Origin of the sequence: Streptococcus gallolyticus subsp. gallolyticus DSM 16831, from assembly GCF_002000985.1 — a bacterium.
Lineage (GTDB): Bacteria > Bacillota > Bacilli > Lactobacillales > Streptococcaceae > Streptococcus > Streptococcus gallolyticus.
Map to the genome: position 1 here is coordinate 137,672 of NZ_CP018822.1, position 115,343 is coordinate 253,014.

109 protein-coding genes, 1 tRNA gene, 1 other RNA gene and 1 pseudogene (1 of these 112 cut by a window edge) are annotated in these 115,343 nt (G+C 38.5%); 87 read left to right on the plus strand and 25 right to left on the minus strand.

Going from position 1 to position 115,343, the window contains the following annotated elements:
• Positions 1 to 68 precede the first annotated feature (68 nt).
• Positions 69 to 1,688 (plus strand): zinc ribbon domain-containing protein, encoded by a 1,620-nt coding sequence (locus BTR42_RS00885; protein WP_077495955.1) that lies wholly within the window; start codon positions 69 to 71, stop codon positions 1,686 to 1,688.
• Between the two features lie 90 nt (positions 1,689 to 1,778).
• Here the strand turns inward: BTR42_RS00885 and BTR42_RS00890 are convergent, their stop codons facing one another.
• Positions 1,779 to 2,639 (minus strand): RluA family pseudouridine synthase, encoded by an 861-nt coding sequence (locus BTR42_RS00890; protein WP_077495957.1) that lies wholly within the window; start codon positions 2,637 to 2,639, stop codon positions 1,779 to 1,781.
• Positions 2,640 to 2,696: 57 nt separating this feature from the next.
• Positions 2,697 to 2,894 carry a hypothetical protein gene (locus tag BTR42_RS00895; RefSeq protein WP_012961345.1) on the minus strand — a complete coding sequence of 66 codons (198 nt, stop codon included), beginning with the start codon at positions 2,892 to 2,894 and terminating at the stop codon, positions 2,697 to 2,699.
• Positions 2,895 to 3,079: 185 nt separating this feature from the next.
• Between BTR42_RS00895 and pbp2a the strand changes: the two genes are divergently transcribed.
• From pbp2a to nusG, 4 genes are all read left to right on the plus strand, one after another.
• Positions 3,080 to 5,404 (plus strand): penicillin-binding protein PBP2A, encoded by a 2,325-nt coding sequence (pbp2a, locus tag BTR42_RS00900; RefSeq protein ID WP_061458840.1) that lies wholly within the window; start codon positions 3,080 to 3,082, stop codon positions 5,402 to 5,404.
• A 51-nt stretch (positions 5,405 to 5,455) separates the two neighbouring features.
• Complete coding sequence (gene rpmG / locus BTR42_RS00905) at positions 5,456 to 5,608, plus strand: 50S ribosomal protein L33 (protein WP_003062986.1); 153 nt, start codon at positions 5,456 to 5,458, stop codon at positions 5,606 to 5,608.
• Positions 5,609 to 5,679: 71 nt separating this feature from the next.
• Positions 5,680 to 5,856, plus strand: a complete 177-nt coding sequence (gene secE / locus BTR42_RS00910; protein ID WP_003062989.1) for a preprotein translocase subunit SecE — start codon at positions 5,680 to 5,682, stop codon at positions 5,854 to 5,856.
• A 199-nt stretch (positions 5,857 to 6,055) separates the two neighbouring features.
• Positions 6,056 to 6,595 carry a transcription termination/antitermination protein NusG gene (gene nusG / locus BTR42_RS00915; RefSeq protein ID WP_013851412.1) on the plus strand — a complete coding sequence of 180 codons (540 nt, stop codon included), beginning with the start codon at positions 6,056 to 6,058 and terminating at the stop codon, positions 6,593 to 6,595.
• 89 nt (positions 6,596 to 6,684) lie between these two features.
• On the opposite strand, the gene BTR42_RS00920 is transcribed toward nusG, so the two are convergent.
• Positions 6,685 to 7,398 (minus strand): ion transporter, encoded by a 714-nt coding sequence (locus BTR42_RS00920; RefSeq protein ID WP_009853273.1) that lies wholly within the window; start codon positions 7,396 to 7,398, stop codon positions 6,685 to 6,687.
• A 108-nt stretch (positions 7,399 to 7,506) separates the two neighbouring features.
• On the opposite strand from BTR42_RS00920, the gene BTR42_RS00925 reads away from it, so the two are divergent.
• The 4 genes from BTR42_RS00925 to BTR42_RS00940 all read left to right on the plus strand — a co-directional run bounded on the left by BTR42_RS00925 (position 7,507) and on the right by BTR42_RS00940 (position 12,712).
• A complete protein-coding gene (locus BTR42_RS00925; RefSeq protein WP_077495959.1) occupies positions 7,507 to 8,352 on the plus strand; it encodes a patatin-like phospholipase family protein in 846 nt (281 codons plus the stop codon).
• 132 nt (positions 8,353 to 8,484) lie between these two features.
• Positions 8,485 to 10,986 (plus strand): leucine--tRNA ligase, encoded by a 2,502-nt coding sequence (gene leuS / locus BTR42_RS00930; protein ID WP_012961348.1) that lies wholly within the window; start codon positions 8,485 to 8,487, stop codon positions 10,984 to 10,986.
• A 254-nt stretch (positions 10,987 to 11,240) separates the two neighbouring features.
• Complete coding sequence (locus tag BTR42_RS00935) at positions 11,241 to 12,272, plus strand: aldose epimerase family protein (protein ID WP_077495961.1); 1,032 nt, start codon at positions 11,241 to 11,243, stop codon at positions 12,270 to 12,272.
• Positions 12,273 to 12,487: 215 nt separating this feature from the next.
• On the plus strand, positions 12,488 to 12,712 hold the full coding sequence (locus tag BTR42_RS00940; RefSeq protein WP_077495963.1) for a DUF4649 family protein: 225 nt from the start codon (positions 12,488 to 12,490) through the stop codon (positions 12,710 to 12,712).
• Between the two features lie 57 nt (positions 12,713 to 12,769).
• On the opposite strand, the gene BTR42_RS00945 is transcribed toward BTR42_RS00940, so the two are convergent.
• Complete coding sequence (locus BTR42_RS00945) at positions 12,770 to 13,351, minus strand: NAD(P)H-dependent oxidoreductase (RefSeq protein WP_061458845.1); 582 nt, start codon at positions 13,349 to 13,351, stop codon at positions 12,770 to 12,772.
• A 173-nt stretch (positions 13,352 to 13,524) separates the two neighbouring features.
• Here BTR42_RS00945 and BTR42_RS00950 point away from each other — a divergent pair, with 173 nt between their 5' ends.
• A complete protein-coding gene (locus BTR42_RS00950) occupies positions 13,525 to 14,259 on the plus strand; it encodes an alpha/beta hydrolase family protein (RefSeq protein WP_077495965.1) in 735 nt (244 codons plus the stop codon).
• A gap of 74 nt (positions 14,260 to 14,333) precedes the next feature.
• On the opposite strand, the gene BTR42_RS00955 is transcribed toward BTR42_RS00950, so the two are convergent.
• Positions 14,334 to 15,212 carry a hypothetical protein gene (locus BTR42_RS00955; protein ID WP_077495967.1) on the minus strand — a complete coding sequence of 293 codons (879 nt, stop codon included), beginning with the start codon at positions 15,210 to 15,212 and terminating at the stop codon, positions 14,334 to 14,336.
• Positions 15,213 to 15,459: 247 nt separating this feature from the next.
• Between BTR42_RS00955 and BTR42_RS12960 the strand changes: the two are divergent.
• Positions 15,460 to 15,591: pseudogene (locus BTR42_RS12960) on the plus strand (site-specific integrase); the annotation flags it as partial.
• Positions 15,592 to 15,692: 101 nt separating this feature from the next.
• Here the strand turns inward: BTR42_RS12960 and BTR42_RS00965 are convergent.
• The 4 genes from BTR42_RS00965 to BTR42_RS00980 form a co-directional block, all read right to left on the minus strand.
• Positions 15,693 to 15,765, minus strand: a tRNA-Lys gene (locus tag BTR42_RS00965).
• A 1-nt stretch (position 15,766) separates the two neighbouring features.
• Positions 15,767 to 15,958, minus strand: a non-coding RNA gene (gene ssrS / locus BTR42_RS00970) — 6S RNA.
• A gap of 122 nt (positions 15,959 to 16,080) precedes the next feature.
• Positions 16,081 to 17,349, minus strand: a complete 1,269-nt coding sequence (locus BTR42_RS00975) for a replication-associated recombination protein A (protein WP_074596331.1) — start codon at positions 17,347 to 17,349, stop codon at positions 16,081 to 16,083.
• A complete protein-coding gene (locus BTR42_RS00980; RefSeq protein WP_077495969.1) occupies positions 17,339 to 17,833 on the minus strand; it encodes a GNAT family N-acetyltransferase in 495 nt (164 codons plus the stop codon). The genes BTR42_RS00975 and BTR42_RS00980 overlap by 11 nt, the downstream gene beginning before the upstream one ends.
• 63 nt (positions 17,834 to 17,896) lie before the next feature.
• Here BTR42_RS00980 and BTR42_RS00985 point away from each other — a divergent pair, with 63 nt between their 5' ends.
• The 8 genes from BTR42_RS00985 to BTR42_RS12775 all read left to right on the plus strand — a co-directional run bounded on the left by BTR42_RS00985 (position 17,897) and on the right by BTR42_RS12775 (position 25,637).
• Positions 17,897 to 18,367, plus strand: a complete 471-nt coding sequence (locus BTR42_RS00985) for a DUF3013 family protein (RefSeq protein ID WP_077495971.1) — start codon at positions 17,897 to 17,899, stop codon at positions 18,365 to 18,367.
• A gap of 194 nt (positions 18,368 to 18,561) precedes the next feature.
• Entirely contained in the window at positions 18,562 to 19,035 is a 474-nt protein-coding gene (locus BTR42_RS00990; RefSeq protein ID WP_077495973.1) for a GNAT family N-acetyltransferase, read from the plus strand.
• 46 nt (positions 19,036 to 19,081) lie between these two features.
• Positions 19,082 to 20,035 (plus strand): 50S ribosomal protein L11 methyltransferase, encoded by a 954-nt coding sequence (gene prmA / locus BTR42_RS00995; protein ID WP_009853283.1) that lies wholly within the window; start codon positions 19,082 to 19,084, stop codon positions 20,033 to 20,035.
• Positions 20,036 to 20,779 carry a 16S rRNA (uracil(1498)-N(3))-methyltransferase gene (locus tag BTR42_RS01000; protein ID WP_077495975.1) on the plus strand — a complete coding sequence of 248 codons (744 nt, stop codon included), beginning with the start codon at positions 20,036 to 20,038 and terminating at the stop codon, positions 20,777 to 20,779. It abuts the gene before it with no gap.
• A 162-nt stretch (positions 20,780 to 20,941) separates the two neighbouring features.
• Positions 20,942 to 21,958: a LacI family DNA-binding transcriptional regulator gene (locus tag BTR42_RS01005; RefSeq protein WP_061458854.1), complete on the plus strand. Its 1,017-nt coding sequence runs from the start codon at positions 20,942 to 20,944 to the stop codon at positions 21,956 to 21,958.
• A gap of 265 nt (positions 21,959 to 22,223) precedes the next feature.
• Positions 22,224 to 24,407: a PTS transporter subunit IIBC gene (locus BTR42_RS01010; protein ID WP_009853286.1), complete on the plus strand. Its 2,184-nt coding sequence runs from the start codon at positions 22,224 to 22,226 to the stop codon at positions 24,405 to 24,407.
• A 103-nt stretch (positions 24,408 to 24,510) separates the two neighbouring features.
• The gene (locus BTR42_RS01015; protein WP_009853287.1) at positions 24,511 to 25,326 is read left to right on the plus strand and encodes an endonuclease/exonuclease/phosphatase family protein; all 816 of its coding nucleotides are present in this window, start codon (positions 24,511 to 24,513) and stop codon (positions 25,324 to 25,326) included.
• Positions 25,327 to 25,550: 224 nt separating this feature from the next.
• Positions 25,551 to 25,637, plus strand: a complete 87-nt coding sequence (locus tag BTR42_RS12775) for a hypothetical protein (protein ID WP_231101256.1) — start codon at positions 25,551 to 25,553, stop codon at positions 25,635 to 25,637.
• A gap of 53 nt (positions 25,638 to 25,690) precedes the next feature.
• Here the strand turns inward: BTR42_RS12775 and BTR42_RS01025 are convergent, their stop codons facing one another.
• Together BTR42_RS01025 and nrdI are read right to left on the minus strand one after the other, a co-directional pair.
• A complete protein-coding gene (locus BTR42_RS01025; protein WP_009853288.1) occupies positions 25,691 to 26,728 on the minus strand; it encodes a M42 family metallopeptidase in 1,038 nt (345 codons plus the stop codon).
• A gap of 107 nt (positions 26,729 to 26,835) precedes the next feature.
• Positions 26,836 to 27,315, minus strand: a complete 480-nt coding sequence (gene nrdI / locus BTR42_RS01030) for a class Ib ribonucleoside-diphosphate reductase assembly flavoprotein NrdI (protein WP_009853289.1) — start codon at positions 27,313 to 27,315, stop codon at positions 26,836 to 26,838.
• A 248-nt stretch (positions 27,316 to 27,563) separates the two neighbouring features.
• On the opposite strand from nrdI, the gene BTR42_RS01035 reads away from it, so the two are divergent.
• Positions 27,564 to 27,878: a PTS cellobiose transporter subunit IIB gene (locus BTR42_RS01035; protein ID WP_013642654.1), complete on the plus strand. Its 315-nt coding sequence runs from the start codon at positions 27,564 to 27,566 to the stop codon at positions 27,876 to 27,878.
• A 16-nt stretch (positions 27,879 to 27,894) separates the two neighbouring features.
• Positions 27,895 to 28,215, plus strand: a complete 321-nt coding sequence (locus BTR42_RS01040; RefSeq protein ID WP_009853291.1) for a PTS cellobiose transporter subunit IIA — start codon at positions 27,895 to 27,897, stop codon at positions 28,213 to 28,215.
• A 608-nt stretch (positions 28,216 to 28,823) separates the two neighbouring features.
• On the opposite strand, the gene BTR42_RS01045 is transcribed toward BTR42_RS01040, so the two are convergent.
• Entirely contained in the window at positions 28,824 to 30,224 is a 1,401-nt protein-coding gene (locus BTR42_RS01045) for a glycoside hydrolase family 1 protein (RefSeq protein WP_009853292.1), read from the minus strand.
• Positions 30,225 to 30,374: 150 nt separating this feature from the next.
• Between BTR42_RS01045 and celB the strand changes: the two genes are divergently transcribed.
• The 3 genes from celB (at position 30,375) to manA (ending at position 33,447) form a co-directional block, all read left to right on the plus strand.
• Positions 30,375 to 31,643 (plus strand): PTS cellobiose transporter subunit IIC, encoded by a 1,269-nt coding sequence (celB, locus tag BTR42_RS01050; RefSeq protein WP_012961351.1) that lies wholly within the window; start codon positions 30,375 to 30,377, stop codon positions 31,641 to 31,643.
• Positions 31,644 to 31,695: 52 nt separating this feature from the next.
• A complete protein-coding gene (locus BTR42_RS01055; protein ID WP_009853294.1) occupies positions 31,696 to 32,421 on the plus strand; it encodes a GntR family transcriptional regulator in 726 nt (241 codons plus the stop codon).
• A 75-nt stretch (positions 32,422 to 32,496) separates the two neighbouring features.
• Positions 32,497 to 33,447 (plus strand): mannose-6-phosphate isomerase, class I, encoded by a 951-nt coding sequence (gene manA / locus BTR42_RS01060; RefSeq protein WP_009853295.1) that lies wholly within the window; start codon positions 32,497 to 32,499, stop codon positions 33,445 to 33,447.
• A 276-nt stretch (positions 33,448 to 33,723) separates the two neighbouring features.
• On the opposite strand, the gene panD is transcribed toward manA, so the two are convergent.
• From panD to BTR42_RS01080, 4 genes are all read right to left on the minus strand, one after another.
• Positions 33,724 to 34,113 carry an aspartate 1-decarboxylase gene (panD, locus tag BTR42_RS01065; RefSeq protein ID WP_276516969.1) on the minus strand — a complete coding sequence of 130 codons (390 nt, stop codon included), beginning with the start codon at positions 34,111 to 34,113 and terminating at the stop codon, positions 33,724 to 33,726.
• Between the two features lie 24 nt (positions 34,114 to 34,137).
• Positions 34,138 to 34,980 (minus strand): pantoate--beta-alanine ligase, encoded by an 843-nt coding sequence (gene panC, locus BTR42_RS01070; protein WP_077495977.1) that lies wholly within the window; start codon positions 34,978 to 34,980, stop codon positions 34,138 to 34,140.
• 23 nt (positions 34,981 to 35,003) lie between these two features.
• Positions 35,004 to 35,831 (minus strand): 3-methyl-2-oxobutanoate hydroxymethyltransferase, encoded by an 828-nt coding sequence (gene panB, locus BTR42_RS01075; RefSeq protein WP_077495979.1) that lies wholly within the window; start codon positions 35,829 to 35,831, stop codon positions 35,004 to 35,006.
• Positions 35,832 to 36,016: 185 nt separating this feature from the next.
• Positions 36,017 to 37,480, minus strand: coding sequence for an RICIN domain-containing protein (locus BTR42_RS01080; RefSeq protein ID WP_009853299.1), 1,464 nt, complete (start codon positions 37,478 to 37,480; stop codon positions 36,017 to 36,019).
• 537 nt (positions 37,481 to 38,017) lie between these two features.
• Between BTR42_RS01080 and BTR42_RS01085 the strand changes: the two genes are divergently transcribed.
• From BTR42_RS01085 to BTR42_RS01145, 13 genes are all read left to right on the plus strand, one after another.
• Positions 38,018 to 39,310, plus strand: coding sequence for an ABC transporter substrate-binding protein (locus BTR42_RS01085; protein WP_009853300.1), 1,293 nt, complete (start codon positions 38,018 to 38,020; stop codon positions 39,308 to 39,310).
• Between the two features lie 113 nt (positions 39,311 to 39,423).
• Positions 39,424 to 40,308, plus strand: coding sequence for a carbohydrate ABC transporter permease (locus BTR42_RS01090; protein ID WP_012961353.1), 885 nt, complete (start codon positions 39,424 to 39,426; stop codon positions 40,306 to 40,308).
• A complete protein-coding gene (locus BTR42_RS01095) occupies positions 40,308 to 41,135 on the plus strand; it encodes a carbohydrate ABC transporter permease (protein WP_012961354.1) in 828 nt (275 codons plus the stop codon). Before BTR42_RS01090 ends, BTR42_RS01095 begins: the two co-directional genes overlap by 1 nt.
• A gap of 33 nt (positions 41,136 to 41,168) precedes the next feature.
• Positions 41,169 to 41,753: a hypothetical protein gene (locus BTR42_RS01100; RefSeq protein ID WP_077495981.1), complete on the plus strand. Its 585-nt coding sequence runs from the start codon at positions 41,169 to 41,171 to the stop codon at positions 41,751 to 41,753.
• On the plus strand, positions 41,750 to 43,981 hold the full coding sequence (locus BTR42_RS01105; RefSeq protein WP_077495983.1) for an alpha-galactosidase: 2,232 nt from the start codon (positions 41,750 to 41,752) through the stop codon (positions 43,979 to 43,981). Before BTR42_RS01100 ends, BTR42_RS01105 begins: the two co-directional genes overlap by 4 nt.
• Before the next feature lie 75 nt (positions 43,982 to 44,056).
• Entirely contained in the window at positions 44,057 to 44,770 is a 714-nt protein-coding gene (locus tag BTR42_RS01110; RefSeq protein ID WP_012961356.1) for a GntR family transcriptional regulator, read from the plus strand.
• A 33-nt stretch (positions 44,771 to 44,803) separates the two neighbouring features.
• Positions 44,804 to 45,667: an ROK family protein gene (locus BTR42_RS01115; RefSeq protein WP_012961357.1), complete on the plus strand. Its 864-nt coding sequence runs from the start codon at positions 44,804 to 44,806 to the stop codon at positions 45,665 to 45,667.
• Positions 45,668 to 45,675: 8 nt separating this feature from the next.
• Positions 45,676 to 46,314, plus strand: a complete 639-nt coding sequence (locus tag BTR42_RS01120) for an SGNH/GDSL hydrolase family protein (protein WP_077495985.1) — start codon at positions 45,676 to 45,678, stop codon at positions 46,312 to 46,314.
• Positions 46,315 to 46,329: 15 nt separating this feature from the next.
• Complete coding sequence (locus tag BTR42_RS01125; protein WP_077495987.1) at positions 46,330 to 47,286, plus strand: acetylxylan esterase; 957 nt, start codon at positions 46,330 to 46,332, stop codon at positions 47,284 to 47,286.
• A gap of 277 nt (positions 47,287 to 47,563) precedes the next feature.
• Positions 47,564 to 49,783, plus strand: a complete 2,220-nt coding sequence (locus BTR42_RS01130; RefSeq protein WP_077495988.1) for a RelA/SpoT family protein — start codon at positions 47,564 to 47,566, stop codon at positions 49,781 to 49,783.
• Positions 49,784 to 49,842: 59 nt separating this feature from the next.
• Positions 49,843 to 50,286 carry a D-aminoacyl-tRNA deacylase gene (gene dtd / locus BTR42_RS01135; RefSeq protein WP_003063063.1) on the plus strand — a complete coding sequence of 148 codons (444 nt, stop codon included), beginning with the start codon at positions 49,843 to 49,845 and terminating at the stop codon, positions 50,284 to 50,286.
• A gap of 76 nt (positions 50,287 to 50,362) precedes the next feature.
• Positions 50,363 to 51,211, plus strand: a complete 849-nt coding sequence (locus BTR42_RS01140; RefSeq protein ID WP_009853310.1) for a helix-turn-helix domain-containing protein — start codon at positions 50,363 to 50,365, stop codon at positions 51,209 to 51,211.
• A gap of 100 nt (positions 51,212 to 51,311) precedes the next feature.
• Entirely contained in the window at positions 51,312 to 52,445 is a 1,134-nt protein-coding gene (locus BTR42_RS01145; protein WP_061458866.1) for an ABC transporter ATP-binding protein, read from the plus strand.
• A gap of 325 nt (positions 52,446 to 52,770) precedes the next feature.
• Here BTR42_RS01145 and BTR42_RS01155 read toward each other — a convergent pair whose 3' ends face one another.
• Positions 52,771 to 53,541, minus strand: a complete 771-nt coding sequence (locus tag BTR42_RS01155) for a DeoR/GlpR family DNA-binding transcription regulator (RefSeq protein WP_009853312.1) — start codon at positions 53,539 to 53,541, stop codon at positions 52,771 to 52,773.
• Between the two features lie 308 nt (positions 53,542 to 53,849).
• Here BTR42_RS01155 and lacA point away from each other — a divergent pair, with 308 nt between their 5' ends.
• The 14 genes from lacA (at position 53,850) to BTR42_RS01220 (ending at position 66,310) form a co-directional block, all read left to right on the plus strand.
• Positions 53,850 to 54,275 carry a galactose-6-phosphate isomerase subunit LacA gene (lacA, locus tag BTR42_RS01160; RefSeq protein WP_077495992.1) on the plus strand — a complete coding sequence of 142 codons (426 nt, stop codon included), beginning with the start codon at positions 53,850 to 53,852 and terminating at the stop codon, positions 54,273 to 54,275.
• Between the two features lie 16 nt (positions 54,276 to 54,291).
• Complete coding sequence (lacB, locus tag BTR42_RS01165) at positions 54,292 to 54,807, plus strand: galactose-6-phosphate isomerase subunit LacB (RefSeq protein WP_061458868.1); 516 nt, start codon at positions 54,292 to 54,294, stop codon at positions 54,805 to 54,807.
• Between the two features lie 11 nt (positions 54,808 to 54,818).
• Positions 54,819 to 55,751, plus strand: coding sequence for a tagatose-6-phosphate kinase (locus BTR42_RS01170; RefSeq protein WP_077495994.1), 933 nt, complete (start codon positions 54,819 to 54,821; stop codon positions 55,749 to 55,751).
• Positions 55,752 to 55,757: 6 nt separating this feature from the next.
• The gene (lacD, locus tag BTR42_RS01175; RefSeq protein ID WP_077495996.1) at positions 55,758 to 56,735 is read left to right on the plus strand and encodes a tagatose-bisphosphate aldolase; all 978 of its coding nucleotides are present in this window, start codon (positions 55,758 to 55,760) and stop codon (positions 56,733 to 56,735) included.
• 12 nt (positions 56,736 to 56,747) lie between these two features.
• Positions 56,748 to 57,221, plus strand: coding sequence for a PTS sugar transporter subunit IIA (locus BTR42_RS01180; RefSeq protein WP_009853317.1), 474 nt, complete (start codon positions 56,748 to 56,750; stop codon positions 57,219 to 57,221).
• 13 nt (positions 57,222 to 57,234) lie between these two features.
• Positions 57,235 to 57,537 (plus strand): PTS sugar transporter subunit IIB, encoded by a 303-nt coding sequence (locus tag BTR42_RS01185; RefSeq protein WP_009853318.1) that lies wholly within the window; start codon positions 57,235 to 57,237, stop codon positions 57,535 to 57,537.
• 35 nt (positions 57,538 to 57,572) lie between these two features.
• Positions 57,573 to 58,973, plus strand: coding sequence for a PTS galactitol transporter subunit IIC (locus BTR42_RS01190; RefSeq protein WP_009853319.1), 1,401 nt, complete (start codon positions 57,573 to 57,575; stop codon positions 58,971 to 58,973).
• A gap of 109 nt (positions 58,974 to 59,082) precedes the next feature.
• Positions 59,083 to 59,979, plus strand: a complete 897-nt coding sequence (locus BTR42_RS01195) for an aldose 1-epimerase family protein (protein ID WP_061459907.1) — start codon at positions 59,083 to 59,085, stop codon at positions 59,977 to 59,979.
• Between the two features lie 204 nt (positions 59,980 to 60,183).
• Positions 60,184 to 61,020 (plus strand): PRD domain-containing protein, encoded by an 837-nt coding sequence (locus BTR42_RS01200; RefSeq protein WP_074658423.1) that lies wholly within the window; start codon positions 60,184 to 60,186, stop codon positions 61,018 to 61,020.
• 10 nt (positions 61,021 to 61,030) lie between these two features.
• Positions 61,031 to 62,431, plus strand: a complete 1,401-nt coding sequence (lacG, locus tag BTR42_RS01205; protein ID WP_061458873.1) for a 6-phospho-beta-galactosidase — start codon at positions 61,031 to 61,033, stop codon at positions 62,429 to 62,431.
• Positions 62,432 to 62,443: 12 nt separating this feature from the next.
• On the plus strand, positions 62,444 to 62,755 hold the full coding sequence (locus BTR42_RS01210) for a PTS sugar transporter subunit IIA (RefSeq protein ID WP_003063087.1): 312 nt from the start codon (positions 62,444 to 62,446) through the stop codon (positions 62,753 to 62,755).
• A gap of 241 nt (positions 62,756 to 62,996) precedes the next feature.
• The gene (locus tag BTR42_RS13000) at positions 62,997 to 63,341 is read left to right on the plus strand and encodes a PTS transporter subunit EIIC (RefSeq protein ID WP_420031091.1); all 345 of its coding nucleotides are present in this window, start codon (positions 62,997 to 62,999) and stop codon (positions 63,339 to 63,341) included.
• On the plus strand, positions 63,341 to 64,669 hold the full coding sequence (locus tag BTR42_RS01215; protein ID WP_420031094.1) for a PTS lactose transporter subunit IIBC: 1,329 nt from the start codon (positions 63,341 to 63,343) through the stop codon (positions 64,667 to 64,669). The genes BTR42_RS13000 and BTR42_RS01215 overlap by 1 nt, the downstream gene beginning before the upstream one ends.
• Before the next feature lie 30 nt (positions 64,670 to 64,699).
• On the plus strand, positions 64,700 to 66,310 hold the full coding sequence (locus BTR42_RS01220; RefSeq protein WP_077495998.1) for a glycoside hydrolase family 53 protein: 1,611 nt from the start codon (positions 64,700 to 64,702) through the stop codon (positions 66,308 to 66,310).
• A gap of 95 nt (positions 66,311 to 66,405) precedes the next feature.
• Here the strand turns inward: BTR42_RS01220 and BTR42_RS01225 are convergent, their stop codons facing one another.
• Positions 66,406 to 67,239, minus strand: coding sequence for an AraC family transcriptional regulator (locus BTR42_RS01225; protein ID WP_077496000.1), 834 nt, complete (start codon positions 67,237 to 67,239; stop codon positions 66,406 to 66,408).
• A 110-nt stretch (positions 67,240 to 67,349) separates the two neighbouring features.
• On the opposite strand from BTR42_RS01225, the gene BTR42_RS01230 reads away from it, so the two are divergent.
• The 6 genes from BTR42_RS01230 to dexB all read left to right on the plus strand — a co-directional run bounded on the left by BTR42_RS01230 (position 67,350) and on the right by dexB (position 76,083).
• Positions 67,350 to 69,512, plus strand: a complete 2,163-nt coding sequence (locus BTR42_RS01230) for an alpha-galactosidase (protein WP_077496002.1) — start codon at positions 67,350 to 67,352, stop codon at positions 69,510 to 69,512.
• A gap of 11 nt (positions 69,513 to 69,523) precedes the next feature.
• A complete protein-coding gene (locus tag BTR42_RS01235) occupies positions 69,524 to 70,795 on the plus strand; it encodes an extracellular solute-binding protein (protein WP_009853328.1) in 1,272 nt (423 codons plus the stop codon).
• A 12-nt stretch (positions 70,796 to 70,807) separates the two neighbouring features.
• A complete protein-coding gene (locus BTR42_RS01240; protein WP_009853329.1) occupies positions 70,808 to 71,674 on the plus strand; it encodes a carbohydrate ABC transporter permease in 867 nt (288 codons plus the stop codon).
• Positions 71,675 to 71,686: 12 nt separating this feature from the next.
• Positions 71,687 to 72,520 (plus strand): carbohydrate ABC transporter permease, encoded by an 834-nt coding sequence (locus BTR42_RS01245; protein WP_061458877.1) that lies wholly within the window; start codon positions 71,687 to 71,689, stop codon positions 72,518 to 72,520.
• Between the two features lie 388 nt (positions 72,521 to 72,908).
• Positions 72,909 to 74,354: a sucrose phosphorylase gene (gtfA, locus tag BTR42_RS01250; protein ID WP_009853331.1), complete on the plus strand. Its 1,446-nt coding sequence runs from the start codon at positions 72,909 to 72,911 to the stop codon at positions 74,352 to 74,354.
• Between the two features lie 118 nt (positions 74,355 to 74,472).
• Entirely contained in the window at positions 74,473 to 76,083 is a 1,611-nt protein-coding gene (gene dexB / locus BTR42_RS01255) for a glucan 1,6-alpha-glucosidase DexB (RefSeq protein ID WP_077496004.1), read from the plus strand.
• Between the two features lie 56 nt (positions 76,084 to 76,139).
• Here dexB and BTR42_RS01260 read toward each other — a convergent pair whose 3' ends face one another.
• On the minus strand, positions 76,140 to 77,138 hold the full coding sequence (locus BTR42_RS01260; RefSeq protein ID WP_077496006.1) for a LacI family DNA-binding transcriptional regulator: 999 nt from the start codon (positions 77,136 to 77,138) through the stop codon (positions 76,140 to 76,142).
• 150 nt (positions 77,139 to 77,288) lie between these two features.
• Here BTR42_RS01260 and BTR42_RS01265 point away from each other — a divergent pair, with 150 nt between their 5' ends.
• The 12 genes from BTR42_RS01265 to BTR42_RS01320 all read left to right on the plus strand — a co-directional run bounded on the left by BTR42_RS01265 (position 77,289) and on the right by BTR42_RS01320 (position 93,235).
• Positions 77,289 to 78,461 carry a galactokinase gene (locus BTR42_RS01265; RefSeq protein WP_074658407.1) on the plus strand — a complete coding sequence of 391 codons (1,173 nt, stop codon included), beginning with the start codon at positions 77,289 to 77,291 and terminating at the stop codon, positions 78,459 to 78,461.
• Between the two features lie 19 nt (positions 78,462 to 78,480).
• Positions 78,481 to 79,950 (plus strand): UDP-glucose--hexose-1-phosphate uridylyltransferase, encoded by a 1,470-nt coding sequence (galT, locus tag BTR42_RS01270; RefSeq protein WP_077496008.1) that lies wholly within the window; start codon positions 78,481 to 78,483, stop codon positions 79,948 to 79,950.
• Positions 79,951 to 79,959: 9 nt separating this feature from the next.
• Positions 79,960 to 80,958, plus strand: coding sequence for a UDP-glucose 4-epimerase GalE (galE, locus tag BTR42_RS01275; protein WP_009853336.1), 999 nt, complete (start codon positions 79,960 to 79,962; stop codon positions 80,956 to 80,958).
• Positions 80,959 to 81,017: 59 nt separating this feature from the next.
• Positions 81,018 to 81,887 (plus strand): GNAT family N-acetyltransferase, encoded by an 870-nt coding sequence (locus tag BTR42_RS01280; protein ID WP_077496010.1) that lies wholly within the window; start codon positions 81,018 to 81,020, stop codon positions 81,885 to 81,887.
• A 95-nt stretch (positions 81,888 to 81,982) separates the two neighbouring features.
• A complete protein-coding gene (gene yajC / locus BTR42_RS01285; protein WP_009853338.1) occupies positions 81,983 to 82,354 on the plus strand; it encodes a preprotein translocase subunit YajC in 372 nt (123 codons plus the stop codon).
• Positions 82,355 to 82,507: 153 nt separating this feature from the next.
• On the plus strand, positions 82,508 to 83,257 hold the full coding sequence (locus BTR42_RS01290; protein WP_003063129.1) for an undecaprenyl pyrophosphate synthase: 750 nt from the start codon (positions 82,508 to 82,510) through the stop codon (positions 83,255 to 83,257).
• Between the two features lie 12 nt (positions 83,258 to 83,269).
• Positions 83,270 to 84,064, plus strand: a complete 795-nt coding sequence (locus tag BTR42_RS01295) for a phosphatidate cytidylyltransferase (RefSeq protein WP_009853339.1) — start codon at positions 83,270 to 83,272, stop codon at positions 84,062 to 84,064.
• 100 nt (positions 84,065 to 84,164) lie between these two features.
• Complete coding sequence (gene rseP, locus BTR42_RS01300) at positions 84,165 to 85,427, plus strand: RIP metalloprotease RseP (RefSeq protein ID WP_009853340.1); 1,263 nt, start codon at positions 84,165 to 84,167, stop codon at positions 85,425 to 85,427.
• 161 nt (positions 85,428 to 85,588) lie between these two features.
• Complete coding sequence (locus BTR42_RS01305; RefSeq protein ID WP_099046279.1) at positions 85,589 to 87,445, plus strand: proline--tRNA ligase; 1,857 nt, start codon at positions 85,589 to 85,591, stop codon at positions 87,443 to 87,445.
• Positions 87,446 to 87,621: 176 nt separating this feature from the next.
• Positions 87,622 to 92,016 (plus strand): PolC-type DNA polymerase III, encoded by a 4,395-nt coding sequence (locus tag BTR42_RS01310; RefSeq protein WP_077496012.1) that lies wholly within the window; start codon positions 87,622 to 87,624, stop codon positions 92,014 to 92,016.
• A 113-nt stretch (positions 92,017 to 92,129) separates the two neighbouring features.
• Positions 92,130 to 92,582 (plus strand): MarR family winged helix-turn-helix transcriptional regulator, encoded by a 453-nt coding sequence (locus tag BTR42_RS01315; protein ID WP_009853343.1) that lies wholly within the window; start codon positions 92,130 to 92,132, stop codon positions 92,580 to 92,582.
• Positions 92,583 to 92,689: 107 nt separating this feature from the next.
• The gene (locus BTR42_RS01320; protein ID WP_074582060.1) at positions 92,690 to 93,235 is read left to right on the plus strand and encodes an NADPH-dependent FMN reductase; all 546 of its coding nucleotides are present in this window, start codon (positions 92,690 to 92,692) and stop codon (positions 93,233 to 93,235) included.
• Positions 93,236 to 93,360: 125 nt separating this feature from the next.
• Here BTR42_RS01320 and BTR42_RS01325 read toward each other — a convergent pair whose 3' ends face one another.
• The 3 genes from BTR42_RS01325 to BTR42_RS01335 all read right to left on the minus strand — a co-directional run bounded on the left by BTR42_RS01325 (position 93,361) and on the right by BTR42_RS01335 (position 95,192).
• Positions 93,361 to 93,594 (minus strand): hypothetical protein, encoded by a 234-nt coding sequence (locus tag BTR42_RS01325; RefSeq protein WP_074582061.1) that lies wholly within the window; start codon positions 93,592 to 93,594, stop codon positions 93,361 to 93,363.
• Between the two features lie 271 nt (positions 93,595 to 93,865).
• Complete coding sequence (gene def / locus BTR42_RS01330; protein ID WP_077496014.1) at positions 93,866 to 94,480, minus strand: peptide deformylase; 615 nt, start codon at positions 94,478 to 94,480, stop codon at positions 93,866 to 93,868.
• Between the two features lie 67 nt (positions 94,481 to 94,547).
• Positions 94,548 to 95,192 (minus strand): cyclic nucleotide-binding domain-containing protein, encoded by a 645-nt coding sequence (locus tag BTR42_RS01335; RefSeq protein ID WP_009853347.1) that lies wholly within the window; start codon positions 95,190 to 95,192, stop codon positions 94,548 to 94,550.
• A 93-nt stretch (positions 95,193 to 95,285) separates the two neighbouring features.
• On the opposite strand from BTR42_RS01335, the gene BTR42_RS01340 reads away from it, so the two are divergent.
• Positions 95,286 to 96,446 carry an MFS transporter gene (locus tag BTR42_RS01340; RefSeq protein ID WP_077496016.1) on the plus strand — a complete coding sequence of 387 codons (1,161 nt, stop codon included), beginning with the start codon at positions 95,286 to 95,288 and terminating at the stop codon, positions 96,444 to 96,446.
• Between the two features lie 12 nt (positions 96,447 to 96,458).
• Positions 96,459 to 97,313 (plus strand): MurR/RpiR family transcriptional regulator, encoded by an 855-nt coding sequence (locus tag BTR42_RS01345; RefSeq protein ID WP_077496018.1) that lies wholly within the window; start codon positions 96,459 to 96,461, stop codon positions 97,311 to 97,313.
• A gap of 118 nt (positions 97,314 to 97,431) precedes the next feature.
• Here BTR42_RS01345 and BTR42_RS01350 read toward each other — a convergent pair whose 3' ends face one another.
• Positions 97,432 to 97,815: a VOC family protein gene (locus tag BTR42_RS01350; RefSeq protein ID WP_077496020.1), complete on the minus strand. Its 384-nt coding sequence runs from the start codon at positions 97,813 to 97,815 to the stop codon at positions 97,432 to 97,434.
• A 17-nt stretch (positions 97,816 to 97,832) separates the two neighbouring features.
• Entirely contained in the window at positions 97,833 to 98,678 is an 846-nt protein-coding gene (locus tag BTR42_RS01355) for a Cof-type HAD-IIB family hydrolase (RefSeq protein WP_077496022.1), read from the minus strand.
• 313 nt (positions 98,679 to 98,991) lie between these two features.
• Between BTR42_RS01355 and rpsO the strand changes: the two genes are divergently transcribed.
• The 16 genes from rpsO (at position 98,992) to rpsI (ending at position 114,077) form a co-directional block, all read left to right on the plus strand.
• Entirely contained in the window at positions 98,992 to 99,261 is a 270-nt protein-coding gene (gene rpsO, locus BTR42_RS01360; RefSeq protein ID WP_003063161.1) for a 30S ribosomal protein S15, read from the plus strand.
• A gap of 483 nt (positions 99,262 to 99,744) precedes the next feature.
• On the plus strand, positions 99,745 to 102,426 hold the full coding sequence (adhE, locus tag BTR42_RS01365; protein ID WP_009853352.1) for a bifunctional acetaldehyde-CoA/alcohol dehydrogenase: 2,682 nt from the start codon (positions 99,745 to 99,747) through the stop codon (positions 102,424 to 102,426).
• A 72-nt stretch (positions 102,427 to 102,498) separates the two neighbouring features.
• Positions 102,499 to 102,852: a hypothetical protein gene (locus BTR42_RS01370; protein WP_009853353.1), complete on the plus strand. Its 354-nt coding sequence runs from the start codon at positions 102,499 to 102,501 to the stop codon at positions 102,850 to 102,852.
• Positions 102,853 to 102,864: 12 nt separating this feature from the next.
• Positions 102,865 to 103,098 carry a GlsB/YeaQ/YmgE family stress response membrane protein gene (locus BTR42_RS01375; RefSeq protein ID WP_009853354.1) on the plus strand — a complete coding sequence of 78 codons (234 nt, stop codon included), beginning with the start codon at positions 102,865 to 102,867 and terminating at the stop codon, positions 103,096 to 103,098.
• Between the two features lie 203 nt (positions 103,099 to 103,301).
• Positions 103,302 to 105,485, plus strand: coding sequence for a polyribonucleotide nucleotidyltransferase (gene pnp, locus BTR42_RS01380; RefSeq protein WP_077496024.1), 2,184 nt, complete (start codon positions 103,302 to 103,304; stop codon positions 105,483 to 105,485).
• Between the two features lie 43 nt (positions 105,486 to 105,528).
• The gene (locus BTR42_RS01385) at positions 105,529 to 106,284 is read left to right on the plus strand and encodes an SseB family protein (protein ID WP_061458891.1); all 756 of its coding nucleotides are present in this window, start codon (positions 105,529 to 105,531) and stop codon (positions 106,282 to 106,284) included.
• A 15-nt stretch (positions 106,285 to 106,299) separates the two neighbouring features.
• Positions 106,300 to 106,917 (plus strand): serine O-acetyltransferase, encoded by a 618-nt coding sequence (gene cysE / locus BTR42_RS01390; protein WP_077496026.1) that lies wholly within the window; start codon positions 106,300 to 106,302, stop codon positions 106,915 to 106,917.
• A 58-nt stretch (positions 106,918 to 106,975) separates the two neighbouring features.
• Positions 106,976 to 108,322, plus strand: a complete 1,347-nt coding sequence (gene cysS, locus BTR42_RS01395; protein WP_077496028.1) for a cysteine--tRNA ligase — start codon at positions 106,976 to 106,978, stop codon at positions 108,320 to 108,322.
• The gene (locus BTR42_RS01400) at positions 108,315 to 108,719 is read left to right on the plus strand and encodes a Mini-ribonuclease 3 (protein WP_077496030.1); all 405 of its coding nucleotides are present in this window, start codon (positions 108,315 to 108,317) and stop codon (positions 108,717 to 108,719) included. Before cysS ends, BTR42_RS01400 begins: the two co-directional genes overlap by 8 nt.
• A 62-nt stretch (positions 108,720 to 108,781) precedes the next feature.
• On the plus strand, positions 108,782 to 109,531 hold the full coding sequence (gene rlmB, locus BTR42_RS01405; RefSeq protein ID WP_077496032.1) for a 23S rRNA (guanosine(2251)-2'-O)-methyltransferase RlmB: 750 nt from the start codon (positions 108,782 to 108,784) through the stop codon (positions 109,529 to 109,531).
• A gap of 50 nt (positions 109,532 to 109,581) precedes the next feature.
• The gene (locus tag BTR42_RS01410) at positions 109,582 to 110,094 is read left to right on the plus strand and encodes an NYN domain-containing protein (protein ID WP_012961367.1); all 513 of its coding nucleotides are present in this window, start codon (positions 109,582 to 109,584) and stop codon (positions 110,092 to 110,094) included.
• A gap of 160 nt (positions 110,095 to 110,254) precedes the next feature.
• Positions 110,255 to 111,115 (plus strand): DegV family protein, encoded by an 861-nt coding sequence (locus tag BTR42_RS01415; RefSeq protein ID WP_077496033.1) that lies wholly within the window; start codon positions 110,255 to 110,257, stop codon positions 111,113 to 111,115.
• Between the two features lie 183 nt (positions 111,116 to 111,298).
• On the plus strand, positions 111,299 to 111,922 hold the full coding sequence (locus tag BTR42_RS01420; RefSeq protein WP_231873085.1) for a helix-turn-helix transcriptional regulator: 624 nt from the start codon (positions 111,299 to 111,301) through the stop codon (positions 111,920 to 111,922).
• Between the two features lie 134 nt (positions 111,923 to 112,056).
• Positions 112,057 to 113,013 (plus strand): ketopantoate reductase family protein, encoded by a 957-nt coding sequence (locus BTR42_RS01425; RefSeq protein WP_077496037.1) that lies wholly within the window; start codon positions 112,057 to 112,059, stop codon positions 113,011 to 113,013.
• 202 nt (positions 113,014 to 113,215) lie between these two features.
• Complete coding sequence (rplM, locus tag BTR42_RS01430) at positions 113,216 to 113,662, plus strand: 50S ribosomal protein L13 (RefSeq protein ID WP_003063191.1); 447 nt, start codon at positions 113,216 to 113,218, stop codon at positions 113,660 to 113,662.
• A gap of 22 nt (positions 113,663 to 113,684) precedes the next feature.
• Positions 113,685 to 114,077 carry a 30S ribosomal protein S9 gene (gene rpsI, locus BTR42_RS01435; protein WP_003063193.1) on the plus strand — a complete coding sequence of 131 codons (393 nt, stop codon included), beginning with the start codon at positions 113,685 to 113,687 and terminating at the stop codon, positions 114,075 to 114,077.
• 128 nt (positions 114,078 to 114,205) lie between these two features.
• Here rpsI and BTR42_RS01440 read toward each other — a convergent pair whose 3' ends face one another.
• On the minus strand, positions 114,206 to 115,343 hold the 3' portion of the coding sequence (locus tag BTR42_RS01440) for a tyrosine-type recombinase/integrase (protein WP_077496039.1). 17 nt of this gene lie beyond the right edge of the window; the window shows 1,138 of its 1,155 coding nt (coding positions 18–1,155); its start codon lies beyond the right edge, outside the window — the gene reads right to left on this strand; it ends in the stop codon at positions 114,206 to 114,208.

Below are 115,343 nucleotides of genomic sequence, written 5' to 3' on the forward strand. Positions count from 1 at the left end.
TTTTGTAACAAGAGATTAAAGAGCTTTTGATATAATATGTGAAATAGTAAGAATAATGGAGAAAAGTCATGAAAAAGATAAAAAGCATTTTAAGATTTAAAAAAGTTTGGATACCTAGTCTTATTTTAGGACTTGCTTTGGTACTATTTTTGGTGTGGGGGAGTTTTCATTATTCAAAGAAACATTTGATTGAGGAATATGTCTCTGCTTACCGTCAGTCTGGCGATACGTTTGAAAATATCAAGGGGTATGTCGTCTGGTCGGATACCAATCAACAAGTGACGAATGATCAAGCGCAATATACGACGTTTACAAAGCTTTCTAAAAGTGAAGCCCAAAAACTGTCAGAGACGCTAGAGAAGGCAGACAGTTCAGATGATTCCTACATTAAAAAAGTGGGGCGAAGATTTCTCTTTTTCCCAGCTTACCGAGTAGCTTTAAAACCAATGAGTTTAACCATTAAGACAAATATTAATCAAGTTGATGTTCTTCTAAATGAGAAAAAAGTAGCGGTTAGTGATTCGGAAGACTATACGTTAACACTTGAGCGTTTACCAATTGCGGATTATACGGCGAGTATTTCAGGCACTTATAATGGGAAGTCAGTAGAGCTAAGTAAGGCTTATGACGGTGAGAATAGCTTGTTGGATTTGACTGTTAGTTTTAAAACATTCAAAGTAACAAGTAATTTGACTGACGGTGAGCTTTATTTTGATGACACACGCATTGGGACTTTGTCAAATGGTGAGTATGATGTGAGTGATTATCCTTTGACAGATTCTGCGCAAGCTTATGTTAAAAAGAATTATTCAGACGGAGAATTGACATCACAAAAGCAGGCTCTTTCTGGCATTTCTGATGGTGATACGGTGGCTTTAGATGCTGAAAATCTCTTAGATGAAGCAAGTGCTGGTCAGATTCTTGTGTCAGCTTTTGACCAATTGATTTCGTATTTAAGCACGGGTCAAGATTCATCAACTGTCTCTACGGTATTTGAAGATGGAGCGAATAATGAGTTTTATAAAGGCTTAAAAGAGAGCATTAAGGCGAAAATGCAGACAGATACTCGTAAGGCGTCAAGTCTGACTGTGCCAGCCATCACGCTGACGAGTCTGTCTCAGATTGGCAAGGAGTCCTATCTCGTTAACTTTTCAGCAACTTATGATTTTTATTATGATAAATCAACAGATAGCGAGAAAAATACGTCTGGTGATGTTATTCAGACCTTGGAAGGCAAGATGACCTTGAAAAAATCAGGTTCAAGCTATGTTGTGGCTAATTCTGGGCAAAAAAATATCACCGTGACAGGTGAGAATAATCAAGTAAAATCAGATTCAGTCTTCCCAGAAAAAATCTTGGGAACATGGAAGGTTGATGATAAGGATGACATGACGTTCAAGTTTGAGGCTGACGGTACGATTACTAAAACAACGAAAGATAACGAAGTCAAAACAGCGAAAGTTACTAAACTTGAAGAAGAGGGGGACAATATTTATCGTTATGTTTACGATGACGGTACCGATACATCAGCTTTTATTACTAGCGGTATTGGCGGTATCGGTGTCAAATATGCTTTCGGTATTAAAATTGATGGGTCACATTTGAAATTAGTCCTTTGGCAAACTGGAACAAATGACGATTTTGATTACAGTAAACCACTTTACGGCAATACATTGACGAAAAAATAGAAAATTATTCCGTTTAACGATTAAAAAGCGCACAAAGAACGGCACCCCAAAAGTTAGATACAAAATCTAATGATTGGGGTGCTTTTGTTTTTATGATAAGCCTGCTTCAAAGGTTTGAGATTTGGCTTCAACGCTGATTTTTTCAAGGGTAAATGGGTGTGTGAAACTTAATTTGTGCGCGTGTAGCATAAGACGTTTGGCAGGGCTTTTGCTATAAAGTGGGTCGCCAATAATGGCATGGTTGTGAGCTGATAAGTGCACACGAATCTGATGCGTGCGTCCCGTCTTTAAGCGACATTTAACCAGAGTTCCATTTGGAAAAACTTTGAGGCGGTCAACGATGGTTAAGGCAGTTTGCCCATTTTTGCGGTCAACCACGCGCTTTCTACGGTCATGACGGTCGCGCCCAATTTTATCTTGAAAGACTTGGTGTTTGGGTTCGAATTTTCCTTGCACCAAAGCCCAGTATTCGCGAGCAATGTCTTTGTTTTCTAGCAAGCGATTGAGGATTGGCAAGACAAAAGGATTTTTGGCAAACATGACAGCTCCGCTAGTTTCCATGTCTAAACGGTGAATCACATAGCACGTTTGTCCGACATAGGCAGAGACGTGGTTAAGCAGAGCGATTTCATTGGGTTCGTTGCCATGGGTTTTCATGCCTTCTGGTTTGTTGACGATGATGAGGTGTTCGTCTTGATAAAGACAATCAACCAGCTCAGCTTGTCCAAAAGGAATCTCTTTTTTGGGATAATCGTCATCATCAAAAACTAAATGAATCGTGTCACCAGTTTTGACCAAACTCTGCCAATTAATCATTTCTCCGTTGATACGAAGATGTTTTTTAGTGCGCAAGAAGTGGCGAATTTTTCGTGGAATGAGTAAATGCTCTTCTAAAAGTTCTTTGACCGTGCAGTCTGGATAAGGATTCTTAAGCGTAAATGATAAAGTCATAGCTCTATTATAGCATGACTACAAGTTAAAACGCACCTTGTTCGGTGCGCTGATAGTTTATTTTTGGTCGTTTTCGTGCAACCAATCGTGGTATTTTTCCAACAAATTAACTGCCATTTGAGTTGCGACTGCCATTGAATAGGCTTCTGTGCCTTCGGCTTCACTTTCAGAAACTTCAATTTTTGTTTCATCATAAACGGCTTTTAAACTTTCGTGTGACAATGTTTTTTTAAATGCTTCAAATCCTTTGTTCATCGTGAAATCCTTTCTAATACTCGGTAGAAGTATTGTGGGAATGAGTGGCTGTTTGAGACCAGTTGTGCCTGTTTTTCTATGCTTTTATTTTATCACAAAAAGGCTAAAATGAAATGAAAACGTTGTATTATTTAAGGAATCCCTTTATCTCTGACGATTTTAAAAGAAATTGATATAATGTAGCTATGACAAAATTAAAAATGATTAAAGAAAAAATTCTTTCTTTGTTTAATGACATCAAGGAGAGAATACCTTCTCACAATCACAGTAAGCGTAACTCATCTGAGGAGGAGTTATCAGGCGCTACTGTCAATGAATTTGAAACAGAAAAAACAGAAGAAAAAGAAGCAACACCAACGTATCAGCGAAGCAAAGGACACCACGAAAAGGTGAAAAAATCGCCTGCTTGGGTGCAAAAAATCTCTCGCTTCATGCCCTCCACCAAAAATCCAATCCGACGTTTCTGGCGTCGCTACCGTATTGGAAAAATTCTGCTTATTTTAACAGGAATTGGTGTTTTAGCGATTGGTTCTTACCTTTACTTTGTCGCCAAATCAACGAATGTTTCGGATTTGCAAGATGCTTTGAAAGCAACAACTGTTATCTATGACCAAAATGGTGACCAAGTCGGTTCGCTTTCAGGTCAAAAAGGAACGTATGTCGAATTAGATGCTATCAGTGATAACATGAAAAATGCGGTTATTGCAACCGAGGACCGAACTTTCTATGAAAATAGCGGGATTAATTATTCACGTTTTTTCCTGGCTCTGTTCACCTTTGGGCACTTTGGTGGTGGTTCGACAATCACCCAGCAATTAGCTAAAAATGCTTATCTGAGTCAAGAACAGACAATCACCCGAAAAGCCAAGGAATTCTTTCTCGCGCTCGAGTTAACCAAAAAATACACCAAAGATGAAATCTTGACCATGTATCTGAACAATGCTTATTTTGGAAATTCGGTCTGGGGAATTGAGGACGCAAGTCAAAAATATTTTGGCACCAGCGCAGCAAATTTAACCATTGAACAATCAGCGATTCTTGCTGGGATGTTGAAAGGTCCTGAAATTTACAATCCTTATTATTCTATTGAAAATGCGACAAATCGTCGTAATACGGTCCTAAGTGTTATGGTTGATGCTGGTAAAATCACGCAGGAAGAGGCTGATGAAGCTGAGCAAGTTGATATTTCCAGCGAGCTTAACGATACCTACACAGGAACTTCTGACGATTACCAATACGCTTCTTATTTTGATGCGGTTATTCAGGAAGCTGAAGAAACATATGGCTTATCAGAAGATGATATTGTCAATAATGGCTATAAAATCTACACAGAGCTTGACCAAAATTATCAAGCCAATATGCAAGCTGTTTTTGATAATACGTCTTACTTCCCAACATCAGATTATGACGGTGAAAGTGCCCAAGGAGCAAGTGTTGCTATGGACCCATCAACGGGGGCTGTTCGTGGTCTGGTAGGGCGTGTTAGCTCAACCTCTGCAACCTTCCGAAGTTTCAACTATGCGACACAAGCATCACGTAGCCCTGGTTCAACCATCAAACCTCTGGTGGTTTATTCACCAGCGGTTGCCTCAGGTTATTCAATTACAACTGAATTGCCAAATACGGTTCAAGACTACGATGGCTATGCACCAACAAACTATGGTGGCATTGAGACAGATGATTTGCCAATGTATCAAGCCTTAGCTAATTCTTATAATATCCCTGCTGTTTATCTCTTAAATGAAATTGGTATCAGTAAGGGAATTAGCTACGGTAAGAAATTTGGTCTCAACATGGACAATGTCAGCGAGGAATTGGGTATTGCGCTCGGTGGTGGTGTCACAACGAATCCACTTGAAATGGCGCAAGCCTATTCAACCTTTGCTAATGGTGGTGTGATGCCAAAAGCTCATTTGATTACCAAAATCGAAAATGCTAGCGGTGATGTGATTGCAGAATTTAAACAATCCAATAAACGCGTCATTAGCCAATCCGTCGCAGATAAGATGACAAGCATGATGCTCGGAACATTCTCAAACGGCTCTGCTATTAACGCTAATGCTTATGGCTACACGATGGCAGGTAAGACAGGTACCGTAGAAGCAAGCTTCAATGAAGACTTGACAAGTGACCAATGGGTAATTGGCTATACGCCTGATGTTGTTATTGCTCAATGGATTGGTTATGATTCGACTGATGAAAATCACTACCTAACCGACGCAAGTTCGGGAACGGCATCAACCATTTTTAGTGCGGTAGCAAGTAGCATTTTACCATATACGGCAGGAACAGAGTTTACCGTCGAAAATGCTTATAGCCAGAATGGATACGATTTAGTTTATAGCACCGATGATTCAACAGATACAAGCAGTAGCAGTTCGTCATCAAGCTCTGACAGTATCCTTGATAAAGTGCAAGAATCCGCACAAAACGCTGGCGACACGATTGGACGAGCGGTTAAAGACGCTTGGGATAGTTTCTCAAGTTGGTTTAACAGCCAGACGAACTAACGAACTTGCCAACTTATCAAAAACATGATAAAATAAGGTCTCGGAGGCATTATGGCACAGAAAAAAGCAAGTTTAGCTTGTACAGAATGTGGAAGCCGTAACTACTCTATTGGAGTTAGTAGTAATCCAAAGCCTGTACGACTAGAAGTTAATAAATTTTGTAAACATTGTAAAAAATACACACTACATAAAGAAACACGTTAATCATTTTATGTAGCAACTGGCATTCTCAGCTTTAGAGTAATGAGCGGAGATGATAGAAAAAGGAGGCGCCCGTGGCATTCATTAAGGGAGTTTTTACGATTTTAAAAGACACAACATGGCCAAATCGTAAACAACGTTGGAAAGATTTTATTTCTGTACTTGAATATACAGCATTCTTTACCATTGTTATTTTCATTTTCGATAAATTGCTCTCACTCGGAGTGACAGATTTATTGAATCGTTTTTAAGATTAAGTTTGATTTGAAGTTTTGCAGCAGCAAGCTTCTGATTGATGATTAAGTCAAAAGAAGTCTGAGAAGTCCTTTCTCAGGCTTTTTTGTGCGCATTTGGCAGCAATTCGTTGACAGCGCTTATTATTTTTCCTATAATAAAATAAAGAAAAACACCCAAAGAGCCTTGCTGGGCTTTTTTATAATGGAGGAAATTATGTTAGATTCATTTGATAAGGGTTGGTTCGTTTTACAAACTTACTCTGGTTACGAAAACAAAGTTAAAGAAACATTGTTGCAACGTGCGCAAACTTACAATATGTTAGATAACATCTTGCGCGTTGAAATACCAACACAAACAGTTAATGTTGAAAAAAATGGGAAAGTCAAAGAAGTTGAAGAAAATCGTTTCCCAGGTTATGTCTTAGTTGAAATGGTGATGACAGACGAAGCTTGGTTCGTTGTTCGTAACACACCAAACGTTACTGGATTCGTTGGGTCACACGGTAACCGTTCAAAACCAACACCACTTTTGGAAGAAGAAATTCGTTCAATTCTTATCTCAATGGGACAAACTGTTGATGTCATTGACACAAATATCAAACCAGGTGATGTGGTTCAAATCATCGACGGCGCCTTTGCAGGACAAGAAGGACGTGTTGTTGAAATTGAAAACAACAAAGTGAAATTGATGATTAACATGTTCGGAACTGAAACACAAGCTGAATTGGAGCTTTACCAAATCGCTGAATTGTAATGATTTTTCACAAGCCTAACGTGTATATTGGCTTACATTCTAAAACGCTGAACTCTTAGACGGAATTCAGCGTTTTTTGTATTTGAATGCTATTTTGATTCGGTATCTTCTTTTTCGATTTCTTCGAGGTAGCCTGCAGTCATGATGCTGACAGGGAGTGCAATGATAGCAACGCCGAGGATAGAAGAAATCATTGTGATTAATTTTCCAATTTCAGAAACGGCATAAATATCACCGTAACCTACCGTTGTCAAAGAAATGGTTGACCAATAAAGCGCGTCAAAAAAGTTTTTAAAGGTATCTGGTTCAACATTGAAAATAACCAGAGCCGAGATAAAAATGTAGGTAATAACCAAGGCACCAACAATAAATAGTGATTCCTTTTGTCTTTTGAGAACATTTATCAGCAGATTAAGGCTTTTAGAATAACGAAAAAGTTTAAATACGCGAATGGTGCGAACCATGCGAATGATTTTCAACAGTTTAAAGGTATTATTCCAAAAAAGGACAGAGGATAAAATGGCGATTAAGTCAGTAATAGCAAGGAAAGTGAAAGGGTATTTGACAAAGGATAATTTTCCTTGATTTAGCTTATAATCGGCGGTTATAAAACGCAAAAAGTAGTCGATAATAAAAATAATCGTTGTGATAGCATCAAGCGTGATATAAAATGACGTCGTTGTCTTACTTGTCAGTGGCAATAAGCTAACCACGATAGCACAAACCATAAAAACATCGTAAATTTTTTCAACGGTTGTTAGGTTATCAGAAGGTTCAATAATATTAAAAAGCTGTTTTCTCATGAATGTCTCCCTGATGTTGTTAGGACTATTATAACATAGCAAAAACACTCTAAATAGCATGTTTTTTGGTATAATAAGTAACAAAACGAGAAAGAACGGAGAATGAGGATGTCTGTTGGTTTAGTATTAGAAGGTGGCGGCATGCGCGGCTTGTACACCGCTGGTGTCTTGGATACCTTTTTAGATGCGGGAATTAAGGTGGACGGTGTTGTCTCGGTGTCTGCTGGCGCTCTTTTTGGGGTGAATTTTTTGTCAAAACAAAAAGGCAGAGCCCTCCGTTATAATAAAAAATATGCCTCAAATCCAGGATACATGGGACTTCGTTCATGGTTAAAAACGGGAAATGTGGTCAATAAAGAATTTGCCTATTACAAAGTTCCGATGGAATTGGATGTTTTTGACGAGGAAGCTTTTGAAAAATCAGGTGTGCCTTTCTATGCAACGGTAACGAATTTAGCAACAGGAAAAGCTGAGTATCATAAGGTTGACAATGTTTTTGAACAAATGGAGTTGCTTCGTGCGAGTTCCGCATTGCCTTTGGCGTCAAAAATCGTTGAGTGGCAAGGCAATAAATACCTTGATGGTGGTCTGTCAGACAGTATTCCAGTCGATTTTGCCAAAAGCCTTGGTTTTGATAAATTGATTGTTGTTTTAACACGTCCAATTGATTACCGTAAAAAGCCAAGTAATGGTCATGTCTATAAACTTTTTTACAGAAAATACCCTAAGTTTGTAGAAGTCGCTTCAAAACGTTATCAACACTATAACGACACCATTGAACACATTAGCAATTTGGAAAATAAAGGCGAACTTTTTGCCATTCGCCCAAGCCAAAATCTAGAAATCGGACGACTTGAAACCAACCCCGACAAATACGAAGAAATTTACCAAATCGGTGTCAAAGATACCAAAGCAATCATGGAACAATTGAAAGATTATTTAACAAATGACTAAATGAGCATTTGATTTGACTAAAAATTCTTCTTATCAACTGAAAACAGGCATGAAATCCCTTGTGATTTCGCCTTTTTTCTTTATTCTTTTCGTGGTATAATAGTAACCAACACTAAGAACATGGAGAATGACATGGCAACTTATAATCATAAAGAAATTGAGAAAAAATGGCAGGCCTATTGGGCTGATAATCATACGTTTAAAACAGGAACAGACGCTGATAAACCAAATTTTTATGCGTTGGATATGTTCCCTTACCCATCTGGAGCTGGTCTGCACGTAGGACATCCAGAAGGATACACTGCGACTGATATTCTTAGCCGTTTCAAACGTGCTCAAGGCTACAACGTTCTTCACCCAATGGGTTGGGATGCTTTCGGACTTCCTGCCGAACAATACGCAATGGATACAGGTAATGATCCAGCTGAATTTACAGCTCAAAACATTGCAAACTTCAAACGCCAAATCAACTCACTTGGTTTCTCATATGACTGGGATCGTGAGGTGAACACAACTGACCCTAATTATTACAAATGGACTCAGTGGATTTTCACAAAATTATACGAAAAAGGCTTGGCGTACGAAGCTGAAGTGCCAGTAAACTGGGTTGAAGAATTAGGGACAGCTATCGCCAACGAAGAAGTGCTGCCTGACGGAACATCTGAACGTGGTGGTTATCCAGTTGTTCGTAAACCAATGCGCCAATGGATGCTTAAAATCACAGCTTACGCTGAACGTCTGCTCGAAGATTTAGAAGACCTTGATTGGCCAGAATCAATCAAAGATATGCAACGTAACTGGATTGGTAAATCAACTGGTGCTAACGTTACTTTTAAAATCAAAGATACGGATAAAGATTTCACCGTATTTACAACTCGTCCAGATACATTATTTGGTGCGACTTACGCTGTTTTAGCGCCTGAGCACCCACTTGTTGAAGCTATTACAACACCAGAACAAGCGCAAGCAGTTGCTGACTACAAACACCAAGCAAGCCTTAAATCTGACCTTGCTCGTACAGACCTTGCTAAAGAAAAAACAGGTGTTTGGACTGGTAGCTATGCCATTAACCCAGTAAATGGTAAAGAAATGCCAATCTGGATTGCTGATTATGTTCTTGTAAGCTATGGTACTGGTGCTATCATGGCGGTTCCTGCTCATGATACACGTGACTGGGAATTCGCAAAACAATTCGATTTGGAAATCATTCCAGTTCTTGAAGGCGGAAATGTTGAAGAAGAAGCTTACACAGAAGACGGACTTCACATCAATTCTGGTTTCCTAGACGGTCTTGATAAAGCGCAAGCTATTGACAAAATGGTTGAATGGCTTGAAGCAGAAGGCGTTGGTAACAAGAAAGTGACTTACCGCTTGCGTGACTGGCTCTTCTCACGTCAACGTTATTGGGGTGAACCAATCCCAATCATCCATTGGGAAGACGGTACAACAACAGCTGTTCCAGAGGAGCAATTACCACTTGTATTGCCAGTAACCAAAGACATCAAACCTTCAGGTACAGGTGAATCACCACTAGCTAACTTGACAGATTGGCTTGAAGTGACACGCGAAGACGGCGTTAAAGGTCGCCGCGAAACGAACACAATGCCACAATGGGCTGGTTCAAGCTGGTACTTCCTACGCTATATTGACCCACACAACGATGAAAAATTAGCTGATGAAGAATTGTTGAAACAATGGTTGCCAGTTGATATTTACATCGGTGGTGCAGAACACGCTGTGCTTCACCTTCTTTATGCTCGTTTCTGGCATAAATTCCTTTATGATTTAGGTGTCGTTCCAACCAAAGAACCATTCCAAAAACTCTTTAACCAAGGGATGATTTTGGGAACAAGCTACCGCGATCACCGTGGTGCGCTTGTGGCAACTGACAAAGTTGAAAAACGTGACGGTTCATTCTTCCACATTGAAACTGGTGAAGAACTTGAACAAGCACCAGCGAAAATGTCTAAATCACTTAAAAACGTTGTTAACCCTGATGATGTGGTTGAACATTATGGTGCAGATACACTTCGCGTGTACGAAATGTTCATGGGACCACTTGATGCCTCAATCGCATGGTCTGAAGAAGGTCTTGAAGGCTCACGTAAATTCCTCGACCGCGTCTATCGCTTGTTGACAACAAAAGAAATTGTTGCAGAAAATAATGGCAATTTGGATAAAGTCTACAACGAAACAGTCAAAGCTGTAACTGAACAACTTGAAGCCATGAAATTCAACACAGCTATTGCGCAATTAATGGTATTCGTCAACGCTGCTAACAAAGAGGACAAACTCTTTGCTGACTACGCTAAAGGCTTTGTACAATTGTTAGCACCATTTGCACCACACCTTTCTGAAGAATTGTGGCAAACATTGACACAATCAGGCGAATCAATTTCATATGTTGCATGGCCAACATGGGACGAAGCAAAACTCGTTGAAAACGACGTTGAAATTGTTATCCAAATCAAAGGTAAAGTACGTGCTAAACTCGTTGTGCCAAAAGATTCAAGCCGTGAAGAGCTTGAAAAACTTGCCCTTGCTAACGACAAAATCCAAACAGAAATCGCTGGCAAAGACATTATTAAAGTAATTGCGGTACCTAATAAACTTGTAAATATTGTTGTGAAATAGATTTTTGATACAAGTTTGTTAGCTTTATTTCCAACCTCAACCCCTCTCCCAGAGCTTTTGAGCAGTGCCTAACAAACTTGAATATCGTGGTAAAATAATCACTACTATAACCTTGAACTCCTGTCCAATGGGCAGGAGTTTTTGGTTTATGGAGATGATGTCTGGTAAAACTTGGTAAAACCTCATAGTAAACGTTTACAAAAAATTATCTAAAAGGTAAAATAAAAGAAAGAACCTAAGAAAGAGGGTAAAAAATGGAAGTCAGACAAGAAATTGTTGAGACAATTAATGGGCAAAAGGTTGAAAAATACACTATTATTAATGATAATGGTGTCCAAGTTGGTTTACTAACGCTGGGAGCAACTTGGCAAGAATTTTTAGTGCCAGATGACAAAGGTGGTCAGAAAAATCTTATCATTGGTTTTGATAAGCCAAGTGATTATCTGAAAAATCCTTTATGTGCAGGTCAATCAATCGGACGTGTTGCAGGGCGTATTAATCAAGGGAAAGTTAACCTTGATGGCAAAGAAATTCAGCTACCACAAAACGAAAAAGGAAACACTCTTCACGGTGGCTCTCAAGGATTTCATCAGCAAATCTGGACTGCATTTATCGAAGCTGGTCAAAATGCGCTTAGTGTGGTGATGACTTATGACGCTAAAGAGGAAATTGACCATTTCCCAGGAGATATGCAGGTAGAAGTACGATTTACGCTAGACAATGCAAATCGTTTTACGATTGTTTATACGGGCAAAAATGCTACTAAAACAACGCTTTTTAACCCAACTAACCATGTTTATTTTAACTTGGGAAATCGTCAAGATTTAAGTCAGCACACCTTCACTTTGGCAGCTGACCATTATTTAGAGACTCGTGATGATTTGATTCCGACAGGAAAATTCATTGACGTTGCTGGCACAGCTTATGATTTTCAAACTGGGCAAAACCTTGGAGAGACTATTGCTGATACAGGCGGGCTTGACGATGCTTTCTTGGTAAATGCTTCGCTTGATAAACCTTGTGGAGAATTGAAAGATGAGGAAAGTGGCGATTCTGTTCACCTTTATTCTGACCGTGATGCTTGGGTCGTTTACAGCATGGGTGGCATTCCTGAAGGTATTTATCCAGCGCGCGATAAGGGCAAAATGGCTAAAGAATTTGAAGCCTTAGCGCTTGAAGCACAATTTCTCCCAGATGCTATTAATCATGATAATTTTGGTGACATTACCCTGCAAGCAAATGAGGAGAAAAGCTACACAATTGCTTTTGAGTATCATAAAGAATAATATCGTTTTACAAATTCAGTTAAAAAGAGATCTCTGTTTGGAATCTCTTTTTATAATTTACAATCGATTCTTGCATTATGATTGAGAAAATCCAGTCAGAGCAAAATAGTTGTGTGAAAACACACTTTGTAGTAGCATAGTGTTATACAATTCTACATACTGTATTCCAACATTGAAGTAATATAGTATGACGAATTAGAAAGGAAATGTAAATAATGATTGAAATTACATTTTTAAACGCAGGAAACCAAGAACGAGTGGTGACGTTTGACTCATACGAGGAATTCGAACGTTCACAGCAAGTTTGCTCAATCGATATTGACGACTATTACAAAGTCACTAAGGTCGTTTATAACGGTCATGTACTGGATTATTCAGGAAATTATGGCAACTTATTTTACTACTTTTTAAAACAAGATTTAACACAATATCGTATTTAACGACATTTTTAATTTTTGAAATAAAAAGACGACCAGAGATTTGGTCGTTTTTGTCTTCTAAAGACTAATACGTTCAAGAAAATTTTGGCGTTGTTGAGTGGTGCTATTGTCAATGTTTCCCATATTAAGCCAGTTGACGGTTTTAATGCCTAATTGTTTTAAAGTGGCGTTGATAAATACACGCTTGATAGCATTGCCACAAAAGAGTTTTAAATACCAAGTTGGTGATGTAGAAGTGGTTAAAACGGTCGCTTTTTTGATATGTGTTAAATGTCCAATCAAGCCAGTTTTGCCAACGTCGTAAGCAAATCTCTTTTTCATCACCTTATCAATAAAACCTTTGATGATAGCAGGCGTATCATTCCACCAAATTGGGAAAATAAAGATAACTTCGTTGGCGGTAGTTAGAGATTTTTGATATTGAGCGACGAGCGGGTCAGTCGTTTTTCCCTCTTTAAACAAAGCCAACTCTTCTGTTGTATAGGCTGGGTTAAAATTATCTTTATACAAGTCAATCGTCTGAAATTCTTGTCCTCTTTGAGTTAAGGAATCCTTTACCTTTTTGAGAATAGCGTGATTAAAGCTTTTATCATAAGGATGTGCGTAAATAATGAGAGTGTCCAAGCGATTAGCCTCCATAGCATTTTTCTATATTTTAGCAAAAGTTCCCATTTTTATCAGTTGTTAGGCGATAAAGCGTCATTCTGTTTTTGGAAAATTTAGCGTGTCATATTTTTGGTAAAAAAGGTTTGGAGTGCTATAATAGGCAATAAACAAAAGCGCTTTCGTAAACTAAGAAAGGTGGTCTTTATATGGAACGAGATGGAAAACACCTATATGGGAAATTGTATCTGCCTGAAACCGTTGATAATCCGCCGTTGGTGATTTTGTCGCATGGCTTTGGCGCTAATTATAAAAGCGTAGAGGGCTATGCTCATTATTTTGTTGACAATGGCGTTGCTGCCTATGTCTTTGATTTTAATGGTGGTGGTCTCGGAAGTCGAAGCGACGGAAAAAAGACTGAAATGTCAGTATTGACTGAAGCAGCAGACCTCGAAGTTGTCTTGGATTATTTTCAAGATTTTTCGGGCATTAATAATCAACAAATTTTCTTGTTTGGAGCAAGTCAGGGAGGCTTTGTGTCAACCTATGTAGCGGGAACAAGACCAGATGATATTGCTGGGTTAATTGTCTTATATCCTGCCTATGTGCTACAAGACGATAGCAAGAAAAGAAATCCTAACCCAGAGTTAGGACCAGAGACAAGTCGTATTATGGGAATAGAAGTTGGAAAAATTTATGATATTGATGCACAGTCTTTTGATATTTATGACATAATGCCGCAATATCACGGAAAAACATTGATTATCCATGGCACATCAGACAATATTGTCCCAATTAGTTATTCAGAACGTGCGGTGACGACATTTCCGAATGCTAGACTTGTGGTCATTGATGGAGCGGGTCATGGTTTTACAGGAAAAGCAAATGAAATAGCCAAAATAGAATCCATTGATTTTATCACAAATATTATTTCTGAAAAGTAATATTATTTATTTCATTTGCAGTTATTCATTGTTAATGAGAATAGAAAAAGACGACCTGCAGGTCGTCTTTTATGTTATTGGATAATGTTTATTAAAGAAGCTATGATACTGACAGTCGTGCCTGAAAAAACATCTCTAACGAAAGATTTATTGAAAATATTCTCGTTTTTCTTGATAATGTCTTCAAAATTAGCTTTATTTTTTTCTTCGCTGGCTTTAAGAAGTTCTTTGAAAACCTCTAAAACGTTGTCAGCTAGCATTCCGTCATTAATAACCTTTTGAATGTCATTATTAATCGTTTCCCATGGCATATCGTTTTCACTACCATTAATTTGGGAATTATTTTTAGCAATATTAGAATTTGAAATAGTAGTATCACCAGTCGTAGTAGCATTTCCATTAATGGAAGCAGCCGCATTACCCGAAGCATTGACAGTTTGACTATAATCTTGTGTCACCTTGGTTTGAGAAGATTTATCATTAAAAATATTTTGTTCTCGTATAACTTCCTCTTTTAAATTAACAGAGATAGATTTGGTGATACTATTATCAAAATATTTTGTAACAATTTGAAAGACCTCATCCCGAAAGCTTTCATTTTTAAAGAAAAGATGATAATTTTGACTAGAACCAAGGTTAAAAACAATGAAGTATTTAGTTGCTTTGTGCTTCTCGTATTTTTGATAGGTCATAAAACCATAAATTATCAGAACAGGTAAGCCAATTACTACAAGAGGTGTAAGTATTAATAATGCTGAAATAACTAAAACAATTATATCAAGTAATGTTATGGGAGAAGAAAATTCTCCTCTTCCTATCATTGAAATATTATGGATTTGAATACGTTCATTTTTTGTACTAATGACATTTTTTTCGATACTCAAGTTATCAGTTTTGAGTGTTGCTGTGTCCGCATTAGTTAACTTCTCGAAAACTTCTGTGAATGTTGCCATATTAATGTTCCCTTTCCATTTATCAATCCCTTTTAGAAATCGTTTAGATATGATTAGATTTTGTAATGATCTCCCAATCATCACATAACCTTATTTTAAAATAATATTTTTATTATGACAAGAAATTAGTCTTAGTGAAATATTAGAATATTAAAAAGAATCAATAATTGGTAAGGCTAAGTATCAATTCAAAAAGAGGTGCTATTGGAATGTAACAAGCTTATAAAAGTACTTTAGTACTAATAAAATTGATGTTTGGGTGGTCTCAAAAATTCTTGGGCATAAAGATATTAAGCAGGTCATCACAACGTATGGTCATTTATTAGAAGAAGTTATTGATAAAGAATATGAGGAAATTAGAAATATATTAGGTAATTAAAGATTATCACAAGAAAAAATTTTATTGACCAAAAATTGACCAAATTTACGAAAACAAACAAAAAAACCTTGATTTAACAAGGTTTCTAACAATTCGAAAAATCCTCCCTATAGGGCTCGAACCTATGACCCATGGATTAAGAGTCCACTGCTCTACCAACTGAGCTAAGGAAGGATAAGAAGCTGTATTGGCACCGTGATTCACGATTTGTATTGAACCCGCGATCTACAAGCAGGTGGGCAACTCGCTTCTCCTTAGTTGCTTCCGCGTGTAACGGCTTGCATACTGGAGAAAGACTACTGTTTCCCGAAATACAAATATTTAGTCGGTCAACACATTGATGTGAATTCGTATGCCACAGCAATAACCTATGTATCTATGATAGCATTTTTAAAAAATATTTCAAGGGCAAATCTTATTTTTTAGAAAGCGGTTTTCTTTTTAGGCATTAACAAAAGCTATTAAAATGAGAAAGTCAATATATTATTGTTATTTAGACAGTTCATCAATTCGCTCTTTGTTAGCACCGAGGGCACGCTCGTATTTCCCAGTTTGGTTAGCGTCAAAATAATTTTTTCCGACTAACTTATCTGGTAAATACTGCTGTTTAACCCATTTTTCAGGATAATCATGAGGGTATTTGTAGCCTTGTGCGTTGCCCAATTCTTTGCTGCCAGCGTAATGTCCGTCGCGTAGATGACGTGGAATTGGCAGATTTCCGTTTTGATGAAGGTCGCTGATAGCCTTGTCAATCGCTGTAATGGCAGAATTTGATTTTGGTGATAAGGCAAGGTCAATTACGACGTTTGCAATTAAGATACGTGCTTCAGGAAAACCAATTCTTTGGGCAGCATCAAGAGCCGTAACCGTATGAATTTGAGCGTCAGGATTAGCAAGCCCAATATCCTCGTAAGCAATCACAGTTAGCCTGCGAGCAAGGCTTGGCAAATCACCAGCTTCAATCAGACGAGCGGCGTAGTGCAGACTAGCATTGACATCAGAGCCACGAATGGATTTTTGCAAAGCTGACAGCACATCATAGTGACCATCGCCGTCTTTATCCATGGTAATATAACTGCGCTGCAAGCTATTTTCAACGGTGTCAAGGCTAATGTGGCGCAGCCCGTTATCATCTGCTTTGGTAGACATGACCGCTAAATCAAGCGAATTAAAAGCTGAGCGTAGGTCGCCGTTGGTTGCCGTTGCAATGAAATCAAGCGCATCGGCATCAATATCAACATCAAAGTCAAATCCGCGCTCTTTATCAGATAACGCTGTTTGCAAAGCTGTCTTTATGTCATCAGTTGACAAAGGTTCTAATTCAAAAATTTGTACCCTTGAGCGAATGGCTGGCGTCACCGAAAAGAAAGGATTTTCAGTTGTTGCCCCAATCATGATAATATTGCCATTTTCAAGTAAAGGTAGCAAGAAATCTTGCTTGGTTTTATCTAAGCGGTGAATTTCGTCGAGCAGTAAGACTAAACCGCCAGAAAATTTAGCTTCCTCGGCAATTTCTTGCAGGCGCTTTTTGCTGTCTGTTGTAGCGTTGAACGTCCGAAAAGCGTATTTGGTTGTTCCTGCGATAGCGCTAGCGATTGAGGTCTTCCCGATACCAGGAGGACCGTAGAGAATCATTGATGACAGCATATTGGCCTCCACCATACGGCGAATGATTTTTCCTTCACCGACTAGATGCTTCTGCCCAATCACTTGGTCAATATTCTTAGGGCGCATTCGCAAAGCGAGATTATTTGGCATATATCTCCTCCAGATAATAACTGTAAACGAGGTCATCAACGTAAGTATGGTTTAGGTAAAATTGATTTTTCAAAATAGCCTCTTGTTTAAAGCCTAATTTTTCGTAGAATGTGCAGGCTTTTTCATTTGATGATAGCACATGAATGAGAACTTTTTGGTAGCCGTCAGCTTTTGCCATATCGAAGAAAGTTTGGATAAGTTTGCGTCCGATACCTTGACCGCGCGTTTTTTCAGAAACGGCAATGCCAAAAGTTACCACGTGATGACCGCTAGGGAAAGGATAATAAGTATGGTAATCAAGAACACCTAAAATGTCCTGATTTTCTTCAGCGACAAGATAATGTGTTCCATTTTCAAAATCTTTGATGATTTTATCCTTATTTGCAATAGGTAGCGGAGCTGGCGTGTTAAATGTATCCCATGTTTGGTTTTCTAGTATAACCACTTGTTCAATATCTTCTAGCTCCATTGGTCGTATTTGCATGTCATTTCCCCTTAAGTATGATAAAATAATTGTAACACAAAAGAAGATTGGAAGAAATTTTTAATGGCTAAATTTGGCTTTTTATCAGTATTAGAAGAAGAAATGGACAAGCACTTCACGTTTGATTATGCCATTGATTGGAATAAGAAAAATCATGCGGTGGAAGTGACTTTTATTTTGGAAGCGCAGAATCAATTTGCGGTTGAAACTGTGGATGACCAAGGTGAAATCAGCAATGATGACATCATTTTTGAAGATTATGTGCTTTTTTACAATCAAGCAAAATCAAAAGTTGATGAAGATGATTATTTGGTGACTATTCCATTTGACGCCAAAAAAGGCTTCTCGCGTGAATTTTTAGCCTATTTTGCTGAAACATTGAACGACGTAGCAACCAAAGGTCTTGATGATTTAATGGACTTTTTAGCAGACGAAAATGCGACTGACTTTGCGCTCGAATGGGACGCTGAAAGCTTTGAAAATGGCAAAGCAGAACTGAAAGAAACAGAATACTTTGCCTATCCGAGGTATTGAGGAAATTCATGAAATATTATTATCTCCAAAGCCTTTGAAATAATGAGGTCTAGTTATATATTTGATAATTTTACCAAGTAAAACAAAAAAGTATGGTGTAGTTCGTATAGATTTGGGAGTGATAGTTCCCATACAATGACTTGAAGTTCATTAAATTGGTGTTGAGGTTTAAGGAATTATTTGGAGGATAAAAGATGATTAGACTTGAACAAGCACAAGCAAAGGATTTAGAAGCTATTATCAGTATTCAACGTGCTAGCTTTAAGGCAATTTATGATAAATATCATGATGAATATGATCCCTATGTGGAAGATGAGGAGCGCATTAGGTGGAAGTTGATGGAACGTCCTAATAGTTTTTATTATTTCGTCAAAAAGGACGATGAGATTATTGGTTTTCTTCGGGTACTCACCAATGATGGACAAACCAAGGCTTGGCTAGGAACGGCAGCTATATTACCGAAATACCAGCGAAAAGGCTATGGTTCTAAAGGCATTTATTTACTTGAAGAAGAATTTTCAACCGTTACCCAGTGGGATTTGTGCACGGTTTTTCAAGAAGAGTCTTTGGTAAAATTTTATGAAAAATGTGGTTACCATCAAACCCATACTGAGTCAGAGCAAGAAGGTATGGATATGGTTTACATGACTAAAACTATTAATAACTAAAGCAATGATAAGTATAACTTACAAGTGAATCTAAAGGGGGAAATAAATGAACTCATGGCAAGAGTTAACTGTTGAGGTTTTACGTGATGCAGAAGAAGCTGCATCGAATATTTTGATTGAATTAGGTAGTCAAGGTGTGGCGATTGATGATAGTGCGGACTATCTCGGTCATGTTGGCAAATACGGCGAAGTATTTCCAGAAATCAAACAAGTGGAAACTGTTAAAATCACAGCTTACTACCCAGAAAACGTTGATATTGAGGCTGTTGAAAAAGAAGTGGCTGACCGCTTAGCGGAATTGACTGATTTTGGCGTTGATGCTGGTGATGTTCACTACGCAACGCAAGAATTAGCAGAGCAAGATTGGGCAGAGAACTGGAAAAAATATTATGAACCAACGCGTATCAGTCATGATTTGACAATCGTTCCAAGTTGGACAGATTATGAAGCTAGTGAGGGTGAGAAAACAATTCGTCTCGACCCTGGTATGGCATTTGGTACAGGAACTCACCCAACCACAAAAATGAGTCTTTTTGCGCTCGAGCAAGTGCTTCGTGGCGGTGAAACGGTCCTTGATGTCGGTACTGGTTCAGGTGTGCTTTCGATTGCAAGTTCACTACTTGGGGCAAAAGACATTTACGCTTATGACCTTGACGAAGTAGCGGTGCGCGTGGCACAAGAAAATATTGATTTGAATGCTAATACTGAAAATATCCACGTGGCTACTGGAAATCTTTTGCAAGGTGTTGGCATTCAAGCAGACGTTATTGTGGCAAATATCCTTGCGGACATTTTGGTCAATATGACAGAAGATGCTTATCGTCTTGTCAAAGATGAAGGTTACCTTATCATGTCAGGCATTATTTCTGATAAATGGGATATGGTTCGTAAATCAGCTGAGGACGCAGGTTTCTTCCTTGAAACACACATGGTTCAAGGCGAATGGAATGCTTGTGTTTTCAAAAAAACAGATGATATTTCAGGTGTAATTGGAGGATAAATGCAACAGTATTTTGTAGCAGGACAAGCTCAAGATGTCGTTACAATCACAGATAAAGATACGATTAAGCATATGTTTAACGTCATGCGTTTGACAGAAAACGACGAAGTTGTCCTTGTCTTTGATGACCACGTGAAGCGTTTGGCAAAAGTCATTGATAGTGCTGAACACCGTTTTGAAATCATTGAAGAACTAGATAGCAATGTTGAATTGCCTGTTGAGGTGACGATTGCCGCAGGATTTCCAAAGGGTGATAAATTGGAATTTCTAGCACAAAAAGGGACTGAACTTGGTATGGCAAAGCTCTGGGCATTTCCAGCGGATTGGTCAGTGGTCAAATGGGACGGCAAAAAATTAGCCAAAAAAGCTGATAAGCTGGCAAAAATCACACTAGGTGCTGCGGAACAAAGCAAACGTAATGTGATTCCAGAAGTCACTCTTTTTGAGAAAAAAGCAGCTTTTTTAGCAGAACTTGAGCAATTTGACAGGATTTTTATTGCTTATGAGGAATCAGCCAAGGAAGGTGAGACGGCTGTTCTAGCGCGTGAATTGTCACAAATTAAAGCAGGAGAGAAAATTCTCTTTATCTTTGGACCAGAGGGCGGCATTTCGCCAGAAGAAATCGAAACATTTGAATCAAAAGGTGGTTTGAAAATCGGTTTAGGACCACGTATCATGCGCGCTGAAACCGCACCGCTATACGCTTTAGCGAGCGTTAGCTATGCCTTGGAATTGATGAAGTAGCTAGAAACCTAGGTTGTTAACAATTTATAATGGAAAACACTGTTATAGGTGTTTTCTTTTTATTTACTTATTTTTTACTGGTGCTTGTGAAGGTTTTGAGTTGACAGCGCTTTAAAAAGTTTTTATTCTAGATATATACAAATTACAGATAAGGATAATATAATGGCAACAATTAAAGATGTCGCAAGGGTTGCGGGGGTATCAACTTCGACAGCTTCACGTGCTCTGCATGATAGTAGTATGATTAGCGAGGCGACTAAAAGACGTGTGCGTCGTGCGATGAAAGAACTGGATTACTCTCCAAACTATTCGGCACAAAATCTAGTCAATCGCACAACCAATACAATAGGGATTATTTTGCCCGTGCGAGAAAGTCAGGATTCACTTGGAAATAACCCATTTTTCATGCAAATTATTCAAGGTATTTCAAGCGTGTGTAGCGAGAATGACTACATGGTCAGCTTGGCAACAGGACGAACAGATGACGAATTGCAAAAAAATATCCAAACCTTAATTCGTAGCGGCAACATCACTAAGCTTATTTTTCTTTATTCAAGAAAAGCAGATCCAGTTTTTGAATTTGTCAAACAAGAAAAGAAGGTTTCTTGTGTCGTCGTTGGTCGTTCTTACGAAGATGCTCCGCAAAAAATGGTGCGTTTTGTTGATAATAATAATGACCAAGCTGGTAAAGATGCAACGACATTCATGTTAGCCAAAGGCTATAATCATCTTGTTTTTGCCTATACTGATATGGATGAATTAGTGCAAACCGAACGTTATCAAGGTTACTGTGAAGCCTTGCAAGAATACGGTAAAAAAGGGAGTACATTGCAATTATCACGCCTAAGCGACGAGGAAAATGCGGTGAAGTTGCAGACGTTTCTTGCTGAAAATCCCAAAACAGAAGCTTTTGTTGCCTGTGATGACATCATGGCGATTCGTTTGCAACGTTTATTTAAGGATAGTGACCTTGAAAATCATTATGCTATGATTGGTTTTAACAATTCATTGATTACAGAAATTGCGAGCCCTGCCTTGACTTCCGTGGATATTTTTCCATATGAGTTGGGGGAGAATGCCGCCAAATTATTATTAGCTGACCCTAAAAATTTAACTGAACAAACGGTTGTTATTCCACATAAAATCATTGAACGCGAATCAACACCAGATTTGGGTTAACAGCTTTTACTAACTAAAACCTCCGTTGGAGGTTTTTTTGCCAAGGAAGTGTTTGTTTAGATGTCTTTTTTTAAAAAAATTACGGAAAACGCTTTACAAATTAAAAATACGTGTTATAATAAAATCATCAAAACAACGCAAACGTTTGCGTAAATTTAAAACAAAGCTCAAACCAATACTTTAAAGGAGTTGGAAAATAGAAGTGGCATTATTTTTCATAAATTAAAGCAATTGGTTTCCTAGAAAATGGTTTAAGGAGTATTTCATGAAGAAGGCATTTAAAAATTTAACCAGCTTCGAATTTTGGCAAAAATTCGGAAAATGCTTGATGGTTGTTATTGCTGTTATGCCAGCAGCAGGTTTAATGGTTAGTATTGGGAACTCACTTCCGCTAATCAATGCAGACTCAGCCCTTCTTGCTACGGTTGGTAATGTTATTGCTCAAATCGGATGGGGAATTATCAATAACCTTCATATCCTCTTCGCGTTAGCAATTGGTGGTAGTTGGGCAAAAGAACGTGCTGGTGGTGCGTTTGCAGCAGGTATCGCATTTATTCTCATCAACCTTATCACAGGTCACGTTTATGGCATTTCACTTGATATGATTGCCGATGGTACAAGTACGGTTCACAATGTGCTTGGTGGTGAAATGCTTGTAGCTGACTACTTTGTCAATGTTCTTGGTCAACCTGCCCTTAATATGGGTGTGTTTGTCGGTATTATCTCTGGTTTTGTTGGGGCAACAGCTTACAATAAATACTATAACTACCGCAAATTACCAGACGTTCTTTCATTCTTTAATGGTAAACGTTTCGTACCGTTCGTTGTTATCTATCGTTCAGTTCTTGTTGGTTTGTTTATGTCACTTGTTTGGCCAATCATCCAATCAGGAATCAACGGATTTGGTATGTGGATTGCATCTTCACAAGATTCAGCACCATTTTTAGCACCATTCTTATATGGTACTTTGGAACGTTTGCTTCTTCCATTTGGACTTCACCACATGATTACTATCCCAATGAACTACACATCACTTGGTGGTACTTATGAAATTTTGACAGGTGCTCAAAAAGGAACAGAAGTCTTTGGTCAAGACCCACTTTGGTTAGCATGGGTAACAGACCTTATCAATCTTAAAGGTTCTAATGCTTCAGCATACCAAGATCTTTTAACAAATGTAACACCAGCTCGCTTTAAAGTTGGGCAAATGATTGGTGCAACTGGTACACTTATGGGACTTAGTCTTGCTATGTACCGTAATGTTGACCCTGACAAGAAGAAAAAATACACTGCTATGTTCATCTCAACAGCAGCAGCAACATTCTTAACAGGTGTTACTGAACCAATCGAATACATGTTTATGTTCGTTGCAATGCCACTTTACGTTGTTTATGCAGTCGTTCAAGGGGTGACATTTGCTTTAGCTGATTTAGTTAACCTTCGTCTCCATTCATTTGGTAATATTGAACTTTTAACACGTACGCCTATGGCTCTCAAAGCTGGACTTGGCGGTGATTTGATTAACTTTGTCATCTGTTGTATTTTATCAGGGGTTGTGATGTACTTTATCGCAGACTTCATGATTAAGAAATTCAACTTTGCTACTCCAGGTCGTAATGGTAATTATGACGATATGGATGATGACCAAGCTAGTGCATCAGCAGACGGTGCTAGTGTCTCTGCAGACTCACAAATCGTTCAAATCATTAATCTCCTTGGTGGACGCGATAACATCGAAGATGTTGATGCTTGTATGACTCGACTTCGTGTCACAGTCAAAGATGTCGCTAAAGTCGGTGATGAGGACACTTGGAAAAAAGCTGGCGCTATGGGACTTATTATCAAAGGCTCAGGTGTTCAAGCGGTTTATGGACCAAAAGCAGATATTTTGAAATCTGATATCCAAGACCTTCTTGATTCTGGCGCAGAAATTCCAACTGTCAACTTGTCAGAAGTTGAAGGAAACGATGTTACAAAAGTTTCTTATAAAGGTGTGACAGAAGATGTCAATGCAGTTGCAGACGGTGATGTAAAACCTATCACAGAAGTTAAAGACCCTGTCTTTGCTGGTAAAATGATGGGTGATGGCTTCGCTGTTGAACCAGAAAATGGCAATGTTTACGCACCAGTTTCAGGTATTGTAACCAGCGTCTTTCCAACAAAACACGCCTTTGGTCTATTAACAGACAATGGACTTGAAGTTCTTGTTCACATTGGTTTAGATACTGTTGCTCTTAACGGAGTACCATTCTCAGTTAAGATTGCAGAAGGTCAACGTGTTCAAGCTGGTGAGCTTTTGGTGGTAGCTGATTTAGCAGCTATTCGTTCAGCAGGTCGTGAAACAACAATTATTGTTGCCTTCACAAATACAGCAGAAATCAAAGCAGTCAATTTAACACAAACAGGAAAAGTTTCTGCTAACACACCTGTTGCCAAAGTAGAACTTTAAGCTGATATTACTCATATGAATAAGAGATGTTTAGGTTAAATCTAAATAAAAGGGAGTCTGAGATAGGAATCACGGACTCTCCTTTGACTTGAAGGGAACAGATATGGCTAAATTTTTAACACTTAATACGCATTCTTGGTTGGAGGCAAATTCATTAAAGAAATTATTCGACTTGGCAGAAACGATTTATAGTGAAAATTATGATGTCATTTGCCTTCAAGAAATTAACCAAGATATTCGTGGACTGTTAACCAAAGAAGTTGATGGCTATGAAAAATTACCAGGCAGCCCAGCTTTGCATCGCGATAACTACGCTTTACAACTCGTGAATTATCTGAGAAGTCAAGGACGATATTATTATTGGTCTTGGGCATATAATCATATTGGATACGAAAAGTACAATGAGGGTGTTGTTATTCTATCAAAAACACCTATCAAAGTGAATGATATTCTGGTATCTGATGTTGATGACGAAACTGATTTTCACACAAGACGTGTTCTCGTTGCGGAGACAGAAATTGATCAGAAACCAATTACGGTTGTCAGCTTACACATGTCTTGGTTTGGTAAAGGCTTTGAAAGTGAATGGCAAAAGCTGGAGACAGCCCTGCTTGATTACCCCAAACCATTGGTACTCATGGGTGATTTTAACAACCCAACGGATACTGCTGGCTATGATATGATTTTAAACAGCCCACTTGATTTACAAGACAGCCACAAAGTGGCTAAGAAAGTCCAAGGCGACCACACGATTATTGAAGACATTGACGGCTGGGAGGGCAATAAACAATCCCTCAAAGTTGACCATGTTTTCACAAGTAAAGATATTGATATTCTATCATCAACCGTCACATTTGACGGCGGTGAAGCGCCAATCGTCAGTGACCATTTCGGTCTTGCCGTTGAGCTTAACTACTAATAACATTACCTCCTAATTTATTTGTTTGTTTTTACACAATCGCTCCTGATTTCAGGGGCGATTTTAGGTGTTATGTGTTATAATGGATCCGCAATAATAGCATTAAAATAATAAATGATTAATTACGGAGATAAAAATGAAAAAATTTAATGTAGAAATTGAGGAAGTGAAGTGCTCAAAGAATTGTAAAAGTTAAGGCAAGAGATGAAAACGAAGCTTTGAAATTGGTAAGCAAACAGTACAGGCGAGAAAACATTGTCCTAGACAAAAATGATTACAAAGGTCATGAACTTAGGGTTATATCCGAATAGAGAACGATAAAAGAGTGAACATAACATTCACTCTTATTTTTTGTATTCAATTTTTACTCCACAATTGGGCTTTTTAGGTAAGCGTCAACGAGGCGTTCTGTTGCTTGGACAGAGTCAATGTGTGTGCGTTCGTATGAGTGACTTGATTCGATACCAGCTCCAAAAAGGGCATGTTTGACTTCAGCACCTGCACGAAGAGCAGCAGAAGCATCACTACCATAATACGGATAAATGTCCAATTTGTAAGGAATCTTATTGTCATTTGCTAATTTGACAAGATGTTGGCGCAATTCATAGTGATAAGGTCCTGAACCGTCTTTAACACAGATTGACACACTGTATTCATCTGTTTGTTGGTCGTCTCCCATTGCTCCCATATCGACCGAAAGGTATTCAACAGTTTCAACCGGGATACTCGAATTCGCTCCATGACCAAGTTCTTCAAATGCTGAGAAGTAGAAGTGTGTCGTGTATGGCAAAGTAATGTTTTGCGCTTTATATTCTTTAAGCAATTCAATTAAGATAGCTGCTGACACTTTGTCATCTAAGTGACGTGATTTGATAAAACCTGATTCGGTAACGACAACACGTGGGTCAAATGAGATAAAGTCACCAACTTCGATACCAAGAGCGCGTGTTTCTTTCTCATTTGTCACTTTTTCATCAAGGCGAACTTCCATGTTAGTTTGGTTGCGCTCAGCCGTACCAGCATCTTTATAAACGTGTACAGATGTTTGGTGCATAAGGATTGTACCACTGATTTTCTTGCCATTTTTAGAAACGTGAACGGTACAATTTTCTCCCTCAATAGCGTTGTAAACAAAGCCACCGATAAGGTCCATTTTGAGACGTCCATCAGGTTTGACAGCGCGAACCATAGCACCAAGTGTATCCAGATGAGCAGTCACCACACGGTGTTTGCTGTCATTTTTACCTGTGACTGTGACCATAACACCGCCTTTATTCGTGCGAGCAGGCGCATAGCCAAAGCTTTCAAGTTCAGCAATCACATAATTCATAATGTGACTTGTGTAGCCAGTAGGTGAAGGGATATTTGCAAGTTTTGTAATATAATCAACCGTAGTTTTCATGAGTTCTCCAATTAAAATTTAGTAGTCATATCGACGATAAAATACACGATATCATCTATGTTATTATACCATGTCTGCTAAATTTAGTTGAGAGAGGACTGTATGTATTAACTAGGATTGGCAAATCCTTGGTGTTGCTTCACAATAATTTTTGCTAGGCGCTCAATATCAGCACTTGTTCCTCGTAATTCAAAATCACCCAACATCGGAAAACCAAAACGTTTGGCGTACTGTTTGGCTGTCAGGCAATACTGTTCGTTGAAATTACGATTGCCAGAACCAATAATACCAAAACAATGTTTGTAGTTGTCATGAGCAGCAATAAAATCACCTAGCGGATTCGTCAAGATTTCAACATCACCTGAATCAATACCATTACCACCTTCAAGATAGGTTGGCAAAACAGCAACAAAAGGTGTCGTGATTGGAAATGTTTCATGATTGAGTTCTTTGATATTAATGGTCTGTGTATCTAGTGAATAATGGTTCAGTAAGTGTTCAGTTAAGCGCTTTACAAAGCTTTGTGTGTTACCGCTTAAACTAATATAAACAATGCTCAACGGAGCTAACCTTTTTTCTTGTGACATAATAAATTCCCTACTATATATGGTATTACTTAGAATAATGTAACACAATATATGGTTATAAACAAGAATTTAGCTCTGCAATTTAGATGATTTAGAAAGCGTTTAAATTTTTTGAAAAAGTTTACACTTTTAAAAAGAAAAGACTAGACATTTTAAAAAGTCTGTGATATACTTTTAGTAAAGATGTTGGGGAGCGTAAAACATCTTAAACAACTATTTTATATTCTATTCTAAAAGGGAGAATGACTATGTCAAAAGCATTGATTATCTGTGTAGCTGGAATGTCATCATCACTAATGGCCCAAAAAACAACAGACTTTTTCAAAAACCAAGGTAAAGACATCACTGTAGAAGCTATCAGCTCTAACGAAGGTGAACAAGTTATTACTGACGCAACTTACGATTTGTATCTAGTTAGTCCACAAGCTGGTATGTACTATAACCAATTTGCAGCTGCTGGTGAAAAATCAGGTCGTCCAGTTGTTAAAGTTCCACCACAAGCTTATGTTCCAATCCCAATGGGTGTTGAGAAAATGGCTAATCTTATCGTAGAAAACATTTAATGAGGTATTGTTAGAGATGACTGAAGAAGAATTGCAACTTGCTGCTTTTGAAATTATCTTGCACAGCGGTAACGCCCGCACTTCTGTTCACGAAGCATTTGCTGCAATGAAAGAAGGCAAATATGACGAAGCAAAAGAAAAACTAGATGCTGCTGATGCAGAACTTTTGGAGGCACATCATGCTCAAACTGATTTGTTACAGAAATATGCAAGCGGTACCGAAGTTAAAATCGAGATTATTATGGTTCACGCACAAGATCATTTGATGACTACAATGACTTTGAAAGAAGTTGCGGTGGAAATGATCACATTGTACCAACGACTCGACGAAAAATAAGGAAAAAAACAGTCCAGCGGACTGTTTTTTCATGAGCCTAGAAATTGAAAAGCGAATTAAGTCCAGAGGACTGTTTTTTCATGAGCCTAGAAATTGAAAAGCGAATTAAGTCCAGTGGACTGTTTTTTCACGCGCCTAGAAACTGAAAAGCGAGTCAATTCCAGTGGGCGTTTTCCATTGTCTAACATACGCACCAAATTCAATTTATCAATATCATCATTTTAAACACGAAAACATTTTAAAGTTGCGATTTAATCATTCAAAAAGAAGACTGTAAGGTCTTCTTTTTTGATTTCTCTTTGTTCAGTCTGAGGCTTTAACAACATCAAACATTTCATGCTCGCTTTTTCTCATCACTAATCTTAAAATCAAGCAAGGTCAATAAAATTTGAGGTTTGTTTTTGAAAAACTAGATTATTTTGCTACGCTTATAAAAAATTGTGTATAGCAAAACCCTCTTCCTATGCAGAAGAGGGTTAGAATCTAGTAAATAGTTTTAAATGGATAAAAAGGATTTGTTAAGTTAATTTTCACTGGCTAGGTGAAAATCATGAAGTAGAAATTTATTAGGAGTATTTGAAATCGAATATTATTAGAATATTAAATGATTATTCTTCAAATCCATTATCAACAGTAACTTGTTTAAACCATTCGCCAGATTTTTTAATGGTTTTAATTTGTGTGTGAATATTGTTTGAGATGAATCCATAACGGTTACGGTAAGCGTTCATCCAAGACCAGCAATCGATTGGTGTCCAGAGGTGATAACCGAAACAGTTTGAACCTTCTTCGATTCCTCGGTGGAGACAAGCGAGGTGTTCTTTGATGAAGTCAATACGATAATCATCTTGAACTTGTCCGCTTTCATCCATGAAGCGTTCTTCACGAGAAACACCCATACCATTTTCAGAAACAAACCAAGGGATGTTTTTGTAGTTGTCGCGAATGTTGATAGCAATATCGTAAATAGCTTCTGGGTAGATTTCCCAACCTTTATCAATATTCATGCGACGACCAGGCATATTGTACTCGTCGTAGTAACGACTTGGCAACCAAGCACCAACAGAGTTAGGTGCGATGTCTGGAGCTTTCACACGATTTGGATGGTAGAAGTTAACACCCAAGAAATCAACAGTGTTGTTTTTGAAGATTTCAGCATCTTCAGGTTCTGTTTGCCAGATAACACCATCTTTTTCTAAAACAGCTTCAAGTTCTTCTGGGAAGTGTCCGTTGATAGCTGGTTCAAGGAACATTTTGTTGTTCCAAAGTTCAGCAAAGTGTGCTGCAGCTTGGTCATCTTCAGAATCAGAAGCAGCGTAAGTTGGTGTTAAGTTCAATACGGTACCAATGCGACCACCATCTTTGTCTAAACCAAGTTCTCGGAATTTAGCGATAGCTTTTGCTGAAGCAATATTCAAGTTATATGCAACTTGAACCGCTTTCTTACCATCGACTAATTTTGGATAGTGGAATTGGTAAAGGTATTCACCGTCAACAACAACCATTGGTTCATTGTGTGTTGTCCAATCTTTAACACGGTCACCGAATGCTTTGAAAGCTTGTTCAGCAAATCCAACGTAAAGATCAACAACATGGCGTGATTCCCAACCACCATATTTATGATAAAGTTCAACAGGTAAATCGAAATGGTGAAGGTTCATGATTGGACGAATACCATTTTCGATGAAGCAATCAATAACGTTATTATAGAAATCTACTGCATCTTGATTAACAGTATTTGTTTCAAGGTCATCAATAAGACGTGTCCATTGAATAGAAGTACGAACACTATTGAGTCCTACTTTTTTCATCAATGCAATATCTTCTTTATAACTGTTATAGAAGTTTGAGGCTGTGTCAGGACCTACTTGATCGTAAAAGACTTCAGGTTCAATTTCATACCAATAGTCAAACATATTAGCATGTTTCTTATTGAAACGCCCTTCACTTTGAGGACCTGATGTAGCAGCACCCCACCAAAAGTTCTCTGGGAATGTGTAAGTTGCCATTAGATTCTCCTTAAAATATTTTCATTTACAAATACAATTATACACTTTTTGTACAAAAAGACAATATTTTTATAAAAAAAGACTAGACATTTAACAAAAAATAATATATAGTTATAATGTAAAAACAAATTAATGGAAAGAGGAGTGTTTATGAACAAGTTTCTAGATGCTATCAGTGACAAACTTTTGCCTTTGGCAAATAAGTTAGGTTCTAACCGTTACCTATCTATTTTACGAGACGCTTTCATGTTAGCGTTTCCATTGACTATGTTTGGGTCAATTGTCGTGGTTATTTGTAACCTTCCTTTTTTAAGCGATGATTTGAAATCGCTTTTATACGACATTATGGGTAGTGGTCAAAGTGCCACAATGTCTATCATGACAGTGTTTGTAACCTTTGGTATTGGTTATTACCTATCAAAATCTTATGACGTTGAAGGAATCTTCGGTGGGGCTATCTCATTTGCAAGTTTCCTTATCTTAACACCATTCTTCACAACTACCGACAGTGGTGAAGAAGTTTCAAGTGTTTTAAGTCTTGATCGTCTTGGTGCCAAAGGAATGTTCCTTGGTATGATTGTTGCTTTCCTTGCAGCAGAAATTTATAGCCGCGCAAGCAAAAAAGGTTGGCAAATTAAAATGCCAGATAGTGTTCCACCTGCAGTTGCTAAATCATTCGCAGCGCTTATCCCAGCTATCTTGACATTGTCAGTCTTCACAGCTATCAATGCTATTGTAACAGTTGGTTTCAATACAAACCTTCACGACGTTATCTACAATGTTATCCAAGTTCCACTTGTTGGTTTGGGAAGTAGTATTTGGGCAACATTGATTGCAATTTTCTTCATCCAATTCCTATGGTTCTTCGGACTTCACGGACAAATCCTTGTTAACTCAGTTATGGACCCAGTTTGGAACACTTTGATGTTTGAAAACTTGGAAGCTTACAAAGCTGGTGAACACCTTCCACACATCATTACTAAACCATTCATGGAAACATTTACTGTTGGTCTAGGTGGTTCAGGTATGACTTTGGCAGTTGTTATCATCATGGCATTCTTCTTGAAGAAACAACAATATCGTGATGTTGGTCGTTTGGCATTAGGTGCTGGTATCTTCAACGTTAACGAACCTGTTATCTTTGGTTTGCCAATCGTGTTGAACGCTACAATTCTTATTCCTTGGGTTATTGCCCCAATCATCGTTACAGCTCTTAATTATTTCGTAATGGCAATTGGTCTTGTACCTGCTCCAACAGGTGTATCAGTGCCTTGGACTGTACCAGTATTCTTTAGCGGTATGATTGCAACAAACTCACTTGCAGGTGGACTTCTCCAAATCGTTGACTGTCTCATCGTCGGATTCATTTGGTATCCATTCTTGCGTATGCTAGACAAACAACCTGATTCTGCGTTATAATAGAACTATAGTTTTTAAAAAATAGTCTATACAAGTAGAGTAGGAGCGATCTATGTCAAAATATGAAGAGATTGCAGGTATTATTCGAACGAGGATTTCAGACGGCACTTACCCTATTGATTCAATGTTACCGATTCAATCGGACTTAGCAAAAGAATTTGGGGTAAGCCGTATGACAATCAAAAAGGCTATTGAGATGTTAACCATCGAAGGTTTGGTTCTTTCAAAACAAGGAAATGGAACAAAGGTTTTAAATTCTTCGTTTTGGGATAAAGAGGACTCAAAATTCCGTTTGAACAACTACAATGGGTTGAGCTATGATATGAAAGATGACCCTCGGAAATTGACGAGTAAAATCATTGAATTTAATGTCGAATTTCCAGATGCTAAAATAGCAGAGCGGCTTCAAGTTGATTCAGCGACACCTGTTTACAAAATTATCCGACTTCGTTTATTAGACGGTAAACCTTATGCTTTGGAGCATACTCATATGTCTTGCGATTTAGCACCTGGTTTGGATGATGACATCTTATTAACATCTGTTTATGATTACCTTTGGCATCAACTCGGTCTCAAATTTGCAGGTTCCTACCGACATATCACGGCTGAAAAGCCAGATCATTATGACAAAGATTATTTAGCCTGCAAAGATGATGATCCCATTTTGCAAGTCGAACAAGTTGTTTACTTGGAAAATGGAAGACCGATTGAATACTCTCGTAGTAGAAATCGTTTCGATACTAGAGGTTATTCATTATTGGATGTTAAGAACATTTAACTAAGAAACCCAAAAATGCTTTGGGTTTCTTCTTGGTGAACAAGCATATTTTGCTTGAAGGAAAGGAAAATTTTTATGGCAGAACCATTATTTCTAAAGTCACAAATGCATGATAAAATCTGGGGTGGAACTAAACTTCGTGATGAATTTGGTTATGACATTCCAACAGAAACAACTGGTGAATACTGGGCAATTTCAGCTCATCCAAATGGTGTTTCAATCGTAGATAATGGTACTTATAAAGGTGAAGGTCTAGATAAACTTTATCGTGAACACAAAGAACTTTTTGGCAATCCAAAATCTGAAGTCTTTCCATTATTGACAAAAATTCTTGATGCCAACGATTGGCTTAGTGTACAAGTTCACCCAGATGATGCTTACGCTCTTGAACATGAAGGCGAACTTGGTAAAACTGAGTGCTGGTATGTTATTGCTGCAGATGAAGATTCTGAAATTATTTACGGACACAATGCCAAATCAAAAGAAGAGCTTCGTCAATTGATTGAAGCTGGGAAATGGGATGATTTGTTAACAAAAATCCCTGTTAAAGCTGGTGATTTCTTCTACGTACCAAGTGGTACAATGCACGCTATCGGTAAAGGGATCTTAATTTTAGAAACACAACAATCAAGTGATACAACTTACCGTGTTTATGATTTTGACCGCCGTGATGCACAAGGTAATCTTCGTGATTTGCACATTGAGCAATCAATTGATGTTTTAACAATTGGTGAACCTGCTAACAGTACACCTGTAACGGTTGATGTTGACAACTTGAGTTCAAGCCTTTTGGTTTCAAATGAATTCTTTGCTGTTTATAAATGGGTGGTATCTGGTGTCGTTAACCTTACACAAACAGCACCATACTTGTTGGTAAGTGTTCTTTCAGGTCAAGGTAGCTTGAAAGTTGACAACCGTGTTTATAACATCAAAAAAGGTGACCACTTTATCCTTCCTAATGACGTTAAGTCATGGGAATTTGATGGTGAGCTAGAAATCATTGCTAGTCACGCAAACGAAAAATAATTATTGTTCATAAATATGAGTGAAACAAAAGGGTTCTGGAGTGATTCCAGAACTCTTTTGTTATATTCTCGCCTAGAAATAAATTCTGGTTTTAACTAGCACTGTGTTATTAAGCAGTAGAATGATTTGCCGACGGTTTAAATTGTTTTCGTTTTTAAAATGATGATATTGATAAATTGAATTGAGAGCATAAGTTAGACAATGAAAAAACTGGACATGACTCGCCTTTTAATTTCTAGTCTCGAGAAAAAACAGTCCACTGGACTGTTTTTTTCCTTATTTTTCAGCTTCTTGGTCGTATAAGCGACCTGATTTTTCGTAATGTGTTAAGCGTGTGAGTTGATTTTTTTCATTAACAAAGACGACAAGTGGTTTTTGCGTTTTGGCTTCTTCTGGTGTGAGGCTAGCATAAGACATGATGATGACGTGGTCACCAACGTTGACGAGCTTAGCGGCAGCGCCGTTGAGGCAAATTTCTCCTTTTCCAGGTTCGCCAGCAATGATGTATGTTTCTAGTCGGCTGCCTGTTTCCACGTCTGCAATTTGAACTTTTTCGTATTCAACCATGCCAGCTGCTTCGAAAAGTTCTGGGTCAACGGTGATACTGCCAACGTAATCGACTTCGGCACCTGTGACAACAGCACGGTGGATTTTTGATTTTAACATTTGAATGTGCACAATTAGCCTCCCTTATTCGTAAATATGATTGTCAATTAAGCGTGTTTTGCCAATGTAAACAGCGATAGCGTTGAGAACTGGTCGGTCAATTTGGCTGACAGGTTCAAGTGTTTTCCAGTCAACAAATTCGACATAATCGATTTTAGCAAGGGGTTCTTTTTCGATGAAATCAGTCATGGCTTGTTTTAATTTATCTGTGTCTGTTTCACCGTCTTGAATCATTTTTTCAGCAAGGACTAGACTTTTTGAAAGAACAAGGGCAGCTTGACGTTCCTCTGCTGAGAGGTAAGTGTTACGTGAACTTTTAGCTAGACCGTCTGCTTCGCGGACAATTGGGCAACCAATGATTTCAAGGTTGAAATTCAAATCGTCAACCATGTGCTTGATAACAGCGAGTTGCTGCGCATCTTTTTGCCCAAAATAAGCTCTGTTTGGTTCGACAATGTTGAACAGTTTTCCGACAACGGTGCAGACACCTCGGAAATGAATAGGACGTGTCTTGCCACAAAGCCCTTGTGTTAGAGTTGACATGTCAATGAAACTTGAAAAAGTTGGAGAGTACATGTCACTAGGCTCTGGATTGAAGATAAGGCTAGCACCAGCAGCTTCGCAAAGTCTGGCGTCTTGTTCTAAATCTCGTGGGTAGCTTTCTAAATCTTCTGTTGGTGCGAATTGAATTGGATTCACAAAAACGCTGACGACGACGTGGTCGTTTTCGGCAACGGCTTTGTCAATCAGACTCTTATGCCCTTCGTGTAGGTAACCCATGGTTGGAACAAGTCCAATGCTTTTTCCGTCTGCTTTCCAAGCTTGCACAGCTTTGCGGACATCTTCAACGGTATGAACGATTTTCATGTAACGATATGCCTCTTTTCTAATTAATAGAGTTTTTCGATGATAGTGTCATCAATGTGATATTCATTTTCTGGTGTTGGAAATTTCTGCGTTGCGACGTCGTCAATATAATTCTTAACAGCGCCAGAGATGAGTTCACCAATGTTAGCGTAGCGTTTGACAAATTTAGGTGTGAAATCAGAGAACAATCCTAACAAGTCAGCATAGACTAGCACTTGCCCATCAGTTTGGTTACCAGCACCGATTCCGATAGTAGGAATGTCCAGTTGCTTGGTAATTAATTGAGCGAGCTCGGCTGGAATGGCTTCGAGTACAACAGCGAATGCGCCAGCTTCTTGGACGGCTTTGGCATCTTCAATGAGTTGTTTGGCAGCAGCTTCGGTTTTCCCTTGAACTTTGAAACCTCCGAAAGCGTTGATGTGTTGTGGTGTTAAGCCAAGGTGCGCACAGACAGGAATACCAGCCTCAACCATAGCCTTGATTTGTGGGCAAACGCTTTTGCCACCCTCTAATTTAACGGCTTGACAATGCGTTTCTTTCATCAAACGTCCTGCGTTTTCTAGGGCTTGTTCGACAGAAATCTGATAGGACATAAAAGGCATATCAACGATGACGAGTGCATTTTTTGCCCCACGACAAACGGCTTTTCCGTGATGAATCATATCATCTAGTGTTACTGAAACCGTGTCGTCGTATCCTAAAACAACATTTCCAAGTGAATCACCAACGAGAATGCTGTTGATACCAGTACTGTCGATTAATTTTGCAGTTGAGTAATCATAGGCGGTTAACATGGTTAATTTTTTACCGTCTTTTTTGGCTCTTTGAAAGCTCAATACGGTATTTTTCATGAGTCTCTCCTTTCTCTAAAAGCGTTAAAAGCCTTTAGAATTAAACATGTCTAGCTAATATTATAACAAATGTTCAGAAAATTTTAAATTTACAGGATATAAAAAACTGAAGAAAGGTCAACATGATAACCTTTCCCCAGTCGAGAATATGGAGTTGTCAGATAATGACTTACATACGAATTGTATTAGTCAAAAATTGTACAACGTTTAGATGTGTTCTTGATACCATTTTGGTCATAGATAATAGCGTTACCTTGTTCAGTTAATTGTGAACCGCTCCAATCTTGTGCGATATCGAGGTAAGCCCAAGTGTCGCCGTTACCTTTCCAAGACCAACCGAGGTAACCAACTCCCTTAGATTGAGAGTAGCTCATGATTGTCTTGTAATCTACATCGCCGTTAGTGTGTCGGATACCGAATTCACCGATACAAAGTGGTACACCTACGTTAAGTGCTGAGTCAATGTTTGATTGAACTGCGCCGTATGCACCAGCATATTCGTACATGTGAATAGAGAACATGATGTTGTGTTGTGAATCAGCTTGAACGACACTTTGACCTGCTTCTGCGATAGATTGTGGGTATTGTCCCCAACCAGCACAATCGACCATAAGTGTATTTTTGATACCAGCATTACGAAGTTTTGGAATAACTTGTTGGTAACCTGCTGCCCAGTTTGAACTGTCCCAAGCACCGCCCCATTCGTTAGCGATGTTAAGGATGACGTTTGCTTCGTTTCCAATCAAAGCACTCTTCATTTCAATCCAGTAATCAGCAGCTTTTTCTAAGTCTTGAATGTTATCTGAACCAGTAGCGTCATGTACTTCAACGATAGCAATTAATTTGTTATCTTTACAAAGTTGAATAAGTTTTTGAAGTTCAGAGAGTGAAGTTTTACTGTATTGTTGACCATCTGTGATAACTAAGCGAACACAGTTAGCGCCAGTTTTTGCAATGGCAGGAATAGCAGTATCTTCATAACCTTGGTACCAAGAGTAAGCGTGGTTGATACCGCGCATCACAAATGGATTACCTTTTGCATCATAAAGTGTAGTACCGTTTGTGTAGAAACCACTAGTTGAAACTGGAGTAGTAGTGTCGCCACCAGTATCACCACCAGTGTTTCCACTGTCACTTACTTTTGTGAATTCCCATTTTTGGTTCCAACCACCGTTGTCATCCCATTGTTGTACGTTAGCACCGTCATCGCTAGAGTTTGCTGCAACGTCAAGAGCTTTACCGCTGACAGCAGAGATTAGTTTGTAAGAACCGTCACCAGTATCTACGATTTTCCAGCGTTGGCATGTTCCGTTAGTATCGTCCCATTGTTGTACGTTAGCACCATTGTAAGTTGCTGCACTTGCTACGTCTAGCACTTTACCACTGTTTACTGATACTAATTTGTAGTATCCGTCTCCTGTATCAACAACTTTCCATTGTTGGTTAGTGCCGCCGTTATAAGACCATTGTTGCACGTTAGCTCCTGCGTAAGTTGCTTTTGATGCAACGTCAAGAGCTTTACCACTATGTTTTGCAGTGATTTTGTAAGTCTGTCCTGAAACGATTTCGTCAGCTTTTACCCCTTGAGCTGATGCGAGACCGGCAACGACAGTTAGGGTCGCTAAAGATCCAACTAATGCTTTTTTCATAATGTTTTTTTCTCCTCCCAAAAAAAGCGTTAAGACATAATGTCATCTCTGAATGTTATGAAATAATGTTTTTAAAGAAAAAATCTCCTCTTTACAAACTACTAGTAGTTGTATACAAAAACAATAAAAAACTTTTAGGATGCGCTTCCAAAATGAGTATAACACAAGTTTTTTAAAAAGTATATACCTAAAATTAAAATAAATTTGAATTTTTAAAAAATTATGTAAGCGTTTTGTTATGCCATATAATGTAAGGAAATAAAATTGACACCTTGTCAATTAGTTGTAATAAAAAATAGCAAAAGACTATTTTTTGTAGTCTTTTGGACGCGTTTTCCATGATTTTTCCTAAGAGAAAAAGAAATATAATTGTCATATAAACAACAGTAAAAATTTTTTTAAAGGTCATATATAGTAGAAAAGTTATTTTAGCTGAAAAAATAAAAAATATTTTTAATAAAAGTATATACTTTTAAGATACAAAGTGTTATAATGTAAGCGCAAACAAAAAGAAGCTAAAATTAGGAGGAAGAACCTATGAAAAAAGGTTTGCTTACAATTGGGATGACTGCATTAGCAGCCGTGACATTAGTTGGTTGTTCAAGCGGAAGCAGTGATAGCGATGTTGAAACAATTACATTCATCAACCATAAGACCGATTGGGAAACTAACGGTAAATGGGATGAGTACATTGCAAAATTTAACGAGAAATATCCTGATATTAAAGTTGAAGTACAAACCATTACTGATTATGCAGGTCAAATGAAAACTCGTATGAACAGTAAAGAGTACGGCGACGTTTTAATGATTCCTGGTGATATTAGCCCGAAAGATTATGAGAACTTCTTTGAACCACTTGGTGATACAGAGGAATTATCAGAAAAATACTTAGGACTTAATGACCGTTCATATGAAGGTGTTCAATACGGTATTCCGAGCCAAATGAATGCGACTGGTTTGGTTGTTAATAAGAAAGTCTTTGAAGATGCAGGTATTACAGAATTCCCTAAGACAACAGAGGATTTCATTGCTGCACTTAAGAAAATAAAAGAAAATGATAGTAGCATTGTCCCACTTTACACAAACTACGCTGCTGGTTGGACATTGTCTAACTGGGACTTCACACGTACAGGTGTGTCAGGTGATGCTGATTTCACTAATGAAATGACTTCAGATACATCACCATTTGATGAAGGTGACACAATGTACACTATCTACAATACGCTTTACACAGTAGCTAAAGAAGGGTTGATTGAATCTGACCCTACAACAAGTGATTGGGAACAATCAAAAGTTGACTTAGCAAATGGTAAAGTAGCTGTTATGGTACTTGGAAGCTGGGCAGTTCCACAAGTTCAAGAAGCCAATGAAGATAATGCGGACAACATTACGTTTGAAGCATTCCCAGTAACAGCATCTGATGGCAAACAATATATGCCAATCGGTGGTGACTACAACTACGGTATTAACGTTAACAGTAAACACAAAAAAGCAGCCCGCAAATTCATCGACTGGATGGTTAATGAATCTGACTACGCTGTTGACAATGGTGGTATTCCAACTGTGAAAGGTGCAGAATATCCAAAAGCACTTCAAGATAGTCAAGATGCGGGTGTTGAATTGATTGAAGAAAATCCAGCTCCAGAAGGTAAAGAATCACTCTTTAGCGACATTAACAATGAATCTGAATTAGGTATCGGTTCTACTGATACTGAAAAACAACGTATCATTGACGCTGCTGTTGGAAATTCAAAAGAATCATTTGATGACATTATGAAAGACTTTAACACACGATGGGCTAACGCCATCAAGGCAGTTTCAGATAACTAAAATTCAATTTAGTGAGATGGGAAAGTTTGGGAGTCGAAAAATGTCTGGCTCCCTTACTTATGCTCATTTAGTGTTAAATATGCGAAAGCATCTTTGTCATGGTGGAGGTTATTATGACAAAAAGTAAATTGAGTAAAGAATGGGAAAAACGGATTCTTGTTTTCTCTTTCACCATTATTCCAGTTCTTCTGTTGCTTGTCTTTTCATATTATCCATTGATAAAAATGATTCAATACAGTTTGACAGATTGGAATGGATACAGTCAAGATCCAAATTTTGTTGGGCTTGATAATTATAAAACGGTTTTAACAAATCCAAATTATTTTTCAGTTTTTAAAACAAGTCTGTACTACTTTATTGCAACATTTTTCCAATTAGGAATTGCACTGTTATTTGCTACGATTCTTTCATTCAAAGTGAAGTTTGCTAATTTCTGGAAAGGGATTTTATTCTTCCCATATCTTCTAAATGGTGTTGCGATTGGGTTTATCTTCCTTTATTTCTATAAAGGTGGCGGAACACTTGATACAGTTTTGAAAGCTGTTGGTCTTGGCGACCAAATCAGACTTTGGTTGGGAGATCGTTCAATCAATAATATCTCGCTTGCGTTTACATCTGTTTGGCGTTACACAGGGTTTAATTTCTTGGTGTTCTTAGGAGCGATTCAGTCTATTAACCCTGAAGTCTATGAGGCAGCTGAGATTGACGGTGCTAATCGCTGGGATCAATTTAGATACATTATCATTCCAAGTATTCGAAACATTGTCTTTCTTAATATTATCTTGGGTGTGAGTGGTTCACTAAGCGTCTTTGATATTCCATATATCATGACAGGTGGTTCAAATGAAACATCAACTTTCGTTATTCAAACCATTGATACAGCCTTCAAGTACAATAAAGTCGGTTTGGCATCGGCTATGGCAATCATTCTCTTGTTTATCGTTATTGTTGTTTCTTTGATTCAAAAGGTTGTTACTAGTGAAAGGAAGAATGTCTGATGAAAACGAAAAAAATAACATTTGGAAAAATTCTTCAATACCTTATCTTGCTAATTGGAGCAACCGTTGCGATTTTGCCGATTTTGGTTGTCTTTATCGGCTCATTCAAATCAAATACTGAATTTTTGAGTACGGGTGTTTTGGAATTACCAAAATCACTAGATTTCTCAAATTATAAGACGGCTTTTGTGAATGGGCAAATGTTGCTCGGTTTTAAAAATACGTTGATTATCTTTGTGGTTAGTATGGTTGGGAAATTGACTCTTGCCTCAATGTTTGCTTATGCGGTTAGTCGATTTGATTTTAAACTGAAAAAGCTTATCTTGACGCTCTTTATGTTGGCAATGTTGATTCCGAGCATCACTAGCCAAGTTGCAACTTTCCAAATCATCAATTCACTTGGATTGTTTAACAAAATTTGGTCAGTTATTTTGCTCAATTTGGGAACTGATGTTATTTCCGTCTATGTCTTTTTACAATATCTGGATGAAATTCCAATTTCTCTTGATGAATCAGCTTATCTTGACGGTGCTAGTCATTTTGGTATTTTCTGGCGCATTATTCTCCCAAATTTGAAAGCTCCGATTGTTACCATGTTAATTATCAGTGGTGTCGGTGTTTACAATGACTTTTACAATCCTTTCCTTTATATGCCAGACCGTAATTTGAAAGTTATTTCAACAGCGCTCTTTGCCTTTAAGGGACCTTACGGAACTAATTGGCCTGTGATTTTGGCAGGGGTTGTCATCGTTATTTTGCCAATTTTAATTGTCTTTTTATCACTTCAAAAGTACATCTACAATGGTGTTGCTGGTTCAGTAAAATAGAAAGATTTAGAAATTGTCTAGAAAGGAACAGCTATGACCGAAAAATCATCGCGTTTGATAGACGCTATTAATTTAGTTTATACCGTCATGAAGGGCTCAGTGCTCTTCTGGCTGGCTTTGCTAAGTAGAGGTTTTGTTTATGGCTGGGTCTTTGCCATAAAGATAGTGTCTCTTTATTTCACTTCTGAAAATCCTCAGACGTTGCGATTTAGAGATTTGTTAAAGCAAAAAGAAAGTATTCCTTATGCTAAAGTGATTTCGGCTATGATGACTTTCTTCTTTAGCTTGGGATTGACTGGTTGGCTACTTAGTCTGGTCAATATCAGCCAGCTATCGTTTGCCATGTTTTATATTGGTGGGCTTGCTTGGCTAGTCTGGTTAGTTATCGTGATTTATTACGTTAAAACACAGTCGTCAAGCGGAGAAAATCAGTTTTATCAAAGCCTTCTTGAAATGAAACAGGACTTTCAAAAGGTTATTTTAGCCTTTCTTCTTGCTTTTATCTTTGTGTGGTTAACATTAACCAAAACAATGTTGGGCTGGTTATTGTTTCCAGGAATTTATTTTTATCTTGTTGGACGTATTCAAAAAGTACAATTTAAAGGAGTCAAGTCATGATTCTCATTAATGAGGAAGAACTTTCTTTTCATTTGACCAATGGAAAAGTATCGTATGTGTTTAGAGTAATGGAGAGAACAGGGATTTTAGAGCAATTATATTGCGGACCTGCCATTTCTGATTACGAATCGTTTACCTTTTTGATTGAGCGTGAAATTCGCCCAGGAAATAATCTTTATATGGGGTCGAGCTTAATGTCGCTTGAGCATATTAAGCAAGAGTATCCCGTATTTGGGACGACGGATTTTCGTTATCCTGCTTTAGAAATTCAATATCCGACGGGAGATTTGATTTCACATTTTCGCTATGTGGGCTATCGTATTGAAAAAGGAAAAACGGTAACGGGTGCTCTTCCAGGGACTTTTGGAAATGAAGAGGATGTTGAAACGTTGATTGTTTGTTTGAAAGATGACTATGCTGATTTAGAGCTTGAATTGCATTATGCGATTTATGCGAATTATCCTATCATTACGCGTCAGCAAAAAATCATTAACAAGGACACACAAACGGTCTCGATTAAACGTTTTGCTAGTTTTAGTTTAGACCTTCCAAATGAGAATTATGACTGGGTTCATTTAGATGGTGCTTGGGCACGTGAAAATCATTTGTCGCGTAGTTCCATTCAAAAAGGTATCCAAAATATTTCAAGCACGAGAGGGCACAGCAGTCATGTTCACAACCCTTTCCTTGCCATTTGTTCACCAGAAGCAACCGAAAATAATGGACAAGTATATGGCTTTAGTTTGATTTATAGTGGAAGCTTTTTAGCCCAAATTGAATCCGACAACTACAATACCCTACGCATACAAATGGGTATCAATCCCTTCCAGTTTGATTGGCAACTTCATCCAGGACAGCTGTTCGAATCTCCTGAAGCTGTCTTGGTTGTGAGCCAGTCGGGCTTTAATGGGATGAGTCAGGTTTTTCATGATTTTTATAAAGAACATTTAATACGAAGTTCATGGAAAAATAAAAAACGCCCTGTTTTACTAAATAGTTGGGAGGCGATGTATTTCGATTTTAATCAAGAAAAGATTTTAGAAGTGGCTGAGGAAGCCAGTAAATTAGGAATTGAACTTTTTGTCTTGGATGACGGTTGGTTTGGCAAGCGAAATAGTGACACGGGTTCACTTGGTAATTGGACGGAAAACAAGGAAAAATTACCAGACGGACTTGCTCATTTAGCTAAGGCTATCAAAGAAAAAGGAATGTTGTTTGGACTTTGGTTTGAGCCAGAAATGGTCTCTGATGATACTGATTTGTTTAAAGAACATCCAGATTGGGTCATTGGCAATCCAGAAAAAAATATTTCGCATGGTCGTAACCAATTTGTGCTTGATTTTGGCAATCCAGAAGTGGTTGAAGCAATTTACAATCAAATGGCACACTTGTTATCAACGGTGCCGATTGATTACATTAAGTTAGACATGAACCGCTACATTTCAGAAAGTTTTTCAAGTCATTTGCCAAGTAAACAGCAAGGTGAGGTTAACCACCGTTACATCTTGGGTGTTTACAGCTTGTACGAAAAACTAAATCAGGCATTTCCTGATGTTCTTATTGAATCTTGTGCGGGTGGCGGGGCACGTTTTGACCCTGGGATGCTTTATTATTCGCCACAAATCTGGACAAGTGATGATACGGACGCGGTGGAACGTTTGACTATTCAATGGGGGACTTCTATGGTCTATCCGTTATCAACCATGAGTGCCCATGTTTCAGCGGTGCCTAATCATCAAGTCGCACGTGTGACATCACTTGATATGCGAAAAGACGTTGCCATGTTTGGTGTCTTTGGCTACGAATTAAATCCATTAGCTTTGACAGGAGAGGAAAAAGAAGCTGTAAAAGCGCAGATTAAAGAATACCATGCCTATCAAGAATTGATTCAAAATGGTATTTTCTATCGCTTGGATTTGACGGACAAAAACCATGTCGGCTGGCTGGTTGTCAATAAAGAAAGAACAGAAGCTTTGGTTGGCTATTATACGATTTTGGCGCAACCAAATCCAATTTACGAACGCTTAAAATTAGTTGGTCTCAACCCTGATAAAGCCTATCATATTCTCGGAAAAGATAAAGACGAGGTAAGGTATGGACGTGACCTAACTTCTATCGGTATTGTTTTAGGAAAAAATTATATCGGTAGAGAAAATGAGTATTGGTCACGCGAAATGCCGGGTGATTTTAACGGAAAAATTTATTATTTGCAACAAATTGATAAATAACATTTGGAACTTCTTGCGTTCTAGTTTACAATAAAGGTAAGGAAAAGAGTAATCAAAATGAGCAGAGGAGAAAAAATGGAAAAATATAATCTTATTGCAAATGATGTTCGCAAGAAAATCTTAGAAGGTGTTTATCAGCCAAATGAGCAACTACCTTTTGAAAAAGACCTTTGTCAATTTTACGATGTTAGTAAAATGACGGTTAAAAAGGCTTTGGACATGCTAGTTGCAGAGGGATTAATTTATAAGCGTCGTGGTGCTGGAACTTTTGTGATGGACCTATCTGTTGAAAAAATGGAAAAAATGTTGATGGACATTCAAATGATGGGGACAACCGCATTCTATCCAGACAAAAACATTACAAGTAAGGTGATTGACTTTTCTGTAGTAAAAGCAACGCCTGAAATTGCTGACAAATTAAAAATTAAAGAAACAAGTTTTGTGTACAAAATTCATCGTGTGCGTATTGTTGATGATAAACCAACGGTTATTGAAGAAACATATATGCCGATTGATTTAATTAACGGTCTGAAATTAGAGCATGTTGAAAGCTCAATTTATGATTATATCGAAAGTGGTTTAGGGCTAAAAATCCAATCTGGTCACCGTACGATTACAGTACGTCGTGCAACGGATATGGAAGCTGAATACCTAGACTTGGAAAAAGGTGATCCAGTTGCGATTGCCGTTCAAACAGGTTACCTAAGCACAGGTGCCGCTTTTGAGTATTCAATCAGTACCCACCGTTATGATGAATTTTCAGTGGAGATTGTTTTAACACATAATTAATGGCAATCTCCGTCACTTAGAATGGAGAAAAAAATGAATTTAGTTGTGTTTGATATTGGTGGAACATCTGTAAAATATGGTCTTTACCAAGATGGTAGTATCGAAAAGAAAAGCTCTTTTGCTACGCCAAAAACTTGGGATGAAATGAAAGAAAATCTGTATCAAGTCTTTAAAGAATTATCAGATGCTGATACAAAAGGTGTTGCCATATCAAGCCCGGGTGCCGTGGATACAGAAGAAGGTGTTATCAAAGGGCTTAGTGCGATTCCATACATTCATCGCTTCAAAATTGTTGATGAATTAGAAGCTTTGTTTGGGCTTCCTGTTGCTATTGAAAATGATGCCAACTGTGCAGGTCTAGCTGAAAGCAAATTTGGTATTGGTCAAGACAGCAAAAATGCCCTTTACTTTATCATTGGTTCTGGTATTGGCGGTGCAGTTTGTCAAAATGGTCAATTGTACAAAGGTAGCAGCCTTTTCGGTGGTGAATTTGGCTATATGATTATCGAAAATGGTAAGACATTAAGCACGCTTGCTAGTCCAGTTCAAGTAGCTGACCGTTATGCTAAAGCTCATGGCTTAACTGATTTTTCTGGGAAAGATTTGTTTGATTTAGCAGATAATGGAAATGAAGAAGCTAAGGCTGCTTTGGCAGGTTTGTATGATGCTTTGGCTACTGGTATTTTCAATTGCCTTGTCAGCTTCAATCCAGATTTGGTCGGTATCGGTGGCGGTATCTCAGTTCGACCAGATTTGGTATCTGAACTTGATAAACGTATTCAAAAATTAATTCATGACACTGAAGCCAATGAATTAACTTACGAACTTAAAATTTGTCAATTTAAAAATGACGCCAATTTATTAGGAGCCGTTTCAAATTTCTTAAACACTAAGTGAGGCAACCTATGGAAATTAGGAAACATGACCGTATCGTTTTTTTCGGAGATAGCATTACGGAGTGGGGACGTGATAAAAGTAATCCAGACAGTCTAGGACATGGCTATGTGAGTATTGTAGCGGCAGATTTACTGGATCGTTCTCCAGAGTTAGGATTGCATTTTTACAATCGAGGTGTTGGTGGTGATAAGGTTCAAGATTTGTTAAATCGTGTGGATGATTGCTTATCTTGCCAACCCAATGCTGTCATTTTAATGGTTGGTATCAATGATGTTTGGCACTTGGTTGGTAAAGATGGCTTTGCTAGTCAAGAAGAACAAGAACGTTTTGAAAATGTCTATCGTCAGCTTCTGCAAGCATTGAAACAAGCAGGAATTGAGCGCATTTTGTTAATGGAACCATTTGTGTTGGATTATCCAGAAGATCGTATGGAATGGCGTCGAGATTTGGACCCTAAGATTCAAATTGTCCGTCATCTTGCGCGTGAGTTTAAATTGGAATTGGTTCCTTTGGATGGCTTGATGAATGAGCAGGCATTGCTTTATGGTAGACGTGAATTGACAGGTGATGACGGTGTTCACCCAACATTGGCTGGCGCTAATATCATTGCTCAAGAAATCCTAAGACGCCTAACGTTTATTTATTGAAAGTAGAGGTAGGCAATGAAAACAGAGGATGCTTTGAGAGAATGGGGCAATTACCAAGGACGTCAAGATAAGCCTGATGATTTTGATGATTTTTGGGATAAAGCCAAAAAAGAGGTGGATTCGCTGGGGCTTCATTATGAATTGACGCCGACTGATTTTACATCAAAAGTGGCAGAGTGTTATGACTTGTATTTTACAGGTGTTCATGAGTCAAAAATCTATGCTCAACTGCTTTTGCCAAAGAAATCGAGTGCGAAACACCCTGTTATTTTTCAATTTCATGGTTATCATAGTGATGTCGGTGATTGGTCGGATAAATTAGCTTTTGTGTCTGAAGGCTATGTTGTGGTTGCCTTGTCTGTTCGAGGGCAAGGTGGCGAGTCAGAAGACCGTTTGCAAACAGGTGGTGGCACCTTGAAAGGACACCTTATCCGTGGCATTGAGGACGGTCCAGAGAAGCTTTTTTATCGTGCGGTTTTTCAGGACGTTTACCAATTGACAAATGTGGTGAGTCGTCTGCCATTTGTGGATAGTTCTAAAATGGCTTCTTACGGCGTATCACAAGGCGGAGCTTTAGCGCTTGTCTGTGCGGCGCTGTGTCCAAAGGTTAAACGGACATTTGTGCAGTATCCCTTTTTAAGCGATTATCGTACCGCATATGGTTTAGAGGTCACACAATCAGCTTATGAGGAGTTAGCATACTATTTCCGCTATCGTGACCCACTTCATGAACGAGAAGAAGCTGTATTTGCCGCTTTAGATTATGTTGATATTCAATATTTGGTGGACCGTATCCAAGCAGAAGTGATATGGGCGATGGGCTTAGAAGACCGAGTTTGTCACCCAAAAACACAATTTGCTGTTTATAACCACATTCAGGCACCGAAAAAACTTTATTTTTACCCAGAATACGGTCACGAATACTTGCCAAAATTTAACGACAAGATTCACCAGATTTTAGGTGGAAAATGAGTTGAAAAAGAGTGAAAGGAAGCTGAGACAAAAGTGCTCAGCTTCCTTTATGTCATTATATTGCTAGATGCAGTGGTTTAGGCTTGTCGGTCAGTCAGCAAGAAATGAGGAATAAGCGCCAATTCGCCAAATTTTATTTGTTCTAAGCTTGGTTATTTCTTATTTGGGTAATATTTAGCACATTTCTCCTTCCAAAACGTGGCTTTTTGGCTTATGAATTGGTATTTTAGGCAGTTTAGTGTTAAAATAAATACAATATCAATCTGAAGAGGTCTTTATGGCAAAAACTGTGAATTTAACGGGTGAAGAGGTGGTTGCACTCACAGCCCAATACATGAGCGAATCTGATGTGGCAATTGTTCAAAAGGCATTGGATTACGCAACAAAAGCACATATTTCTCAAGTCAGGCAATCAGGTGAGTCTTATATTATTCACCCTATCCAAGTTGCAGGTATTTTAGCAGATTTGCATCTTGATGTGGTGACGGTAGCTTGCGGTTTTTTGCATGATGTTGTTGAAGATACTGAAGTTACTTTAGATGACATTGAAGCGGAATTTGGCAAAGATGTTCGTGATATTGTCGATGGTGTTACTAAACTTGGTAAAGTTGAGTACAAATCACATGAAGAACAATTGGCAGAAAATCACCGTAAAATGTTGATGGCGATGTCTAAGGACATTCGTGTTATTTTGGTTAAATTGGCAGACCGTCTCCACAATATGCGCACTTTAAAACATCTGCGTAAAGATAAGCAAGAGCGTATTTCACGAGAAACAATGGAAATCTATGCACCCCTAGCTCATCGTTTGGGGATTAGCCGTATCAAGTGGGAATTGGAAGATTTGTCCTTCCGTTATCTTAATGAAATTGAGTTCTACAAGATTTCTCACATGATGAATGAAAAGCGTCGTGAACGTGAAGCTTTGGTTGACGAAATTGTTAAGAAAATCAAGGATTACACGCAAGAACAAGGGCTTTATGGTGAAGTTTACGGACGACCAAAACACATTTACTCGATTTATCGCAAAATGCGTGACAAGAAAAAACGTTTTGACCAAATTTACGATTTGATTGCCATTCGTTGTATTATGGAAACGCCGAGCGATGTTTATGCCATGGTCGGTTATATTCATGAATTGTGGCGTCCAATGCCTGGTCGTTTTAAGGATTACATTGCTGCGCCTAAAGCTAATGGTTACCAATCTATTCATACGACAGTTTATGGTCCAAAAGGTCCGATTGAGATTCAAATTCGTACCAAAGAAATGCACCAAGTTGCCGAATACGGGGTTGCTGCTCACTGGGCTTACAAGCAAGGTATCAAAGGGAAAGTTGACAACCAAGAACAAGCTGTCGGCATGAACTGGATTAAGGAATTGGTGGAATTGCAAGACGCTTCAAATGGTGATGCGGTTGATTTCGTTGATTCGGTTAAGCAGGATATTTTCTCAGAACGTATCTATGTCTTTACACCAACAGGTGCTGTGCAAGAATTGCCAAAAGATTCAGGTCCGATTGATTTTGCCTATGCTATCCATACGCAGGTCGGGGAAAAGGCAGTCGGTGCTAAGGTTAACGGACGTATGGTGCCACTGACCGCTAAATTGAAAACAGGTGATGTGGTTGAGATTGTCACTAATCCTAATTCATTTGGTCCAAGTCGTGATTGGATTAAGATTGTCAAAACCAATAAAGCTCGCAATCGCATTCGCCAATTTTTCAAAAATCAAGATAAAGAAACCTCAATTAATAAAGGTCGCGAGCTCTTAGTGGATTATTTCCAAGAGCAAGGCTATGTGGCTAATAAATACCTTGATAAAAAGCATATTGAAGAAATTTTGCCACGCTTTAGCGTTCGTAGCGAAGAAGCCTTGTATGCTGCTGTCGGTTTTGGTGAAATTAGCGCTGCTTCTGTCTTTAATCGATTGACAGAAAAAGAACGCCGTGAAGAAGAACGTGCGAAGGCGAAAGCTGAAGCCGAAGAACTGATGAACGGTGGCGAAGTTAAAACTGAAAACAAAGATGTTCTGAAAGTTCGTAGTGAAAATGGTGTTATTATCCAAGGAGCTTCAGGTCTCTTGATGCGTATTGCCAAATGTTGTAACCCAGTCCCAGGAGACCCAATCGAAGGTTATATCACTAAGGGGCGTGGGGTGGCTATTCACCGTGCAGATTGTCATAATATCAAGAGCCAAGAGGGTTACGAACAACGTCTTATTGAAGTTGAATGGGACGATACTAGTGCCAGCAATGATTACTTGGCTGAAATTGACATTTACGGACTTAATCGTTCAGGTTTGCTCAATGATGTGCTTCAAGTGTTATCAAATGCCACTAAGAACATTTCAACTGTCAATGCCCAACCAAGTAAAGATATGAAATTTGCTAATATTCACGTTAGCTTTGCTATTCCAAACTTAACAGCATTGACAACTGTCGTTGATAAAATCAAAATTATTCCAGATGTTTACTCCGTCAAACGAACAAATGGGTAATGAGTGTGTTTTTCAAGCGAGTTGACTCGGTCAGCCCGCTTTTTTAGAAAGGATTGTACATGAAAGTTGTTATTCAGCGTGTCAAGAAAGCCCAAGTCGTGATTGATGAGGAGCTTGTCGGTGATATTAAACAAGGCTTGTTGCTTTTGGTTGGGGTCGGTCCAGATGATGAGCAAGAGGATCTTGATTATGCGGTGCGAAAAATCACGAATATGCGGATTTTTTCAGATGATATGGGAAAAATGAATTTATCTGTTCAAGATGTCAAGGGAAGTATTTTATCGGTGTCACAGTTTACCTTGTTTGCGGATACGAAAAAGGGTAACCGACCAGCCTTTACTGGTGCTGCCAAACCTGACAAAGCTGAGCAATTATACAATGCCTTCAATGAAGCACTAGCGCAATACGTTCCTGTTGAAACAGGCGTTTTCGGAGCTGATATGTACGTTAGTCTTGTCAATGACGGTCCTGTTACCATTATCTTGGATACTAAGGCACGCTAATCCCTTGATTGAAGTAGAGACTTTAATATAAAATTGGTATTAATTTCGCAACAGTTATTAAAAATGGAGGTAAATCATGTCACTAGATGAATTGTTTCCTGAAGCGACATCAAAAGGAAATATCCAAAATCCAGAAGAATGGCTTATTTTAGAAGAGAATGGAACGCCTTATTATCTTCCTCTAGCCAGTCTTAGTGAGCGTGAAAAAGCATTGCTGACGCTTAAAAAGACGACGATTTCAGCTAGTCGTGTTTCTGAAAATCCTTGGTATCAGTATTTGGTGCAAAAAAAGGGCAGTTTACCCCAAGAGTACAAACGCCTTCAGATGATTTACATTGACCACCAATATCGATTACCAGAAGAATTGGTTGATTTTTTAGCAACTCTTTTGCCAAATATGATTACAGAAGTCAGTCTTTCAGATAATCGGACCATTCTTTTGTTGGACCAATCAGAGCCGATTGAGGTAGAAGAATTGGTAAAAGATGTTTTACCGACTTTGGAAAGTGATTTTGGGATTAAATTGACTGTTTTCTTTGGCAATAGCTGGAGTAAATTGCAAGCAAATGATTTGCAAGCTTATTTCGATGAAGAAACCAAGCTTTTTTCTGATGTGAGTCACTATCGTGGTAATGAACGGGTGGCGACGTTTTCTGAAATGTTGTTGTTAGATTTTGCACGTCATCTTGATATTCCAACGATAAAACACAAAATATTACAATCTATTGATGATAGCAAGGATATTCGAGCTATCATTGTTGCCATGTGGCAGGAGCAGGGAAATCTTGCCAAAACGGCACAAAGTCTTTATATTCATCGAAATTCACTTCAATATAAATTAGAAAAATTTCGATTGTTGTCTGGTTTGAATTTGAAAAATCTTGATAGCCTTGCTTTTTGTTATCTCCTAATCATGATGCCATAATTTTTGGGCACTTTGCACAAAAAATCTTGTCACTCCTGTCTATGGTCTGTAAGCGTTATCTTTGCTATAATAAAGCCACATAGATCAAAGGAGTTACAAAATGGTAGAATTAAACCTTAATCACATTTACAAAAAATATCCAAATGCAAGTCATTATGCTGTTGAAGATTTCGATCTTGACATCAAAGATAAAGAATTTATCGTTTTTGTAGGACCTTCAGGTTGTGGTAAATCAACAACACTTCGTATGGTTGCTGGTCTTGAGGACATCACAGAAGGTGAACTTAAAATTGATGGTGAAGTTGTTAATGACAAAGCACCAAAAGATCGTGACATTGCCATGGTTTTCCAAAACTATGCCCTTTACCCACACATGACTGTTTACGATAACATGGCATTTGGGCTAAAACTTAGAAAATACAAAAAAGACGACATTGACAAACGTGTTCGCGAAGCTGCTGAAATTCTTGGGTTGACAGAATTTCTTCAACGTAAACCTGCTGACCTTTCAGGTGGTCAACGTCAACGTGTTGCCATGGGACGTGCCATTGTCCGTGATGCCAAAGTGTTCTTGATGGACGAACCTTTGTCAAACTTGGATGCTAAATTGCGTGTGTCAATGCGTGCTGAAATTGCTAAAATCCATCGTCGTATCGGTTCAACAACAATCTACGTTACTCACGACCAAACAGAAGCCATGACCCTTGCTGACCGTATTGTTATCATGAGTTCTACAAAAAATCCTGACGGTTCAGGGACAATTGGTCGTGTCGAACAAATTGGTACACCACAAGAACTTTATAACCGCCCTGCTAATAAATTTGTTGCAGGATTTATCGGTAGCCCTGCCATGAACTTCTTTGAAGCAACGGTTGAAGGCGATACTTTGGTCAATGATGCTGGCTTCAAGATTACTTTGCCAGAAGGTCAAAAGAAATTGCTTGAAACAAAAGGTTACAATGGTAAAAAAGTTATCTTTGGTATTCGCCCAGAAGATATTTCAAACAATCCATTAGTTCGTGATACTTATCCTGGTGCAACAATCAAAGCAGAAGTAACTGTGTCAGAATTGCTCGGTGCTGAAACAATGCTTTATGTCAAATCTGGTGATGTTGAACTCGTGTCACGTACAGATGCGCGTGATACTTATGAACCAGGTGAACAAGTTGAATTGACTTTAAATGTGGCTAAAGGTCATTTCTTCGACCCTGAAACAGAAGCAGCTATTCGCTAATTTTTCCAAGACAAAACTATTCTAGAATACAACACAAAAATCCTTACACTTACTGGTGTAGGGATTTTTTGCTGATTGATAAATTTAAAAAAAGAGGCTGAGACAAGTGCTCAGCCTCTTTAATTATGTAGTTGTAATAAGCAAGACGCAGTAGTTTGGACTTCAAGAATCTGGGAATAGACCGTTTTAGATCAGCAACTAGAAACTGAGACTTGCTGAGAAATCGAATTTCTTTGAAATTACCGATTCGCTTTTTAATTTCTAGGCTCATGAATAAAGTCTCCACTGGAGACTTTATTTTTCCTACTCTTTTTTATTACTGAAATCAGTCTTTGGCAACGATAATATCGGTTAGTTGACCGAATTTTTCTTTGGTGTCGCTGGTAATAGCAGAATCGGTTACCAGATGATTTATGTCGCTAATGCGATAGAAATCGTAAAAGTCGTATTTGTCGAATTTTTCATGGTCAACGAGCAAGAATGTTTCAATGGCGTTATCAAGTGCGATACGTTGAATTTCTCCTTCACTTTCACTATATGTGGCAATAGAATCACCAAACACACCATTGGCACTCACAAAAGCCTTTGAGAATTTTAGGTTTTGGAGGTAGTTGGCAGTCAAAGACCCGACAAAAGCGCCTGTAATATCACGATATTCTCCACCAGTTAAGATTAAATCGGTGTTTTTATTTTCATTTAAAATGTTAAAAACAGGCAAACTATTTGTAATAACTCGAATATTTTTGGCGACGAGTTCACTTGCAAAATGTTCGAGTGTCGTTCCTGGTCCAATAAAAATCGTTTCTCCTTCTTGAACAAGCTGACTAGCGAATTTAGCGATAGCACGTTTTTCTTCAATTTGGAGTTCTTGTTTTTCAGTGTTTGATTTTTCGTGTTTACTTCTGATTTTTGGGCTATCAATGCTCTGTGCACCACCGTGGATGCGGATAAGTAATCCGTCTTTGTCAAGTTCATCTAAGTCGCGTCTGACAGTCATATCTGAAACGCCAAGCTCTTTAATGACATCATTAACAGTAATGACACCTTTGGCATTGACTTTTTCAAGAATCCACTGGAGGCGTTCTTTTTTTAACATAAAAATCTCCTTTCCATTTGCATAATAAATGACATCTTATCTTTATCTTATCATAAAAAATAGACAAACTCAACAAATAAGAAAAAAAAGAAACACTATGAAACAGAATTGTAATAAAGCTGACAACTCTAATATTATCAATGGTTTTGCGGGAATAACTATATTCGTAACAAACATAAAACAACAAACAAAATTGAAAAATATTAAACAAATATGTTGACAAATGTTTGTTTTAGATTTATTATATAAACATAAAAAAACGTTTTTAAAAAATTATCTAGATAAAAGAAAAATTTTGAGGTGTTAAAATGACAGTTATTCTTGGTTCAGATGCCGCAGGTGAAACTTTGAAAAATATTATCAAAGAATACTTGCTTGCAAATGATTATGATGTTAATGATGTGACAGATGTGACTAAAGATTTTGTTGATAATACACTTGCTGTTGTGGCGGGTGTCAATGCGGCTGAAAGCAATCTTGGTATTATGATTGATGCTTATGGTGCTGGTAGCTTTATGACAGCAACTAAAATCAAAGGTATGGTTGCAGCGGAAGTTTCAGATGAACGCTCTGCTTATATGACACGTGCTCACAATAATGCTCGTATGATTACCATGGGTGCAGAAATTGTCGGTGTCGAATTAGCTAAAAATATTGCTAAAGGATTCTTGGAAGGTCACTATGACGGTGGTCGTCACCAAATCCGTGTTGATATGTTGAATAAAATGTGTTAGGAGCGAGGAAGATAAAATGAAAATTGCAATTGGATGTGACCATATCGTAACAACAGAAAAAATGGCAGTGTCAGATTTCTTGAAATCAAAAGGCTATGAGGTTATTGATTGTGGAACATATGACCACACACGTACACATTATCCTATCTTTGGTAAAAAAGTCGGTGAAGCGGTGACAAGCGGTCAAGCAGATTTAGGTGTTTGTATCTGTGGAACAGGTGTTGGAATCAACAACTCTGTCAACAAAGTTCCAGGCATTCGTTCAGCTTTGGTTCGCGATATGACAACAGCGATTTACGCCAAAGAAGAATTAAATGCTAATGTCATCGGTTTTGGTGGCAAAATCACAGGTGAATTACTCATGTGCGATATTATTGAAGCTTTTATTGAAGCTGAATACAAACCAACAGCAGAAAATAAAGCTTTGATTGAAAAAATTGCACAAGTCGAAACGGTTAATGAGGACCAAACATCACCAGATTTCTTTGATGAATTTCTTGAAAAATGGGACCGTGGCGAATATCACGACTAGGAGAAAATCAGATGATTCTTACCGTAACATTGAATCCGTCAATTGATATTTCTTATCCGCTTGATGAACTAACTTTGGATACGGTCAATCGTGTTTCCGAGGTTAAGAAAACAGCAGGTGGTAAGGGTTTGAACGTCACACGTGTGCTGTCAGAAATTGGTGATAATGTGACTGCGACAGGCTTTATCGGTGGAAAGCTCGGTGACTTTTTAACCAGTAGGCTTGATCAAAATGGTATTCAACATCGTTTCTTTCCGATTCATGGGGAAACTCGCAATTGCATTGCGATTTTACATGAAGGCTTGCAGACAGAAGTTTTGGAAGCAGGTCCGATGATTGACCGAGATGAGGCAGATGGTTTTCTTAATCATTTTCGTTACCTTTGCCCGTCTTATGATGTCATCACGATTTCAGGAAGCCTTCCAGCGGGGCTTGAAAATGATTATTATCAAAAAGTCATTGGGCTTGCTAATTCGCAAGGCAAAAAAGTGGTGCTAGATTGTTCTGGTAAGGCTCTGGAAGCTGTTTTAACAGGTGATGACAAACCGTTTGTTATCAAGCCAAACACAGAAGAATTATCACAACTTGTTGGAAGAGAAGTGACAGGTGATGTGGATGAGTTAAAAGAAATCTTGCAAGATGATTTGTTTGCAGGGATTGATTGGGTGGTTGTTTCACTAGGCAGCAAAGGAGCTTTTGCGAAACACGGTGACCACTATTACCGCGTTACCATTCCAAAAATCGATGTGGTCAATCCTGTTGGTTCTGGTGACTCAACGGTGGCTGGTATTGCGTCAGCGATTATCCATAACCTTTCCGACAAAGATTTCTTATGTCATGCGAATGCCCTTGGTATGCTAAACGCTCAAGAAAAAATGACAGGTCATGTCAATATGACAAATTACGAAAACTTATTTAATCAAATTCAGGTAGAAGAGGTATAAGAAAAAATGATATTAACACAAGAAAAACGCAGATTACTTGAGAAGCTTAGCCGTGATGGCGTGATTTCTGCTTTGGCATTTGACCAACGTGGAGCACTTAAACGCATGATGGCAAACTATCAAACAGAAGAACCAAGTGTTGAACAAATCGAACAATTGAAAGCCTTGGTTTCAGAAGAATTGACACCGTATGCGTCATCTATTCTTCTTGACCCTGAGTATGGTTTGCCAGCAAGTAAGGTTCGTGATGCGAATGCTGGACTTTTGCTTGCTTATGAAAAAACAGGTTATGATGCGACAACAACTAGCCGCTTGCCAGATTGCTTGGTCGAATGGTCTGCTAAACGTCTTAAAGAAGAAGGAGCTGATGCAGTGAAATTCTTGCTTTATTATGACGTTGATGGTGATGAATACGTTAATCTTCAAAAACAAGCTTATATCGAACGCATTGGTGCCGAATGTAAAGCTGAAGATATGCCATTCTTCCTTGAAATTTTGACTTATGATGAAAATATCACTGGCAATACAAGCGCAGCATTTGCCAAAGTAAAACCTCACAAAGTTAACGAAGCCATGAAAGTTTTCTCTGACGACCGCTTTGGTATTGATGTGCTCAAGGTTGAAGTCCCTGTCAACATGAAATATGTTGAAGGTTTTGCGGACGGTGAAGTGGTTTACACTAAAGAAGAAGCTGCTAAAGCTTTCAAAGACCAAGAAGCAGCAAGTCATTTGCCATATATCTATCTTAGCGCAGGTGTTTCAGCAAAACTTTTCCAAGAAACGTTGGTATTTGCGGCTGAATCAGGTGCTAAATTCAACGGTGTCCTTTGCGGACGTGCTACTTGGGCTGGCTCTGTACAAGTGTATATTGAAGAAGGCGAAGCCGCAGCGCGTGAATGGCTAAGAACACAAGGACGCAAGAATATCGAAGAACTCAACGCAGTCCTTACCAAAACAGCCAGCTCATGGAGTGAGAAAGTGTAAGAAGGTGATAAAATGACTCAATTATTTGCAGAAGATACGGTATATATATCTGAACAACAAGATCAAAAAAGTGTTTTTAAAGAAATCGCTCATAAATTATTTGAAAAAGGTCTTGTAACAGAAGAATACTTGGATAATTTAATTGACAGAGAGGAACATTATCCGACTGCCTTACCGTTAAGTCCAATTGATTCGAGTCTTCCCAATATTGCTATTCCGCATACAGAAAGTCAGTTTGTAAATGTTACTCGTATTGTTCCAGTTAAACTGGAACATGCGATAACATTTCATAATATGATTTTGCCAGATGAAAAACTAGAGGTTTCATTTTTGTTCATGATTTTAAACAATGAAGAAAAAGAGCAAGCTGGTTTATTGGCAGCAATAATGGATTTTATTAATAGACAAGATAAGGAAGCATTAATTAAATTCTTTAATTCTGAAAATCCAGAAAGAATTTATCAATTTTTGGAAAATAATTTTTAAGGAGGAATTTCTCATGATTAAAATTTTAGCAGCGTGTGGAGCTGGGGTTAACTCAAGTCACCAAATTAAAAATGCTCTAGAAACAGAATTGACTAAACGTGGTTATCAAGTATCGTGTGATGCTGTTATGATTAAAGATATCAATGAAGAATTGTTATCGCATTATGACATCTTTGCACAAATTTCTAAGACTGATTTAGGCTTTGATGTTAAGATTCCAGTTGTCGATGCTGGTGCTATTCTTTATCGTATCCCAGCAATGGCAGAACCTGTTTATAAGAAAATGGAAGACGTTATTAATAGCTTAAACAAATAAATTAAAGCGCTTTCGAAAGAAAGGGAAGAAATGAAATGAATGTAATTATCGACTTTGCAAATACGATTTTCCAACCAATTATTGACCTTGGTGCCGCTCCGTTAATGACAATCATCTTGACTGTCATTGCCCTCTTCTTTAAAGTGAAATTCACTAAAGCATTAGAAGGTGGTATTAAACTAGGAATTGCCTTAACAGGTATTAGCGCAATTATCAATATCTTGTCAACGGCATTTTCGGGTGCTATGGCTGACTTTGTTGCCAGAACTGGTTTGGAATTAAATATCACTGACGTTGGTTGGGCACCGTTGGCAACTATCACTTGGGGCTCACCTTATACCCTATATTTTTTGATGGTAATGGTCATTGTAAATATCATTATGTTGGTATTGAATAAAACCAATACGCTTGATGTTGATATTTTCGATATTTGGCATTTATCAATTGTTGGCTTGTTTGCTATTTATAGTGGAGCAAACCTCATGATTGCAACGATTTTGGTTATTTTTATCGGTATTTTAAAAATTATCAATTCAGACCTTATGAAACCTACTTTTAATGATTTATTGGGTGCTGGTGATGAAAATCCGATGACAACAACTCACATGAACTACATGATGAATCCAATTATTATGGTATTCGATAAAATTTTTGACAAGCTTTTCCCTTGGCTTGATAAATATGACTTCGATGCTGCTAAATTAAATGCTAAAATTGGTTTCTGGGGTTCAAAATTTGCAATTGGTATTTATTTAGGAATCTTTGTTGGCTTATTAGCAGGTCAAACACCAACAGAAATTGCTTCTTTAGCTTTTACAGCAGCTGTCTGCTTGGAATTGTTCTCATTGATTGGGTCATGGTTTATCGCTTCTGTTGAACCACTTTCTCAAGGTATTACTGACTTTGCTTCTTCAAAATTACAAGGACGCACATTAAATATTGGTTTGGACTGGCCATTCATTGCAGGTCGTGCAGAAGTATGGGCTGCCGCTAATATTTTAGCTCCAATTATGTTGTTAGAAGCAATTGTTTTACCAGGAAATAAATTATTGCCACTCGCAGGTATTATTGCGATGGGGGTTACTCCAGCTTTGCTAGTTGTTACACGTGGTAAATTAATCCGCATGATTGTCATTGGTGCTATTGAGTTACCGCTATTCTTGTGGTCAGGAACATTGATTGCACCATTTATCACAGAAACTGCTAAAAATGTGGGTGCCTTCCCAAGTGGTTTAGATACTTCAACCATGATTTCTCATACAACAATGGAAGGACCAATTGAAAAATTCTTGGCATTCTTTGTTGGTAAAGCTTCAACTGGTGATTTGACTTACGTTCTTTATGCAGCGATTGCTTTAGTTGTTTACACGTTGCTCTTCTTCTGGTATAAAGGAGAAATGAAAAAACGTAATCAAGCTTATCAAGAAGCCAAATAGTAATACATCTAATCTAACTCACTAAAACTTCTTTTATTATTTTGTTTTTACGCGTGATGAGAATGGCAGTTATGAGGCTGTTCATTCTCATTTTATTTAGGAGAAAATAATGGTTATTGAATTAAAAAATGATTTCTTAACAGTTCAGTTTAAGGAATTTGGTGGCGCTTTGTCATCCATAAAAGATAAAGACGGCGTCGAATATTTGTGGCAAGGAAATCCAGAGTATTGGAGTTCACAAGCACCAGTATTATTTCCGATTTGTGGGAGCTTACGTGATGATGAAGCTATTTATCGTCCTAGTAGCCGTCCCCATTTTACAGGTGTGATACCGCGACATGGTTTGGTGCGTAAGAAGACTTTTACTTATGAACCATTATCTGAAAATAGCCTTGCTTTTTCAATCACCCCTGATGCGGAAATGTTGGCAAATTATCCTTATGATTTTGAGTTGAAAATCATTTACACTTTGATTGGAAAGACGATTAAAACAAGTTACCAAGTGACCAATCGCGAGACAGAAAAGGTCATGCCTTACTTTATTGGTGGGCACCCTGGGTTTAATTGCCCATTGCTTGCTGATGAGTGTTATGAAGATTATTATCTCGAATTTGAAAAAGAGGAAACTTGTACTGTTCCAGAATCTTTTCCAGAAACAGGGCTTCTTGATGTGAATAAGCGTACGCCATTTTTAGAAAAGCAAAACATTCTAAATTTGGATTATGCTTTGTTTGCCAAAGATGCCATTACTTTGGATAAATTAGCTTCACGCAGCGTTTCGTTGAAATCTCATAAACACGATAAAGGATTGCGTTTGGATTTTGAAGATTTTCCAAATTTGATTTTATGGTCAACCGTCAATAAGAGCCCTTTTATTGCTCTAGAGCCGTGGAGTGGCTTGTCAACGTCGCTTGATGAAAGTGATATTTTAGAAGATAAACGTCAAGTAACTTTTGTAGCGAGTGGCGAAACGAGTAAAAAATCCTTTGATATTACGATTTTTTGAATTTGTTTAAAATAAACAAAAAAAATCAAAAAAATACAAAGAAAGGGTTTACAAAATTAAAATTGTGTGTTATATTATAACCGTAGAAATTAATAGAGTGGATTGTAACTAAGACATTAGGCAAGACCGCAAATGACCTAGAAGGGAGGATTCTAGTTTGTTTGTGGTTTTTTATTTGTCTAGGAACCACGTGAGGAGAGTAGAATGTTTCGGATTGTACAAGCGCTCAACAATAATGTCGCTCTGGTAAAAAATGAGCAGGATGAACAAGCCGTTGTCATGGGGCTAGGGATAGTCTTTCAAAAGAAAAAAGGTGATTTAATCACTCCAAGCAAAGTCGAGAAAGTTTTCCTTTTGAAAACAGAGGAATCCAAAGAAAACTTTTTAACCCTTTTGAAAAATATTCCGCTTGATATTCTAACGGTGACTTATAACATGATTGATGATTTGGTAGCCAAATATCATTTTCCGGTTCAGGAATACCTGTATGTGACCCTTACCGACCACGTTTATTCGGTATATCAAAAGCTTTTAAAGGGAGCTTATCAGGAAAGTCATTTACCAGATATTTCAGCGGCGTATGTTACTGAGTTTCAAATGGCGCAAGAAGCTGTTGCTATTTTAAGTCAAAAGTTGTCAGTAACTTTTCCAGATGATGAAGTCGGACGAATGGCTCTGCATTTCATTAATGCCAAAGGTGATTACGAAGTTTCTGATAATAACAAAGAGGATGCAACTAAAAAAGTGCTAGCTTTGATTGAGAACGAATTGGCCAAAAATAACATCAAGCGGAGCGCAGAAAACAGTAATCTTTACGACCGTTTGATGATTCATTTAACCTACCTCATTAATCGATTGCAGATGAACCAGCAAGACAATGCATCGTTGATTAATTTGGAAGAATATGTGAAATCAGATTATCCGCAAGCCTATCAAATTGGGCAGGCCATTTATGATTTGATTGAACAAGAATTAAAAATAGATTTATCGCGTAGTGAACGTGTTTACCTTGTGATTCACATTCAACGCTTATTGAAATAAGGAGAAAATTATGTATCAATTACCAGAAGATTTTATTTTTGGTGGTGCAACAGCAGCCTACCAAGTTGAAGGAGCTACTAAAGAAGGCGGTAAAGGTCCAGTAGCTTGGGATGATTTCTTAGCAGAACAAGGGCGTTTCAGTCCAGATCCTGCTAGTGATTTTTATCATCAATACCCACAAGATATTGAACTTTGTGAAAAATTTGGTGTCAACGGACTTCGGTTATCCATTGCTTGGAGCCGTATCTTCCCAAATGGTACTGGTGAGGTCAACCAAGAAGGAGTTGATTATTACCACAAAGTGTTTGCGGAATGTCAAAAACGCAACATCACAGCCTTTGTCACGCTTCATCACTTTGACACACCAAAAGTTTTGTTTGACAATGGTGATTTTTTAAACCGTGATACGATTGAAGCTTTTGTTAACTATGCAAAATTCTGTTTTGAAGAATTTACAGAAGTTCGTCATTGGAGTACATTCAATGAAATTTACCCAGTAGCAACCAACCAATATTTGCTTGGTATTTTCCCACCAGGAATCAAATATGACCTGTCAAAAGTCATTCAATGTCTGCACAATATGATGTATGCGCATGCGCGTGTGGTTAATTTGTTCAAAGACGGTGGCTACCAAGGTGAAATTGGTGTGGTACATTCTCTTGAAACAAAATACCCAGCAACAGATAGTAAAGAAGATAAACATGCTGCTTTCTTAGATGATGCCCTTTCTATTCGATTCTTACTGGATGCAACTTATCTAGGTTATTATTCAAACGAAACAATGGAAGCGCTTAACGAAATCTGCGCAGCTAACAATGCCAGTTACGACTTCCTTGATAGTGACTTTGAGGAAATGAAAAAAGCCAGTCACCGCAACGATTATCTTGGTATCAATCATTACCAATGTCACTTTGTTAAAGCCTACAATGGCGAAAATGCCATTCATCACAACGGTACAGGTGACAAAGGAACATCTGTTTATAAAGTTAAAGGTATTGGCGAACGCATTTACAAAGAAGGTATTCCAAGAACGGACTGGGATTGGATTATCTATCCAGAAGGTCTGTATGACTTGCTTCTTCGTATCAAAGCAGATTACCCACATTACAATAAAATCTATATCACGGAAAATGGTATGGGCTATAAAGATGAATTTGACGATGGTATCATCATGGACCAACCGCGTATTGATTATTTGAAAGTTTACCTGCAATCTCTTGCCAAAGCAATTGATGCTGGGGTTAATGTTAAAGGCTATTTCCTTTGGTCATTGATGGATTTGTTCTCATGGTCAAATGGTTATAATAAACGCTATGGTTTGTTCTATGTGGATTTTGAAACACAAAAACGTTATCCAAAAGCGTCAGCTTACTGGTACAAACACATTAGCGATACAAAAATTGTAGAATAGGGGATTTAGAAAATGGATAAAAAAGAATTACAAATGTTAGGTTTTGAAATTGTGGCTTACTCAGGTGATGCAAGAAGCACACTTCTTCAATTGCTTAAGGAAGTTCGCTCTGGCAACTTTGATAATGTTGATAAAGCGATTAAAGATGCTGACGAAAATTTGGCTAAAGCTCACAATGCGCAAACACAATTGTTAGCACAAGAAGCAGGCGGTGAAGATTTGGAACTTGGTTTCATCTTTGTTCACGGTCAAGACCACTTGATGACAACCTTGTTGCTACGTGACCTCATTACGGATTTTATTGAATTATATAAAAATCGCTAATTTTTGAAAAAAGAAAGGACGGAACATGGCTTGGTAAAAGCTTACACTCTTTGAAAATCAAATGCAGGCGTTGTTGACTTGATTTGATGAACTTCAGTTTAATCTGCATCAGCGTCGCCTAGCCTGACTTTGATTTTCAGTGAGTATCCTTATTCTCAATAGTCATTTCTGACAGGTCTTGCTTACCCTTAAGACGTATTAGAGATGACTAGCCAAGCCTAGGTTCTTAGGGAGTTGTATCATGAACAAACTCATTCAACAAATTGAAAAAGGGAAACCTTTTTTTGAAAAAGTTTCTCGTAACATTTATTTAGGTGCCATTCGTGATGGTTTCCTTGCGGCAATGCCAGCGATTCTCTTTTCTAGTATCTTTATCTTGATTGCATCGATTCCAGATGTGTTCGGAGTGACTTTACCAGAAGATTTTTCAAACTGGCTTTGGAAGATTTATAACTACTCAATGGGTGTCGTTGCGCTTCTGGTTTCAGCAACAACTGCACGTTGCTTGGCAGAATCTGTAAGATGCCAGGTAATAAGAAAATCAATGCGGTTTCTGTTATGCTTGCCTCAATTGTCAGCTTCTTGATGTTGAGTGCTGATGAGCTTGATGGTGGTCTTGCTAGTGGTTATATGGGGACAAAAGGTATCCTCGCAGCCTTTGTAGCAGCCTTTATCACTGTTAATGTTTACAAATTCTGTGTTATTCGTGACATCACTATCAAGATGCCAAAAGAAGTACCAGGAACGATTTCGCAAACATTCCGTGATATCTTCCCATTCTCATTTGCCGTATTTGCAGCTGTTATCATTGATACTATCATTCGTTATTTCTTTGGCACATCATTTGCAGAAGCTGTTATTACACTTCTTCAACCATTGTTTACAGCAGCAGACGGTTATCTTGGAATTGCTATTATCTGGGGTGCTATGGCGCTCTTCTGGTTCGTTGGTGTGCATGGTCCGTCAATCGTAGAGCCAGCTATCGCAGCTATTATCTATGCTAATGTTGAAACGAACCTTCAATTATTCAAAGCTGGTGAACATGCTTCAAACGTTTTGACTGTTGGTCTTGGTAACTTCGTTGGTACTATGGGTGGTACTGGTGCAACACTTGTCGTTCCATACCTCTTCTTGCTATTTGCCAAATCAAAACAATTGAAAGCTGTTGGTAAAGCTTCATTTATCCCAGTTAGCTTCGCCGTTAACGAACCTTTGCTTTTTGCAACACCAATTATTCTTAACCCTTATTTCTTTGTTCCATTCCTTTTGGCACCAATTGCCAACGTTTGGATTTTCAAATTCTTTGTTGATGTACTTCAGATGAACAGCTTCATGTACGTTCTTCCTTGGGCAACACCAGCGCCAATCGGACTTATTCTTGGTACAGGCGTTAGCCTTCTAGCTGTTGTTCTTGTCCTTGTTTTAATCGTTGTTGATGCGATTATCTACTTCCCATTCATTAAAGCTTATGACGCATCACTTCTTGAAGAAGAAGCTGAAATTGCTGCGCAAGAAACTGCTGCTGAAAGTGTAACTCCAGTAAAAGCAGTAGCTGAAAAAGTTGTTGAGGAAAAACCAGCTGTTAAAGTTACAACTGACAAACCAATCAACGTTTTGGTCCTTTGTGCTGGTGCTGGTACAAGTGCTATGCTTGCTAATGCTCTTACTGAAGGTGCCGCTGCCACAGGTGCAAACATCACAGCGTCAGCAGGTGCTTACGGTTCACATTATGAGATTATGAAAGATTTTGACATGATTGTGCTTGCTCCGCAAGTTAACTCATTCTACGAAGATATTAAGAAAGATACTGACGCGCTTGGTATCAAGTTAGCAGCTACAAAAGGTGCTGAATACATTAAATTAACACGTGACCCAGAAGGTGCCGTAGCCTTCGTAATGTCTTATTTTGCCTAACCTATTCTGGAAAAGCTAGGGAGAAAGATTATGAAAATACTAAAAAAGATTTTTTTGACGACTGTTGCACTTATTGGTCTTGCTGCACTTGGAACTACCGTGACTAAAGCAGATGAGTTCATCAACGGAGCTGATATTTCGATTCTTGATGAAATGGAACAAAGCGGAGCGATTTACAAGAGTAATGGTACTCAAAAAGATCCGCTGACCATTCTGAAAGAAAATGGTGTTAACTACGTTCGTTTGCGACTCTGGGTTGACCCCTATGATGCAAATGGCAATGCTTACGGCGCAGGAACCAATGACTTAAACAGAACACTCAAATTAGCCAAACGTGCTAAAGATAAAGGCTTGAAAGTCTTACTCGATTTTCATTACAGCGATTTCTGGGTTGACCCTGGAAAACAAAATCTTCCCAAAGCTTGGCAGAATCAATCCTTTGAACAATTAAATTCAACAGTGTATTCTTACACGGCTGATGTCCTTAATCAGATGAAATCACAAGGCATTTACCCTGATATGGTGCAAATCGGAAACGAATTAAACAGCGGTATGCTTTGGCCTTACGGGAAAAGCTGGGGTGGTGATGGTCAAGAATTCACTCGCCTAGCAACTTTCTTAAAATCTGGTGTTCAAGCTGTGAAAGATACGCAGACAAGTAATACACCTATCATGCTCCATTTAGCAGACGGTGGTGACAAAGCAGCTTTCCAATGGTGGCTTGATGAAATTACCAATCAATCCGTTGATTTTGATATTGTCGGCATTTCCTATTACCCATATTGGCATGGCACATTAGCAGAACTCTCTGAAAATATGGATAATATCAGCGAACGTTATAACAAAAAAGTTGTTGTGGTTGAAACAGCTTATGCAAATACCCTTGATAATGCTGACCAGAAAACAAATGCCTTTACGGCAACAGAAGAGACTGCTGGTGGTTACAAAGCTAGCCAAGATGGTCAGTATGAATTTTTGACAGACTTGGTTGATAAAATTAAAGACGTCAAAAATAACAACGGTCTCGGTTTCTTCTATTGGGAACCACTCTGGTATAACGGCAATGTCTCATGGGCAACACAAGCAGGTATGTCATATCTTGGTGTTTCAGATGTAACGGGTAATGAATGGGAAAATCAAGCGGTCTTTGATTTCTCAGGGAATGCTCTACGCGCCGTCAAAGCCTTTAATTACGCTAACCTAACAAACGTTGTTGCTAATAACAGTTTTGAATGGGACGGTTATACCGAAACCCCATCTTCTTGGAACAAATGGACCAACAGTCAAAATGCAGGTATCAAGACAGAAGTTTACGACGATACACGTTACAAGCTCACTTTCTGGTCAGACACAGCTTTTGAAAGTTCCATTTATCAAACGATTAGCAACCTCAGCTCAGGTACTTACAAATTAAGTATTGATGCTATGGGCGACACTAGCCTTGAGACTGCTCAGCTTTATATCAAAAACTATGGCGGCAGTGAGCAAAACATCTCCCTTAAAGACTCTAGCACATGGAAAACGTACACGATTGATAACATCCAAATCACAAACGGACAATGTGAAATCGGCATTTACGTCAATGCCTCTGCTAACAAATGGTTAAACATCGATAACGTCAGACTTGTTAAAGTCGATTAGTTATACATTTCATTTCACCCCCAAGAGCTTAGTCTCTTGGGGGATTTTGGGTGTTGTAAAAAAACGTTAGGTAAGAAAATCCTAACGCTTTTTGCTTAATTTTTTAGTGTTTTGCGGTAATTGCTTGGGCTTTGGTTGAAGTATTTTTTGAAGGCTTTGCTGAATGTGAGACCATCTGTGAAGCCTACGGCGCTTGCGACTTCTGAGATATGAAAAGTAGTGTTGGTAAGTAAATCAGCACTTTTTTCCATGCGGACTTGGATGATATAATCTTTGATCGAATAGCCAGTTTCTTCTTTGAAAATCTTGTAGAGGTAGCTGCGGTTGAGATTGAGTTTATCAGCAATTTCTCCCACTTTTAAAGAAGTTCCATATTGTGAGTGAATTATTTTTTTAGTTTGTCTAATATAATTTTGAATAAGAATACTACCATCAGAAATTGCTTTACTGGGAGATTCTTCTATTAGGTAAGCAAGTAGTTTGTAAAGTTCAGCAATCAGTTGGAGTTCAGTCACGTCATCAAGTTTTTGATCGCGAAATTGAGTTAATTTGACGATTTGATCAAGAACCCTGGACTTAAGTGTTGAATGGCAGAAGTATTGCTCTAGTAGCTGAGTTTTACTTAAAATACTTTCAGCCTTTGAACCGCTAAATCCGACCCAGAGATATGTCCAAGGATGTTCTTTATCAGCTTGATAAAAGGTCACTTTTCCTTTGGGAAGGATAAACATATCACCAACACCAAGTTCAGTGGTTTGGCCATCAATAGTAAATTTTCCTTTACCATCAACAATAAAATGCAGAACAAAATTATCACGAATAGTTGGACCAAAAGAGTAGTTTTTGTCACAAATTTCAGCCCCGTAGTGGTCAACATTTAGATCAAAATTATTGGTATCAAATTCGTTATAGGTATTTAGAACGTTCAAACTATCATCTCCTCTATAAGCAACATTTTACCATATTTGTCCAACATCCTACCATTCAACAAGGGGTAATTTAGTGGTAAAATTTTAGTAAAAATAGAGGAGGAAAACTTGTGGGAATTACAATCAAAGGAAATCTTTTCTATATTCAGAGTAAAGAGATGTCAATGATTATTGAGAATCGAGAAGGTGATTTACTTCTTCGTCATATTGGTGGTAAAATCGCTAACTATCACGGTTCAAATGCGATATTTGAGAAAGATCATGCTTTTTCAGGCAATCCGACTCCCGATAATCGTACGTTTAGCTATGATACCCAACGTCAAATCTTTGGTGTGCATGGCTTTGGTGATTTTCGTTGCCCATCACTTAAAATTCAACATGATAACAATGAATTAACACAATTTAAGTTAAAAGATAGTCATATTTTACATGGAGTTGTTGAGGCAACAGGATTACCTAGTCCTCATTCAATGGAAGGTGCTGAAACATTAGTGTTTATCTTAGAAGATGAATTTGCTAAATTGCGTCTGACGCTTTATTACACAGCTTATGCAGATCGTGCAACTATTTCAACCTTTGCTAAGATTAGTAATCTATCCGATAAAGCTGTTATCATCAACCGTGCTTTATCAACTATGCTTGATGTACCTGCTGGAAATTATGATGTGGTGACTTTGCAAGGAGCTTATGCGCGTGAGAAAACAGTTCGTCGTCAAATGGTCGAGCAAGGCATCTTTAGCATTGCTTCAAATCGCGGAGCTTCTGGTCATGCTCAGACTCCAGCTGTGATTTTGTGTGATAGGACAGCGACGGAGGATGCTGGCAGTGCCCTTGCTTTGCAGCTACTTTATAGTGGTAATTTTCAAGCTTTTGTTCAAAAAAATCAATTGAATGAAGTTCGCTTAGGGATTGGTATTAATGATGATAACTTTGCTTGGCAATTGGCAGCTAGAGATAATTTTGAAACGCCAGTGGCTTTGATGACTTATTCGGCAAAAGGTTTGACACACTTGAGCCAAGAAAGCCAGTTGTTTGTGCAAAATCATATCATGCCAAAACAATTTGCTCATGTTGAGCGTCCGATTCTTATCAATAACTGGGAAGCGACTTATTTTGCTTTCAAGCAAGAAAAATTGCTTGATTTAGTTGATGAAGCAAGCAGACTTGGTATTGAACTCTTTGTTTTAGATGACGGTTGGTTTGGAAATCGATTTGACGATAATCGTGCACTTGGTGACTGGGGTGTCAATGAAGAAAAACTCGGTGGACCATTGAGTGATTTGATTGATAAAGTTCATGCTAAAGGCTTGAAATTTGGTTTGTGGTTTGAACCGGAAATGATTTCTGTAGATAGTGACCTTTACCGTACCCATCCTGATTGGGCTATTCAAGCTGAGGGTCGTGCTCATACTTATTCTCGTAATCAATTGGTACTTAACCTTGCCAACCCTGATGTGGTAGCTTATATTAAATTAGCTATCGATAAAATCTTGACAGAAAATGCTATTGATTATGTCAAATGGGATTATAACCGTAACATCACAAATATCGGAAATGGCGACTCAGCTCTTGCCACTAAGATGCAATCTCATGCATATATGTTAGGTTTGTATGATTTGGTATCCTATTTGACTGGAAAACATAGCAATATTCTCTTTGAATCATGCTCAGGTGGCGGTGGTCGAAATGACCTTGGAATGATGCGCTACTTCCCACAAGTTTGGGCTAGTGATAATACAGATGCCATTTCTCGTTTGCAAATTCAATATGGTTCAAGCTATCTGTACCCAACTATCTCTATGGGTTCCCATGTTTCAGCAAGCCCAAATCACCAAATGGGACGCACAACACCAATTGAAACACGTGGAAATGTTGCTATGATGGGAAATCTTGGCTACGAACTTGATTTGACAAGCCTACCAGAAAGTGAAAAAGAAGTGATTGCTACTCAGGTTTCTCACTACAAAGACATTCGTCCAGTTGTCCAATTTGGGAAGCATTATCGTCTTATCAATCCAGAACAAGGCGCAAATGAAGCGGCTGTGCAATTTGTCTATGAAGATAAAGTCGTTGTAACTTACGTTCGCACACTTTCAATGATTGAAACAATTGAAACGACGCTCAAGCTGAAAGGTTTAGAGGAAGCAGATACCTATCGCTTACAAGAAACAGGACAAGTTTTCTCCGGGGCTGAACTCATGTATGCAGGTTTGACCGTAACTCTCCCACAAGGTGACTATCTCAGCAAACAATACTATTTTGTGAAACAATAAGGAGGTTTTCAATGAAATGGCGTAAACAATTGATAGCTGCTGGCATAGTAGCTTTAGCTACCACTGCTGGTTTAATATTGACGGCGTGTTCAAAAGAGGATGACACATCGGCTGATGGCAAAGTAACTATTGAATATTTCAATCAAAAGACAGAAATGGTGGATACGTTAAAAGAAATCATTAAGGATTTTGAAGCAGAAAATCCTAACATTCACGTTAAAATGACAAGTGTTCCAAGTGCTGGAACAGTTCTAAAAACACGTATGCTTGCAGGTGACGCCCCAGATGTCATTAACATTTATCCTCAGAATGTAGATTTTAAAGAGTGGGCAAAAGCTGGTTATTTTGAAGATATGACAGGTAAGTCTTATCTTGAGAACATCAAAAATAACTATGCAGAAAACTATGCAGTAAATGGAAAAATTTATAGCGTGCCTTTATCAGCCAATGTTTCAGGAATTTACTTTAATAAAACAAAATTTGACGAATTAGGACTCAAAGTTCCAGAAACTTGGGATGAATTTGAAACTTTGGTAAAACAAATCAAGGCTGACGGTGAAACACCATTTGCGCTTGCTGGTAGTGAAGGTTGGACTTTAAATGGTTATCATCAGCTGGCTTACATTAGCGTGACTGGTAGTGGTGATAAGGCAAATGATTACCTTCGTTTTTCTCCCGTTAATTCTATCTCAACTTCTGATAATGAAGTTAAGGAAGTTCTAACTCGTTTGGATTTACTTGCTGATAAGGGGAACCAGCAAAGTAATTGGGAAGGTGCTTCTTACAACGATTCTGTTGTGGCATTTGCGACTGAAGAAGCCTTGATGTTACCAGGTGGTTCATGGGTATTAGCAGCGATTAAACAACAAGATCCTGATTTTGAAATTTCAACATTTGCCTTTCCTGGTGAAAAAACTGGTCAAGAAGTTACAGTTGGAGCGGGAGATTTGGCGCTATCAATTTCATCATCAACAAAGCACAAAAAAGAATGTGAAAAATTTATTTCCTATATGGCGTCAGCTGAGGCTATGCAAAAATATTATGATGTTGATGGTTCACCAGTGTCTGTAGAGGGTGTGGTTGAAGATGACAATTCTCCACTTGCTCCGCTTTATCAGCTAGCATTTACAGATAAACACTATGTTTGGCTTGGTGAAAATTGGACAAGCGAAGAAGATTTCTTTAGTTTGACAGCTAACTATCTTTTGAATCAAGATGCTGATCAATATGTTAGTGAGTTAAATGCATTCTTCAATCCAATGAAAGCTGACGTAAATAAATAGGAGGAGAGTAGAATGCGAAAATTTTTAAATAAGTATTGGGGCTGGACATTTCTGATTATTCCTTTAATGTTACAAGCTATTTTCTTCTATTTTCCAATGTTTCAGGGAGCTTTTTATAGTTTTACGAACTGGACTGGCTTGACTTATAATTTTGATTTTGTAGGGATTAATAACTATAAAATTTTGATGACTGATAGCAAATTCTTTAAGGCGCTTGGGTTTACCTTAATTTTAACTCTTGCTTTAATTGTGGGAGAAATTGTCATTGGTATCTGGGTAGCGCGAGCTTTGAATGCTAAAATCAAAGGACAAACTTTTTTTAGAGCGTGGTTCTTTTTCCCAGCTGTTTTATCAGGGTTAACAGTATCTTTGATTTTCAAACAAGTCTTTAACTATGGATTACCTGCCATTGGTGAAGTTTTGAACATTGAATTCTTGAAAACAAGTCTTCTAGGGACATCTGGCGGCGCCATTTTTGCAGCAATTTTTGTCATGCTATGGCAAGGTGTCGCAATGCCAATTATCCTTTTCCTCTCAGGGCTTCAAACTATCCCAAGTGAAATCACAGAAGCAGCAGCAATTGATGGTGCAAATAGCAAACAAACGTTCTGGAATATTGAATTGCCATATTTGTTGCCAAGTATTTCAATGGTCTTTATCATGGCGCTTAAAGCTGGTTTGACAGCTTTTGACCAGATTTTTGCTTTGACTGGTGGTGGACCAAGCAATTCAACAACTTCAATTGGGCTTTTGGTTTACAATTACGCCTTTTCAAGTAACCAATATGGTTATGCTAACGCTATTGCCTTGATTCTCTTTGCTATTATTGTTTTGGTGTCAGTGTTGCAATTGAAATTATCAAGTCGTTTCGAAGTATAAATGGAGTGAAATATGAAAAAAGAAGAACGTTATCATACTTTTTGGAAATATGTGCTCTTAGTCATGGGATCAATTTTGATTTTGATTCCATTGCTAGCAACAGTCTTTAGTTCATTTAAGACGACTAAAGATATCATGCAACATTTCTTTGCTTTTCCAAATCCTGTCACCTTGAGTAACTACACACGCTTGTTGGCTGACGGTATTGGACATTATTTCTGGAATTCAACGATTATTACAGTTGTTTCGGTGATTTTGGTAACCCTATTTATTCCTGCGGCAGCCTATTCAATTGCGCGTAACATGAGCAAAAAACGCGCTTTTAACATCATGTATAGCTTGCTAATTTTGGGAATTTTCGTGCCATTTCAAGTTATCATGATTCCAATCACAGTTATGATGAGCCGACTTGGTTTGACAAATATTTGGGGCTTGATTATCTTGTATCTGACTTATGCTGTACCGCAAACTTTATTCTTGTATGTTGGTTACATTAAGCTAAGTGTTCCTGAAAGTTTGGATGAAGCTGCTGAAATTGACGGAGCTGATAAATTTACCACATACCGCAAAGTGGTCTTTCCAATGTTAAAACCAATGCATGCCACAACTTTGATTATCAATGCTCTTTGGTTCTGGAATGACTTTATGCTCCCCCTCTTAATGTTGAATAAATCTTCAGAGTCATGGTCATTGCCGCTTTTCCAATACAACTACACAGGACAATACCTCAGCGATTACGGACCAAGCTTTGCCTCATATGTCGTCGGTATTATTACCATCACAATTGTTTATCTTATCTTCCAAAAACACATCATCTCAGGAATGAGTAATGGCGCAGTGAAGTAAGGATACAGAGGCCGTATAGCGAGCGTAGCAAAAATAGGAATTTTGACGAAGAACGTGTACGTTCTAGGACAAAATTATCTTTTTTGCACTGCTCGTAGGTCGTGTTCAATTTAACTTGGTATAGTTGATGGTTGCTAAAGCAATTCATTAACTAACGCTAACCGCTATTGCGGCTTAGCTAACCACCTTACTAGCTCGAAAACAAAATATTATCGATTTTGTTTTCTCACGTCGTAATATATAAGGCGTATAGCGGGCACAGTGAAAAAAATAAGGAAGTGATGCGGTGTCATTAAGGCACAAGGAGGCTCATCTTTTTCACCAAGCCCGTAGCCCGAGTTCAACGATATCACAATATAAATGATGAAAATAAAATAAAGGAATAACTATGGGAATTCAAAATAAAACAATGTTAATCACTTACTCGGATAGTCTGGGTAAAAATTTAAAAGAACTTAAACAAAATCTTGATAAGTATTTCGGGGAGGCAGTTGGTGGTATCCATCTATTGCCATTCTTTCCGTCAACTGGTGACCGTGGTTTTGCCCCTGTCGATTATGATGAGGTAGATTCTACATTTGGTACTTGGGATGATGTGAAAGGCTTGGGTGAAAACTATTATCTTATGTTTGATTTCATGATTAACCATATTTCTCGTCAATCAAAATATTACAAAGATTATCAAGAAAAACACGAAGCTAGTGCTTACAAGGATATGTTTCTTAACTGGGATAAATTTTGGCCAGAAAATCGTCCGACACAAGTTGATGTGGACTTGATTTACAAGCGTAAAGACCGCGCACCAAAACAAGAAATTCATTTTACAGATGGTTCGGTTGAGCATTTGTGGAATACATTTGGTGAGGAACAAATTGACCTTGACGTGACAAAAGAAGTGACCATGGATTTCATTCGAAAAACCATCAAACACCTAGCAGAAAATGGATGTGACCTCATTCGTCTAGATGCATTTGCTTATGCAGTTAAGAAATTGGATACCAATGATTTCTTTGTGGAGCCAGACATTTGGGAATTACTTGATAAAGTGCGTAGCATTGCAGCGGAATCTGGCACAGAATTGCTTCCAGAAATTCATGAGCACTATTCAATCCAGTTTAAGATTGCTGAGCATGACTATTATGTCTATGATTTTGCACTTCCAATGGTGACGCTTTATAGCCTATATAGCAGAAAAGTTGACCGTTTGGCAAAATGGTTGAAAATGTCGCCGATGAAGCAATTTACAACGCTTGATACACATGATGGAATTGGTGTGGTTGATGTCAAAGATATTTTGACAGATGATGAAATTGATTATACCTCCAGTGAGCTTTATAAAGTTGGTGCTAATGTCAAACGTAAATACTCATCTGCTGAATACAATAATCTCGATATTTATCAGATTAATTCGACTTATTATTCTGCACTTGGTGATGATGACAAGAAATATTTCTTAGCACGCTTGATTCAGGTTTTTGCCCCGGGTATTCCACAAGTTTATTATGTTGGATTTTTAGCAGGAAAAAATGACCTTGATTTGTTAGAAAAAACAAAAGAAGGTCGCAACATCAATCGTCATTATTACACGAATGAAGAAATTGCTGAAGAAGTCCGACGCCCAGTAGTTCAAGCTTTGCTCAAACTCTTTACTTTTCGAAATCAATCAGCTGCTTTTGACCTTGATGGCAGTATTGATGTAGAGATATTAGATGAAAATACGCTTGTAATCACTCGCCGTAATCAAGGTAGCAGTGTGGTTGCGGAAGCCCAAATTAATTTAAAAGAGTTAAGCTACGCAGTTAAAGAAAACGGGGAAGAAGTTACTTTCTTATAATCTAAAGGTGGCTGGGCAAACTCCTAGCTTCCTTTTTATTTTTTTGTAACGCAAACGCTTGCGCAAATAACAAGAAAGCGCTAAAATAAAGACAAATAAATCAAAATAGAGGTGCACTATGGAAAAACATTGGTGGCATAAAGCAACCATTTATCAAATTTACCCAAAATCATTTAAGGATTCAAATGGTGATGGAATTGGTGATTTGCAAGGGATTATCAGTAAACTTGACTACTTACAAAAGCTTGGTATTACAGCGATTTGGCTTTCTCCCGTTTATCAGTCTCCGATGGATGATAATGGTTATGATATTTCAAATTATGAGGCGATTGCGGATATTTTTGGAGATATGTCTGACATGGAAGAATTGCTAGCGCAGGCAAAAGCGCGTGGTATTCGCATTATCATGGATTTGGTGGTTAATCACACATCAGATGAACATGCTTGGTTTGTTGAAGCGCGTGAAAATCCTGCCAGCCCATACCGTGATTTTTACATTTGGCGTGATGAACCAAATGAGCTTGATTCTATTTTTGGTGGCTCTGCCTGGGCATATGATGGCAAAACTGGGCAATATTATTTGCACTTTTTCAGCAAGAAACAGCCAGATTTGAATTGGGAAAATTTCGCATTACGCAAGTCTGTTTACGACATGATGAATCGCTGGATTGACAAAGGTATTTCTGGCTTTCGTATGGACGTGATTGACATGATTGGGAAAATGCCAGACCAATTAATTTCTAATAATGGACCAAAATTGCATGATTATCTCAAAGAAATGCATCAAGAAACCTTGGCTGGAAAGGATTTGTTAACGGTTGGCGAAACTTGGGGCGCAACACCAGAAATTGCTAAGCAGTACTCATCCCCAGATGAAAAAGAATTATCAATGGTTTTTCAATTTGAACATATCGGTCTGCAACACAAGCCAAATGCTTCAAAATGGGAATACGAAAAAGAATTAAATGTTCCCGCACTCAAAGCCATTTTCAACAAGTGGCAGACAGAGCTTGAGCTTGGTCAGGGTTGGAATTCGCTTTTTTGGGATAATCATGATTTGCCACGTGTTTTATCTATTTGGGGAGACACAGACACTTATCGTGAAAAATCAGCCAAAGCGCTAGCGATTTGCTTGCACCTAATGCGTGGTACGCCTTACATCTACCAAGGAGAAGAAATCGGCATGACTAACTATCCTTTCAAGGATTTAGGAGAAATTGATGACATTGAGTCGCTCAATTTTGCCAAAGAAGCGCTTGAAAATGGTAAGACGTCAGAAGAAGTGCTAGACAGTATTCGCATGATTGGACGCGATAATGCTAGAACGCCAATGCAATGGGATAGTAGCAAGAATGCAGGATTTTCAACAGCTGATAAGACTTGGTTGCCAGTTAATCCAAACTATCAGGACATCAATGTCCAAGCTGCTTTAGACAATCCAGAATCTATTTTCTATACTTATCAAAAACTCATCAAGCTTCGCAAGGAAAATGAGTGGTTGATTGATGCGGATTTTGAACTTTTAGAGACAGCAGATAAGGTCTTTGCCTATCTCAGAAAAACTGCGGACGCTACTTATCTTGTTGTGGCTAACCTATCAGACCAAGCGCAACCATTTGAATGCGACCTTAGCTACCAAGCAACTATTATCAGCAATACCGCAGAACTTGCTGATTTTGAAAATCATCAACTTCAACCATGGGATGCCTTTTGCGTTAAAGTTGGGTGAAAATATGAAATAAAACGAGCTCCAAATTTAAATTTGGAGCTCGTTATTAACGTCTTTTATTTCGTGCTATCTCGCAATGTTAGGGTGGTTGCAAGTCTTGTCATTGTTGGGATAGTGTTATGGTTGATAAGTTGGCGATTAAGGATGTCAACGGCAGTCCGTCCCATTTCTTCAGTATAGACAGTGATGCTTGATAAGGCTGGAAAGACTTGTTTAGTTAGTGGGGTGTCGTTAAAAGAGATGAGGCTAACGCGGTCTGGCACAATGATACTAGCTTCTTGGAGAGCGCGAAGCGCACCGATTGCAAGGGTGTCATTGGCAACAAAGAAAGCTTGAGGGAGGTCATTACCAAGTTCGGTAATGGCTTTTTTCATTAATTCATATCCTGCTTGTGCTGAAAAATCTCCGACAAATACGTAGTTAGGATTGTAGAGATTATTTTCATAGGCGTAATTTTTGAAAGTACGGAAGCGTTGGTCAACAATGAGTTCTTGTTGGTCGGTTGTGCGTTCTTCGCCAGCAATCATCCCGATTTTTGTGAACCCTTGGTCCATAAAGTAATCAAGCACCTTGATAACAGCATTATCAAAATCAGTGGTCACGCAAGGGTGTCCTGCATTGAGTGTGTCGCTGTCAACAAACACAAGATTTTGAGACAATTTTTCGAGTTTTGAAATTTGTGCGCTAGAAAATTTACCGATGGCAATAATACCACAGATGTTTTCAGAAATCGTTAAAATATCATTATTAAAGTAACGAATAATATCATAGTCCAGCTCTTGAGCGCGTTTTTCGATTCCGATACGAATGCTGTAATAATAGAGGTCATTGAGTTCTTCTTGCTCACTGTACCATTGCACAATAGCAATTTTTTGCCGTTCTTGTAAGATATTTGTGCTGCGTTTGTGCTTTTCGTACCCCAACTCTTCAGCAACGGTTAAAATGCGATGCCGTGTTTCCTCGCTAACAGAAAGGGTAGCATCTTGATTAAGCACCCGAGAAACGGTTGCTGATGAAACCTTTGCCAACTTTGCAATGTCTTTTAATGTAGCCATAAGTCATCCCTTCTTTCTTATCTTTATTATAGCACAAAAATTAATATAAAGAAAATTTTAAGTAAAACTTTAGTAAACTTTATTGACTTAGAACATCAGCAGGTGTACAATGAAACCGTAATCATAGAAGAAGTAAAAAAGGAGACCCTCATGAAAGTTACAGAATTAAAAGAAGCCTTCACAGCCGTATTTGGCAATGAAGCAGACGCAACCTTTTTCTCACCAGGACGTATCAATTTGATTGGTGAACATACAGACTACAATGGTGGTCATGTTTTCCCAGCGGCTATCACCCTTGGAACATACGGTGCAGCTCGCAAACGTGATGACCAAACACTTCGTTTTTATTCAGCAAACTTTGCTGATTTAGGCATTATCGAGGTTGACCTTGCTAATCTTGTCTTTGATAAAAAAGACAGCTGGACGAATTATCCAAAAGGAGTTATCAAATTCTTGCAAGAAGCTGGGCATACGATTAATACTGGTTTTGACCTTTACGTCAATGGGAATATTCCAAACGGTTCAGGCTTGTCATCATCAGCTTCGTTAGAGCTCTTGGTCGGAATTGTTGCTGAAGAATTATTTGACCTCAACTTAGACCGTCTTGACTTAGTAAAAATTGGTAAACAAACGGAAAATGAATTTATCGGCGTTAATTCAGGAATCATGGACCAATTTGCTATTGGTATGGGAGCTGACAAGCAAGCTATTTACCTTGATACCAACACATTAGAATACGACCTTGTGCCGCTTGATTTAGGTGACAATGTCATTGTTATCATGAATACTAACAAACGCCGTGAATTGGCTGATTCAAAATACAATGAACGTCGTGCCGAATGTGAAAAAGCCGTTGAAGAATTGAATCAAGTGCTTGATATCAAGACACTTGGTGAACTTGATTTGCAAGCTTTTGATGAATACAGTTACCTCATTAAAGATGCTAATCGTCTCAAACGTGCTCGTCACGCTGTTTGGGAAAATCAACGCACTCTTCAAGCCAAAGAAGCTTTGATTGCAGGTGAACTTGAAAAATTTGGTCGTCTGGTCAATGCCTCACATGTGTCACTTGAGCATGATTACGAAGTGACTGGTATTGAGCTTGATACCCTTGCTCATACCGCTTGGCAACAAGAAGGTGTCCTTGGAGCTCGTATGACAGGAGCGGGCTTTGGTGGCTGCGGTATTGCCATTGTCTCTAAAGATAAAGTTGATGAATTCACCCAAAATGTCGGCAAGGTTTATACAGAAATCATTGGCTATGCGCCAGCTTTCTACATTGCTGAAATTGCAGGTGGCTCACGTGTCTTGTCTCGAAAATAAGTAAGATTAGAGAAGAAAAATGAAACTTTTAGATACTTTTGTTGCTAAAGTCATTGCAGTTAGCGACTACACAGCAGATGATATGTTTTACTTGCGTAATCGTGTCCTTGCCCTTGTTGGCGAAGAAGGCGTACAGCAAGAAACGAAGCAAACAGAGCTTATTGCCCTCAAAGATGAACTGGTTGACCTAGCCGTGCAAAATGGCAAGGTTGGTGAATTGGTGGCTGAAAAAGATTGTTTGGGTGCTGAGCTAATGAATTTTATCACGCCTGTCCCAAGTCAGGTGAACCGTAAATTCTGGGATACTTATGCAAAATCTCCTCAACAAGCTATCGCAGATTTTTACGCCCTCAGCAAACGCAACGATTACATTAAAGTTGCTGCAATCGCAAAAAATATTGCCTTTACAACACCATCACAATATGGCGATATTCAAATCACAATCAATTTATCAAAACCTGAAAAAGACCCCAAAGCTATTGCACAAGCTAAACTGGTCAAAGCTTCCTCATATCCAAAATGCCAACTTTGCATGGAAAATGAAGGTTACCAAGGTAGGATTAACCACCCTGCCCGTGCTAACCACCGCATTATCCGTATGAAGTTAGGTGATGAAAAATGGGGCTTCCAGTATTCACCTTATGCTTACTTCAATGAGCACTGCATTATTTTAAATACTGAGCATGTGCCAATGGTTATTAGCAAGGATACTTTTGCGCAATTATTGGACATTGTTGATATTTTCCCAGGGTATTTTGCAGGGTCAAATTCTGATTTACCGATTGTTGGTGGGTCAATTTTGACACACAATCACTATCAAGGTGGGCATCATGTCTTTCCTATGGAAATAGCAGAGCTAGACCGTGAGTTTCATTTCAAAGGCTTTTCTGATGTGACAGCTGGTATTGTCAACTGGCCAATGTCTGTTATTCGTTTGCGTAGCGCTGATAAAAATCGTTTGGTTGAACTAGCTGAAACCATTCGCTTGGCTTGGCGTGATTATTCTGATGATAGCGTTGATGTTGTCGCCTATACAGGAGACACACCGCACCACACCGTGACACCGATTGCTCGTAAACGTCGTGGCTTGTTTGAATTGGACATTGTCCTTCGTGACAATCACACGACTGCTGAATTTCCTGACGGTGTTTATCATCCGCACGCTGATGTGCAACACATCAAAAAAGAAAATATCGGTCTGATTGAGGTTATGGGCTTAGCTATTTTACCTCCGCGTCTGAAAGATGAACTGTCAGAAGTTGAAAAATATCTTTTGAACCAGTATAATGAAATCGCTGACTATCACAAAGATTGGGCAGATAATATTAAAAAACGTACGGATATTACGGCTAAATCAGTGCATAATATTGTACAAGAGGAAGTCGGAAAAGTTTTTGTTCGTGTTTTAGAAGACGCAGGTGTTTACAAACGTGATGAAAAAGGTCAAGCTGCCTTTATGCGTTTTGTAGATAGCGTGGGGTTAGAATAGGAGAAATACATGTCAATTTTAGTGCTTGGTGGGGCTGGTTATATCGGTTCTCACATGGTTGACCGTTTGGTTGAAAAAGGTGACGAAAAAGTCGTCGTGGTTGACAGTTTGGTGACAGGGCACCGTGCTGCGGTTCACCCTGATGCGACATTTTATCAAGGCGACCTTGCTGACCAAGACTTTATGCGTAAAGTCTTTACAGAAAATCCAGATATTGATGCTGTCATTCACTTTGCTGCTTATTCATTGGTTGCTGAATCAATGGAAAAACCTTTAAAATACTTTGATAACAATACAGCAGGCATGGTCAAATTACTTGAAGTGATGAATGAATTTGGCGTGAAATACATTGTTTTCTCATCAACAGCAGCAACTTATGGCATCCCAGATGAAATTCCAATCAAAGAAACAACACCACAACGCCCAATTAATCCGTATGGCGAAAGTAAACTCATGATGGAAACAATCATGAAATGGTCTGACCAAGCTTACGGTATTAAATTTGTACCGCTTCGCTATTTCAATGTTGCTGGTGCAAAACCAGACGGTTCAATCGGTGAAGACCATGGGCCAGAAACACATTTGTTACCAATTATTTTGCAAGTGGCACAAGGTGTACGTGAAAAAATCATGATTTTTGGTAATGATTACAACACGCCAGATGGCACAAATGTCCGTGATTATGTTCACCCATTTGACCTAGCAGATGCGCATTTGCTTGCGGTTAAATACCTTCGTGAAGGTAATCCGTCAACGGCATTCAATCTTGGTTCTTCAACAGGATTTTCAAATCTTCAAATTCTCGAAGCAGCTCGTAAAGTGACCGGCAAAGAAATTCCAGCTGAACTGGCTGACCGTCGCCCTGGTGACCCAGATACCTTGATTGCGTCATCTGACAAAGCGCGTGAAGTCCTTGGTTGGAAACCACAATTTGACGACATTGAAAAAATCATTGCCTCAGCATGGGCATGGCACTCAAGCCACCCAAATGGGTATAATGATAGATAAATATAATAGGACACCAAGTTCAACTTGGTGTCCTATTCTTGATTATAAAAGGAGATATTATGGAAATTATTAGGGCTAATGTTTTAACAGATGAGGAATTGTTGGCAGCTAATGTACTTATCAAGGTTGTTCAAGCGTTTGACCAGACACATCGCACACCGTATTTGTCTAATCAGCTTAATTTTGATGCGGATATGGCAGCGTTTTTCTTGGGTTATGATGAGGGAAAATTAGTGGCTTTATTAACCGTTTATGCTGATTGTCAAGAAGCCGAGCTTGCTATTTTGGTTCACCCAAATCATCGTCGAAAGGGGTATGCAAAGGCGCTCTGGCGTGAATTTGATGAGATTAGACGTGATTATCAACTAAGACCAATCATCATGACTGAGAAGTGTTTTTTAGACAAAAATCCTGACTTGATCAGACATTTGGGCATGGTGTTAGAACCTGATTTTGAATATTGGTTGACACGTGAGCGAGAACCATATCCTTTAGAAGAACGCACGGATTTAACCGTTCTTGAGGCTAGTACAGCACATATTGAAGCTATTGCTGATTTCCAAATGAAGGCTTTTAAAGAATCGAAAGAACAAGCGCTTCATTATGCCAAAGGGGCTTTGGAAGATGAGAATGGCAAGCTGTATACTGTCATGAGAGGAGATACAGTCTTGTCCTCTTGTACAGTTGATTTTAGTACGGATTATAACTATTTTTACGGTTTTGCGGTGGTTGAGGATTGCCGCGGTCAAGGAATTGGCACTTATTTTATGAAAAGGCTGGTGAATCAATTGATTGCTGAAAATGAGAAAGCCTTTCAGATTGCAGTTGAGTCAGCTAACATTGCTGCCAAGAGTCTGTATGAAAAATTAGGCTTTAAAGAGCAGACTCAAGTGTTTTATGCGAAAAAATTGACAGATTTCACACGTTGAATCCTTGCTTTATTACCATTTTAACGGTCAATTCTTGCGTTGATAACTTAAATTTGGTATAGTAAATTTTGACCTTATAAATTTGGAGGAAACATATGGGAACAATTATTATGTTGGTTGTGTTGGTTGGTATGATTTGGTTCATGCAACGTTCACAAAAGAAACAAGCTCAAGAACGTCAAAATCAGCTTAAAGAATTAGCTAAAGGTGATGAAATTGTAACTATCGGTGGTCTTTACGGAGTTGTTGACGAAGTAGATGAAGATAACCAAAAAATGGTTTTAGACATTGATGGTGTTTACTTGACATTTGAATTGAGCGCTTTGAAACGTGTTATTAACCGCGCAGAACAAGAAACTGTTGAACCTGAAACAACTGTTATCGAAGAAGCAACAGAAACAGAAGCAGTTGTTGAAGAAGCTACTGAAGAAGCAAGTACAGATACTGCTATTGAAAGCAAAGATTAATACATGAAGTCAGATGTGAAAAACGTCTGGCTTTTTAAATGCAATGTTTGGAGAATTTTCCAGCATAATCTGCTTAAAAGCGTGTAATAAGTGGAGAAAAAATTGCCAATTTATGGTAAAATATTATAACGAGTATGCTTTTAAGGAAATTTTATGTTTAAATTTAGAAAAAAAGAAAAGGCGATAAGCCTTGAAAAGATTCCAAAACACATCGGAATCATCATGGATGGAAATGGTCGCTGGGCGAAGAAGCGTATGCAACCACGTGTCATGGGACACAAAGCAGGAATGGACGCTCTGCAAGACGTCACCATTGCGGCTTCTGAACTTGGTGTTAAAGTTTTGACGGTCTATGCTTTCTCAACTGAAAATTGGTCTCGTCCCGAAGATGAAGTTAAATTCATTATGAATTTACCAGTCGAATTCTTTGATAAATATGTCCCTGAATTGGACGCAAATAATGTCAAAGTTCAAGTTATTGGTGAAACAGACCGCCTGCCAAAAGATACTTTTGATGCGATGAAACGTGCTTGCGAGAAAACAAAGCACAATTCTGGTTTGATTTTGAATTTTGCGCTTAATTATGGTGGACGTTCAGAAATCACAGAAGCAGTAAAAAACATTGCCCAAGAAGTGCTTGAAGCTAAAATCAATCCTGATGACATTACAGAAGATGTGATTTCAAACCACTTGATGACAAATCACTTGCCGTATTTATACCGCGACCCTGATTTGATTATTCGAACAAGCGGTGAGCTTCGACTAAGTAATTTTCTGCCTTGGCAGTCAGCTTATAGTGAATTTTATTTCACACCAGTTTTATGGCCTGATTTCAAAAAAGATGAGCTGATTAAGGCAATTGCTGAATACAATCGACGTCATCGTCGTTTTGGTGGAATATAGAAAGGAAATGTCATGAAACAACGTGTGATTTGGGGGGCGATTGCCTTACTGATTTTACTGCCGTTTCTGTTGTTAGGAGGCTTATCTTTCCAAGTTTTTGCTGGTCTTTTAGCGATGATTGGTGTGGCAGAAATGTTGCGCATGAAACGTCTAGAATTTTTCTCAATTGAAGGTGTTTTGGCGATGTTGGGAGCTTTTGTTCTTACTGTGCCTTTGGATAATTATTTTACATCGCTACCGCTGGACTCAAGTTTTTCAGTTTATGGCTTGCTAGTTTTTCTACTCTTGGCTGGAACTGTTTTAAACAGTGATGATTATTCATTTGACGACGTTTCTTATCCGATTGCGGCTAGTCTTTACGTCGGCATTGGTTTTCAAAACCTTGTTAATGCTCGTATCAGCGGTTTAGATAAAGTTTTATTTGCTTTGTTTATCGTTTGGGCGACTGACATCGGTGCTTACATGATTGGACGTCGTTTTGGACGCCGCAAATTGTTGCCGAAAGTTTCTCCAAATAAAACAATCGAAGGTAGCCTTGGAGGAATTGTCTGTGCTGTTATTGTGGCTTTGATTTTCATGCTTGTTGATAAGGCAGTCTATACACCGCATAATCTTTTTGCAATGCTTATTTATGTTGTGTTGTTTAGTATTTTTGGTCAATTCGGTGATTTGGTTGAGAGTGCTATCAAACGTCACTTTGGCGTGAAAGATTCAGGCAAATTAATCCCTGGTCATGGTGGTATTTTGGACCGCTTTGATTCAATGATTTTTGTCTTTCCAATTATGCATCTCCTTGGTCTTTTCTAATTTGATTGTGAGTTAACGCTGACAAGTCACTCTTGTCGCTTAATGGCTAGTGAATGATTATTAGGATAATATCAAATTTACTGGTACGGAAAGGAGTAAAATGCTCGGAATTTTAACCTTTATTATCGTTTTTGGAATTTTAGTTATTGTCCATGAATTTGGGCACCTTTACTTTGCTAAAAAGTCTGGTATCTTAGTACGAGAATTTTCTATCGGAATGGGCCCGAAAATCTTTTCACATATTGATAAAGAGGGTACCGCTTATACAATTCGTATCCTACCTCTGGGTGGCTATGTACGCATGGCTGGTTGGGGTGATGATACGACGGAAATCAAGACTGGAACACCTGCCAGTTTGACACTAAATCAAGACGGTTTGGTGACACGTATTAATTTATCACAAAAGCAGTTGGACAACACCGCTCTTCCGATGAATGTCACAGCTTATGATTTAGAGGATAAGTTGGAAATCACAGGTCTGGTGCTTGATGAAACGAAAACTTATTCTGTTGACCATGATGCGACTATTGTCGAGGAAGATGGTACAGAAATCCGTATTGCACCGCTAGATGTACAATATCAAAATGCAACAGTTTGGGGACGTTTAATCACAAACTTTGCTGGTCCGTTGAATAACTTTATTTTGGGAACAATTGTCTTTATCCTTCTTGTTTTCATGCAAGGTGGTGTTCAAGATACGTCAACGAATGTTATTCAAGTAACTGACGGTGGTGCCATGCAGGCAGCTGGTGTTGAAAGTGGTGACCGTGTCTTATCCATCGAAAATTATGACATCTCTAATTGGTCTGATTTGACGGAGGCTGTCACAAAAGCAACTGAAAATATTTCAAGTGGTGATACGATTTCTGTAACCGTTGAAACCAGCTCAGGAAAGACTGAAACGCTTGATATAACACCGAAAGAAAATAATGGTAGTTATTATATCGGTGTTTCGCCAGAATTGAAAACAGGTTTCTGGGACAAGGTCACTGGTGGCTTCCAAATGGCTTGGCAAAGCGCGACCGCTATTCTGACAGCTTTGAAAGGCTTGATTTCAAACTTTAGTTTGGATAAATTAGGTGGTCCTGTTGCCATGTACCAAGCTTCAAGTCAAGCTGCTTCAAATGGATTGACTTCAGTTCTTTACTTATTGGCGCTATTGTCAATGAACTTAGGAATTGTGAATTTGATTCCGATTCCAGCCTTGGACGGTGGAAAAATTTTGATGAACCTTATCGAAATTGTTCGTCGTAAACCGCTTAAACAAGAAACCGAAACTTATATCACCCTAGTTGGCGTTGTTATCATGCTTGTTTTGATGATTGCTGTCACTTGGAACGATATTATGCGAGTTTTCTTTTAGATATATCTGATTACGCCTAAATGATGTAGTACAATAATTTATAAATAAAACCTATTTTTTAGAAAGGAATTTATACGGCCTTTTATAAAAAGAAGATAAGTGAGCTACTTGTTTGATTGAAGAGCTTACTTATTTTCATGATTTGACCGTTATATTTTGTTATGAAACAATCACAAATGCTTATCCCTACGCTTCGCGAAATGCCAAGCGATGCCCAAGTTATCAGTCATGCACTTATGGTACGTGCTGGTTACGTTCGCCAAGTCTCAGCAGGTATTTACGCTTACTTGCCACTTGCTAACCGTACGATTGAAAAATTCAAAGCAATCATGCGTGAAGAATTTGAAAAAATTGGTGCGGTTGAAATGCTTGCCCCAGCACTTTTGAATGCTGACCTTTGGCGTGAATCAGGTCGTTACGAAACTTATGGTGAAGACCTTTATAAACTTAAAAACCGTGATAAATCAGACTTCATTCTTGGTCCAACACACGAAGAAACATTCACAAGTCTTGTCCGTGATGCGGTAAAATCATACAAACAATTGCCATTGAACCTTTACCAAATCCAATCTAAATATCGCGATGAAAAACGTCCTCGTAACGGACTTCTTCGTACACGTGAATTTATCATGAAAGATGGTTATAGTTTCCACGCTGACTACGAAGGATTGGACACAACTTACGAAGATTACCGTAAAGCATATGAAGCTATCTTCACACGTGCTGGTCTTGATTTCAAAGGTATCATTGGTGACGGTGGTGCCATGGGTGGTAAAGATTCTCAAGAGTTTATGGCTATCACTCCAGACCGTACAGACCTTGACCGTTGGTTGGTTCTTGATAAATCAATCGCTTCAATTGATGAAATTCCAGCTGATGTTTTAGAAGATATCAAAAAAGAATTGGCATCATGGTTGGTTTCAGGTGAAGATACCATTGCTTACTCAACAGAATCAAGCTACGCTGCTAACCTTGAAATGGCAAGCAATGAATATAAACCAACAACAAAAGTTGTCGCTCAAGAAGATGTCAAACGTGTGGAAACACCAGATTGCAAATCAATTGATGATGTTGCCGCATTCTTGAAAGTTGACGAAGAACAAACAATCAAAACACTTTTCTTCATTGCTGATAATGAACCAGTAGTTGCTCTTCTTGTCGGAAATGACCAAGTCAATGATGTTAAATTGAAAAACTATCTTGGAGCTGATTTCCTTGAACCTGCAAGCGAAGAAGAAGCTGTTGAAGTCTTTGGTGCTAACTTTGGTTCACTTGGACCGGTTAACCTTCCTGAAAATGTCCGCATCGTTGCTGACCGCAAAGTGCAAGATGTTGCCAATGCAGTTGTTGGCGCAAACGAAAACGGCTATCACTTGACAGGTGTTAACCCAGGACGTGATTTTGAAGCGGAATACGTTGATATTCGTGAAGTTAAAGAAGGTGAAATCTCACCAGACGGTAAAGGTGTTCTTAAATTTGCTCGTGGTATCGAAATTGGACACATCTTCAAACTCGGTACTCGCTATTCAGAAAGCATGGGAGCAACAATCCTTGACCAAAATGGACGTGCTATTCCAATCGTTATGGGATGCTATGGTATCGGTGTTAGCCGTATCTTGTCAGCTGTTATCGAACAACATGCTCGTCTCTTTGTTTCTAAAACACCAAAAGGTGCTTACCGCTTTGCATGGGGTATCAACTTCCCTAAAGAATTGGCACCGTTTGATGTACACGTCATCACTGTCAATGTGAAAGATGAAGAAGCACAAGCTTTGACAGCGAAAGTTGAAGCTGAATTGGTTGCTAAAGGTTACGAAGTCTTGGTTGACGACCGTAACGAACGTGTCGGCTCTAAATTCTCAGACAGCGACCTTATCGGTCTCCCAATTCGTGTCACAGTAGGTAAGAAAGCTGCTGACGGTATCGTTGAAGTGAAAATTAAAGCAACTGGCGATACTATCGAAGTTAACGCAGAAAACCTTATCGAAACTCTTGAAATTTTGACAAAAGAAAATTAATGATAACAAGGTCAGGCAGTCAGTCCTGATCTTTTCTTTTGTGTCGAAAAAAGATTCCATTTGTGGTAAAATTAAGAGATAACGTAACTAGAAAAGAAGGCAAAATATGGTAACCAAGAGGTGTATTTTGCTTAGTAGATAAATTTAGTTTTTGGAATTGAGGTAGTTTACGCATTATGTCAGAATTATTTAAAAAATTGATGGAGCAAATCGATATGCCGCTTGACATGCGACAATCTTCTGCTTTTTCATCTGCAGATATTCGTGAAGTTAAGGTGCATTCTGTATCTCGCCTCTGGGAGTTCCATTTTTCATTTGCGGAAATTTTGCCAATTGACATCTATCGTGAATTGTCTTATCGATTGGTGAACACTTTTAAGCAAGCGGATATCAGAGCGACTTTTGATATTCAGGCAGAAACTGTCGATTTTTCACAACCTTTATTGCAAGCCTACTATGAAGAAGCTTTTGAGCATGCTCCGTGTGATAGCGCCAGCTTCAAGGCTTCTTTCAGTAAATTGAAGGTCTCTTATGATGGCACAAAATTATTGATTGAAGCGCCAGCATTTGTTAACAATGACCATTTTCGCAAAAATCATCTGCCTAATCTAGCTCGTCAATTTGAAGCATTTGGTTTTGGCAAACTTACCATTGACATGGTTTCTGATGAAGCGATGACGCAAGCTTTACGAGAAGACTTTACGTCAAATCGCGAAGCTATGGTGGAAAAAGCGGTGCAAGAAAATCGTGAGGCGGTTAAATCTCTGGAAGCTTCTATGCCACCAACTGAAGAAGCACCAAAACCTAAATTTGATTTTAAAGAACGTGCCAAACAGCGCCGTGCAGGTTTTGAAAATGCCGAAATCACACCAATGGTTGAAATCACAACAGAAGAAAACCGAATTGTCTTTGAAGGAATGGTTTTTGACGTTGAAAAGAAAACAACTCGTACAGGACGTCACATTATTAATTTTAAAATGACTGACTACACATCAAGTTTTGCCATGCAAAAATGGGCAAAAGATGATGATGAGTTGAAAAAATACGATATGATTGCCAAAGGGTCATGGCTTCGAGTTCGTGGAAATGTTGAAAATAATAATTTCACCCATGCATTGACCATGAATGTGCAAGATGTCAAAGAGATTGTTCATCATGACCGCAAGGATTTAATGCCAGAAGGTCAAAAACGTGTGGAATTCCATGCCCATACGAATATGTCAACTATGGATGCGTTGCCAACGGTTGAAGAATTAATTGATACAGCAGCGAAATGGGGACACAAGGCTGTTGCTATTACTGACCACGGCAATGTGCAAAGTTTCCCACACGGTTATCACAGAGCACGTAAAAATGGTATCAAGGCGATTTTTGGTTTAGAAGCTAATATCGTTGAGGACAAAGTGCCGATTGCCTACAATCCTCAAGATATTGAGTTAAACGAAGCTACCTACGTCGTATTTGACGTGGAAACGACTGGGCTTTCTGCGGTCAATAATGACTTGATTCAGATTGCGGCTTCAAAAATGTACAAGGGAAATATTGTTGAGCAGTTTGATGAGTTCATCAACCCAGGTCATCATTTATCAGCTTTTACAACGGAATTGACTGGTATTACGGATAATCATGTTCGCAATGCTAAACCGATTGAAGAAGTCCTTCAAATGTTCCAAGATTTTTGTCAGGATACTGTGCTAGTTGCCCACAATGCAACCTTTGACGTTGGCTTTATGAATGCCAATTATGAACGTCATGGCATGCCAATCATTACACAACCTGTCATTGATACCTTGGAATTCGCCCGAAATCTCTATCCAGAATACAAACGTCATGGTTTGGGACCATTGACCAAACGGTTCCAAGTTTCGCTAGAACACCACCATATGGCGAACTACGATGCGGAAGCAACGGGGCGCTTGCTCTTTATTTTCTTGAAAGAAGCACGTGAAAACCACAATTTAACCAATATGATGGATTTGAATACGAAATTGGTTGCTGAGGATTCTTACAAGAAAGCACGTGTCAAACACGCGACGATTTATGTTCAAAACCAAACAGGTTTGAAAAATATTTTCAAACTCGTCAGCCTTTCTAATGTCAAATATTTTGAAGGTGTGGCTCGTATTCCGAGAACGGTTCTTGACGCCCACCGTGAAGGGCTCTTGCTAGGAACAGCCTGCTCAGAGGGCGAAGTTTTTGATGCGGTCTTATCTTCAGGGGTGGATGCTGCGGTTAAAGTAGCGAAATATTATGATTTCATCGAAGTTATGCCACCAGCGCTTTACGCTCCGCTATTGGCACAAGGAACAATCAAAGATGAAGAAGGTATCCGACAAGTCATCCGAGATTTGCTTGAGGTTGGACGTCGTCTGAACAAGCCTGTTTTGGCGACTGGGAATGTCCATTATATCGAGCCTGAAGATGAGATTTACCGTGAAATCATTGTCCGTAGTTTAGGGCAAGGGGCACCGATTAACCGTCCGATTGGTCGTGGTGAAAATGCCCAACCTGCTCCGCTACCAAAAGCGCATTTCCGTACAACCAATGAAATGTTAGATGAATTTGCCTTTCTTGGCGAAGATGTCGCGTATGAAATTGTTGTTAAGAATACCAATGATTTTGCTGACCGTTTCGAGGAAGTTGAGGTTGTTAAGAAAGACTTGTACACACCTTTCCTTGAAAAATCAGAAGAACGTGTCGCTGAAATGACCTATCAAAAAGCCTTTGAAATCTATGGTAATCCACTTCCTGATATCGTCGATTTACGTATTGAAAAAGAATTAACGTCAATTTTGGGTAATGGATTTGCCGTGATTTACTTGGCTTCGCAGATGTTGGTAATTCGTTCCAACGACCGTGGTTACTTGGTTGGTTCGCGTGGTTCGGTTGGGTCAAGTTTCGTGGCAACCATGATTGGAATTACCGAAGTTAACCCAATGCCACCGCATTATGTCTGTCCAAATTGTCAGCATTCAGAATTCATCACCGATGGTTCTGTTGGTTCTGGTTATGATTTGCCTGACAAGGATTGCCCAGAATGTGGCACACGTTACAAGAAAGATGGACACGATATTCCGTTTGAAACCTTCCTTGGTTTTGATGGAGACAAGGTTCCCGATATCGATTTGAACTTCTCTGGTGATGACCAACCGTCAGCTCACTTGGATGTTCGTGATATTTTTGGTGAACAATACGCCTTTCGTGCTGGAACCGTAGGTACGGTGGCAGACCGTACTGCTTACGGATTTGTTAAAGGTTACGAACGTGATTATGGCAAATTCTATCCAGAAGCAGAAGTGGAACGCTTGGCACAAGGTGCAGCTGGTGTTAAACGTACGACTGGACAACACCCAGGTGGTATCGTTGTTATTCCAAACTACATGGATGTGTATGATTTTACCCCTGTTCAATACCCAGCGGACGATTTATCAGCAGAATGGCAAACCACTCACTTTAACTTCCACGATATCGATGAAAACGTCTTGAAACTTGATATTCTCGGTCATGATGATCCGACCATGATTCGTAAATTGCAGGATTTATCTGGTATCGATCCTAAGGATATTCCTGCTGATGACCCAGACGTTATGGCGCTTTTCTCAGGCACAGAAGTGCTTGGTGTCACCCCTGAACAAATCGGAACGCCGACAGGAATGCTTGGTATTCCAGAATTTGGGACAAACTTTGTTCGTGGTATGGTTGAAGAAACTCACCCAACAACATTTGCCGAATTGCTCCAGTTATCAGGACTTTCTCATGGTACCGACGTTTGGCTAGGAAATGCTCAAGACTTGATTAAAGAGGGGATTGCCACGCTGAAAACCGTTATCGGTTGTCGTGACGACATCATGGTTTACCTCATGCACGCAGGTTTGGAGCCAAAAATGGCTTTTACCATTATGGAACGTGTGCGTAAGGGAATGTGGCTTAAAATCTCTGACGAGGAACGCAATGGATACATTGAAGCTATGCGAGAAAATAATGTGCCCGACTGGTACATTGAATCCTGTGGTAAAATCAAGTACATGTTCCCCAAAGCCCATGCGGCAGCCTACGTTTTAATGGCGCTTCGTGTAGCTTACTTTAAAGTACATTATCCGATTTACTACTACTGTGCTTATTTCTCAATCCGTGCTAAGGCCTTTGACATTAAGACAATGAGTGCTGGGCTTGATGCGGTGAAAGAACGCATGGCTGATATTTCTAATAAGCGTAAGAATAACGAAGCTTCAAATGTTGAAATTGATTTATACACCACACTTGAAATTGTCAATGAAATGCTCGAACGTGGTTATAAATTTGGTCAACTTGACCTTTACCGTAGTGATGCAACCGAGTTTATCATCGACGGTGATACACTTATTCCACCATTTGTAGCGATGGACGGTCTTGGTGAAAACGTTGCTAAGCAAATTGTTAAAGCACGTGAAGAAGGAGAATTCCTCTCAAAAATGGAACTCCGCAAACGTGGTGGCGTTTCAGCCACATTAGTTGAAAAAATGGACGAAATGGGAATCCTTGGCAATATGCCAGAAGATAACCAATTAAGTCTGTTTGATGATTTCTTCTAAGATAGAAACTTAAACTAGGATAGAAACGAACAAATTGCTTTCAGAAAAACTGGCGTGGTTTGTTCGTTTTCTTATGATATTTATTTTTAAAGGGAAATTTTTAAGGAGACGAAATGGCGAATTTCAAAAATAATGCTGTAAAATCAATGGTTGTGATGCGAAAAGCTTTTCGCACGATTGATGCTAGAGTATCAGAGTCGTTTAAAGTTGACCATTTGACACCGACTCAATTTGGTGTTTTAGACGTTCTTTATGCCAAAGGACCGATGAAAATCGCAGAGCTACTAGACAGTATGTTGGCAACTTCTGGCAATATGACGGTTGTCATCAGAAATATGGAGAAAAAAGGTTGGGTGACACGTACCACTTGCCCTCACGATAAACGAGCTTATCTGGTTGGGTTAACAGAGCAAGGACGCCAGGTCATTGAACACGCTCTGCCACTCCATATCGCTAAAGTTGAGGAAACTTTTTCAGTGCTAACAGAGGACGAACAAGCAGAACTCATTCGACTTTTGAAAAAATTCAAACCTTGTGAGCAAAATAATTTACAAAATCAAAAATAAAGCGTACAATGACGGCATATAAAAAAGCACTATTTAGTGATAAATGATACTTTGATTTCTTTAAAACTAATCATTACTAAATAAATAACCTTTTTAAGGAGACTCACATGAAAAAAATTCTATTTGTTGTCGGTTCATTGCGAAGCGGTTCTTTCAATGCTCAATTCGCTAAAAATGCTGAAAAAGTACTTGAAGGAAAAGCAGAAGTTAGCTATCTTGATTGGTCACAAGTACCAGTCTTTTCACAAGATTTAGAAGCTAATATTCCAGCGGCTGTTCAGGCAGCTCGTCAAGCTGTTTCAGAAGCTGATGCTATCTGGATTTTCTCACCTGTTTACAACTTTGCTATCCCAGGTTCTGTGAAAAACTTGCTAGACTGGTTGTCACGTGCCATTGACCTTTCAGACCCAACAGGTCCATCAGCAATCAATGAAAAAGTAACGACGGTTTCTATTCTTGCTAATGGTGGTCACGAACAAGCGGCAGAAAGCTATCGTGCCTTGCTCCCATTCATCCGTACACAATTTGTCGATGAAATCACAACGACACGTGTAAATGATTCAGCTTGGGTGGATGGTGTGTTCGTTCCAACAGAAGAAGTTCTTGCAAATCTTGACAAACAAGCTCAAGCCCTTCTATCAGCAATCGACTAAATCAAATCATACACAAAAAGCTCATTGTCAGCCGTAATGGTTGATAATGAGCTTTTTTATATTGGGGATACATCTTAATATCAAATTGATGATATTAACAACTATATTCTATATCAAATTATTAATTAATAGAGAGTAGTGTTGGCTTTTTGCCCGATAAGGAACAACACAATTGCTACGATTCCAGAGACAAACCCAGCAATGCCAGCGATAGCACCGATTATAGTGACAACATTAGAGATAATTCCATGGTTACCCACGTGGTTTAGTAAGCTAATCAGGCTAAGTGACAACCAACTCATTGCCGTCAAAGCAAAGGACAAGAGTAACATTTGATTATGTCGTTCTAATTTCACCATAAACTTTTCTCCTCAAGAGCTTTCTCTGTTTGAATAGTATTATTTATTGCTAATACTAATAAGCTAACTATATCACAATAAAGGCGTGACTTACGATATTCTCAAATATGAAATTTATTTCCCCAAAAATCTCATATTCGAAAATAAATATATACTTTTAAACGAAGATGTTTTTTTATTACGAATGGTTTTGCTAAAATGGCATCTAAGTTCGCCTTAGCCACAAAAAAACTCATTGTCAATTTCTGCGAAAGACAATGAGCTTTTTGTTTTATTCGATAATTAGCATACCTTCTTTAATGGCAAATGGATTTTTTTCATCAATGCGGTCGTAGAACATGATACCATTGGTGTGGTCAATTTCGTGTTGAACGACGATTGAATTATAACCTTTGAGTTTAATGCGATGTTTTTCACCATTTTTATCAAAGTAATCAACGGTTACACGCGAGTGACGAACCACATAGCCTTCGACAACACGGTCAACAGACAAGCATCCCTCACCGTCAGCAAGCGCAGCATCTTGAACAGAATGTGCCACAACTTTTGGATTGTACATAACTTCTTGTAAGCTATAAGCTTCTTTTGGTAGATTACCGTCTTTGTCTTCAGGATTTGGAACGAGAACAGCAATGATGCGTTTTGAAATGTCTAATTGTGGAGCTGCTAGACCAACACCACCACGCAAGCCCATTTTTTCAGCTGTCACAGGGTCTTGTGAGTTTTTCAAGAATTGTAACATTTTTTCGCCTAGAATAATTTCTTCATCAGACAAAGGAAACGTTACTTCTTCGGCAACCGCACGAAGTGTCGGATTGCCTTCACGAATGATGTCATCCATATTGATTAAATGACTTGGTTTTGCTAATTTTTCAATAACTGACATATTTTCTCCTCAATTTATTCTATAATAACAATATAGCACAAAAATGCGGAACGAGAAAGTTAAAGGCTTAATTAGTGATTTTTAGGTCAATCAATTGCGTCATGTCTTTGATGTAATAATAGGGTCTGCGTTTTTCGATGATTCCTGTATCAATCAGTTCATGAATGACACGCAGTAAATGACGGTAGCTGACGCTAAATGAATCAGCAAGGCTTGTCAATTCTAATTTGAAAACACCTTTTTCCTCGATAGCCAAGATATGCGTTGCTAAGCGTTCTTTCAATGTGTAATTTAAATTCGTTGACGCGCGAATGTTTTGCTCGTAGAGAGATTGTGCTAAGCCTTTGCTCAAGTTTAAAAGCAGAGCATTGTCAGCAAGCAATTGTTCACGAATACCAGCTAAGGGGAGTTGGATAATGAGAGTATCCTCGAGGGCGATAACAGATGATACGACAGGCTGGTCTGTTAATAACTCAATATCACCGATTAAGGTTGGCTTTTCTTTAATGTCAAGAATGTGCTCTTTTCCGTTAAAAAGTCGGCGAACAATTTTAAGTTTTCCCTTGGCAAAGTAAGAGAGTGCTGTTAATGATTCGCCTTGATGACAAATGGCATCCCCAGCAGATAGTTGCAAGACTTGCAATTTATCAAAATAATGAGTAGGGAAGATTTTTTCTAGCTGATATTCTTTAATATAGGCTTCTAATGACACGTATATCTCCTTTTAATTGTGACAAAAGTCATATTTTTATGCGTTAACTTTGATTATACTTGATTTGATGAAAAAAACAAGTAAGGAGTTCATATGAAAGCACTTTTGGAGAAACTTAGTCTCTTGTCACTGTCTCTCATGTTGGTTTCGACCTTTTCAACGTCAACAGCTTTACCGCAAATGATTACAACGTTTCAGCAACAAGGCTATGCTGCAAGTCAGGTTGAAATGCTATTTTCCATTTCCTCTTTTGCCATTATGGGAATGTTGGTGATAAATCCATTCTTGGACCGTTTTCTGTCAGAACGCAGCAGTATCATTTTAGGACTGTCATTCATTGCATTTGGTGGAAGTTTGCCCGTTGTTGGCAAAACGTATGCGCTGGTTGTTGTCTCACGTGTGCTTCTAGGAATGGGAATTGGTCTGATTAACGCGCGTGCGATTAGTATCATTAGCGAAAATTACCAAGGAAATGAGCGCGCACAAATGCTTGGCTTTCGTGGGTCGTTTGAAGTGCTAGGCAATGCTTTTTTAACAGCTCTGGTAGGTTTTTTAGTGCCGTTTGGTTGGTCATGGGCGTTTATCGTTTATCTGTTTGCCTTACCTATTTTACTGTTTTATTTGCTGTTTGCTCCAAAACGAGCTGTTGTAGCGGAAGTGGCTAGCCAAAAAACATCAGCTAAATTTACAAAAAAAGATATTGTGTATATTGTCGGATTGTCTTTATTGGCAGGATTTGTGATTAATATTAATAGTGCCAATAGCCTTAGAATTCCAGTTATCGTTGACCAACTGCACCTTGGAAGTCCACGCCAAGCTAGTTTGATTTTGAGCGGCATGATGTTAATGGGAATTCTCTCTGGTATTTGCTTTGAAGGCTTATTAGCACGATTTAAGAAACAGTTGATAATTGTTTCCTTGCTTCCATTTGCTCTTGGGTTGTTTATGCTTGGTGTGGCACACAATCTCTGGTTAATGCTTATCGGAGCAATGCTTTCGGGGTTCTGGTACAGCATTGTGGTTACAAGCGTCTTTAGCAATGTGTCAAATAAAATATCGCCACAATTGATTGGACATGCGACAACTTTGGTTCTGCTATTTTGTAATTTTGGCGGAGCTAGCGCAGCCATTGTCCTAAATCTTTTTTCAAAAATCAATCCACAACCTGGTTTTGCCTTTGTGATTTATGCTATTATTAGCCTAATAATCAGCCTTGTCTTGATGTTTAAAACACGCTTTTTAAGCCAAAAATGATACAATAAACCTATGAAAATGATACAAAGGTTACAATTACTAGAACACCTAACACCGACAGAACAGATTTTAGTAGATTACTTAAAAGAAAATCCAGAAGAATTTATTGCCTTAAAGCCAAGAGAAGTCTCAGATAAACTTTTTATTTCTGTTTCGACTATTTACCGCTTGATTAATAAGCTGGGATTGCGTGGGGTCAATGACTTGAAATTACTTTTGCGAACAGACCTCCAACAAGGTCAAAATCACCAAGTTTCAGATATTGATTTTCCAATTTTAGAAACGGATACGCACTATGAAGTGATGTTGCGGTTAAAAGAGGTTTATGAGCGAACAATCGAGGATACCTTGGGGTTAGCAGACCCAGAAACGTTGGTTTCTGCCGTTGAAAAAATGTCAAAAGCAAACATCATCGACATTTATACTTCATCAGCGAATCTGTATTTTGCGGAAAATTTTCAATTTCAAATGCAGGAGATTAATCAGCTGGTGGCGGTACCAAAAGACGACTATATCAAGAGTTTGACAGCGACAAACAGCGATAGTAGTCACTTGGCTTTCGTGATTTCGTTTGGTGGTCGCGGCTCTTCAATGGAGGCCTTTTGCAAGATATTGAAGAAAAATCAGGTACCTATTATTCTCTTGACATCAACACAAGGAAATCCCTTGACAGCTTATGCTGACGATATTATTTACATGGCTTCTTCTGAAAATCACTACAATAAGATGTCGTCATTTTCGACACGAATGACCTTACTTTATTTGTTAGATAGTTTGTACTCTTTGTATTTCCAATTAAATTACGACCAAAATTTGGCATTCAAATTGGAAGCTTATGAGCGAATGACCAAAACGAAAAAAGAATAAAAAAACTTGGTAACTACTCCTAATACCTATCTGATTAGGATTTAGCCCAAGCTTTTTTTGTTTGCTATAAGTGAGATTCGCAAATGCTGGATAGGTAATCTGCCCATAGCAAAGCCTATTAAACGGTCAATTCTAAACGATTTCCTTCGGGGTCACAAACGACGGATTCGTAGTAACCGTCACCAGTTGTTCGGGGTTGACCTAAAACATGATAGCCATCGTTTTCAAGCTGTGCCGTTAACTGATCAACGGCTTCTTTACTACCAAGTGAAATGGCTAAATGAGCAAAGCCAAGACTCTCATCAACGCCTTCAGAAATGTCCTCGCGATGACACAATTCCAATCGAGCAGCATTGTCAGGGAAGCTTAAAAAGTAGGAAGAAAAACCTGTTCGTGGATTGTGATAACGTTCAGAAGCTGTTGTTTGAAAGTATTTAGCAAAAAACTCTTTCATCGTTTCTAAATCACGTACCCAAACACCGATGTGTTCAATTTTTATCATTTCTATCTCCCGTTTAATCAAATGTTAAAGTAATCTCGTAACGTTTCAGCGATACCGTCCTCGTCGTTAGAAAGGGTAATAATATCGGCAATGTCTTTCAATTCTTGCACAGCATTTGCCATTGCCACCGCAGTTCCAGAATAAGTCAGCATACTAGCATCGTTTTGTCCGTCACCAAAAGCAATCATATCCTCTGGTTGATAACCGAGCGGTGCTAAAACAGTATCCAAGGCTTTTGCCTTGTCGATTCCTTGAGCAGTAAATTCATAATAAAAATCTGCCGTAAACATTGAACTGAGTTTGCCTTCAAATGGTGCAGCAATTTCTTTGTAATGTGCAGTAAGATAATCGCTACTGCCAGCCAATAAGATTTTATTGAGCGGGAAATCAGCAAAGGCAGCCAAATCACGCTTTTCAGCTAGCAAATATTTACCGCCACGTGATTCGTATTCAATGATATTAATGTCTAGATTCTTTTTCTCCCAGTGAATCATGTTGTTATAGACATCGTTGACGTACATATAATCCCCTTTGCTAATCATTGGGATGACATCAAATTGTTTCACGTGTTCAAGAACTGCTTGTCCTTCTTCAACCGTCATGGCTTGATTGAAAAGAATATCGCCAGATTCACAATCCACTACCACAGCGCCATTATAAGCCACTAAAAGCCCGTGGTGCTTGTCCATTGCTAATTCTTTAGCAAAATCCTGCATACCACTTACAGGACGACCAGAAGCCAAGATGAGACGTGCTCCTTGTTCTTGAGCGGCTAAAAGAGCTTCTTTTGTTTTAGGAGTGATTTTTTTCTCGCTGTTTGTCAATGTTCCGTCAATATCCATGATAATTAAAGATTTTGTCATAAGAGTTCTCACTTTCTTGTTGTTTGATTTCAGTATAGTTGATTTTGGAAAAGATGAAAATAGCTGAGCGTTGTTTAGAATGTTCTTGTCATTTTTTCTGACTTTCTTGATAAATTTTTGAAAAAAGTTTTTCAAACGGATGACTTCCAAATAACTTTTAGATGACCTTAGCTAAAAACATTAAAAACCTTTGACAAAAGCAGCAGTAATCTGCTACAATAAGGACTGTCGTATGACAAGTAACTTTTTCTTGGTTGTAGGAGACGCCAAAAACCTACGACTCGGATGAAGCAATATAAAGGAGAAAAATATTATGGCAATCTCAAAAGAGAAAAAAAATGAAATCATTGCTCAATACGCACGTCACGAAGGTGACACAGGTTCAGTTGAAGTTCAAGTAGCTGTTCTTACTTGGGAAATCAACCACCTTAACGAGCACATTAAACAACACAAAAAAGACCACGCAACTTACCGTGGATTGATGAAAAAAATCGGTCACCGTCGTAACTTGTTGGCATACCTTCGCCGCACAGACGTTAACCGTTACCGCGAATTGATCGCATCACTCGGACTTCGTCGTTAATCAGACGCCCAAGTCAACTAAAAGCTTCTTGGATTTTTCCAAGGGGCTTTTTTGTATTTTCCAAAATGATTTCTCCTTTAAAAAGACAAATTTTACAAAAAATGAAAGCAAACGATAATAACCTTGAGATGATTAAATAAAATGAGAGAATCGTGTCAAAAGTGATAAAAACATTAATATAGCAAGGTTTACGGCGTTTCTTTTGTATCCCCTTACAACGCTTTTGTAATAAAAATGAAAAAGCTTACAAAAAATACTTGACTTTTTTTGAAAAAAGTTTAATATAGTTGGTGAAGAATATCACAATGATTGATAGTTGAAGAACTTAACCTTTGATTTTGTGTAGTGAAGAGAGTTTTTTGACCTCTGTTGAGGTTTTAGACGACTATACAGGCTTTGTTTTTATCTTGGTGTCATTCATTCATTGTTCTTCTTAAAAATTGAGGCACTTATTTTAAGGGTACTTATAAGGAGGTTTTCTTAATGGCTAAAGCAACAAATGCAGATGTAAAGAATAACGAGTTGAGCGCTGAAGAAGCAGCCCAGCAGTACACAGGGGCTCTTGTCGATAAAGCTCTTGAAGCTGAGCGCGTTTATGCAACTTATTCACAAGAACAAGTTGATAAAATTGTAGCAGCTATGGCTCTTGCAGGTTCTGAAGCTTCGCTAGAATTGGCAAAAGAAGCACATGCCGAAACTGGTCGTGGTGTCGTTGAGGATAAAGATACTAAAAACCACTTCGCAACAGAATACGTTTACGAACGTATCAAAAATGAAAAAACAGTTGGTATCATTGGTGAAGATAAGGTTTCTGGAAGTATTCAAATTGCAGCACCTCTTGGTGTTTTAGCAGGTATTGTCCCAACAACAAACCCAACATCAACAACAATGTTTAAAATTTTGGTAGCGTTGAAAACACGTAATGCCATTGTTTTTGCATTCCACCCACAAGCACAAAAATGTTCAGCTCATGCAGCAAAAATTCTTTACGACGCTGCGGTGAAAGCTGGTGCTCCTGAAAATATTGTCCAATGGATTGAAACGCCATCAATCGCTAACACAACAGCCCTTATCCAAAACAAGAAAATTGCTTCTATTTTGGCAACTGGTGGACCTGGTATGGTAAATGCAGCCCTTAAATCAGGTAACCCATCAATGGGTGTTGGTGCAGGTAATGGTGCTATCTATGTTGATGCAACTGCTCATATTGACCGCGCTGTGGAAGACTTGTTGTTATCAAAACGCTTTGATAATGGTATGATTTGTGCGACTGAAAATTCAGCAGTCGTTGAAGCGCCAGTTTATAAAGAATGGTTGCAAAAAATGCAAGATAAAGGTGCTTACTTAGTACCTAAGAAGGACTACAAGAAAATTGAAGACTTTGTTTTCAATGACAACCATGGTGTAAACGGTCCTGTTGCCGGAATGCCAGCAACTTGGATTTGTGAACAAGCTGGTGTGAAATTGCCAGAAGGTAAAGATGTTCTCTTGTTTGAGCTTGACAAGAAAAACATCGGTGAAAAACTATCATCAGAAAAATTGTCTCCACTCCTTTCAGTGTACAAAGCTAAAGATCGTGAAGAAGGTATCGAAATTGTTGAAGCGCTTCTTGATTATCAAGGTGCAGGACACAATGCCGGTATCCAAATTGGTTCACAAGCAGACCCATTTGTAGCAACATATGGCGATGCCGTGAAAGCATCACGTGTCTTGGTTAACCAACCAGATTCAGTCGGAGGTATCGGTGATGTCTATACAGACGCACTTAAAGCCAGCTTAACACTTGGAACAGGATCATGGGGGAAAAATTCATTGTCACACAATCTTTCAACTGGCGATCTCTTAAATATCAAGACTGTTGCGAAACGTCGTAACCGTCCACAATGGATTCGCTTACCAGAAAAAACTTACTACGAAAAGAATGCTATCTCATATTTGCAAGATGAATATGAACCAATGCAACGTGCTTTGATTGTAGCAGACCCAGGTATGGTTCAATTTGGATTTGTTGACACTGTCCTTGCTCAATTGGCATTGCGTGATGAAAAAGTCGCAACATCAATTTACGGAACAATCAAACCAGACCCAACTCTTGGACAAACAATCGAAATTGCAAAACAAATGCGTGATTTCAAACCAGATACAGTCATTGCAATTGGTGGTGGCTCTGCTATTGATGCATCTAAGATTGCACGTTTAATTTATGAAGTTTATCTTGACCGTGGTGATGAATTCCTTGATAGTTATGATGCTGTTAGCGAATTTTTCCTTGAATTGCAACAAAAATTCATTGATATTCGTAAACGTATTGTGAAATTCAAACATCAAACAACAACACGTCTCTTCTGTATCCCAACCACATCTGGTACAGGTGCTGAGGTGACACCATTTGCGGTTATTACTGATGATTATACACACGTGAAATACCCACTTGCTGATTATGAATTGGTACCACAAGTTGCTATTGTTGATCCAGAATTTGTTATGACTGTGCCAAAACGTACAGCAGCTTGGTCAGGATTAGATGCTTTGTCACATGCTCTTGAATCTTACGTATCAGTTATGGCATCTGACTTTACACGTCCATGGTCTCTTGAAGCTATCAAGTTGATTATTGAAAATCTTGAAGATGCTTATAACTACGATCCTAAGAATCCAACACTTCGTGGTGAAAAAGCTAAAGAAAACATGCATTATGCAGCAGCTATTGCTGGTATGGCATTTGGTAATGCTTTCTTAGGTATCAACCATTCACTTGCTCACAAAACAGGTGGTGAATTTGGACTTCCACACGGTTTAGCTATTTCAATCGCAATGCAACATGTTATCCGCTATAACGGTGTATCTGGTAATGTTAAACGCTCAGTTTACCCACGTTATGAAGAATACCGTGCTCAAAAAGATTACGCAGATATTGCGCGTTATATTGGTCTTAAAGGTAAAGATGATGCAGAATTAGTCGAAGCACTTTGCGACCGCATTGATAAATTGATGCATGCTGTTGACGTTGAACCAAAACTTTCTGCTAATGGTGTTACAAAAGAAGCCTTTGATGCAGCAGTTGATCGTTTGGCAAGCTTGGCATATGATGACCAATGTACTCCAGCAAACCCACGTCAACCATACATTTCAGAATTGAAACAACTTTTGATTGATATGTTCTAATATTAGTTGTTTAGTTAGCAGTCAATACCTTAAAAGCCTCCCTTTGGGAGGCTTTTATGTTACAATAAGGATATGATATTTGGAATTTTAGCATTTTGTTTTGTTTTAATGGGACCGCTAGGGTTGATTTTTCTTGGTTTGAGTTTGTCAATTGGTCACCGTTGGAAATATATGTGGCTTTTGTCACTAGCATTTGGAATTGTATTTTTAAGTTCCTTTATTTTCATGGCAGAACAAACAATTGTTTTTTTAATACTGATGATACTAGGTTCTTTTGGAATGGGATTCACTTGCCCAAATCGATTTAGCAAGCGGAGCCGAATAGCTTTGTTTGTCGTAGCTATTTTGGTTTTGGCATTTTATCTAATTGTTTTGTGGATAATTAGTGGGGCTCTTTCAAACATTTCTAGTGGGACAACGATTTAAAAGGAGAATATTATGATTTGGTCATTAATTGTCGGAGCGCTTATTGGGATGATGGCTGGTGCAATCACCAATAGAGGAGAATCTATGGGCTGCATTTACAATATCTTTGCTGGTTTAGTTGGTTCTTTTGTTGGTCAAAGTTTATTTGGCTTTTGGGGACCATCGTTAGCTGGCATGGCAATTTTACCATCGATTTTAGGAGCTATTATTGTTATTGCAGTCGTTGATTTATTCTTTGGCAAGTAAATATTTTGATAAGAAGTAGTTGTCAACTGACAACTGCTTTTTAGTATTCTTAAAAAACTATGCTACAAGCTCTGCTATTTCCCATAAAATGTGATAAAATGATAGAGATACGTGGTTTTATGCAAAGACGAGTTTATAAGTCTTTTACAGACTGGTTTTTGTAGAAAACGGACGTATCAAAATAAAATATCAGAGGAATAAATATGTCAAAACAAACTTTTGAAACAACTTTCGCTGGCAGACCACTTGTTGTTGAGATTGGTCAAGTTGCTAAACAAGCCAATGGCGCTGCTGTGGTACGTTATGGTGAATCAACCATTCTTAGTGCAGCTGTCATGTCTAAAAAGATGTCAACAGGTGACTTTTTCCCACTTCAAGTTAACTATGAAGAAAAAATGTATGCAGCTGGAAAATTCCCTGGTGGTTTCAATAAACGTGAAGGACGCCCAACGACTGATGCGACTTTGACAGCGCGTTTGATTGACCGTCCGATTCGTCCAATGTTTGCAGAAGGCTTCCGTAATGAAGTTCAAGTGATTAATACCGTTCTCTCTTACGATGAAGATGCTAGTGCGCCAATGGCGGCTATGTTTGGTAGCTCACTTGCTTTATCTACCTCAGATATTCCATTTAACGGACCTATTGCAGGCGTTCAAGTAGCTTACATTGACGGTGAATTTATTATCAATCCGTCAGCTGCACAAAAAGAAGCCTCACTTCTTGAGTTGACTGTTGCTGGTACAAAAGATGCCATTAATATGGTTGAGTCTGGTGCCAAAGAATTGTCAGAAGACATCATGCTTGAAGCGCTTCTTAAAGGGCACGAAGCTGTTCGTGAATTGATTGCTTTCCAAGAAGAAATCGTCGCAGCTGTTGGTAAAGAAAAAGCTGAAGTTGAATTGCTTCAAGTTGACCCAGAATTGCAAGCTGAAATCATCGCAGCTTATAACGCTGACCTTCAAAAAGCAGTTCAAGTTGAAGAGAAAAAAGCGCGTGAAGCAGCGACAGAAGCTGTGAAAGAACAAGTCATTGCTGTTTACGAAGAACGCTACGCTGACGATGAAAATTACGAAACTATCATGCGTGACGTTGCTGAAATCCTTGAACAAATGGAACATGCAGAAGTCCGTCGCTTGATTACCGAAGACAAAATTCGTCCTGACGGTCGTCGTGTTGATGAAATTCGTCCATTGGATGCTGAAATTGATTATTTACCAAAAGTTCACGGTTCAGGTCTTTTCACACGTGGACAAACACAAGCATTATCAGTCTTGACCCTTGCTCCAATGGGAGAAACACAAATTGTTGACGGTCTTGACCCAGAATACAAGAAACGTTTCTTACATCACTACAATTTCCCACAATATTCAGTTGGTGAAACAGGACGTTATGGCGCTCCAGGTCGCCGTGAAATCGGTCATGGTGCCCTTGGTGAACGTGCTCTTGCGCAAGTTCTTCCTAGCTTAGAAGAATTTCCGTATGCAATCCGTCTTGTAGCCGAAGTTTTGGAATCAAATGGTTCATCTTCACAAGCTTCAATTTGTGCGGGTACTCTTGCTCTTATGGCTGGGGGTGTACCAATCAAAGCTCCAGTAGCAGGTATTGCCATGGGATTGATTTCAGACGGTAGCAACTACACAATCTTGACAGACATCCAAGGTCTTGAGGATCACTTTGGTGATATGGACTTTAAAGTTGCTGGTACACGTGAAGGGATTACAGCGCTTCAAATGGATATTAAGATTGAAGGAATCACCCCTCAAATCTTGAAAGAAGCTCTTGCTCAAGCTAAGAAAGCTCGTTTTGAAATCCTTGATTTGATTGAAGCAACTATCCTAGCACCACGTGCTCAATTGGCTCCGACAGCACCAAAAATTGATACAATCAAGATTGACGTTGATAAAATCAAAGTTGTCATCGGTAAAGGTGGCGAAACGATTGATAAAATTATCGAAGAAACTGGTGTTAAAATCGATATTGACGATGAAGGAAATGTATCTATTTATTCATCTGACCAAGCTGCAATTGACCGCACAAAAGAAATCATTGCTGGTTTAGTTCGCGAGGCTAAAGTTGGTGAAGTTTACCATGCCAAAGTTGTTCGTATCGAAAAATTCGGCGCGTTTGTTAATCTCTTTGATAAGACAGATGCCCTTGTTCACATTTCAGAAATTTCATGGTCACGTACGGCTAATGTTTCTGATGTTTTAGAAGTCGGTGAAGAAGTCGATGTTAAAGTCATTAAAGTTGATGATAAAGGTCGCGTTGATGCTTCAATGAAGGCTTTGTTACCACGTCCACCAAGAGCTGAGAAAGAACACAAAGGACATTCACCATTTGGCGGACACTTGCGTGATCGTAAAGAAAAACATGACAAAATCGACTAATCATCTTTCTTAAAGTCATTCTTTATAATTTTGGAGTTTTATCATGACAAATACAAATGAACTTGATATCCGTTTGCGTGCCTTTATTAACGCACCAGACAATTTTTTAGATAGTGTTGCTCTTGTCAACGCCTTGCATAACAACCCTGTCTTAGCCAGTGACCAGCCTTATGCTCTTGAAATTGATGGGCAAAAGGTGACACCTGTTTTTTCAGACAAAGATGACCTTGAAACATTTAAAACAGAACAAGCTAGCGCCCTACAACAAAATTGGGTGGAACGTTCAACACTAGATGTTTTGAGAGAAGTTATTGAAAAAGGATTGACAGGACTTGTTTTTAACCTTAAAAAGACAGGTGATTTTGGCAATTCAACCATTTTCAAAAGCAGTGAATTGATTCAATTTTTGAATGCTTATACAACTATCCTAAACAAACTCATGGGAGAAGAAAATCTCGCCGCGGATGTTTTGGATAAATATTATTTAGTACCTGCTTTTGTTCACCCACGTGATGACAAGAGTTTTGATCGTATGTTTCCAACAATGTCAACACCAGAAGGTAAAAGCTATGTGCCTGCTTTCTCAAACCTTCAAAGTTTTGCTAAATGGTATAATCACAATGACTTTGGTTTGCCGTTCCGTAAAGCACAAGGAAGTGTTTTAACGTGGCGCTTGGCAGATATTTACCAACCAGGACATGGCGAAAATGACATTGACGAAACCGTAGGAGTTGCGATTAATCCATTTGACGACCAACAAATCTTAGTGGATTGGTCTGAAATTGACGAAGACGAATAAAGGAAAGGAGAAGATATGGGTTGGTGGAAAGAAACCATAGATATCGTTAAGAAAAATGATCCAGCGGCTCGTAGCTCTCTGGAAATTATCTTAACGTATCCCGGTATTAAAGCACTAGCTGCACATCGTTTATCGCATTTTTTGTGGAAACATGGTTTTAAATTAATTGCTCGTATGCACAGCCAATTTTGGCGTTTTTGGACACAAATTGAAATTCACCCAGGAGCTGAAATTGCTGAAGGAGTTTTTATTGACCACGGTTCAGGGCTTGTTATCGGAGAAACAGCTATTGTGGAAAAGGGAGTTATGCTCTACCACGGTGTAACCCTTGGTGGAACAGGTAAAGATGTAGGAAAACGTCATCCGACCGTTCGTGAAGGAGCGCTTGTCTCTGCTCACGCTCAAGTCATTGGTCCTATTGAAATTGGAAAAAATGCTAAGGTAGGTGCTGCTGCTGTTGTAGTTGCGGATGTTCCTGATGATGTCACAGTTGTCGGTGTTCCTGCAAAAGTTGTTCGTGTTCACGGTAAGAAAGATGTGGATGCTATTCATAACATGGAAGAAAATCGTGAATATTACACGTCTAAACTTGAAGAAGCACGCTATCAAAGCTTGCATTCCTCAAAACTTTAGACAACATGAACAGTTTAAACAATAGTTTAAGAATGACTATAAAAGGGGAGAAACAGACATGACAATTAAAATTTATGATACAATGACCAGAAGTTTGCGAGATTTCGTGCCGATTACTGAAAATACGGTTAATATGTATATCTGCGGACCAACGGTTTACAACTATATTCATATTGGAAATGCTCGTAGCGTTGTGGCATTTGACACCATTCGTCGTTATTTTGAATACCGAGGCTACAAGGTTAACTATATTTCTAACTTCACAGATGTTGATGACAGAATCATCAAAGGAGCTGCTGAAGCTGGTATGGACACCAAAGCTTTTTCAGATAAATTTATCGCCGCTTTCATGGAGGATGTCAAACAACTCGGTGTGAAACCAGCAACTAAAAATCCTCGTGTCATTGATTATATGGATGAAATTATTGACTTTGTGAAAGTTTTGGTAGATAAAGGTTTTGCTTACGAAGCTAATGGCGATGTGTATTTCCGCGTTGCAAAAAGCCAAAACTATGCAAAACTCGCTAATAAAACACTTGCTGACTTAGAAGTTGGAGCTAGTGGTCGTGTTGATGGCGAAGGAGAAATCAAGGAAAATCCTTTAGACTTTGCCCTTTGGAAATCAGCCAAACCAGGCGAGGTTTCATGGCAAAGCCCATGGGGAGAAGGGCGCCCTGGTTGGCATATTGAATGTTCTGTTATGGCGACAACCATTCTTGGTGATACGATTGATATTCACGGTGGTGGAGCCGACTTGGAATTTCCTCACCATACCAACGAAATCGCCCAATCTGAAGCCAAAACAGGAAAAACATTTGCCAATTATTGGATGCACAATGGCTTTGTCAATGTTGATAATGAAAAAATGTCAAAATCTCTCGGAAATTTTGTAACTGTTCATGATATGTTAAAAACCGTTGATGGACAAGTTTTAAGATTTTTCCTTGCGACACAACAATACCGCAAGCCAGTGAATTTCACTGAAAAAGCTGTTCATGACGCCTCTGTTAATCTTAAATATTTGAAAAATACTTTTACATTGCCACTTACTGAAGAAGCCGATGCTGCTGAATTGGCAAAATTTAAAGCTGATTTTGAAGCAGCTATGGATGATGATTTCAATACGGCAAATGGTATTACAGTCATTTTTGATATGGCAAAATGGATTAATTCAGGTAATTATAATCAAGCAGTCAAAGATACCTTTGCAAAGATGCTTGCTGTATTTGGTATTGTGTTTGAAGAAGAAGTCTTGGATGCTGATATTGAAGCACTTATTGAAAAACGCCAAGCTGCGCGTGCCAATAAAGATTTCGCAACAGCAGATGCCATTCGTGACCAATTAGCAGCACAAGGTATTAAACTTCTCGATACCAAAGATGGTGTGAGGTGGACACGTGACTAACAAGGTAGATGTCAATCTAATTAATGGTATTGCCCTTGCTTTTGAAGGTGACGCGGTTTATTCCATGTATATTCGTAAGCACTTGATTTTTCAAGGATTAACAAAGCCAAATCAATTGCACCGCAAAGCAACCAAATATGTCTCTGCTAAGGCGCAAGCTATGCTAATTAATCTTATGTTAGAAGCTCAGCTATTGACCGAAAAAGAAGAAGACATCTATAAACGTGGCCGCAACACAAATAGCCACACCAAAGCTAAAAATGCGGATGTCGTGACTTATCGCATGTCAACAGGCTTTGAAGCAGTCATGGGATATCTTCATATGACTGACCAAATCGAACGTCTCGAAGAACTAATCGACTGGTGTATTCAAGCCGTTGAGAAAATAGAAGACTAGCTATAAATAAAAATAACAGCCAGTTCTCGCATGAGAGCTGGTTTTCGTGATATAATAACACTATGAAAAACAGAGAATTTAATGAAACTAATGACATTGTTTACGGTGTTCATGCCGTAACGGAGAGTTTGACGGCTAATACAGGAAATAAACTCTACATTCAAGACGATTTACGTGGAAAAAATGTTGATAAGATAAAAAACTTAGCAGCAGAGAAAAAAGTATCAATCTCTTGGACGCCTAAAAAAACACTTAGCGATATGACAAATGGTGCTGTTCACCAAGGATTTGTTTTGCGTGTTTCAGAATTCGCCTATGCAGAATTGGATGCGATTTTGGATAAAGCTGCGCAGGAAGAAAATCCGCTCATTCTTATCTTGGACGGACTCAATGACCCACATAATTTTGGCTCAATCTTGCGAACAGCTGATGCAACAAACGTGACAGGTGTTATCATTCCAAAACACCGTGCGGTTGGTGTTACGCCAGTTGTTGCCAAAACATCAACAGGTGCCGTTGAGCATGTGCCGATTGCGCGTGTGACAAATCTCAGCCAAACCCTTGATAAATTAAAAGGACAGGGCTTCTGGGTATTTGGAACAGACATGAATGGAACCCCAGCTCACAAATGGAATACTTCGGGTAAATTAGCATTAATCATCGGAAACGAAGGAAAAGGCATTTCACAAAACATCAAAAAACAAGTTGATGAAATGATTACCATTCCGATGAACGGTCATGTGCAAAGCTTAAATGCCAGCGTCGCTGTGGCAGTATTAATGTACGAAGTCTTCCGCCATAAAATCGACTAAAACCTTGTAAAGCCGAAAAAAGCTAGCCATCTATGAAAGGACTAGAACAATTGAAGAAAAAAATCCTCTTAGTTGATGGTTATAATATGATTGCCTTTTGGCAGGAAACACGTCAACTGTTTAAGAAAAATCAACTAGACGAAGCCAGAAATATCTTGCTACGTAAGTTAAATAACTACGCTCATTTTGAAAATCTTGACATCATCTGTGTTTTTGATGCGCAATATGTCCCTGGAGTTCGTCAACGCTATGACCAATATAAAATTCAAGTCATCTTTACAGAAGAAGACGAGACTGCAGATTCTTACATTGAACGTACCGCTGCTGAGTTAAACACACCCCGTAATCTTGTTGAAGTTGCGACCAGTGATTTGAATGAGCAGTGGACAGTTTTCTCGCAGGGAGCTTTACGTGTCTCGGCCCGTGAACTCGAACAACGTGTTAATACAGTCAAATCAGATTTGGATAAAATGTCTCAACATATTGATTTAACAACACCAAAATTACGCCCTTGGAACGACGGACAACTGGATAAATTGAAGCAATTGCTAGACGACATGTAATTAAACCAGAATCAGACTTTAAAAAGAAGCTCGCGCAATGTGAGCTTTTTTGGTATAATAATTTAAAATCATTTGATTATCAAAGTATTATTTTGAAAATGAAAACTGATTTGACGGTAAAATGTCAGAAAAATCAGTGTTTGATAGTAAAGGAAGAATTATGACTTTTAAATTAATAACAGATTCAACAGCTGATTTAGATGAAGAATGGGCAAACGCTCACGATGTTGAAATTTTAGGATTAACCATTCAATTAGACGGAAAAACATACGAAACTGTCGGTGAGAATCGTTTAACGAGTGAAGTATTGCTTGAAAGTATGAAAAATGGTGGCAAACCAACCACTAGTCAAGTTAATGTGGGACAATTTGAAGAAAGCTTTCGACATCATGCTCAAAATGGGGACAAGGTGCTTTATTTGGCATTTTCATCTGTTCTTTCAGGAACGTATCAAAGCTCGATGATTGCGCGTGATATTGTCTTGGAAGAATTCCCGCAAGCTACTATTGAAATTGTTGATACTTTAGCTGCTGCTGGTGGTGAAGGTTACTTGTCTATTTTAGCAGCGCAAGCGCGTGATGAAGGAAAATCACTTGAAGAAACCAAAGCAATGATTATTGATATTTTGCCACGTCTAAGAACCTATTTCTTGGTTGATGACCTTTATCATCTTATGCGTGGAGGACGTTTATCAAAAACGTCAGCTATTATGGGAAGTTTGGCAAATATCAAGCCACTTTTGTGGATTGAACCATCTGGAAAATTAGTTCCATTAGCCAAAGTTCGTGGACGCAAAAAAGCCTTGAAAGAAGTCGTTTCCCAAGCAACACAATCATTAGCACATGGCACAGCCGTTGTTGCCTATGCCAATGACATTGAAGGTGCTGAAACACTCAAAAAATCATTACTAGAACATGAAGATGTTGACCATGTCCTCATCATGCCACTAGGACCAGTCATTTCTGCCCACGTAGGACCAGGAACATTAGCCGTCTTTTCAATCGGAAAAGAAGCAAGATAAAGTTAAAGTAAAAAGAGTAGTAAAATGCTGCTCTTTTATTGTAAAATGGGACTGTCAAGTGAATTTGACACGATGTAAAGGCGCCTTAGCTAATATGTCAAGGATATTGGATAGTGTTTCAAAGCGAAAAAGGAGATAATGTACTCGTTACGTCAGTAGCGAAAGGAGAGTTTTATAATAAATATCAATGAATTAAGAAAAAAGAATAATCTTAGTCAAGATGAATTTGCTAATTTATTCCATGTATCTAGACAAACGGTTTCTAGTTGGGAAAATGGGAAAAGTTATCCCGATGTTGAAATGCTCATTAAAATTAGTCAACACTTTGGAATCTCAGTTGATGACTTAGTCAAAAATGAAACGCATTTGACGACTAGCAACAAATCCAAGACGAAATCTCGCTTATGGTTGATTGCTCTACCAATTTTTGTCCTCATTTGTGTAATAGCTGTTGGTATTTGGAATAAACACAATAGCCAATCAGTTAATTTTTCCATGAAAGATGATAAAACTTATAGAAGTAATGATATGGCACAAACCTCTCTGACAGTGGCTAAAGGGTATTTTACAGTTCCAAAAGCTGGTAAATTAGAGGTCAAGGTTAATGCGACGACAGATAATGGCAACCTTCATCTAACTATCGTAGATAATAATAATCATCATCACTATTATCAAATAGATGGTGATGACTTAAAAGATTCACAAAAGCTCTATTTTAAAAGTGGAGACTATTGTATTCGCATTACAGCCGATGCTTATACAGAAAAAGTTGTTAGTTTGGATTACAATATTAAAGTTAATAGTTAGTGACTTGTTTGAAAAAGCACATGAAATCTTTTGTTGCTTTATTTATAGCTAGCCATAAGAAAATTCTATACCTGATTTCCTCCATATTCGACTGATGAAGTGATATAATTTTTAAAATCAAAGGAGGAAAAGACATGGCTTTGACTTATGCTGTACTTGGAAGTGGTGCAATGGGATTACGTTTTGGGCTGCTATTAAAAGAACACCTCGGTGCTCAAGTGGATTTTATTGATACGTGGGAAGAGCAAATCGACACGGTTAGAAAACAAGGTGGTGTTTATCAATCACGTGATGGTAAAAATCGTCATCTGATTCCAATTAGCATTCAGACACCAGAAGAATACCAAGGAAAACCAGATGTTTTTATCATTTTTGATAAGCAAATGCATTTGTCACAGTTGCTCGAACGAAGTAAGCATTTCTTCCACAAAAATCAATATGTTTTCACAGGAATGAACGGCATGGGACATATCGAGAAAATCAATCGCTATTTTGCGCCTGAAAAAGTTTTAGCAGGAACTTGTCTGATTGGAACGGTCTTGAAAGACGCAGGAAATGTTGATTTTATTGGAAAAGCAGGTGCTGGTTCTATTAATATTGCCGCTCAATCAGGAACGGTCGATGATGTTCAAAAGCAGATAATAACTGAATTTGAAGCCTCAAACCTCAATCCAAACCTGACTGATAATTTTTTAGGAACACTTTACACAAAAGTTGTGTTCAATTCTGTCATCAATACCATTTGCACCCTTTTTGAAATTCGTATGGGACAATTCATTGATTACGAAGGTGCCGAAAAACTAGGACGTCAATTAATTGATGAAGCTTATAACGTTGCCGAATTAGCGGGCATTACTCCTCTGAATAGTCGTGATGAAGAATGGGAGACCATTCGGTATGTTAGCGCGGAAACAAGTCCTCTGCATTATCCGTCAATGTACCAAGATATGAACAAAGGACGTCAGACAGAAGTTGATTATATCAATGGTTATATTTATGATTTAGGCAGGACTTATGATTACCAAGCAAAAACGCATGATTTTTTACGCCACTTAGTTCACTTAGCAGAAAATACCCGTAAATTCCGCTAAGCGTTTTCTATGAAAAAGAAGAAAAAATCGCTAAAAAACTTAGAAAAGATGGTAGGTAAGTGTTGACTTGGTACCACTTTTTTTGGTATTATAATAAACGGTATTGTTTACCCCATTTGTAAGGCCCCGGAACCTTTCAAATAACTCGTGGACCGGAACATCCACACTTTGTAAACAAAAACGAATTCGTATAGGAGAACTCATGAACAAAACAACATTCATGGCTAAACCAGGCCAAGTTGAACGTAAATGGTACGTTGTTGACGCAACAGATGTACCTCTTGGACGTCTTTCTGCAGTAGTTGCTAGCGTACTTCGCGGAAAAAACAAACCAACATTTACACCACACACTGATACAGGTGATTTCGTTATCGTTATCAATGCTGAAAAAGTTAAATTAACTGGTAAAAAAGCAACTGATAAAATCTACTACACTCACTCAATGTATCCAGGTGGTTTGAAACAAATTTCAGCTGGTGAACTTCGTTCTAAAAATGCTGTTCGCTTGATTGAAAAATCAGTTAAAGGCATGCTTCCACACAACACTCTTGGACGTGCACAAGGCATGAAATTGAAAGTCTTCGTAGGTAGCGAGCATACACATGCTGCACAACAACCAGAAGTACTTGATATTAAAGGACTTATCTAAGAGAGAAAGGAGCATCTATTAAATGGCACAAGCACAATACACAGGTACTGGTCGTCGTAAAAACGCTGTTGCACGCGTACGTTTAGTTCCAGGTACTGGTAAAATTACAGTTAACAAAAAAGATGTAGAAGAATACATCCCACATGCTGACCTTCGTCTTGTTATTAACCAACCATTTGCAGTTACATCAACTGAAGGTTCATATGACGTTTTCGTTAACGTTGTAGGTGGTGGTTACGCAGGTCAATCAGGAGCTATCCGTCACGGTATCGCTCGCGCATTGCTTCAAGTAGATCCAGATTTCCGTGATTCATTGAAACGCGCTGGTCTTCTTACACGTGACGCTCGTATGGTTGAACGTAAAAAACCAGGTCTTAAGAAAGCACGTAAAGCTAGTCAGTTCTCAAAACGTTAAGAACCGCTTTACAACAACGATTACAAGCATTTTGCAAGTCTCTTGCAAGGTGCTTTTTTTGTTGATTTTTGCTTTTGATACCTTTTTTGATACCGTTTTGGAAAAAACTTCTACATCTTTTTTGACTGTTATTTTGCTTTTAGGTAGTCCGCAAATTGTTTGATTGACTTATCTTCTCCCTTGGCTGTTGAATGGCTATAGGTGTCTAAAGTCATCTGACTACTTGCATGACCTAATCTTTTTGCTGTGTTGACTGGGTCAACCCCAATTTCAATCATCAAGGTTGCATGGGTATGCCTAAAGCCGTGAGGACTGATTTTCCTTAAACCATGTTTCCTGATAATTCGTGTTAGTACATTGTTGATATAGTCTGCATGTAATGGCTCTATTGAGCCTGTACGTGTGCAGTAGGTGAATATAAAATCTTGCTCGATAGAAAGTGGTGCGACTGCTAGTTGCGCTTTTTCTTTTTGGCTGATGTCTTTCCATTTCTGCAAAATGGAAATGGTCTCGCTGTCTAGCTTAATCTTTCGAACTGAAAAATCGTTTTTAGTGCTTTTTTCAATGGCTTTACCGTCTAGCCTTCCTAGGCTCTTACTGATACTGAGAGTCTCGCTTTGGAAGTCTATATCAGTCCATTTAAGAGCATATAACTCACCTTTTCTTAAGCCGCTATAAGCTAGTAGTCTAAAAAGTGCGTAATGTTTATAAGGTTCTTCCTGACGAACAATGGTTAGGAACTCTTGTAGTTCCTGAACCGTCCAATAGTTCTCTATTCGCTGTTTCTTTCGCTTTGGCATGATAATATCAGCCATAGGATTATGCTTAAGCAATTTCATCTTGATTGCAAAATCAAAGACTTTTCTAGTGTAAGACTTGATTTGCTTAATATTTTTAAAGGTTTTGGATTTTTCTGTGATAAAGTTCTGGCAGTCTAGAGGAGAGATTTTGCTGATAGGAAACTCTCCCATAACTGGCAGAATGTGGAGTCTGAACATATCAAGAGTACGTGAAGCCGTTGTCGGCTCTACCGTATCTTGGTAGGCTTGATACCACTTTTCGAAAACTTCATTATAGGATTTCTGAGAAGGCTTGATAAACTCCTCTAGCTTTCCTGAGGACTTAAGATAAATAAGTCTAGCTTCGTAGTCTTTGGCTTCCTTTCGAGTACGAAAGCCACGTTTGATATGGTCTGCACGCCGACCGTCTCTAGTCATATAGACCTTGACTAAATACAAATAGCCATTTTTGGCTTTTTTGCTTGGG

Excerpts from the sequence above, each read along its gene's own strand:
- BTR42_RS01385 (WP_061458891.1), top strand. The coding sequence starts at position 105,529 with ATGACAAATACAAATGAACTTGATATCCGTTTGCGTGCCTTTATTAAC.
- manA (WP_009853295.1), top strand. The coding sequence starts at position 32,497 with ATGGCAGAACCATTATTTCTAAAGTCACAAATGCATGATAAAATCTGG.
- BTR42_RS01220 (WP_077495998.1), top strand. The coding sequence starts at position 64,700 with ATGAAAATACTAAAAAAGATTTTTTTGACGACTGTTGCACTTATTGGT.
- celB (WP_012961351.1), top strand. The coding sequence starts at position 30,375 with ATGAACAAGTTTCTAGATGCTATCAGTGACAAACTTTTGCCTTTGGCA.
- BTR42_RS01105 (WP_077495983.1), top strand. The coding sequence starts at position 41,750 with ATGATTCTCATTAATGAGGAAGAACTTTCTTTTCATTTGACCAATGGA.
- dtd (WP_003063063.1), top strand. The coding sequence starts at position 49,843 with ATGAAAGTTGTTATTCAGCGTGTCAAGAAAGCCCAAGTCGTGATTGAT.
- BTR42_RS01235 (WP_009853328.1), top strand. The coding sequence starts at position 69,524 with ATGAAATGGCGTAAACAATTGATAGCTGCTGGCATAGTAGCTTTAGCT.
- pbp2a (WP_061458840.1), top strand. The coding sequence starts at position 3,080 with ATGACAAAATTAAAAATGATTAAAGAAAAAATTCTTTCTTTGTTTAAT.
- BTR42_RS01295 (WP_009853339.1), top strand. The coding sequence starts at position 83,270 with ATGAAACAACGTGTGATTTGGGGGGCGATTGCCTTACTGATTTTACTG.
- BTR42_RS01010 (WP_009853286.1), top strand. The coding sequence starts at position 22,224 with ATGAAGAAGGCATTTAAAAATTTAACCAGCTTCGAATTTTGGCAAAAA.
- BTR42_RS01180 (WP_009853317.1), top strand. The coding sequence starts at position 56,748 with ATGACTCAATTATTTGCAGAAGATACGGTATATATATCTGAACAACAA.
- BTR42_RS00985 (WP_077495971.1), top strand. The coding sequence starts at position 17,897 with ATGGCTAAATTTGGCTTTTTATCAGTATTAGAAGAAGAAATGGACAAG.
- panC (WP_077495977.1), bottom strand. The coding sequence starts at position 34,980 with ATGAAAATCGTTCATACCGTTGAAGATGTCCGCAAAGCTGTGCAAGCT.
- BTR42_RS01280 (WP_077496010.1), top strand. The coding sequence starts at position 81,018 with ATGGAAATTATTAGGGCTAATGTTTTAACAGATGAGGAATTGTTGGCA.
- BTR42_RS01210 (WP_003063087.1), top strand. The coding sequence starts at position 62,444 with ATGGATAAAAAAGAATTACAAATGTTAGGTTTTGAAATTGTGGCTTAC.
- BTR42_RS01005 (WP_061458854.1), top strand. The coding sequence starts at position 20,942 with ATGGCAACAATTAAAGATGTCGCAAGGGTTGCGGGGGTATCAACTTCG.
- lacG (WP_061458873.1), top strand. The coding sequence starts at position 61,031 with ATGTATCAATTACCAGAAGATTTTATTTTTGGTGGTGCAACAGCAGCC.
- prmA (WP_009853283.1), top strand. The coding sequence starts at position 19,082 with ATGAACTCATGGCAAGAGTTAACTGTTGAGGTTTTACGTGATGCAGAA.
- BTR42_RS00990 (WP_077495973.1), top strand. The coding sequence starts at position 18,562 with ATGATTAGACTTGAACAAGCACAAGCAAAGGATTTAGAAGCTATTATC.
- BTR42_RS01120 (WP_077495985.1), top strand. The coding sequence starts at position 45,676 with ATGGAAATTAGGAAACATGACCGTATCGTTTTTTTCGGAGATAGCATT.
- BTR42_RS01080 (WP_009853299.1), bottom strand. The coding sequence starts at position 37,480 with ATGAAAAAAGCATTAGTTGGATCTTTAGCGACCCTAACTGTCGTTGCC.
- BTR42_RS01355 (WP_077496022.1), bottom strand. The coding sequence starts at position 98,678 with ATGACAAAATCTTTAATTATCATGGATATTGACGGAACATTGACAAAC.
- pnp (WP_077496024.1), top strand. The coding sequence starts at position 103,302 with ATGTCAAAACAAACTTTTGAAACAACTTTCGCTGGCAGACCACTTGTT.
- rseP (WP_009853340.1), top strand. The coding sequence starts at position 84,165 with ATGCTCGGAATTTTAACCTTTATTATCGTTTTTGGAATTTTAGTTATT.
- galT (WP_077496008.1), top strand. The coding sequence starts at position 78,481 with ATGAAACTTTTAGATACTTTTGTTGCTAAAGTCATTGCAGTTAGCGAC.
- BTR42_RS01320 (WP_074582060.1), top strand. The coding sequence starts at position 92,690 with ATGAAAAAAATTCTATTTGTTGTCGGTTCATTGCGAAGCGGTTCTTTC.
- galE (WP_009853336.1), top strand. The coding sequence starts at position 79,960 with ATGTCAATTTTAGTGCTTGGTGGGGCTGGTTATATCGGTTCTCACATG.
- rpsO (WP_003063161.1), top strand. The coding sequence starts at position 98,992 with ATGGCAATCTCAAAAGAGAAAAAAAATGAAATCATTGCTCAATACGCA.
- yajC (WP_009853338.1), top strand. The coding sequence starts at position 81,983 with ATGGGAACAATTATTATGTTGGTTGTGTTGGTTGGTATGATTTGGTTC.
- nusG (WP_013851412.1), top strand. The coding sequence starts at position 6,056 with ATGTTAGATTCATTTGATAAGGGTTGGTTCGTTTTACAAACTTACTCT.
- panB (WP_077495979.1), bottom strand. The coding sequence starts at position 35,831 with ATGAAAAATACCGTATTGAGCTTTCAAAGAGCCAAAAAAGACGGTAAA.
- BTR42_RS01265 (WP_074658407.1), top strand. The coding sequence starts at position 77,289 with ATGAAAGTTACAGAATTAAAAGAAGCCTTCACAGCCGTATTTGGCAAT.
- BTR42_RS01370 (WP_009853353.1), top strand. The coding sequence starts at position 102,499 with ATGATATTTGGAATTTTAGCATTTTGTTTTGTTTTAATGGGACCGCTA.
- BTR42_RS00975 (WP_074596331.1), bottom strand. The coding sequence starts at position 17,349 with ATGCCAAATAATCTCGCTTTGCGAATGCGCCCTAAGAATATTGACCAA.
- BTR42_RS01260 (WP_077496006.1), bottom strand. The coding sequence starts at position 77,138 with ATGGCTACATTAAAAGACATTGCAAAGTTGGCAAAGGTTTCATCAGCA.
- BTR42_RS13000 (WP_420031091.1), top strand. The coding sequence starts at position 62,997 with ATGAACAAACTCATTCAACAAATTGAAAAAGGGAAACCTTTTTTTGAA.
- BTR42_RS01170 (WP_077495994.1), top strand. The coding sequence starts at position 54,819 with ATGATTCTTACCGTAACATTGAATCCGTCAATTGATATTTCTTATCCG.
- lacB (WP_061458868.1), top strand. The coding sequence starts at position 54,292 with ATGAAAATTGCAATTGGATGTGACCATATCGTAACAACAGAAAAAATG.
- BTR42_RS01415 (WP_077496033.1), top strand. The coding sequence starts at position 110,255 with ATGACTTTTAAATTAATAACAGATTCAACAGCTGATTTAGATGAAGAA.
- BTR42_RS00980 (WP_077495969.1), bottom strand. The coding sequence starts at position 17,833 with ATGCAAATACGACCAATGGAGCTAGAAGATATTGAACAAGTGGTTATA.
- BTR42_RS00925 (WP_077495959.1), top strand. The coding sequence starts at position 7,507 with ATGTCTGTTGGTTTAGTATTAGAAGGTGGCGGCATGCGCGGCTTGTAC.
- BTR42_RS00895 (WP_012961345.1), bottom strand. The coding sequence starts at position 2,894 with ATGAACAAAGGATTTGAAGCATTTAAAAAAACATTGTCACACGAAAGT.
- BTR42_RS01085 (WP_009853300.1), top strand. The coding sequence starts at position 38,018 with ATGAAAAAAGGTTTGCTTACAATTGGGATGACTGCATTAGCAGCCGTG.
- BTR42_RS01345 (WP_077496018.1), top strand. The coding sequence starts at position 96,459 with ATGAAAATGATACAAAGGTTACAATTACTAGAACACCTAACACCGACA.
- lacD (WP_077495996.1), top strand. The coding sequence starts at position 55,758 with ATGATATTAACACAAGAAAAACGCAGATTACTTGAGAAGCTTAGCCGT.
- BTR42_RS01340 (WP_077496016.1), top strand. The coding sequence starts at position 95,286 with ATGAAAGCACTTTTGGAGAAACTTAGTCTCTTGTCACTGTCTCTCATG.
- BTR42_RS00940 (WP_077495963.1), top strand. The coding sequence starts at position 12,488 with ATGATTGAAATTACATTTTTAAACGCAGGAAACCAAGAACGAGTGGTG.
- BTR42_RS01130 (WP_077495988.1), top strand. The coding sequence starts at position 47,564 with ATGGCAAAAACTGTGAATTTAACGGGTGAAGAGGTGGTTGCACTCACA.
- BTR42_RS01190 (WP_009853319.1), top strand. The coding sequence starts at position 57,573 with ATGAATGTAATTATCGACTTTGCAAATACGATTTTCCAACCAATTATT.
- BTR42_RS01025 (WP_009853288.1), bottom strand. The coding sequence starts at position 26,728 with ATGAAAACTACGGTTGATTATATTACAAAACTTGCAAATATCCCTTCA.
- cysE (WP_077496026.1), top strand. The coding sequence starts at position 106,300 with ATGGGTTGGTGGAAAGAAACCATAGATATCGTTAAGAAAAATGATCCA.
- BTR42_RS01315 (WP_009853343.1), top strand. The coding sequence starts at position 92,130 with ATGGCGAATTTCAAAAATAATGCTGTAAAATCAATGGTTGTGATGCGA.
- BTR42_RS01185 (WP_009853318.1), top strand. The coding sequence starts at position 57,235 with ATGATTAAAATTTTAGCAGCGTGTGGAGCTGGGGTTAACTCAAGTCAC.
- rpsI (WP_003063193.1), top strand. The coding sequence starts at position 113,685 with ATGGCACAAGCACAATACACAGGTACTGGTCGTCGTAAAAACGCTGTT.
- dexB (WP_077496004.1), top strand. The coding sequence starts at position 74,473 with ATGGAAAAACATTGGTGGCATAAAGCAACCATTTATCAAATTTACCCA.
- BTR42_RS00920 (WP_009853273.1), bottom strand. The coding sequence starts at position 7,398 with ATGAGAAAACAGCTTTTTAATATTATTGAACCTTCTGATAACCTAACA.
- BTR42_RS01115 (WP_012961357.1), top strand. The coding sequence starts at position 44,804 with ATGAATTTAGTTGTGTTTGATATTGGTGGAACATCTGTAAAATATGGT.
- BTR42_RS00890 (WP_077495957.1), bottom strand. The coding sequence starts at position 2,639 with ATGACTTTATCATTTACGCTTAAGAATCCTTATCCAGACTGCACGGTC.
- nrdI (WP_009853289.1), bottom strand. The coding sequence starts at position 27,315 with ATGTCACAAGAAAAAAGGTTAGCTCCGTTGAGCATTGTTTATATTAGT.
- BTR42_RS01035 (WP_013642654.1), top strand. The coding sequence starts at position 27,564 with ATGTCAAAAGCATTGATTATCTGTGTAGCTGGAATGTCATCATCACTA.
- BTR42_RS01310 (WP_077496012.1), top strand. The coding sequence starts at position 87,622 with ATGTCAGAATTATTTAAAAAATTGATGGAGCAAATCGATATGCCGCTT.
- BTR42_RS01045 (WP_009853292.1), bottom strand. The coding sequence starts at position 30,224 with ATGGCAACTTACACATTCCCAGAGAACTTTTGGTGGGGTGCTGCTACA.
- BTR42_RS01040 (WP_009853291.1), top strand. The coding sequence starts at position 27,895 with ATGACTGAAGAAGAATTGCAACTTGCTGCTTTTGAAATTATCTTGCAC.
- adhE (WP_009853352.1), top strand. The coding sequence starts at position 99,745 with ATGGCTAAAGCAACAAATGCAGATGTAAAGAATAACGAGTTGAGCGCT.
- BTR42_RS01425 (WP_077496037.1), top strand. The coding sequence starts at position 112,057 with ATGGCTTTGACTTATGCTGTACTTGGAAGTGGTGCAATGGGATTACGT.
- BTR42_RS01155 (WP_009853312.1), bottom strand. The coding sequence starts at position 53,541 with ATGTTAAAAAAAGAACGCCTCCAGTGGATTCTTGAAAAAGTCAATGCC.
- BTR42_RS01350 (WP_077496020.1), bottom strand. The coding sequence starts at position 97,815 with ATGATAAAAATTGAACACATCGGTGTTTGGGTACGTGATTTAGAAACG.
- BTR42_RS01325 (WP_074582061.1), bottom strand. The coding sequence starts at position 93,594 with ATGGTGAAATTAGAACGACATAATCAAATGTTACTCTTGTCCTTTGCT.
- BTR42_RS01375 (WP_009853354.1), top strand. The coding sequence starts at position 102,865 with ATGATTTGGTCATTAATTGTCGGAGCGCTTATTGGGATGATGGCTGGT.
- BTR42_RS00950 (WP_077495965.1), top strand. The coding sequence starts at position 13,525 with ATGGAACGAGATGGAAAACACCTATATGGGAAATTGTATCTGCCTGAA.
- BTR42_RS00955 (WP_077495967.1), bottom strand. The coding sequence starts at position 15,212 with ATGGCAACATTCACAGAAGTTTTCGAGAAGTTAACTAATGCGGACACA.
- cysS (WP_077496028.1), top strand. The coding sequence starts at position 106,976 with ATGACAATTAAAATTTATGATACAATGACCAGAAGTTTGCGAGATTTC.
- lacA (WP_077495992.1), top strand. The coding sequence starts at position 53,850 with ATGACAGTTATTCTTGGTTCAGATGCCGCAGGTGAAACTTTGAAAAAT.
- rplM (WP_003063191.1), top strand. The coding sequence starts at position 113,216 with ATGAACAAAACAACATTCATGGCTAAACCAGGCCAAGTTGAACGTAAA.
- BTR42_RS01015 (WP_009853287.1), top strand. The coding sequence starts at position 24,511 with ATGGCTAAATTTTTAACACTTAATACGCATTCTTGGTTGGAGGCAAAT.
- gtfA (WP_009853331.1), top strand. The coding sequence starts at position 72,909 with ATGGGAATTCAAAATAAAACAATGTTAATCACTTACTCGGATAGTCTG.
- leuS (WP_012961348.1), top strand. The coding sequence starts at position 8,485 with ATGGCAACTTATAATCATAAAGAAATTGAGAAAAAATGGCAGGCCTAT.
- BTR42_RS01125 (WP_077495987.1), top strand. The coding sequence starts at position 46,330 with ATGAAAACAGAGGATGCTTTGAGAGAATGGGGCAATTACCAAGGACGT.
- BTR42_RS01055 (WP_009853294.1), top strand. The coding sequence starts at position 31,696 with ATGTCAAAATATGAAGAGATTGCAGGTATTATTCGAACGAGGATTTCA.
- rlmB (WP_077496032.1), top strand. The coding sequence starts at position 108,782 with ATGAAAAACAGAGAATTTAATGAAACTAATGACATTGTTTACGGTGTT.
- BTR42_RS00885 (WP_077495955.1), top strand. The coding sequence starts at position 69 with ATGAAAAAGATAAAAAGCATTTTAAGATTTAAAAAAGTTTGGATACCT.
- BTR42_RS01110 (WP_012961356.1), top strand. The coding sequence starts at position 44,057 with ATGGAAAAATATAATCTTATTGCAAATGATGTTCGCAAGAAAATCTTA.
- BTR42_RS01195 (WP_061459907.1), top strand. The coding sequence starts at position 59,083 with ATGGTTATTGAATTAAAAAATGATTTCTTAACAGTTCAGTTTAAGGAA.
- def (WP_077496014.1), bottom strand. The coding sequence starts at position 94,480 with ATGTCAGTTATTGAAAAATTAGCAAAACCAAGTCATTTAATCAATATG.
- BTR42_RS01140 (WP_009853310.1), top strand. The coding sequence starts at position 50,363 with ATGTCACTAGATGAATTGTTTCCTGAAGCGACATCAAAAGGAAATATC.
- rpmG (WP_003062986.1), top strand. The coding sequence starts at position 5,456 with ATGGCACAGAAAAAAGCAAGTTTAGCTTGTACAGAATGTGGAAGCCGT.
- panD (WP_276516969.1), bottom strand. The coding sequence starts at position 34,113 with ATGTTAAAATCAAAAATCCACCGTGCTGTTGTCACAGGTGCCGAAGTC.
- BTR42_RS01305 (WP_099046279.1), top strand. The coding sequence starts at position 85,589 with ATGAAACAATCACAAATGCTTATCCCTACGCTTCGCGAAATGCCAAGC.
- BTR42_RS01000 (WP_077495975.1), top strand. The coding sequence starts at position 20,036 with ATGCAACAGTATTTTGTAGCAGGACAAGCTCAAGATGTCGTTACAATC.
- BTR42_RS01095 (WP_012961354.1), top strand. The coding sequence starts at position 40,308 with ATGAAAACGAAAAAAATAACATTTGGAAAAATTCTTCAATACCTTATC.
- BTR42_RS01290 (WP_003063129.1), top strand. The coding sequence starts at position 82,508 with ATGTTTAAATTTAGAAAAAAAGAAAAGGCGATAAGCCTTGAAAAGATT.
- BTR42_RS01215 (WP_420031094.1), top strand. The coding sequence starts at position 63,341 with ATGTTGAGTGCTGATGAGCTTGATGGTGGTCTTGCTAGTGGTTATATG.
- BTR42_RS01090 (WP_012961353.1), top strand. The coding sequence starts at position 39,424 with ATGACAAAAAGTAAATTGAGTAAAGAATGGGAAAAACGGATTCTTGTT.
- BTR42_RS01200 (WP_074658423.1), top strand. The coding sequence starts at position 60,184 with ATGTTTCGGATTGTACAAGCGCTCAACAATAATGTCGCTCTGGTAAAA.
- BTR42_RS01240 (WP_009853329.1), top strand. The coding sequence starts at position 70,808 with ATGCGAAAATTTTTAAATAAGTATTGGGGCTGGACATTTCTGATTATT.
- BTR42_RS00945 (WP_061458845.1), bottom strand. The coding sequence starts at position 13,351 with ATGGAGGCTAATCGCTTGGACACTCTCATTATTTACGCACATCCTTAT.
- BTR42_RS01145 (WP_061458866.1), top strand. The coding sequence starts at position 51,312 with ATGGTAGAATTAAACCTTAATCACATTTACAAAAAATATCCAAATGCA.
- BTR42_RS00935 (WP_077495961.1), top strand. The coding sequence starts at position 11,241 with ATGGAAGTCAGACAAGAAATTGTTGAGACAATTAATGGGCAAAAGGTT.
- BTR42_RS01245 (WP_061458877.1), top strand. The coding sequence starts at position 71,687 with ATGAAAAAAGAAGAACGTTATCATACTTTTTGGAAATATGTGCTCTTA.
- BTR42_RS01100 (WP_077495981.1), top strand. The coding sequence starts at position 41,169 with ATGACCGAAAAATCATCGCGTTTGATAGACGCTATTAATTTAGTTTAT.